Consider the following 115,343-nt stretch of genomic DNA (forward strand, 5'->3'; position numbering starts at 1 on the left):
ATGGTCTCGTCTTTGATCTCTTCGACCGGCGGCGGGATGGACTCCGCCTTGTTGACCACGGTGACACCGTTGCGGGTGATCGTGATCTGGGCGCCGTCGGTGATCTTGACGTCGGCCGCCATGTTCACCGCGTCCTCGGCACCCAGCGACGTCTGCATCTCCTTGAGCAGCTCGTCCACCGTGACCGCGGTGGTCTGGACCTGCTTGGGCGCGTTGGCGCCGTCGAAGACGGTGACGTTCTTGACGGTCTGGATGCTGACCGACATGCCCTCGGCCGGGATCGCCGAGTTCAGGTCGCCGGAGATCTTGCCGCTCATCGGCGCGCCGACCTGGCGGAGGCCGTCGCCGAGCGTCTTGACGCCGCGGACCCACTTCTCCTGGGCCTGGCCGTCGACGCTGTACTTCAGCAGCTTGCCGCGCTGGACGACGATCTTGCCGCCGTCGCCGACGGCCGCGCTGGGCGCCGGGCTCATCGTGTCGTGCTCGCCGGTGGTGATGCCCTCGTCCTCGAGCACCTCGCCGACGGTGCTGGAGTACGTGCGGACGTTGTGCTCGACACCGTCGATGTCGACCGTCACGGACTTGTTCATCGCGATCGCGGCGGCACCGCCACCTGTCAGCGAGAACAGCACCGCGGCGATCGCGCTGCGCAGGAAGGTCCGCTTCCACTTCTTGACCGCGGTGACCAGGCCGGATTCGGCGGTCTGGGTCTGGGGCTGCGGGGCCGCGAGGGTGCGGTCGCCGGACAGGTCGTCCGGGACGTCCAGGATCGGCGGCAGCATCGTGGTCTCGGCGTTGATGAGCCGGATCAGCTCGTCGACGTCGACGTCGACGGAAGCCATCAGCTCATCGGCCTGGGGACCGAGCGCCGCGTAGATGTCCTGCGGGACCACATCGAGCGAGTCCGAGTACTCGGGGAACTCGCCGTGCCACTGGTCCTCGGCGGGGTCCAGCGTGGCGGTGGCGGTTGACGGCCTGGCGACCGGGGTAAACCAGTCGGTGTCGACGTCGAAACCGGTTCTCTGCTGATGTTCGCTGTCAGTCAAGGGTCGTTCCTCCGGGAGGGCGCAGCCGACACAGGTGGCGCGCAGTTGCTTGAACTGGTCGAGCGACTACGTGCCTGGCTGGTCCTCCGAGTACGTCCGCGGCGCGGGTTCGCGCCTCGCGTTGTCAGTCCGACTCCCTTAGCCACCACCGACGCTGCTTCCGGGAATAGTCCCGGCCCCGACGTGCGTTGGCCTTGACTGCGGGCTGTACCCGGTTTGACGCCCACTGGGTACGGTCACGGGACCGTAACGGGTCCCGGGAGGTTGCGCAAACACCCCCAGACATCTTGTGACTTGTGCCACAGCCCGGAAGACGCAGCAACTAGGCCGATCAGGTGAGGCCGCCACGGCTCGAATCGTGGGATGTCACGGATGGCAACCGGAAAAACCGCTCCGCGGTGTCCCGGACGGCGGCAGCCAGGTCACCCACATCCTCACCACGGAGTTCGGCCAGGTCCCGAAGGGTGTAGACGGCGCAGTAGGGCTCATTCGGGCGGCCACGGAACGGGTGCGGCGTCAGGAACGGCGCGTCGGTCTCGACAAGCAGCTGATCACGGGGAACGATCCGCGCGGCCGCCCTGAGCGCCTTGGCGTTGCGGAAGGTCACCGCACCGGCGAACGACAGCACGAAGCCCGCGTCGACGCACTTTCGAGCGAACTCCTCGTCGCCGGAGAAGCAGTGGAAGACCACTCGTTCGGGCGCGCCTTCCTCATGCAGGATGCGCATGATGTCGTCGTGCGCGTCGCGGTCGTGGATCATCAGCGGCTTGCCGACCCGTTTGGCCAGGTCGATGTGCCACCGGAAGGCCTCGTGCTGCGCGGCGGGCGGCGAGTAGTCCCAGTAGTAGTCCAGCCCGGTCTCGCCGATCGCGACGACCCGAGGCCGCGTCGCCAACCCCTCGAGGACCGCCTTGTCCTCGTCGGTGAACGTGGCGGTCCGCGTCGGGTGCACAGCTGTGGCGGCGAACACACGGTCGTCCCACTCGGCCGCGTCGGCGGCCCACACCGCGGCGGCGAGGTCGTCGGCGACCGTGATGACACGACCGATCCCGACCGACTCGGCGCGGTCAACCACTGTGGACACGTCGGCGGCATCCTTGGCACCGCACGCGTCCAAGTGCGTGTGCGCGTCGACCGTCGACACCGGCAACGGCTCGGGCAGCGGCGGCCGCTCACCTTTTCGTGGGGTCACTGCGCATAGCCTAGTGACGTGTCAGCGACGCGATTGCTCGTGCTGGGCGTGGTCCGTATGCGCGGTGAGGCCCACGGCTACCAGGTGCGCCAGGACCTGCAACTGTGGGCGGCCGACAGGTGGGCGAACGTCAAACCCGGCTCGATCTACCACGCGCTGCGCAAGCTCGCGGCCGACGACCTGCTCCAGGAAGTGGCGACGCAGGACAGCGACATCGGCCCGGAGCGGGTCGTGTACCGGATCACCGAGCACGGCGAAGGCGAGTTCTTCTTCCTGCTGCACAAGGCGATCAGCGACACCGAGACCGGGCCCGCGATGTTCAACGCGGCGCTGCCGTTCATCACGACGCTCGATCGTGGCAACCTGATCTTCCTGCTGCGCAACCGCATCCAGCAGACCGCCGCGGCCGCCGGGCAGACCCGTCTGCTGCTCAACCAGAGCATCGCACCGATGGAGGGCGGCCAGGGCAAACCAGCCCACGTCCGCGAGATGTTCACGTACTGGCTGGTCACCGTGGAAGCGGAGCTGACCTGGCTGAAAGACTTCGTGACCAGGCTCGAAGCGGGCGAGTACGCGCTCGCCGACGACGGCGCGGACGCGTTCGGCAACCCACCCGCCCAGCCCTCCTAGCGACACCTCCCCACACACACCAGCTAGTCAAGTTTGACTAGCTGCTCGATCACTGCCACACTCCCGCTAGTCAAACTTGACTAGCTACAACAGAGGGAGGACTCCCGTGATCAAGGCACGCGGTCTCGCGCGCCAGTTCCGGACCCGCGGCCACACGGTCGACGCGGTCCAGGGCGTCGACATCGACGTCGAACCCGGTGAGCTGGTCGGCTTTCTCGGGCCCAACGGCGCGGGCAAGAGCACGACCCTGCGCATGCTCACCACGCTCCTCCGGCCCACCGCGGGCGAAGCCGTTGTCGCGGGCCGCGATCTGCTGGCCGACCCGGCCGGGGTACGCGAGCGGATCGGTTACGTCGCACAGGGCCACGGTGCCGGGACCGAGCAGAAAGTCTTCCAGGAAGCCGAATCCCAGGCCCGCTTCTACGGCCTGTCCCCCGCGGACGCCCGGCGCCGCACCGGCGAACTGTTCGCCCGGTTCGAACTCGACGAGGTCGCCGACCGCCTCGCGGGCAGGCTGTCCGGTGGGCAGCAACGCCGTCTCGACATCGTGATGGGCATCCTGCACGAACCGAAGCTGCTGTTCCTCGACGAGCCGTCCACCGGGCTCGACCCGCAGAGCCGCAGCAACCTGTGGGAGCACATCCGCGCGTTGGGCCGGTCCGGCACCACGATCTTCCTGACCACGCACTACCTCGACGAGGCCGACGCGCTCTGCGACCGGATCCTGGTGATCGACCACGGCAAGATCGTCGCCGAGGGGTCACCGGACGCGTTGAAGAGCCAGGTTTCCGGCGACCTCGTCCAGTTCGAGACCGACACGCCCGCTGTCGCCGCCGAGATCGCGGCGAAGATCGAAGGCGCGCAGGAACTCCGGACCGACGGCAACACCGTGCGTTTCCGCGTCCCCCGTGGCGACACACAACTCCCGGGACTGCTCCGCGCGCTGGACCACGCCGACGTCAGCCTGATGTCCGTACAGGTCCACCGACCCACGCTCGACGACGTTTTCCTGACCATGACAGGCCGTTCACTGCGGGAGGAGTCCTATGCGTGACACCTGGCTCGTACTCCAGCGCACCGCGCGACCGACCCTGCGCAACCCGGTCGTCATCGTCTTCGGCCTCATGCAGCCGTTGCTGTTCCTGCTGCTGTTCGGACCACTGCTCGGCGGATCCGGTTCGTGGCAGTGGTTCGTGCCCGGCCTGATCATCCAGATGGGACTCTTCGGGACCGCGTACGCCGGTTTCGGGCTGATCCCGGAGATCCGGTCCGGTGCGCTGGAGCGGATGCGCGTCACCCCGGTCAGCAGGGTGGCGCTGCTGACCGGGCGCGTGCTGCACGACGTGGTGATGCTGATCGTCCAGTGTGTACTGCTGCTGGCCGTCTCCACGGCGTTCGGGTTCCGCGCGTCGATCGGACACGTCCTGGCCGGGCTCGTGTTCGCGGTTCTCATCGGCGTCTCGGTCGGCTCGGTCTCGTACACGCTGGCGCTGAAACTCAAGCACGAGTACGCGTTCGCACCCGTGCTCAGTTCGACCGTGATGCCGTTGATGCTGCTGTCCGGTGTGCTGCTGCCGATGAACCAAGGTCCGCACTGGCTGTACGTGCTCTCGCGGATCAACCCGTTCAGCCACGTCGCCGACGGCGTCCGCGCGGTGATCGCCGGGAACTTCGGGTCCAGTTCGGTGCTGACAGGCGGCATCGCCGCCGTCGCGTTGGCCGCGATCGGCCTGGTGTGGGGCACGCGGTCGTTCGTCCGCGCCAACGCCTGATTCGGGCGCCTTCCCCATCGTCACCGTCACGGGGAAGGCGCCCAGGCGATCAGGGGCGGTGCCGTCCGGACCGGCGCATCTCCTTGTGGATCACCTTCCAACGGCGGCCGCGCTCCTGCCGCAGGCGCGCGTCCGTCCGGCTGGCGACCCACTCGGCCTCGCGGTTGAGCTTGAACCAGCTGTCGAGCCTGCGCTGGGGCAGCTCACCGGACTCGATCGCCTCCAGCACAGCGCAATCCGGCTCGCCGGTGTGCCCGCAGTCGTCGAACCGGCACTGCCCGGCCAACTCCTCGATGTCGGTGAAGACCGCTTCGAGGCCTTCGCCGCCGTCGCCCGACAGCGACACCCGCCGGATCCCCGGCGTGTCGATGATCAGGCCACCGCGTGGGAGCACGAGCAATTCGCGGTGCACGGTGGTGTGCCGCCCGCGGCCGTCGGACGCGCGGACCTGTTGCGTCTCCATCACATCCACCCCGGCCAACGCGTTGACCAAGGTGGACTTGCCGGCACCGGACGGGCCGACGAGCACAGCCGTACGACCGACTCCCAGGTAGGACGCCACGATGTCGACGCCGTCGCCGGTCACCGAGCACACCGGGTGGACGTCGACGCCAGGCGCCGCGCCCATGACAGCCGAGACGATCTCGCCGATGCGCTCGCCGACGAGATCGGACTTGGTGAGCAGCACGACAGGCGTCGCACCGCTTTCCCACGCCAGCGCGAGCAGACGCTCGATCCGGCCGAGGTTCGGGTCTCCCCTGCGCCCCTCGATGGACGACGGTTCGACGACGAAGATGACATCCACATTGGACGCCAAGGTCTGGCTGAGCGAATCCTCGGCCACACCGCCGCGCACGAGCGCGGTCCGGCGGGGCAGCACCGTGACGATGGTGCCGTCGTGCACCGCGACCCAGTCGCCGACACAGGGCAACGTGATCCGGGACGAGAACTCGATGTGTCGTTCCTGGCCATCGACGATGACCACCGCACCGCTGGAGTGGACGCGGGCGATCTTGCCGGGGACCGATCCGGCGGGCAGTTCGGCGGCGAAAGTGTCGTCCCAGCCGAGCGTGGTCAGGTCAAACGAGGTCAACGCGGGTAAACCCTTCGAGAGAGGTGACGGGAAGCAGACGTGCGGCATCGACAAAGACAGCCACGGCTACACACCTCCCTTTCTCTCGAAGTAGGACCACCCTAGACGGCGTCGTGCCGGGGCGCATCCGATTTAAGCCGGGTCCGCAACAGCTTGACGTTGTACGGGCCCCACTGCGACAGCGTGAAGTAGACGTCCTCCCCGTCGTTGGCCCATGGATGCAGGTAGCCGCCGTAGGGCGCGGGGTAGTCCTTGCCGTCGGCGACGACCTGACCGTCCGCCCATGGCCCGGTCAACTCCGGCGCCCAACGCAGCACGATGGCACCCCGCTCCTCGTCGAGGTGCAACGCGATCCACTGGCCGAACCGGTCGTTGTACTCCACCGACAGCTCACCGACGGGCCCGCTCATCACCGGAGTCGCCCTGACCGGGTCCCGGACCCACTCGCCGTCGGAGAAGTAGGTGTAGGAGGCGGGGCTGAGCACGTCGAACCGGCCGCACCGGCCCAGGTAGGCCGGTCCGAACCGGCCATTCGTCGTACCCATGAGGTAGACGTGGTCCCGCTCGGCGGCGAACGCACAGATCTGGAACGGGTGGTCACCCTTGGGCGAGTTGGGCCAGCGCGCACCCGGCGGCTTGGTCCACGTATCACCCCCGTCGACGGACACAGCGATACCCGCGTAGTTCGTGTCCCACGTACCAGCAGGGCCCCACTTCCGCACGGACATGTAGTGCAGGTAGTTGTAGCCGCCGACGGCGATACCGGAATTGGGGATGACGGTGTTCTCATCCGCCTGCCGATCCCGCTCGAGAATCTGCGCCGCCGTCCCATCCGCCCGGGGCACGACGGAGTCGAACCGCAACCCGGTCTCCAGATCCCGGTTGCTGGCGAACGCGAGCGCATTGCAGCGCCAGTCGGAGCCCTTCGGCGGGCCGGCGCCGTTGCCACCCCAGCCGACGCCGTAGGTGTCCCCGAACGCACACAGCAGCTTGCCCTGGCCGTTGTCCCAGAGAATGCCCAAGTCGGTGGCATGGATGCCGAACTTGCGCGTGACCTCCCCGGTAACAGGCCCGATCTCCTCGGTCGCCACCACTTGGACCATGCGGCCACGCTACGTGCTCCTCCGCCACTCCGCAGCGGCGCGAGACGCACGCCAGTGTCCGCCGAGTCAGGGCATCCGTAAGTGAAACGGACCCCTTGATGCGTGTGGTTGGAGTTGCCCCGTTTTGGCGGACACTGACGGTCATGCCGCGGTGTTCTCCGGGTGAAAAGAAGGGCCCTCGCCGGGAGCAGACCTCTGGGCAGGAGGTCTTCGCGTCGTGTTCTTCCCGGCGCATGTTTTTATGACCCGGGGTTGTGAGGCGCGGGCGCCTCCTGCCCGTCGACCTGCCCCAGGGAACCACGGTCTATCAAGAGGATCGGTACCGCTATCGCTGGGCTGTTTTGTGCAGGCCGACCTCTTGACAGCCCGTGGTTGGCTTCGCCCAGGCCGACGGGCAGGAGACACCCCCGAAGCCCCACTCTGCGCTAGCGCGCGGCCTATGTGGCTGGGTTTTGCGGCTAGCGCGCGGCCTGTGTGGCTGGGTCTGCGCTGACGCGCGGCCTGTGTGGCTGGGTTTTGCGGCTAGCGCGCGGCCTGTGTGGCTCGGTTTGCGCTAACACCCGGGCCTTTCGGGTTGGGCTGCGCTGGCGCGCGAGCTTGTTGGGGCCGGGTCTGCGCTGGCGCGCGAGCCGACCGGGGCTTGGCCGTGGGTATCGCCGTGGGTATACGTTGCCGGTCGGCAAGGCTGGCGCTGTCAGAGGCTGGCGTCGTAGAGGGCCTTCTTGCTGACTCCTGCGGCTTCGGCGATCTCCGCTACCACTGTCTTCAGGCGTTCGCCGTTGTCCACTCGTGCCCTTACTTTGGTCACCAGGGCTGGTAGGTCTGTCTCCGTTGGCGCCGCTGGGCCGACTACTACGGTGATCTCGCCGCGGACTCCGTCCGCCGCCCAGGCTGCCAGTTCGGCCAGTCCTCCTCGGCGGACTTCCTCGTAGGTCTTCGTCAGTTCTCGGCATACCGCTGCTGAGCGGTCTCCGCCGAGTACCTCCACGGCCTGCGCCAGCGTGTCGGCCAGCCTGTGCGGCGACTCGAAGAACACCGCCGTACGTCGTTCCTCGGCCAACTCCGCCAGCCAGCGACCGCGCTCGCCTGACTTGCGTGGTGCGAATCCCTCGAAGGTGAACCTGTCACAGGGCAGGCCGGACACCGCCAGTGCCGTCGTCACCGCTGACGGGCCTGGCAGGCAGGTCACCGGGATCTTTTCGGCGATACACGCCGTCACCAGGCGGTAGCCGGGGTCCGAGACGCTGGGCATCCCTGCGTCCGTGACGAGCAGCACAGTCGAGCCGTTGGTCATGGCTTCGATCAGTGCTGGGATTCGGCTCGTTTCGACCGCGTCGTAGAAGCTCACCACCTTGCCTGACGGCGACACGCCGAGCGCGGTGGCGAGTGCGCGCAGCCTTCTGGTGTCTTCCGCTGCGATCACTTCTGCCCCGGCCAGGGCGTCTGTCAGGCGGGGGGAGGCGTCGCGGGAGTCACCGAGCGGTGTCGCCGCGAGCACTAGTCGGCCGGAACCGGATACGGGGCTCACACCGCTCACCCTACGATCGGGCGCGTGACTGCCCTCGTGACCGGGTCCGACCGCCGGTCGGACGACCAGGCGGAGGAGGCTCCCCGGGCACAAGCGCCGGGTGCCGATCCGGCTGCCCACCTGCTCGGCCGCCCCATGCCTGCCGATCGGCTCCGCGGCTGGCTGGTCGCGGGTGTGCTCGCGGTCATCGGCGGCATCGTCCGGCTGCAGAACCTCGGCTTCCCCACCCACAACGGCACGCCGGTCTTCGACGAGAAGCACTACACGCCGCAGGCGTGGCAGATGCTGCGCAACGGCGGCTACGAGGACAACCCGGGTTACGAGCTCACTGTCCACCCGCCGCTGGCCAAGCAGTTGATCTCCATCGGTGAATGGCTGTTCGGCTACAACGGGTGGGGCTGGCGGTTCACCGCCGCGATCCTCGGCACGTTGATGGTTCTCATGATCGTGCGGATCGCCCGGCGGCTCACCCGGTCGACCCTGCTCGGCGCGGTCGCCGGGATCCTGCTCATCTGCGACGGCGTCCTGCACCTGATGAGCCGGTCGGGGATGTTGGACATCTTCATCGCGTTCTTCGTCCTCGCCGCGTTCGGGTGTGTGCTGCTGGACCGCGACCAGATGCGGCAACGGCTCGCGGTCACCATTCGTGAGGGCTGGGTCAACGACTCGATCTACGGCCCCCGGCTCGGCTTCCGCTGGTGGCGGTTCGCCGCCGGGGTCAGCCTCGGGCTCGCGTGCGCGTCCAAATGGGGTGGCCTTTACTGGGTCGCCGCGTTCGGCCTGATGACGGTCATCTGGGACGCGACCGCGCGCAGGTCGGCCGGGGTGGCGCACCCCTGGGTCGGCGCGATCCGCCGTGACCTGCTGCCCGGCCTGTGGGCGTTGCTGCTCGTGCCCGTCCTGGTCTACCTGGGCACGTGGTGGGCCTGGTTCGGCAGCGAGACCGGCGTCGACCGGCACCTGGTGACCACGTGGTGGGGCCCGTTCGGTCCGGCGTTGCGTTCGCTGTTCGACTACTCCGCCAACGTCCTGAACTTCCACGAGTCGCTGGTGACCAAGCCGAACGAGCCGCACCCGTGGGAGTCGAAGCCGTGGACGTGGCCGATGGGCCTGCGGCCGATGCTCTTCTACTGGGACAGCGCGACGACCGGCTGCGGTGAGAGCCAGTGCGTCAGCGCCACCATGCTGATCGGCACCCCGGCCATGTGGTGGCTGGCGTTCCCGATGCTCGCGTGGGGCCTGTGGCGCATGGTCGGCAGGCTCGACTGGCGCTACACCGCCGTGGTCGTCGCCTACCACGCGGGCCTGCTGCCGTGGTTTCTCAACCTCGACCGGCAGATGTACTTCTTCTACATGACGCCGGTCTCGGCGTTCCTGATCCTCGGCCTCGTCCTGCCGCTCGGCCAGATCCTCGGCACGGCCAAGGACGGCTACGAACGCCGGGGCACCGGCCTGCTCGTCGTGGCGATCTACGTCGGGCTGGTGGTCGCGAACTTCGTCTGGCTCTGGCCGATCCTCAACGGCGACTCGATCACCAACGCGCGGTGGCAGGCCGAACTCTGGCTGCCGTCCTGGCGCTGAACGAGGGGCTACGCGCCGAACCGACGCGTGGGGTTGTGCTTCTTCTGCGTCGGGCGGGTCCGTTCCAGGTCCGGCGGCGCCGGTTGCTGGGCCTGGTTGACCGGCGGCCGGGGCGGGTTCGTCGACCGGGTGCGTTCCGGATCCGTGAACGACGTGCGCTCGGGGTCGGTGACCTTCGTGCGCTCCGCACCTCCCGCAGGCGGTGCCGTCACCTTCGTGCGGTCCAGCGCCGCGATGTCCTCACGCTTGACGACCTTGGTGACCGGTCCGTCCTCGGCGTGGCCGCCCTTGGACAGCCAGCCGCCGGTCTGCCTGATCACGGTGTCGAGCGTGGGCCTGCCCGCCGGGTCCGGGCCCAGAGCGGCCGTCAGCAGCCGCAGGTGGACGCTGTTGTTCGGCAGGTGCGTGACGCGTTCGGCCTTGGCAGCCGCCATCAGCGCCGCCATCGGGTTGTCACGGGTTCCGCGCGGCGGTTCGCCCGTCAACGCGTAGGACACCGTCGCGGCCAACTGCCACGCGTCCGACGCGGGCGTGGCCGGTGATCCGGCGGCGGTCTCCGGCGCGAGGAAGTCCGGGGTGCCGACCATCATGCCGGTCTTGGTCAGCGTCGAATCACCCTTCGACCTGGCGATACCGAAGTCGATCAGGTGCGGCATGCCGGACGGGTCGATCATGATGTTCGACGGCTTGATGTCACGGTGCAGCACGCCCTTCGCGTGCGCGGCGGACAACGCGCCCGCCATGGTCACCCACAACCGGGCCGCGGCGAGGTCATCGAGCTTGCCGTTGTCGTGGACGGCGTCAGCGAGCGCGTTGCCCTCGATGTACTCCATCACGATGCCGAGGCCGTCCTCGTCCTCGACGATGTCGTAGACACGCACACAGTTCGGGTGTCGCACGGCCGCGAGCGCACGAGCCTCACGCAGCATGCGCTCCTCGGTCTCGGCGTCCGGGGCGTGCGCCATCTTCACCGCGACCGTCCGGTCGAGCTGGGTGTCCATCGCCAGCCACACCGTGCCGAACCCACCGTGGCCCAGTGCCTTGATCTTCTGGAACCGGCCGCCGCTGCGGGTCCACATGCTGTTGTTGCCGCCACCGGTCATCGCCCTTGTCGGTGGTTTCGGCGCGCCGCCGCCCATGGGGACGGCCCCGGCGAGCGGGAACGGCATCGGACCGGGCGTGTCGGCCAGCTTGCCCGGCTGCGGGCGGCCGCTCAGCAGTTCCTGGCCGGGCCCCTGGCCCGCCAGCAGACCTTCGGGACGGTACGGCGGCGGTACAGGCTCGGGAACGTACGGCGGGGGCTTCTGCTGCGACTGCTGCTGGACAGGCGGTTGCTGCTGAGTGGGCTGACGCGGCGGCACCTGCTGCAGCGGGTGCTGTTGCTGCTGGGGCGGAGGCTGGTTGTCCTTCTCCTGCACCGAGCGGTTGATCGTGCTCCAACTGGGCGCGCCGATCACCAGGATCGGGATCAGGCCGAGCACGGCCGCCGGGACCATGCCGATCCACAGCAGGAACGCCACGTTGCCCTGCAGACCCACGCTGAACAGCATGAACGCCACGAACGACAGCCAGATCATCCGGCCGGGCCACGTCGGGCCGCGCCGGAACGCCGCACGGGCCTGCAGGATCACGAAGAACGCGGAAAGCGCGGGCAGGACAACGAGTTTGGCGATGTTCAGCGGGACGTCCACACCGCTGCTGCCGGTCAGCAGCTCGTAGACGTTGGGACCCCCGCTGAGGTACTTCGCCTGAGTCTCGATGACCACTTGGTCTTCTTCGAAGAACGTCTTGGCGAAACTCAGCCCGTACTTGCTGGAATTCGCCGCGGCGTTGTTGAAGATCGTGGAGATCCCGTTGGCCATCAGCCACGGCACGGCCAACGCGAACACGACGCCGATGGCCCCGAACACGCTCAGCGTGATCGGATTGTAAGCGTTCCCCGTGCCCTTGCGGATCAACGCGATGCCGAACGAGGCGAGCACCGGGAAGATCATGATCAGGAACCCGGCAGCCATGGTCGCCCACACCCAGTCGCCCGGCCAGAAACCCGGACCAAAGACGGTATGCGCGAACGACAACAAGTCAGCTGCCATTCGTACGAACCCGTCCACGGCTTCCCTCCTCGTGCTTACCCACCCGACGTGAGCACTTACCCACCATATGTCCAGCGGCGCTGGGTCTGTGCGGCAACCGTGGCCCTCGTTGCATCAGACGTCGGCAATAGGCAGGAGGTTGCTCCCAATGGCAGAGTGACTCCATGGGTGACTACCGGGACGCACATCACCGCAGTCTGGCCGACCCTGACGCGTTTTGGCTGGACGCGGCCGGTGCGATCGACTGGACCACGCCACCGACCCGCGCGCTGGACGCGTCCCGGGCGCCGTTCTACCGCTGGTTTCCCGATGCGCGGTTGAACACGTGTCACAACGCGCTCGACCGGCACGCCGACAGTGCCGACGGCGGGGATCGCGTCGCCCTGATCTACGACTCCCCGGTCACGGGCAGCAAAGGTTCGTACACGTACCGCGAACTTCGCGACGAGGTCGCGGTGTTCGCAGGAGCGCTGGCGAGCCTGGGCGTGACCAGGGGCGACCGTGTGATCATCTATATGCCCATGGTCCCACGGGCCGTGGTGGCGATGCTGGCCTGTGCCCGGCTCGGCGCGGTGCACTCCGTGGTATTCGGCGGGTTCGCGCCGAAGGAGCTGGCCGGGCGGATCGACGACGCCAAGCCGAAGGTGATCGTCGCGGCGTCGTGCGGCATCGAGCCGACCAGGGTCGTGGCGTACAAGCCGATCATCGACGACGCGCTGACCGTCACCACGCACCAGCCGGATCACGTCGTGATCACGCAGCGCCCCGAGCAGACGGCCGACCTGGGCGCGCGGGATATCGATTGGGACACACTCGTCGAATCCGCGCAGCCGCACGACTGCGTGCCGGTCGACGCCACAGATCCGCTCTACATCCTGTACACCTCCGGCACGACCGGGCGTCCCAAGGGCGTTGTGCGCGACAACGGCGGGCACGCGGTGGCGCTGACCTGGTCGCTCAAGGCGATCTACGACATCGGCCCCGGTGACGTGTTCTGGACCGCGTCAGACGTCGGCTGGGTCGTCGGGCACTCGTACATCGTCTACGCCCCGCTGCTCGCCGGGGCCACGACCGTGCTTTTCGAGGGCAAGCCGGTCGGGCCGCCGGACGCGGGTGTGTTCTGGCGCGTGATCAGCGAATACGGCGTCAAAGCGCTGTTCACGGCACCGACGGCGTTCCGCGCGATCAAACGGGTCGACCCGGACGCCCGGTTGATGCGTGACCACGACCTGTCCCGGTTCCGCACGTTGTTCCTCGCCGGGGAACGGCTGGACCCGGAGACGTACCACTGGGCGACGGAGCAGCTCGGCGTTCCGGTGGTCGACCACTGGTGGCAGACCGAGACGGGCTGGCCGATCTGCGCGAACCTCCGCGGCCTCGAACCGATGCCGCTCAAACCGGGCTCCCCGACCGTGCCGGTCCCCGGGTACGACGTGCGCGTCCTCGACGAGTCCGGCACCCCGGTCCCGGCGGGCCACGAAGGCGCGATCGCGATCAAACTCCCGCTGCCGCCCGGAACCCTGCCCACGCTGTGGGGCGACGACGAACGGTACCTGCGGTCCTATCTGTCCACATTCGACGGCTACTACCTCACCGGTGACGGCGGTTTCATCGACGAGGACGGCTACGTGTACGTCATGGGCCGCACCGACGACGTGATCAACGTCGCCGGGCACAGGTTGTCGACGGGCGCGATGGAAGCGGTCCTCGCCGCGCACCCGGCGGTCGCCGAATGCGCGGTGATCGGCGTGCACGACTCGCTGAAAGGTCAACTGCCGCGCGGTTTCGTGGTGCTCAAGGCCGGTGTCGAAGTGCACGAGGACGTGCTGCGCGACGAGCTCGTCGCCGCGATCCGCCGTGACATCGGCCCGGTGGCGGCGTTCCGGGACGTCTCGGTCGTCGCGGGCCTGCCGAAGACCCGCTCGGGCAAGATCCTGCGCAAGACCATGCGCGGCATCGCCGACGGCCGCGACGAGCCCGTGCCGTCCACGATCGAGGACCCCGGGGTGCTGGACGCGCTGCGCCCGGTGTTGCGGCGTTCCTAACTTGGCAGCAGCTGGATCTGCTTGGGCTCGGGTTTCTGCGCCCACTTCGCCGTGCTGGTGGCCGGGAACTGCGGTTCGACGGTCAGGACGCCGCCGGTGAAGCTGTCCGGCACGGTGAACAACAGGCCCGACGAGGACTGCCTCGTCGACGCCTGCCTGCCGTTGGCCAGCACCAGGCTGACGCTGCGGGACAGGTCGAGCTTGAGGTCCGCGTCGTCGGTGCTGATCCTGGCGTCGGGCAGGCGCAGCCACAGCTGCTTCGCCGGTGCGACGCCGATGCCGGGCAGCGTGTTCGCGAGCTCACTGCGGGTGCCGAGTTCCAGCGTCACGGCCAAGGGCCCTGAGGTGCGTTGCCCCTGGTAGTTGCCGTTGCCGCGGTAGTTCCCGTCCTGCCAGCGGACCTGGGTCGCGCCGGGTTTGGCCGGGGCGTTGTCCGAGGTCGGCGCGGGTGTGCCGCCTCCGCCGTTGCGCACGCTGAACTGGTACGGCTTGTCGTCGGTCACCTCAAGCGTGGCGTCCGCGCCCACCGGGACGCTCACGATGAGGCCGGTGCCCCGCTCCAGCGGCTTGGGCAAGCGTTTGCGGGTGGCCCCGACCACCACGTCCACGTTCAGCGGGGCCTGTGGCGGTGTGGCGTACGTGTCGTCGCCCTGCAGCCGGTAGAGCACGAGGAACTCGTGCCCGGCGGCCGCACGGGAGGGCCCTGCCTCCAGGCCGCCGCTGGACTCGTCGAGGTCGGACCGCACCGCGAGCGCGCCGAACGCGTACGAGAAGTGCGGCCCTTTGAAGACTGTCGACAAGGACCGCGCACCTGCGGGAACACCTTGCGACCACGTGAAGACGTCGACGTAGTCCGCCGGCTTCTCCGGCAGGTCCACCGGCCCGCTCGGCGGCACCGGCTTGGCACCACATCCGGCAACGAGCACACCGACAACCACACTGGCGGCGAGAACGCAAGAACGCGACACGCGCAACAGGGTCGCATCCCGCCCCATCCAAGACAATCGGCCGTTGTGGCTGCCGGGTGGGTGGTCTATACCTAATTGGATCGCCGCCGTGGGAATCACCTTCGGGAGGGCATGTGCACGCACGTCGATTCCTCGCGGTCATGGCGGTGACAACCGCCCCAAACCCGTTGTTCCAAACGCCCGCGAACGCTGGTCAGGACGCATTCACGGGCAAGAGCCTGACGAGTGTGATCCCGGCACCCGCATTCGCCCAGCCGGATGCGCGGCAGGCATTCCGGCTGAACAGGGCAACCGTGATCCTCACCCAGCGCGGCTCACGCGAGGCCGCGGCGGTCGGCAAGCAGCTCGCCGACGTGCTCCGGCCGTCGACCGGGTACCCGCTGCCGGTCCTGCCCGCGTTCGTGCACGGCACGGGCATCTCCCTGCTGCTCGGCGGTGCCGATCCGCGCGTCGGCCAGGAGGGCTACCAGCTCAAGGTCGAGCGCCACCAGATCGTCGTGCGCGCCAACACCCCCGCCGGGCTGTTCGCGGGTACGCAGACGCTGCGCCAGCTACTGCCCGCCGGCGTGGAGAGCAAGACACGCCAAAGAGGACCGTGGGTCGTACCCGGCGGCCGGATCGTCGACTTCCCCCGGTTCGCCCACCGCGGCGCCATGCTGGACGTGTCCCGGCACTTCTTCGGCGTCGGCGAGGTCAAGAGCTACATCGACCAGCTCGCGCAGTACAAGATCAACCGGCTGCACCTGCACCTGTCCGACGACCAGGGCTGGCGGATCGAGATCCCCGGCTGGCCGCGGCTGACCAGCCACGGCGGCAGCACCGAGGTCGGTGGCGGCCCCGGCGGCCACTACACCAAGCGCCAATACCTGGAGCTGGTCGCGTACGCGAAGTCGAAGTTCATCACGGTCATCCCCGAGATCGACATGCCGGGGCACACCAACGCCGCGCTGGCCTCGTACGCCGAGCTGAACTGCGACGGTGTCGCGCCGCCGCTGTACACCGGCACCGAGGTCGGGTTCAGCTCCTTCTGCATCGACAAGGACATCACGTACAAGTTCATCGACGACGTGATCCGTGAGCTGGCCGAGCTGACGCCGGGCGAGTACATCCACATCGGCGGCGACGAGGCGCACGCCACCAAACCGGCCGACTACCTGAAGTTCATGCAGCGCGTCCTGCCCATCGTGGCCAAGCACGGCAAGAAGGTGGCCGGGTGGCACGAGTTCGTCAAGGCGCAGCCGGTCACCTCGGCGGTCCCGCAATACTGGGGCACCGACGACGTGGACGAGGACGTGGCCGCGGCGGCCGCGCGGGGCAACAAGGTCGTGCTCTCCCCGGCCCACAAGACCTACCTGGACATGAAGTACGACAAGAACACCCCGCTGGGCCTGAACTGGGCCGGGTACATCGAGGTGGACGTGGCGTACGGCTGGAACCCGGGTTCGTTCGTCAAGGACGTGCCCGAGTCGAGCGTGCTCGGTGTCGAGGCGCCGCTGTGGTCGGAAACCCTCGAGGACTCCGACGACATCGAGTTCATGGCGTTCCCCCGGCTGCCCGCGGTGGCCGAACTGGCCTGGTCGCCGTGGTCGACGCACGACTGGGGTTCGTTCCGCGCCCGGTTGGCGCAGCAGGGCGAGCGCTGGCGGGTGCAGGGTGTGAACTTCTACCGTTCACCCCAGATCCCCTGGCACAGCTAGGAAAAGCCCTCGTAAGTGGTCAGCCGGGTTCCCACCCGGCTGACCACTCACGAGTAGCTCACTGTGATGCGCTTGTCGCGCCAGTACTCGGTGAGCAGCGCGTTGCGGTCCTCTCGGCTGAACGCCGCCTCAGCCGGGTGTGAATGATCGCTGTTGACCCAGATCCGCGCGGCGTTGATCGCCCGGCCCGCGCGGTATCCCACGCCGGTGTCGCGCGTCCACACCGACACGCCCGCGGTGGTCTCGGCCTCGTTGACCAGCTTGATCGCGTCGTCGAAGTCGTTGAACCCGGCTACCGAGATCACCGGGGCGAGCACGTGGTTGTGGCCGTCGATCACGGTCGGCTCAAGGAAGAACCCGCCGTCCAAGTCGCCACCGAGCGACGCGCGAGCACCGCCCACCCGTACCCGCGCGCCTGAGCGGGCGGCCGTTTCGACGTCCGCGACGGCCATGGACAGCTCGTCGGCGCTGACGAGCGCGCCGACCGTGGTCGAGGTGTCGAGCGGGTGACCGGCGACGTGCCGCTGGACGCGCTCCACCGCCGCCTCGACGAACTGCTCGTAGCCGCCGTGCTGGACGAGCGCCAGCGACGTGCCGGTGACGAAGCCGTCGAACGCCCTGTCCCGCAGGGGCCCGTCCAGGTCCGCGAAGAACACCGAGGGCCCGAGCCCGAGCGGCGGTGTGGCCGGGAAGCCGTTCACCACGTTGATCACGCCGGGCGGTACCAGGTCGTTGACCACGCTCAGCAGGACGTGGATCGACGCGGGCGTCTGCACGGCCGGTTTGAGCACGACAGTGTTCCCGGCGGCCAGCGCCGGCGCGAGGCACCAGGCCGCGCCGAGCAACGGGTAGTCCCAGCCGAGCGACCGCTGCACGACGCCGATTGGCTCACGGAACCCGTGCACCACAGCGTCCCCGTCAATCCCGGAACGGACACCTTCCGCCGCTCTGATCGCCCCGGCGAAATACCGGAAATGATCTGCGGCCAACGGCACATCGGCACCGAGTGTCTGCCTGATCGGCTTTCCCGTGTCCCAACTCTCAGCGACCGCGAGAGCTTCCAGGTTGTCCTCGATCCGGTCGGCTATCTCGCTGAGGATGACCGCTCGCTCGGCGAGTGCCGTCTTCGACCAGCCCGCCGCCGCGCCGCGCCCGTCGGCGACGGCCCGCCGCAGGTCATCGGGGGTGGACTCGGCGGTCTCGGTGAACACCCGACCGGTCACGGGAGTCGGGTTCGCCGAGTACCGGCCGCTCGACGGCGGCACGTATTCGCCGCCGACGAAATGGTCGTACCGGTCGGCGTACCGCACCACACAACCCGGTTCTCCTGGTGCGGCATATCTACTCACGCTCACGCCTCCCCGGCATGCTTTCATGGGTACAAGTGGCGGACGGTAGAAGACACTGGGTTGCAGTGACGTTGCAGTGATATCGCACAGTGCGTTCCCAGGGGCGTTCCGAGGGCGTGGATCATGAAGGACGCGAGCGCGTACACATTCCTGGTCGGCCAGTTGCGCGCGGGACTTCCCGCCAGCCGCGCGGGCAGGCAGCGTGACATCGTTTCCGAGTCGTGGAAACGGTCTCTCGACGCCGACATCGACCCGGACCACGGCCTGCCGCCGGTGGTGTACGCCGAGACCGACGTCCCCGACCTGCGATCGGACCACCCGCTGGCCTCGGTGATGCCCTCGCTGCGGGCGATGCTGGTGAGCATCGCCGACGAGGCCGAGCACATCATGCTGATCACGGACGCCGCCGGGCACCTGCTGTGGCGTGAGGGCAACGCGGCCGTTCGCCACCAGGCCGACAAGGTGCTGCTCACCGAAGGCACCAGGTGGACCGAGGAAGCCATTGGCACCAACGCGATGGGCACGGCTCTGGTGCTCGACGGACCGGTGGTGATCCACGGCAGTGAACACCTCGTCCGGCTGTACCACCCGTGGACCTGCGCGGCGGCGCCGGTGCACGACCCGGAAACCCGTGAGGTGCTCGGCGTCATCGACATAACGGGTCCTTTGTGCACGATGCACCCGTCGACGCTCGCGCTCGTCTCCGCGGCGGCGCAACTGGCCGAAAGCCAGCTCCAGGCACGGGTGAACCTGCGCAACGAGCGGTTCCGGCTGCGCAACACACGGCACCTCAGCGGTCTGCGCGGCAGTCCCGGTGCGTTGGTCTCGCCGACCGGCCGGGTGGTCGCCACCGAGTCGTGCGACGACCTCCCGTCCAGAGTGGACGTCAGAGGCGGGCAGGAGACGCTGTGGCTGCCGGACGGCCGCGCGGCGGTCGTCGAGCCGCTGGCCGAGGGTTTCCTGCTGCGGATCGCGCCCGGCCCGGCGGGCAGGCGCCCGCCGCTGCTGTCGCTGCGGTTCCTCGGCGCGCAGGACACCAAGGCGCTGCTGGACGGCAGGGAGATCCCGCTGACCCTGCGGCACGCCGAGATCCTCACCTTGCTCGCCCTGCACCCCAAGGGAATGACCGCGGAGCAGCTGGCACTGGTGCTGTACGGCGAAGCAGGCAACCCGGTCACCGCACGCGCGGAGATCCACCGGCTGCGCACGCAACTCGGCGCGTCCGCGATCAGCACCAAGCCGTACCGGCTCGACGCCGAGGTGGACGCGGACTTCATCAACGTCCGCCAGCCGCTGCGGGAACGCCGTGTGCGTGACGCGGTGGCGTTGTGGCGCGGTCCGCTGCTGCCCCGGTCGAACGCCCCTGGTGTGCGCTCCGAACGGGAACAGACGCTAGCGCAGCTGCGCAGGCTCGTGCTGGAACGCCGTGATCTGGACGCCTTGTACTCGTTCGTCCGCGCCACGCCCGACCAGGAGGCGCTCGAGTCGCTGGTGGGTGGTCTGCCACCGGCCGACTCCCGGCAGGAGTGGGTGCGGTCGCAGCTCAGGGCGTGCACCACGGACGAATAAGCTGCCCGGTGTGCGGATCGGGTTGCTCGGACCGCTGCTGGTCAGCGGCGAGGTCTCGGGTTCCCGGCTGCGCGCGTTGCTCATCGTGCTCGCACTGGAACCCGGCCGGGTGGTGCCGGTGAGCCGCCTGGTCGACGGCGTCTGGGGCGACGAGCCGCCGGCACGCGCGATCAACGCGCTCCAGGTGCTCGTGTCCCGGCTGCGCCGGTCGGCCGATGTGCCGATCGAGTCGCATCCGGCGGGGTATCGGCTGGTCATCGACCCGGACGAGGTCGACGTGGCGCGCTTCGAACGTCTCGTTTCCGGGGCCCGCACGGCGCCGGACCCGGTCAGGGCGGCGCTGTTGCGGGAAGCTCTCGAGCTGTGGCGTGGCCCTGCCTTGCCGGAGGTCGCCGGGCAGCGGTTCTTCCAGCCGGACGTGACCAGGCTGACCGAACTGCGGCTGATCGCGATCGAGGACCGCGCCGAGGCCGACCTCCGGCTGGGCCTCGATCCGTCGACGGAGCTGTCCGCCCTGGTCACGCAACACCCCACACGCGAACGCCTCGTCGGTGCGCTGATGCGGGGCCTGTGCGCCACTGGCCGGACGAACGAGGCACTGGCCGTCTACGAGGCCACACGTCAGGCGCTGGCCGACGAACTGGGCACGGACCCGTCGGCCGAGCTGTCCGCCCTGCACACCTCGATCCTGCGCGGCACGACCGGCCAGCCGCGCACGAACCTGCGCGCCGGGCTGACCAGCTTCGTCGGCCGTGACGACGAGGTCGCCGAAGTCGTCAGGCTGGTCGGCGAGTACCGGCTGACCACGTTGACCGGCCTCGGTGGTGCCGGCAAGTCACGGTTGTCCCTCGAGGCCGCACGGCTACTGCTCGACCGGATGCCGCATGGCGTCTGGCTGGTCGAACTCGCGTCGATCGGCAAGGACGCCGACCTCGCGCATACCGTGCTGAGCACGCTCGGGCTGCGTGACCAGACGCTGTTCACCGGCCCCGCCGAACCCGTCGACCGGCTCGCCGCCGCGTTGGGCACCCGGGAAACCGTTCTGGTGCTCGACAACTGCGAGCACGTGATCGACGCGGCCGCGGCGCTGGCCGAACGGCTGCTCGGCGACTGCCCGCAGTTGAGGATTCTCGCCACGAGCCGTGAACCCCTGGGTATCACGGGTGAAGCGCTCTGGCCCGTCGAACCGCTCGGCCTGCCGGACGAGGACGGGACGCTCGCGGCGGCGTGGCGTTCACCGGCGGTGACCCTGCTGCTCGACCGGGCGAAGGCCGTCCGTCCCGGGTTCACCCTCGACGCGGACAACCTCGCGGACGTCGTCCGGATCTGCCGTGCGGTCGACGGAATCCCGTTGGCGATCGAGCTGTCCGCGGCCCGGCTGCGGTCGATGACGACCGGTCAGGTGGCCGACCGGCTCGGCGACCGGTTCCGGCTGCTGACCGGCGGCAGCCGAGTGGCACTCCCCCGGCACCAGACCCTGCGCGCGGTGGTCGACTGGAGCTGGGATCTGTTGTCCGAGCGGGAAAGGGTGGTCCTGCGGCGCCTCGCCGTGTTCACCGGCGGTGTGCCGCTGGACGCGGCGGAACAGGTATGCGGCGAGAACGACGTGCTCACAGCGTTGGCCGACAAGTCGTTGCTCGTCACAGGCGAGCGCTACCGGATGCTGGACACCATCAAGGCGTACGGCCTGGAACGCCTGGACGAAGCTGGTGAGACAGAACAGATCCAGCGGGCGCACGCCGAGTACTTCCTGGCGTTGACCACGACGGCCGACGCTCGGCTGCGTGGCCCGGACCAGTTGACGTGGCTCGTCCGGTTGGCGGCGGAGCAGGACAACATCGACGCCGCGTTGGGCTCAGCCGACGGCGAAACGGCATTGCGGCTGGTAGGCGCGACAGGCTGGTACTGGTGGCTGAGCGGCCGTCATGCCAAGGGCCTGGAGCTGACCAGGGCCGCGCTGAGCCGACCGGGCGACGCGGACGAGGAGACCAGGGCGGTCGCCTACGCCGTCGGCGCGCTTCTTTCGCTTGCCACGCAGGAGAACTGGGCCGAGATCACCGAGTACTTCCACGCCGCCCTGCGGTTCACCGGTCCGACGGACGCACCACTGCTCCGCCTGCTCAGGTCGCTCAACCAGGCGCTCGACGACGCCCCTGACGACATTCCGCACGCGGGTTGGGAGCGCGCGGCGGCGTACCTGGTGCGTGGTGCGGTCCTGTTGTCCCGGGGCGACCGTCAGGACGAGATCGAAGGTGACCTCGATCGTGCGGTGACCGGATTCCGCGAGGTCGGCGACCGGTGGGGCAGCATGGTCGCGTTGAGCAACCTGGCCGATCTTCGTGCCCGCAAGGGAGACGTGTCCGGTGCGCTGGGCTACTTCGACGAGGCGCTCGGGGCAGGCGCGGAACTGGGTGTGAGCGAAGACCTCGTGCAGAACCGGCTCAGGCAGGCCCAACTCCGGCTGGTCGACGGTGACCAACCCGGCTGCGCCGCCGCGATCGCCATGGCCGAGCAGGACGCGGCCCGACTCGGCCTGCCGTCGGCCATGGCGATGGTCGAGCACAGCGCCGCGGAGATCGCCCGGTGGACCGGGGACCTGACCACCGCGCGGGCCCGGCTGACCGCAGCGGAAACACTGGTCGACCACAACTGGAGCATCGCCTGCGCACTGGCGACCCAGTGGGGGTATCTCGACGCGCTGGCCGGTGATCTCGACTCGGCGCTCGACCGGCATTCCTACGCCCTCGCCATGACCATGGGGGCACCCAACTCGATCTGGGTCGCGCATGTCGTCGTCGGCGTCGCCGATTTGGCTTTGCACCAAGGGGATCCGGCTCAGGCGGCCCGGTTGCTCGCCGCGAGCGACGCCGTTCGCGGCTCCGCGGACCTGACACACCCGGACGTCACGCGGATCCGTGCGGAGGCACGCGCCGCGCTCGGCGAAACCGAGTTCGCCGAGGCGACGCGGGCCGGTTCGACGGCGAGCGCTGACACCTTGCCGGAGCTGACCAGCGCGACGTTAGCGATCCCGGTTGTACAGCTTCATCGCCCAGGCGTAGCCGATCAGCGTGAACACGACCGCCCATAGCACCGAGACGATCAGGCTCGCCCCGATCGGTGTGCCCAGCAGCAGGCCCCGGATGGTGTCGATCATCGCGGTGAACGGCTGGTACTCGATGAACCACCGGACACCGGCCGCGGTCGAGTCCACCGACACGAACGCACTGCTGATGAACGGCAGGAACAGCAACGGCAGCGTCTTGGCGTTGGCGCCCTCGACGTTCTTGGCGGACAACCCGAACGCCACACCGAGCCAGCTGATCATCAACGCGTACAGGACGATCACCCCGAGGAACGCGAACCAGCCCGCGATCCCGGCCGACGGGCTGAATCCCATCAGCAACGCGACACCGAGGATGACCACGATCGCGGCCAGTCCCCTGAGCACGTTGGCCACGGCGTGCGCGGTCAGCACGGCTCCGCGTGAGATCGGCATGGTGCGGAACCGGGCGATGATCCCTTCGGTCATGTCCATGGCGGCGCCGAGAGCGGCTTGCGACGCGCCGCCGCTGATGCACATGAACAACACGCCCGGCACGATGTAGTCGATGTAGTTCCCGGTGCCGCTGGGCAGGCCCATGCCCATCTGGCCGCCGAAGACATACCCGAACAGCAGCAGGAACGCCAACGGCATCAGCAGCGCGCTCACTGTCCCTGCCGGGTAGCGCAGATCGTGTTTGTACTGGCGCCGCAGCATTGTGCGGGCGTCCGTGATGGCGTGGCTCATCGTGCGGTCCCTCCTGTGAGTGCGAAGAAGACGTCGTCGAGGTCCGGGGTGTGCACGGTCAGCCCGGCCACCTCGATGTGTTCGAGCCGGTCGAGCACGGCCCGTAGCGCCTTCACGTCACCATCGCCGGGTATCTGCAACGTGAGCGCTTCGTCGTCCCGTCCGGCCGCTCCGAGCACGCGGGCCGCCTCGTCCAACGCGAGGATGTCGTGGAACCGCAACAGGATGTGCCCGCCGGGGATGCGCCGCTTGAGCTCGGCCGGTGTGCCGTCGGCCACGACCCGGCCGTGGTCGAGCACGGCGACCCGGTCGGCGAGTTCGTCGGCCTCGTCGAGGTACTGCGTGGTCAGGAAGATCGTGACGCCGTCGGCGACGAGGTCGCGGACCAGCTGCCACATCATGTGCCTGCTGCGCGGGTCGAGCCCGGTGGTCGGCTCGTCCAGGAAGATGACCTGTGGACGACCCGTGAGGGTCATCGCCAGGTCGAGCCGCCTGCGCATGCCGCCCGAATACGTCATCACGAACTTGTCCGCGGCGTCGGCGAGACCGAACTGGTCCAGCAGCCGGGCGGCGTGCCCGCGTGAGTCGCCGACCCGGTACAGGTCACCCATCATGATCAGGTTCTCCGCACCGGTCAGCAGGTTGTCGACCGCGGAGAACTGGCCGGTCACGCCGATCGCGGCGCGGACCGCCCCTGGCTCGTCCGCCAGGTCGTGCCCGGCGACGCGGACCGTGCCCGCGTCGGCGGTGGTCAGGGTGGACATGATCTTCACGGCGGTGGTCTTGCCCGCGCCGTTCGGGCCGAGCAGGGAGAACACCGTGCCCTCGGTGACATCCAGATCGATGCCGTCGAGCACGACCTGCTCGCCGTACGCCTTGCGCAGGCCGGATACCGCGATCGCGGACTTTCTCATGCCCGAAGGCTCGCGGGCACCGCTTTCATCTCGTTGAGCGCTCGCTGACACACCCTTACACGACCCGAACATTCGCCAGACGTGGTGCTCACCGCCGACGGTCAGAGTGGGTGCCATGACATGGACACACCGCATCGCCGCCGCGACCGGCGCGACCGTGCTGGGCCTGACCCTGCTGACCTCGACCGCGAGCGCGCAGACGTCCCAGGCGCCCACACAGCCGAGCTTCGACGTCACCAAGGTCTGCCAGCAGCGCGTCCCGAAGCTGGAGAACCGCGCCAACAAGGCGCTGACCAGGATCAACGGCGCCGCCGACGTACGCGGCTCAGTCGCCAACCTGCGGGCACGGGCCGAGCGCGCGACCGACCCGGCACAGAAGGACTGGCTCAACGGCAAGGCCGACCACCGCGCCCAACGCGTCGACGTGCTCAAGAAGGCACAGGAACGGCTGGCCGCGTACAAGCAGAAGCACTGCGGTGGGAAATGAGACGCTCACTGGCCGCTTTGGCGGCCATCACGTTCCTCCTTGCCGGCTGCCAACGCCAGCAGGATCCGCCCTCCGGTGACCTAGACTCCGTCGAGTCCACACTCAACAGTGTCGAGTCGGAGCTAGATGAGCCCTAGGGGACTCGTTCTCGTCGCCGAGGACGAGCGGTCGATCGCCGACCTGGTCGCCATGTACCTGCGCCGGGACGGGTTCGGCGTGCACGTGGAGACCGACGGGCCGGGCGCGCTCGCCGCGGTCCGCCGGCTGCGCCCGGTCGCCGTCGTGCTCGACATCGGCCTGCCCGGGATGGACGGCATCGAGGTCTGCCGGTCGCTGCGGGCCGCGGAGGACTGGACGCCGGTGCTGTTCGTGACGGCCCGTGACGACGAGGTGGACCGGATCCTCGGCCTGGAGATGGGCGCCGACGACTACGTCACGAAACCGTTCAGCCCCCGCGAACTGGTCGCCAGGGTGCGCGCGGTGCTGCGCCGCGGCGCGGCGCAGACGGAAGTGCTCAAGGCGGGCACGGTCGAGGTGAACGTCGACCAGCGCCGGGTGTGGGCGGGCGGCCGCGAGGTCGCGCTCACGTCCACCGAGTTCGACCTGCTCGAACACCTGATGCGCACACCCGGCCGGGTCTACGCCCGTGACCAGCTGCTCAGTGCCGTGTGGGGTTACCAGGCGGCGGCCGGGACACGCACGGTCGACGTGCACATCGCCCAGCTGCGGGCCAAACTCGGTGCCGAGAGTCCGATCAGGACAGTCAGAGGCGTCGGGTACTCGGCGGAGCCGGCGTGATCCGGTCACTGGCCGGGCGGATCATCGTCGTGTGCCTTGCCGTCGCCGGGATCTCCGCGCTGGTCGCCGGGTTCGTGTTGTTCCGGCTGGTGTCCAGGACGTCGCTGGACGTCACCCAGCGTGTCCTGGCCGACCAGGCCGACGTGCTCGCCGCGCAGCTGTTCGAGACCGACGGCGGCCTCGCCGGGCGCAGGCGGGTCGTGGATATCCTGGAACGACAAGGGGTTTCGGTCGTCACCATCGGGCCACGCGGCAACGTGGTCGGCGACGCGAACGCTGTCGCCGCCACCAAGCAGGCGGAGGCCGTCGGCGGCGGCCGGATCTCGAAACCGGTCGAGGTCGGCGGGCGGACGTACCTCGTCGAAGCGCGGGACGCCCCGCGCGGCGGTTTCGCCCTCGTGCTGCGGCCGTCCGGGGACCAGTCGACCATCCGGCGGCTGATCGGCAACATCCTGCTGGCGCTGGGGATCGGGCTGCTGGTCGCCGCGGTCGCCGGGGTCGTGCTCGGCCGGCTGCTGGCCCGTCCGTTGCGGCGGACCGCCCAGGTCGCGCACACGATGCGGGAAGGGCGCAGGGACCTCCGGGTCCCGGTGGAAGGCCCCCGTGAGGTCGCCGACGTCGCCGGTTCGGTCAACTCGTTGGCGGATGCCTTGCAGCGCAGCGAAACCCGGCAGCGGGACTTCCTGTTGTCGGTGTCGCACGAACTGCGGACGCCGTTGACGGCGGTCCGCGGGTTCGCCGAGTCGCTGGCCGACGGCGTGGTGAGCGGTCCGCAGGCCGCCGAGGTCGGCCGGACCATCGGCAAGGAGGCGCAACGCGTGGAGCGGCTGGTCGGTGACCTGCTCGACCTGGCGCGGCTGTCGGCCGACGACTTCCGGCTGGACATCACGTCCGTCGACCTGTCCGGTGTGCTGCGGGAAACCGCCGACGTGTGGTCTGTGCGGTGCGCGGCGGAGGGTGTGGAGTTCCGGCTGGAGAACGCCGACCACCCGGTGGGCGCGCACACCGACCCGAGGCGGCTGCGGCAGGCACTCGACGGTCTGATGGAGAACGCGCTGCGCGTGACGCCCGCCGGGCGGTCGATCGTGCTCGCCCACCTGCCGGGCCGGGTGCTGCAGGTGCGCGACGGCGGCCCAGGGCTGTCCGAAGAGGACTATCGGATCGCGTTCGACCGGGGCGCGCTGCACCGCCGTTACCGAGGTGTCCGCCCGGTCGGCACCGGGCTCGGGCTGGCGATCGTGCACGGGCTCGTGACGCGGATGGGCGGTAGGATCGAGGCAGGGCCCGCACCGGAAGGCGGCGCCTGTTTCACGATCATGCTGCCAGGGTAGGTCAATTGCATGCGGACCCATCGAGAAGTCGAACGCAAGTACGAAGCTGATCCCGATGCGCGACTGCCCACCTTCGACGGTGCTGTCGCAGGTCCGCAGCACGAGTCGCTCGACGCGACCTACTACGACACAACCGATCTGCGCCTGATCCGCGGCGGGCTGACGTTGCGCCGCCGGGCGGGCGGCGAGGACGAGGGCTGGCACCTGAAAGTCCCCGTCGACCAGGACACCCGCGACGAGATCCACCTTCCGCTGAACGGAAAGGACAAGCCGCCGAAGGAGTTCGCCGATCTGACGCTCGGCTACACGCGCGGCGCGGAACTGGTGCCGGTCGCCAGGATCGAGACCGCCCGGACCAAGTGGGAGATCACGGGCGCGGAACTCACCGACGACCAGGTCACCGCGACGAAGCCGGACGCGGAAACCATGGTGTGGCGGGAAATCGAGGTCGAAGGCGACCCCGACGTGCTCGACAGGGCGGAGAAACCGCTGCGCAAGGCGGGATTCCGGCGATCGGAGCTGCCGTCCAAGCTCGCCAGGGTGCTGGGCACGAAGCCGACGCGGACGCAGCCGGGCGACGACGCCGGAACGACCGTGCTGGCGTATGTCGTCGGCCAGCTGGAGAAGATCAAGTACTACGACATCCTGGTCCGGCAGGACGCCGACGACTCCGTGCACCAGATGCGTGTCGCGATCCGGCGGCTGCGCAGCGCGTTGCGCGTCTACCGCAAGATCGTGCCGAGCGGTGAGCTGGACACCGAGCTGCAGTGGCTCGGCAGGCAGCTCAGCCCCGCCCGTGACCTCGAGGTGCAGGCCGAACGGCTCGCCGAGACCGTCGCCCAGCTGCCGACCGAGCTCGTCGTCGGCCCGGTCCAGGCCCGCCTGACCAGGCACTTCTCCCCCGAGCAGGCCAAAGCCCGCAAGGACGTGCTGCGGACGCTGCGCGGCAAGCGCTACCTGCGGCTGCTCGACCAGTTGGACGCGCTGGTCACGGCGGAGCTGTCGACGAAGAAGGCCGGACGCAAGGCCGAGAAGGAACTGCCCAGGCACATCGCCAAGGCTGAGGCCAAGGTCGGCGCCCGGCTCGACGCCGGTGACGTCCACCGCGCCCGCAAAGCGGCCAAACGCCTGCGCTACGGCCTGGAAGCAGCCGTCCCCGCCCTGGGTGAACCGGCCGACAAGGCCCGCAAACGCGCGAAGGCCTTCACCAAGCAGGCCGGTGACTACCAGGACAGCGTGGTCGCCCAGCCCTTGCTGCGCACGCTCGGTATGCAGGCCCACGCCGACGGCGAGAACGGGTTCACGTTCGGCCTGCTGCACGCCCGCGAGGAGGCGAACGCCGAGCGGATCCGCCGTGAGCTGAGGTGGGGCTAGGCCCACCTCGGGACTGGGCCTGCGAGCAATGCGACGCCCGTCCGTGGTCAGTCACACTGTGAGTGATCACGGGAGGGCAGGATGCGGCAGAGCTGGGCGGTCTGGCGGAGCGTGCGGGCGCTCGGCGTCGCCGTGGCCTGCGTGCCGGTGTTCGCGCTGGTGACCGTCGGCCTGCTGTTCGTGATCACGGCGCCTGCGGTGATCAGGTGGTCCCGCTGGCTGCCGAACCTGGCCAGGCGGGCGGCGGGGATACCCAGCGCCGACGTGTACTGGCCGCCCATGCCGCCGTTGGAACCGGACGCGGACGGCCTGTACACGGTGGGTGACCGGGCGGTCGACAAGCCGTCGTGGTTCAACGAGTTCGACCGGCTGCTCGACTGGTACACCGACGACCCGGGCAGCCGCCGGGACATGCTCTGGATGATGGTGAACCCGTTCGTCGGCGGCCCGCTCGCGGCGGTCTCGCCCGGCCTGCTCGGCGTGGGTGGCTGGCTGGCCTTCACCTCGTGGTGGCCCTTCGCGGCCGTCCCGGTCCTCGCGGGCGCCCTGGCCGCTCCCGGGCTGGTCGCCACGCACGACCGGTGGACGGCCACGATGCTGCGGGCCAAACACGACGGCGTGATGTTCCGATTCTGGGCGCGGATGCGCGAACGAATGCGGCTGTTGTGGTTCGTCACAGCGCATTTTCTCGCGGCGCTGGGCACCACAGTCCTGTCGGCGATGGTGCTGGTGGTCGGCGTGGTGCCGATCCACCTCTGGGGGCTGTGGGTGTTCCTGTGGGTTCCGCTGGTGATGGGGATCCGCGAGGTGACGGCGTTCCGCCGCAGGTCGATCAGCGCGTGGTCGGGCCTGGAGATCCCGGCGCCGTACCTGCCGCCGCCGACGCTGCCCCAACCCCGCCCCGACGGCACGTACAGGCACGGGACCCAACTGCACAAGACGCCCCAGAGCTACATGCGCATCGCCCGGTACCGCTGGGTCATGACCGACGCGGCCACGTGGCGTGACTTCGCTTCCAGTGCGGTCGACGCCCTGGTCGGACTATTCGCCGTGCCCGTCGCCCTGGTCGCCCCCACCTGGGCACTGCGAACGCAGGCGAGGATCTCCCACGCCCTGCTCGGCCCGACGGTGAACGCCGCACTGGCACAACGGGTGCACCAGTTGACCGCGACCCGCGCGGACGCCACCGACGCCCAGGCCGCGGAACTCCGCCGGATAGAACGCGACCTGCACGACGGGGCCCAAGCCCGCCTGGTCGCGATGGGCCTGCACCTGAGCGCGGTGGAAAGCCTCATCGACCGGGACCCGGCGAAAGCGAAATCGTTGGTGGCCAAGACAAAGGACGCGTCGGCGAAAGCACTGACCGAACTGCGCGACCTGGTCAGGGGCATCCACCCGCCCGTACTGGCGGAACGCGGCCTCGGCGACGCACTGCGCGCACTGGCACTGGACAACCCGTTGAACGTCCAGGTGGAGGGCGCGGTGGACGGGCGCCTGCCGTCGCCGGTCGAGTCGGCCGTCTACTTCGCGGTGAACGAACTGCTGACGAACGTGGCGAAACACGCGGAAGCCGACCGCGTCGTCCTCCACATCAGACACACGGAAGCGGCGTTGGAGATCGCCGTGATCGACGACGGCAAGGGCGACGCCGACCCCAGTACCGGCACCGGACTGCTTGGCCTGCAACGAAGGCTGGCGACCTTCGACGGCACCTTCACCCTCACCAGCCCACCGGGCGGACCGACAGTGGCCACCCTGACCGTGCCGCTGACCATGCCGGTGTCCGGGCCCACCAGCCACTGACCACGCCCGCACGATCGAGCAGCCAGGAACAGCCTTCCCCCCACCAGGAATTCCCCCAAGGGGATCCCTTGTTTCTCACGTTACCGCAAGGGTCTGACAGTTCTGCCTGACATGCGCCTCCACCTGGGCCAGCGCGACCACGCCGGGCGACCATCGCGGCGCCCTCAGGCCGTGAAGTCGGCCTTGTGGTCCCGCGCCCACTCGGCGAAGGTCCGACCCGGACGGCCGAGCACCTCGTCGACGCCGGTCGCCAAGTCCGCGGGCTTGCCCATGGTGTCCTGGTAGAACGACAGCATCGTGTCGATGACCTGGTCGGTCGCGTACGCCCCGAACTGCGCCTTCAGCGCGGCGCGTGCCTCGTCCCCCTGCTGGTCGACGACCTCGATCTCCCTGCCGGTCGCCGCGCTGATCAGCTCGATCTGCCGTCGTTGGGTGAGCGACTCCGGCCCGGTCAGTTCGTAGGCTTTGCCCACGTGCCCGTCCTCAAGCAGGGCCTTGACGGCCACCGCCGCGATGTCCCCCTCGTGGATCGAGTTCGTGTTCGACTCCGCGTACGGGACGTGCACCCGGCCGGATTCCTTGATGGACTGCGCCCACATCAACGTGTTCGTCGCGAACCCGCCCGGCCGCAGGAACGTCCACTCGACACTGGACTTCTCCAGCACCTGCTCGACCAGCAGGTGCATGACGCGCATCGGCGAATCGCCGTAGTACTCGTGCGCGGCGGCCTGCGACGAGAGCAACACGATCCGTTTGACACCCTTGGCTTCCGCCAGGTCGACGAATCCCTGCGCGCCCGCCGGGCTGGGGAACAGGAACACCTGCTCCACACCGTCCAGCGCCTGCGAGAACGACTCGGGGTTCTCCAGGTCAGCGGCTCGCACGTCGACCGGGAGACCGGCGGTCTCCGGGTTGCGGGAGGTGGCGCGGACGTCCGCTCCGGTTGCGAGCAGCTGTGTCACGACGGTGCGACCGACGTTTCCGGTCGCACCGGTTACCAGAATGGTCATACGGCCAGTTTCAACCACCTGTCAAACGGTGTCAACCAAATAGTTGACTGATACCATCCGGCCATGCGCGAACCAGGCAAGCCACGGCGCTCACCTGCACCGGAGGAGCGTCAGGCGGACGCCGACCGGACCAGACGGGTGCTGCTCGCGGCGGCGTACGAGGAGTTCGCCGAGAAGGGTTACGCGGGCGCCCGCGTGCACGAGATCGCCGCGCGCGCCAACGTGAACAAGCAGTTGATCAACTACTACTTCGGCGGCAAGGAAGGCCTCTACCGCACGCTGCAGAGCCAGTGGCTCAAGCACGAGGCGACGTTCCACGACCCGGGGCGCTCCGCGGCCGACGTCGCCGAGTCGTACCTGCACGACGGGCTGGACGACCCGCGCGGCACCCGGCTGATGGTCTGGCGCGGCCTGAGCTACGCCGAAGGTCAGGAAACCCCGGACGAGGAACCGGTGCAGGACCTCAGCGGCATCGTCGCGCGCCAGCAGACCGGCGAACTGGACTCCGGCCTGGACCCGGCCTGTCTGCTGATCGGCATGATGGCGATGACCACCGCACCACACGTGATGCCGGACATGGTCAAGAAGGCCTTCGGAGTCGAGGCGTCGGATCCCGAGTTCCGCGAGCGCTACACCGCCTTCGTCCGTGACATGGTCAGCCGGCTGGGACCACGCCCGTAATGGACCTGTTGCGCCACCTGGGTTTCTTCGTCACGGTCGCGGAGGAAGGGCATTTCGGCAAGGCAGCCGAACGGCTCGGCATGACCCAGCCGCCGGTGTCCCAAGGCGTGCAACGGTTGGAGCGCCGGCTCGGCGTGCGACTGTTCAGCCGCGGCTCGCGGGGCGTCGGGCTGACACCGGCGGGAACCGAGCTCCTGCCGCAGGCGTACGCCCTGCTCGGCGCCGCCGAACGGTTCGTCGCCGAGGCAGGCAGGCTCCGCGACCGCGCCATCCGGGTGGGCGTGATCCCGCAGCTGAGCTCGTGGCACGTCGCCGCCATCGCGGCCAGCGCGAGGGTCACCGTCACCACAGCGTCCTCTGTGGAGCTCGTGGACGCCGTGATGTCCGGCGAACTCGACTGCGCCGCCGTGCACCACCCCGCGTTGGTGACCTCGCTGGAGTGCGGGCCGGTCGTCAAGATCCCCAGTTGGGCCCTTGTCCCGCACGGGCACAAGGCTTCCGGGATCAAGGACCTGCACTGCCTGCCCTTCGCGACCGCGCCCCGCAGCCACGGCACGGCCGCCTTCGACCTGTTCGCCGACCGGCTGCGGGCCGCCGGGCTCGACCCCGCTTTCGTCCCGGCCGTGGACGACCGGGAGATCGTCGCCGCGGTCGCCGCCCGACGCGCGTTCGGCATGACCTGCGACCCGCACCTGCGTGCGCCCGGCGTGGACCGGGTCGCGGTCGACGAGGAGTTCTCGCTGCGTGTCCGGCTCGTCTGGCGGTCGCTCGGCGACGATGTCCGAGAGGCGCTGATGGGGGCGCTCACGTGATCGAGCAACGAATCCGCGACGTGTTCGTCGACGCGGGCACGGCGGGCTGGCTGCACGCGATGCCGTTGCACAGGACCCCACCGGGCCGAGAAGTGGATGTCGACGCGGACGAACCCGTCGTGATGGCGTCGGTGTACAAGCTGGTGCTGCTTGTCGCGCTGTGCCGCCGGTTCGAGGACGGCCTGCTCGATCCACAGTCGACAGTCCGGGTCAACCCGGCGTCGTGCACGCCCGGCCCGACCGGGATATCGACGTTCCTCGACCCGATCACCATGTCGTGGCGTGACCTGGCCGCGTCGATGATGACCGTGTCGGACAACGCGGCCGCCGACGTCATCCTCGGCGAGGTCGGGCTGGACGCGGTCCAGCGGCTGCTCGTCGAGGAGGACCTGACCGGTACCAGGATCATCGGCGGCACCGCGGACGTCGCGGCGACGCTGATGCGCGAGACAGGGACGTCGACCACCGCGCAGGCGTTCGCGCTGATCAGCGACAACGACGAGGTTCGCACAGTGAGCGCGTACAACCCGGTGTACACAAGCGCGACAACGCCACGAGACATGACACGACTGTTGTCGCTGATCTGGTCCGACGCGGTGGTGTCCGCCGAGCAGTGCGCGTTCATCCGGCGGTTGATGGGTATGCAGGTGTGGTCGCACCGGATCCGGGCCGGGTTCCCGTTCGGCGATGTCCGGGTGTCCGGCAAGACCGGCACCATCGGCGCGGTCCGCAACGAGATCGCGGTCGTCGAGTACGCGGGTGAACTGCCCATCGCCGTCGCCGTCTTCACGTTCGCCGCCCGTGCGGACCTCGCGCTGCCCGCGGTGGACGCGGCGATCGCCGAGGCGGCCCGGCTCGCCGTGACCGACCTCCGTTCAGGCCGTCTGTGATAGTGATTTACTATCGACTACACCACCAATTCGTATTGGCGCTATCGCCGTGACAGTGATTCGGTAGGGACCATGCAGATCAACCGCCGGACCCTGCTCACCGCGCTCGCCACCGTCCCGCTGGCCGGATGCGGGAGCAACTCAGCCCAGACCCAGCCGGGGGCGACGCCGACATCCGGCGTTCCCGCCTACACGACCGACTTCGCGGCGCTGGAGAAGCGGTTCGACGCCAGGCTCGGCCTGTTCGCGGTGGACGTGACCACCCGCAGGACGGTGGGGCACCGCGAGGAGGAGCGCTTCGCGATCTGCTCGGTCTTCAAGGGATACGCGGCCGGGGCGCTGCTCAAGGCCAACCCGCTGAGCTCGGGCTTCTTCAAGAAGACGATCAAGTTCGCGGCGTCGGACCTGGTCGACGGTTCGCCGGTGACCAGCACCCGCGTGCAGTCGGGGATGACTGTGGCGGAGCTGTGCCACGCCGCGATCACCCGCAGCGACAACACCGCGGGCAACCAGATGCTCAAACTCCTTGGCGGGCCGACGAAGCTGACCGAGTTCGCCCGGTCGATCGGCGACCCGATGACCCGCCTGGACCGCTGGGAGACCGCGCTGAACGTGGTTCCACGCGGCACGGAGCAGGACACCACGACCCCGTCGGCGATCGCCAAGGCCTACCAGATGCTGGTGGTGGGCGACACGCTCGGCGCGCCAGAACGCCAGCAACTCAAGGACTGGCTCGTGGCCAACACCACCGGCGGCGAACGAATCCGCGCGGGACTGCCACCCACCTGGGTCACCGGCGACAAGACCGGCACAGGCAGCTTCGCGGCGGCCAACGACGTCGCGGTCACCTGGCCGTCGCCGGACAAGCCGATCGTGATCGCGGTCCTCACCGACAAGGCAGCCGAGGACGCCAAATACGACAGCGCCCTGCTGGCCGAGGCGACCAAAGTCGCGATCAAGACACTCCAGTAGCCGCCCAGCGCGCTTGCCACCTCAAGCCGACTTGAGGTGAACTGATCCCATGTGGTCGATCGGGGAAACAGCGAGGAAGTTGGGCGTGGCGGTGTCGGCGCTGCGTTACTGGGACGAACGCGGCGTCGTAGCCCCAGCGGCCCGAAAGTCCGGAAACCGCTATTACGGCGAGGAGGAACTACACCGCCTCGCCGTAGCGAAAATGCTGCAAGACACAGGCTTGCTCAGCCTGGAAGAGATCACGACAATCGTCCGCGGCCCAGCGGACCGCGACAGCTGGCGCGCAGCGATCAACGCCCGCCTGACAGCAATCCACGCCCAGCAGGAACGCCTGGCCACAGCGGAAGCATTTCTGAACCACTTCCTCCGCTGCCCCAACGATGACCCAGCCGCCGGCTGCCCCCACCTCCGCAGGGACACCGCAGCGATGTTCACCAACGCCACCGTGGACAACGGATGACAGAGGCCCTCAGCTGGTACGGCTAGGCATCGTCGGGGTTGTGCGGTTCCGTGGCACCGCGGCGGTCCGGCGCGGGAGTCCGTGTCGACAGCTCATCGAAGTCCGCCGTTCCAGCGATCACGGCGCGGGACAGGTCGGTCATGCGCTGCTGGTGGGCACGGGCGTGGGCGCGTAGCAGGCTGAACGCCTCATCCGGTGAGATCCCGCCGCGTTCGGCGAGAACGCCCTTGGCCTGTTCGATGACGACTCTGGTGTCCAGTGCACTTTGCCACTGCCCGGAGACGCGTTCAGCAGGGTCAGCACACCAATGACCTGGTCACGCAGCCGCATCGGCACCGCGTGGACGGCACGGAAGCCACATTCGTGGGCCGCGGCGGCGAACCGCGGCCACTGTTGCCCCTGGGCCGGGATGTCGGGACAGCTGACTGCCGTGGATATGGGCATGCACGTAGGCACCGACCTCACGGGGCGCGATCACGTCGTGCGCGCACTCGACGACCAAGGTCGGCAGGTTCACCCCGGTCAGGTCGGCGCGGTTGTCGGGCAGGAACGTGGTGCGCGCGAACACCGCGGCGATCGCCGGATCGGCGCGGCAGAAGCTGTCGGTCAGTTCCCGGCCGGTCGGGACAACGATTGGCGGCCAGCACAGCACCCGATCATCGCGCTGACCGAGTGCCCCACGAACACCACCTCGTGCAGGTCCAGGCCCGTACAGAGGTCCAGCACATCCTCGGCGTGGCCGTGCAGGCTGGCGTAACGCCCGGGATCCCAGGCCGACGGGTCGGAACGGCCCGCGCCCACATGGTCGAACAGCACGACCCGGTGGTCACGGGCGAGCACCGGGGCCACCAGCCGCCAGAAGTTCTGGTCGTAGCCGAAGCCGTGCGCCAGCACGACCACAGGTCCGGCCGGGTCGCCGATGATCGACCACGTTGTCCTTGACTCGCACGTCCACGGGCCCATCCTCACACCCGCCCGCGATCACGACACTCAATCCGACCGCCGACCGCGACCGCCCACGCGAGCCGTCAGCGTGGTTCTTCGCAGGTTGGGCCGACATCATGCCGTGTGCCCCGTGGAGGTCACCCGAGCCCGCACCGCGATGTCCAAAAAGGACAGCATATCGTCTTGGCCCGCGTCATCCGGGCTTTCGAGAAGCGTGGCCGGCCCACCGCCGGACGCATCAGCCGTAAGACGAAGTGAACGTGCGGTGTGACAGGTGAGACCGGCGTCGCCTCTATCGGGATCGATTCGCCCCGACCGTCTCGCGCGACTCAGTTGAGCCTGAACCCGTTTCCTCGCCTTCGTTTCCCGCGAACGCCGGTTCCGGCGGCGGAGGGGTGCGACGAAGGCTGGACACGGCGGCTACCGCGCCGACCACGACGCCCACCACGAATATCGCGAGGGTCGTGAGCCGGTGGCGTCGCGGTCGACGCCCGAGCAAAGCATCGCCCGCCAGGTGCATCCGTCCAGCCGCCGTACGCGTCCGTTCGGACGTCCACCTACGCGCGCTTTGCATCATTTCTTGCTCCCTATTTCGCCATAAGTCCTAATAGGTCAGCGCTGGGACGGCCTGGCCGGGTGTCGCCCTGGTTGAGCCCGCCCGCTCCGGGGGTCACCGGCTACACACAGGCTCAACCAACAGACAGGGGCGCGGCCGCGCCGAATGGCTCGAAACGCCCCGCATGAGCGCCTCGACACTCCACAGCCAAGGCTGCTCGATCGATACGACAGCAATTCGGGGCGGTGTAACCACACTTCGAGCCAACGCGAGCAGCGACTCCTGTCAGGGCCGGGGATCCGGCTGCTCGACTGTCGAGAGCACCGGATCCAACACCGGCGCCGAGATGTCTCGACCGTGCTGACTGTACTCCATATTCCCGGACCTCGCGTCGACACTCAACGAGGTCGGCGGCAGCCTCATCCGCCAACTCGACGAAACCAAGACGCGCACCGAACCGCGGAGCAACCGCGGATCGAGAGTCCATAAAGGATTGAAGGAGCACCGCGCCGGGCTCGACCCGCTGAAGCGGATGCGAGGCCAGCACCGAACTGCTTCCCGTCGACGGCTCCTCGATCTCGATCTCCCTCGGACCGCGGTTGCGGGGCACCCAGTCCGCCAGCGACGCCCTCCAGCCGGACGCCGTCGTGGCTCCGTTCGACGAAGTGGTTGACGAAAAGACCTGGCCACCGCGCCGCCCGCGACCTCGTCCGCGTATCATGGTGATACCGAGAGCATTTCGTGCGCAGGCAGTCGGGCTGGCGCCGTCCTCGGTGTATCCCCCATCTGGCCGCAAGACGGCCGGGACGGAGCACTGGCTCATGTCAGGCTCGACGAAACTCGAATTCACAGACCAGAGTGATCCACTCTGCGCCACGTGCCCACATCCCTGGCAGGCCCACGACCGGATCGCTGTCCGTTACTGCATTGCCACCACCCACGCATCCGAAACGCGCAGTCGCGGTTGCGTCTGTACCAACAAGGGGAGCCGATGAGCACTACCGCGAAGTACGTGTCCCGCTATGACGAACGCGTCAACCTGATCAAGGACACACTGCGCAAGCACTCGAAGCTCGACGAGAAGTCCTCGTTCGACCTCGCCGAGCGCATCCTGGACGTCCTCAACCACATCCCCGAACAAGTCCGCTGAGCGACCACACTCGCGGTGTCCTCGACAGACCGTGGTGCGACCCGGACACCTGTGTCCGGTCCGCCCACTTCCCCGTGCCCACCGTGGCCGGTCCCCCAACGCCGCAGGAGGTCTTCCATCACCGTTTCCGCCGTATCGCCGCCTGCTGTCGGTGCACCTCGTTCGCTCACCGACGTGTACGGGCCAGGAGTCGCCGTGTGCGCGCGACCCGAACTGGCCGCCACTGAACCGGTGCACAGGCATCGGCATACCCGCGACGTGGTGTCCGCGCGGCCGATCGCTGTCGCGGCCGATACGCCGGTGATCTGCAGCGCCGGTGGCACGGAACCGGATCTGCTGGCGCGTTTCCGGGACAGCGGTCTGCCGGTCGGCACCGACCTGCGTGACTTCCGCAACGAGGCGGATTTCGCCTACCGCGTGAAGGAAGCGGTCGCCGACGGCCTGGTGGTGTCGATGGAGTACCCACAGCCGACCACGCTGTGCCCGGACAAGAGTTCGCTCAAGAGCGCGCACCTCGTTGGTTACCTGAACAACAAGGCCAGCATCACCACGCTGGTAGACCCACGTTTCCAAGCCGAGCGCAGCATCGTCACGCGTGCGCAACTCCCGACAGCGGCACCGGAGGACCGATCCTGGGTGCTCAAGGCTGTCAGCGACGACGCGCATGGCGGCAGCCTCGACGTGTACCTGCACAAGGCGGACGAACACATCACCCTGCCCGCGTTCACCGACGTGCTCGACGAGTTCGTGGTCGAGGAGTACCTGCGGATCCTGACGAACTGGGGCCTGCAGTTCGGGGTGGGAACGGACGGGCGAGCCCGGCTGCTGGCCGTGACGGAACAACGCGTCGACACGACCGGGATCTACACCGGCGGCAGATTCGGTGCTGTCACCGAACCGCCTGCCGAACTGCTCGCCGAATGCCTGGCGACCGCTCAACGCGCTGCCGATCTCGGCTACCGCGGTCTGTGCGGTCTCGACTGCGCTTCGACCCAGGACGGCAGGCAGGTCGTGTTCGATCTGAACTTCCGGATCACCAGTGGCACGATTCCGTTGCTGGCACTGCGTTCCGCGCGGCCCGACATCCTCGACCAGCCCGCCGAGTCGGTGAAACTGACCGCTGCCGGGCCGCTGTCCGACCTGCTCGGCGAGGTCGGCCCGGCCGTCACCGCCGGTGGTCTGCTCGTCGTGGCCGGTCATGACACCGCGCGCACGGACAATCCAGTTCGACAGAGCGTCCTGCAACTGGTGGTGTTCGGAGACGATCCCGACGAGGTGACCGCTCGGCGGCGCGCACTGGAGAAGAAGACCAGCTGCCGCTGACTCGTGCCACAGCAGGGATCACCCGGAAAGCGCGACGCCGGTCGGACCGGATCCACCGGCCGACCGGCGCGCAGGGGTCAGACCACTCGAACGTTGACGGCCTGCGGCCCCTTGGGCCCCTGGTTGATGTCGAACTCCACCAGCTGGTCCTCCTGCAGGCCGCCGGTGACCTCGGACTGGTGCACGAAGACGTCCGGGCCGTCGCCGTTGGAGATGAAGCCGAAGCCCTTCTCCGAGTTGAACCACTTCACATTTCCCTGTGCCATCTTCGCTCCTGGAGGCTGGTACCACTGACTTGTTCTCGGTGAACGGTCATCTCTCCGGTTGGCCCGGACCGCACTTGTCGTGTCCCGGCTCACCTTCCGGCTTCACTGGACTTGCTGCGAGGTACGGGAACGGTCCCATCCGGAGCGGAGCCGTCGGTACTGCCCGCGAGCAGGATTTGTTCCGCTCCCCCGCGGAAACCGGGGCTTGCCGCGCTCGTCAGCGCCGCCTGTGCGGTGTTCTCACTGGCTTCGGGCGGGACAACCAGCAAGGTCTTGCGCTGCCAGCCGCGGCCCGACACGAACACCGTGCGCGGGTCGAGTGCACGGATGCCTTCGAGGCGAACCATTTCACCGTCGATGACCATGTCCCTGGGAGCGTCACCCCAGGTCTCCGTGTTGTACGCCACCCTGCTCACCGGCCCCACCCGATCAGTCACACCGGCGATCATCGCCGGGAACTCCGCCAACGGATCCATCGACCGAGGCCACCAACCGCCGTCGACCTCCCCTGTGGGGGACGACGATGGCTTCAGCGTCAGCCGCAACGGCACGCGTCGAACAGATAAAGACGCGAGCGGACGCCACTCCCATTGCGGATTCACATCGAGCTCCTGCGGGAATGGCGGGTGTTCGGCTTCGGGCGCGGCCCTGTCGAGGTCCGCGAGGCGCCGCCGGAACACCTGAAGAACCAGCCCGAAGTACTTGTCCGTCTCACCGACCCATTGCATGCCGTTGCGGCGTACCGACGTCGCGACGTGGGTGTTACCTGGGCGCACCACGGCGAAGATCTCGTCGATGTCCCGGCTCAACGCCCATTCGGCCAGACAGAAAGTGGCTTCGCTGGCATAGCCGTTGCCCCACATGTCCGGCCGCAAGTGCCAGCCGATCTCCATGTCCTCGTTGCCCGGCGGCAGCGGCAGCAGCAGGGCGCCGCCGATCACCCGCCGCTCGGCGGTGAGTTCGATCGCCCACCGGCCCGCGGGCGAGGGCATCCTGGCGTCCTCCGCCATCCATTGCTGCAGCAGAAGAAGCATGGCCGCGGCATCCGGAACCTGGTTCATCACCGGGCTGAGCCACCGAGCAACCGAGGGATTCCCGTAGATCTCCAGTGCGGCAGGCGCATCGTCCCCGCACCACGGCCGCAGTGTCAGGCGGGCGGAGGACAGAACGGTTGACGTGTCTAACAAATGGACTCCGATTCCCGGCCACGAAATCACTCACGGTTTCCCAGGACGAACCCGTGAACCGAACCTGTGGCACATTTTCCGGCTGAGTCCCGACTCGGTCGCACCGGGCTGTGCTCACCGGTCGAAGGTCGGGGATTGCTCCGCGTTCCGCGCGATCGCGGCGGCTCGGGTGAATCCGGTTCGCTCGCAGGTCCGTCGGATCCGCGCTCTGCTCCGCCGTTGTCGATCACGCGGCGGGTCAACTCGACCGACACATCACGCGATCAGGACCTACGCGCCATCGGCGTACCCGAGCGGGCACCTTCGTCGCCCACCTTCGCAGGTCGGCGAACCGAGACAGCTCAATGGCCACATTGGCCCTTGGGTTTGGCGATACGCGTGCGGTCCTGGCCTCGTGCCGGGCTCCCGTCCCCGACCGGGAACCGGTCGGTGTGAGCTTCGCCGAAAACGATGCGAGCTTGACCACTCACACACGAAGAGCTTCCGACACACCCCATAGTACACCCCACCGGCCAGGATCGGCGGCTCGCGGCCCTGCCACCACAGCACGCACTGATGAACGTTTGTCCACTGCGGAATCGGGTCCCGGCGAGGGTGCTGGCCCGCCGGACCGCTCGGAAGCCACCATTCGGGCCACTGGGGGCGCGTGTCCGGCCCGCTGCCCCTACTGTTGGCCCGACGAAGTTTGCTGATGCTGCTCCAGTCCCCGGTGGCGTCCCGGCAAGACGATCAGGGAGCAACACATGTCGACCACCGACGAGCCGACCGCCATCACTCTGGCCGACCTGCCAGTCCTCGCCTCGTTTCCCAGTTGGCGCGGATTCGCGTTGCACAGCCTTTTGATCGTCGCTGTGTACCGATGTGTCGTGTGCGGCAGGCCGCGTGACTCGACCATGGTCGCCACCCGTGGAAGCGGCGGGGAGTTGATCTGTCCCAAGTGCTTCTCGCACCTCGTGCGCACCGACAGCCGAGGCGTTCCGGCCCACCGCGGTTAGCCACTCCGGCCACCGCTACGGGAGGGCGAAGGCTTTCTCACCACGGCCGACCCGACTGCCCTGCCCGGCTGGGAGAGTTTCTTCGACCGGATCGAACTCCAGGCGATGACCGGGATCGTGCACACCGAAGTGGCCCGCACCGGAGGGCGCGCGGCACGCGCACGTCTCGATTCCGGCACTGACCGCGGTGTCACGATCTCCGCCGAGACAGTGAAACTGCGGAGATGCCCGCGCGGGGATGCTCGCCCTGGCGTTGACACTGCTCGGCTGTGCGCTGCTGGTGACCGGCTACCTGACCGCCGTGCTGGGTGGGCAGGTGAACCCGGTGACCGACCCGGTGAGCGATTACGCGTTCCACAGCGCGGGTGGCCCGATGTTCGTCGCGGCTGTGTTGCTCATGGTCCTCGCCGGGCTCGTCCTGCGAGCCGGGATGAAAGGTGCTCGTGCCGTGGCTGCCCAAGGGCCTACTCGAGCGTGTCGCACTGGGCGCGGAGTTGGCGCTGCTGATCGTGCTCGCCCTCGCTGTGCGCAAAGCGGCGCGATGACTCAGTCGCACAGGGGCGCGTGGTGCCGGGTTGCCAGGCGTTGGTACACCCCGAGCAGGTGGTCAACCGAAACGTCGACGGGGTGGCGCCGGGAGACCTCCGCGTGGACGGCGCGGGCGGCGGTCAGTTCGTCGGGGTGTTCGATCCAGTAGTCGATCCGGGCTACCAGCTCCCCCGGCGCCCCGGCGGTGAACCGGAACCGCTCCGATCGAGCCAACCGCGCGGTCCCGTCCGTCGCCGAGGACCACGAGTTGGATGCCCGGTTCGTGCCGCGACCGCCGTACTGCTTCGATCAGCACGTCGTGTCGCTTCTCCGGGGCCAGCCGACCGACCGACAGGATCACGAACCGGTCGTTCACGGGCCGCGCCCGCGGCTGGTACTCGGCGGGAATCCCGTTCGATACCACGGTGGACGGCGTACGCAGGCCATGCCTGCGCAACTCGGTCTCACCGAACCCACTCGGGCAGATCACGTGGTCACAGCGGTTGTAGACAACGCGAAGGAGCAACCGGCTGAGCAGATCCGCTGTCGTCTGACCTCGAACGCCGATGTTGCGCAGCACGTGCTCGGCTCGAACGTGGAACGTGGCCACTGTCGGCACACCGGCCAGCCTCGCCATGGTGATCCCACGCATCGCCAGCAGAAACGGCGTGTGCACGTGCACAACGTCGGCATCGGCGAGTGCTCTGGCCAGCAATGGGCGGTCAGGCCGCGCCAACGGGGTGCGCATCTTGGTGATGATCGACTGGGCGAGGGGCACCCGCAGCTCGGGCAGGACGACCTTGCCCGGCTCCGGCGACCCGGTGGAGACGACGGTCACCGTGTGCCCACGCTCGCGTAGCCGCTCGGTGAAGCGTCTGGTGGAAATCACCGCTCCGGTCGGTGCGTCGTCCCACGCGTCCAGCAGCATCGCGATGTGCATGGTCGCAGTGTCGCAGGAGGCGCTCCACCCCGCGCACCAAACGCGGTGAGCTGCGATCTGGCGTGTCTTGGTCGCACGAGGCATTTCGTGCGTTCGCAGCCGGGCTTGCGCCGCGCACCACCCGCTCCTGCCCCCGGCGGGCTGCCTGAACCAAGCGTTCGGCTGGAGACGGGAACACCGCGATGAGCTACGACCTCAACAGCGCACCCCGGACGACACTGCGTCCGTCCCGCGAACTACGGCTGCAGGTCAAATCGCGCGCCGCTGCTCGTGGCCACGTCGACGGAGCCTGGTGGCCGAGGTCCACCGACTCGGCTGCGGAATTCCCCGCGCTGATCATGGCATTGAGTTCATGGGGCGGACCGGCTCGCCACATGGCCTACCACCTCGAAGACTGGGGTCCGGCGGAGAACACGCTGATCGTGGAGAACTGGGCGGTGCACCTGGTCGGCTCCCACGCCACGGTCGAGGACATTCTCGCCAGCGGAGCATGACCTTTCCCAAGTTTGAGCGCGGGCGATCACGTGTATCTCCAAGATGTCACCCGAGTCCCCGGTGTCGATCGTCGCCTGTCAACCACAGCGGAGCACCACGGCCCCGTTGGTTCGTGCGCACCGACCGCCCACGAACCACGATTCAGGAGATACAGGGCATGAGCACCCTCACCCAGGTGGACAAGACCCACACCCACCGGGTTGTCGGTTCGGTCGGTGTGCAGGGAGTTCGACGCCACGATCACCGAACAGCATCCCGGCGAACGAATCGCCTGGCGATCCGACGGCGGACCGCAGCATGCCGGAGTCATCACGTTCCTCAGGATCAGCGACACGACAACGAGGGTGCCGCTCGAATGGACATCGACCCCGACGGTCTCGTCGAGAAGATCGCCGACAAGCTCGGCATCCTCGACAGACGGGTCAACGGCGAGATGGGCCGGTTCAAGGCGTTCATCGAGTCCCGTGACTGCACTGAGACCGGCGCTTGGCGCGGCGACGTCGACGCACTGACACGACCGGCTGAACCGGGGCACGCCGCGCCAAGGGCACACCAGTCTTGGAAGGACACCCATCACCACCTCGATCGCGTTTGACCCCGCTCGCACGCAGGGTCTGTTCAGCCATCCCTACACCTGCGAGTCGCACGAGCAGTGCGATCCGGTCGCCGAGGACCACCGCACCTCGCGTGCGAACCTGTTCCGCGACCCCTTCGACCGGGCCACCGACCATCGTGGCGCGCGCACGGCCGCGCACCACGAAACGGATGTCCCCCAACAGGAATCCCACTAGCCAGGAGCGCAATCCTGACCACCTTGGACAAGTCGCTGGGGGACGCCGCCGATCCGCCCCGCGGCAGTGACTTCGCCATGCTCTCCCGGCAGATCAACCAAGCTGGCCCATGATCGCCCGAAGACGACTGGGCGGGCGCGTGACGTGGACCAGACAGGGAGTCAGCCACGACTGCGCATCACGTTCTCGGAGAAAGTGTTGACACATCCACGCCCACGACACGACCGTCCACTTTCGGACTGTTAGCGATTCACAACGAGCGAAGCCGCCCTCAGCTGTAGGAGAACACGCCACAGGCGACGAGGATCTGACGAGACAGTCCGTTCTGCGTGCACGCCGCAGCCAAAGCACTGTGTCCCATGTGCTCGGCGGCATCCGGTGGAACGATCAGCAGGCACAGCATCGTGCCTGTGACGCCGGTCAATCTGAGGCAGTAGGAGTCCAGACCGGTGAATCCCTCGAGCCGGGCGGTGTAGCCGTCGACAGTCATGTGCCTGCCCAGCAGACCCCAGACATCGGGGTTGTAGCCGATCCTCCTGACCAACCCCAACTGCGGGGTGAGCGCACGGACCAGGTTCGGCAACTCGGCCGCCAACTGCGGTGAACGGGGCCACCAACCACCGTCGAACCGGCTCGGCAGGGCGCCGTCGGCCTTGGTGACCAGTCTCAGCGACCTCGGTTGACTGGGCATGTCCGGCTCCGGTCCGCAGCTCGCGAGGACACGGCCGCTGGTGAAGTGCTCCGAGGCGACATCTGCCTGCTGCGGACGTCCGAAAAATCCTCGGTGACAAGATTCTACGCCCCAGTCGGTCTGTTGCCGCCGTACAGCTCCGGGCACGCGGGAACAAACCTGGGGCAGTATTGTTGGTTCACGCGATCCGGCCTCCCCAGCCTGCAACCCGACACCACTGTCTGCCGGAAAGTCCCGACAGTGGTCATCGAGGACACTGGGCCAGGGGCCTCATCAGTCTTGGAAGGACAGCCATCACACTCTCGTCCGCGTCCGATCCCGTGCACGCGCAGGGTCTGTTCAGCCATCCGTACACCTACGAGTCGTACGAGCAGGGTGTTCCGGTCGGCTCAGACCACCGTGCCGCCCGCGCGAATCTGTTCCATGATCCATTCGACCGGGACACAGTTCACCACGGCGTAGCGACCGTTGCCGCCACACGCGGCCGTGCAAGCCGGAGCTCTCGTATCCGGGGGTCCGGCGGCCACGAGACCGATTCCTTCGAGGCCGGTTGAGCCCTGGTTGAGCCCGCACCACCGCGATGCGATCGGAGCGAGCTCAACCAACAGACAGGTACCGCGGCTGCGCTGATCCGCTCGACGTGCCCACCGGAGCGCATCGGCTTCACACCGATGCAGCTCGGGCCATGGCAGCCGGGTGGGTTGCTTGATTCACGCACGAGCCCGCGACATGCGGCGGTTCCTGTCCAGGGCCGGGGATCCGGCCATCGAAATACCGAGAGATCGCCGGATCCGACACCGGCGCCGAAATGTCCCGGCCGAGCCCACTCTACTCCACATCAGCACGGGAAAACCGGCCGCTTCGGTCCGCCGCTCCGAGCGGACTCCCACGTGTCCGCCCATGCTCGCCGTGAGGCCTGGCTCGGTCAGCGCGCCGCAGCGCATGACTCGTCGCGGCTGGATCTCTGTGCGGGACGAGCAGAGCACTTCCCCCGGCGAGTATGGCTGCACCGCGTGTGGAACTGTGTCGCGCCGCGATAGATTCGACCAGCGTAGGGCAATAAAGTGCCGCCGTGACACCGCGCTGAAGAGTCAGGTGATGTAGCACGCCAGTCCGCGAGCCAGGACCGTGCGGTTCGACGGGGCGGACGTCGGCAACGACGGTGCTCCAGCGCGAGAGTGGTCGATGGCGTCGACGACGAACCGCGCCACCGTTCCAGGTTTGGACAGTGGGTCGCCGTGCAGCCGTGCGATCGTGATCGGCGCCTCGCCCGGATCGGTCTCCACCGACACGGCCCAGCCGGTCCGTTCACTCCACACGAGCATCAGGTCACGCCCTGGCCTGGCGGGCCAGCGTCGGGCGAGGGCCAGGTAGGCGGTGGCGGTGTCACTGATCTCGAAGGTGGTGCCCTCATCCGGAACCCCCACCGCGTCGGCCACCGCGCGCAGGTACCCGGCCAGTCCCAAAGACATCTCCCAGTTGCGGTCCTCGGCTGGCCAGAGGTGCGTCATGGTGTCTTCCGCCTATCACCGCGGACCGAATCGTCCACGTCATCTTGTGGCGTGGACAACCGTCAACAGGTGTCTTGGCACTCATGGACGTATTCGTAGCAGTATCTGCTTCCCGCCATCAGGTAGCTGCACGACGGTCAGCCGGTCAGCAAGGCTCAGAACTTGTCGATCGCGACGGCGTCATAGGTGGTCGTTGGCGTGGGCGGCGTGCTGAATCGACCATTGACCAGGTAGAAACGGTTGCCCCAGGCAGCGACCGTGGCGGGCACGTCGAAGCGCGGGTCGGACAGTTGCCTCACCACACGCGCGGCGGACGCGTCCCGGGTCAGCCTGAGCTTGGTGAACAGGTTGACCCGGTTCTGCACCACATACAGGTCGCGGCCCTCGCGCAGCAGGCCGTCGTTCTGGGTCATCACCGCACCGCCGAGGTCGATCTCCTTGGTGGCGCCGTGGCGGTCGACGCGAAACAGCTTGCCGGTGGCGGTCTGGCCCACGATGAACCCACGCCCGTCCGGCGTGGTGACGATGCCGTTGGCGTTGGCCAGGTCCGGGATGTCCTCCATCTCACCGGTCAGCGGCACGCGGGTGACCTGCTCGGGCCGGGGCAGTTCACCGCCGCGCCCGAGCGGCAGCCGGTACAGGGTCGGTTCGTCGGAATCGGTGATCCAGACAGCGCCGCTGGTGATCACCAGGTCGTTGACGAACGATTCACCCTCGAACAGCTTGTAGCTGGCGATGGTGCGGCCGTTGCGGGCGTCGAGGACCCTCAGGTCCCCGCCCGTGCCACCAGCGACGAACAACCGGCGCCGCACCGAGTCGACCTTGATGCCCAGCGACGGCGTGCCCGGCCCGGTAGCCAGCGTGCGGCCCTGCCCCGTGGCCAGGTCGACCTGGTGGATCGAACCGTCGGCGCGGGACCCGAAGTAGGCCGTCGGCCAAGCCCCGATCGCGATTCCCTCCGGCATGAACCCGTCCGGCAGCGGGAACCGCGCCGGGAACGCGGTCGCCTCCGCCGTCCCCTGTGCGACTGCCGACACCCCGAGCGCCGCGGCCGCCGCCAGCACAACACGTCTACGCATGACCTCTCCCCAGTTCGACTGTGATCGGAAGTCTCCCCGGAGTGGTCACACGATCACCAATACCGCCTCGCTCTGACGACATATCCTGCTGGCATGTCGATGGATCTGCGGCTCATGCGCTACGTCGTGGCGGTCGCCGACGAGGGCGGCTTCCAGCGCGCCGCGGACTACCTGCACGTCGCGCAACCCGCGTTGAGCCGGCAGATCGGCGCCCTGGAACGCACTCTCGGCGTCTCGCTGTTCACCCGCCGTCCCACCGCGCTGACCGCCGCGGGCCGGGTGTTCGTCGAGTCGGCCCGGCGCATCCTGCTCGAGGCCGACCAGCTGGCCGACCTCACGCGATCAGCCGCCCGAGGCGAGTGCGGCACGGTCCGGCTAGGGCATGTGGTCAGCGCGTCCTTCGAGGCAGTGCCCCGGCTCGTGGACGCCGCGCGACGGCAGCACCCGTCGCTGCGAGTCGAGACAACCGAGGCGTGGTCGGCCGATCTGGTCGAAGGCATCGGCACACAACGGTTCGACGCCATCCTGTCGCGCAGCGTTCCGCACCGGCCGGAGTTCGATCGCGTGACGATGTGGCGGGACGAACTGGTCGTGGTGGTCAGCGACCGCCACCCGCTGTCCACTGTGGAACAGCTGATGCCCGCCGACCTGACAGGCAGCCGCCTGCTGCTCTCGCCACGCCACTTGCCGGAGTGGCGCGCCACCGTCCTGGCAGTCCTCGCGCCCGGCACCGTCGTGCAGAACACACGCACGCCAGGCTGGCGCCGCTTCGATGAGCTGACCGCCGAGACGTTCGCCGTCGTGACACGGACCGTCGGCGACAACCGCCCACCGGGCACCACCGCGGTGCGGTTCGCGAAACCACCATCCGTCAGCCTGGACCTGGTGTGGCACCGTGAATCCACGTCACCGGCCCGGCACCTGCTCGTCGACCTCGCCCGGGCGGAGCGGCACCGTCCACACCGGTCACACGACCACACCTAGTCCAATCAGCCCCGAGCCAGCTCGACGAGGCGCTGCCGCAGAACGTCAGCCTCCGTGGAACGCCGCTGGGCTTGGCACAGTCCAAGCGCCTGCCGCCACGCGGTCGCAGCGTCGTCGACGAGACCCAGTGCCGCACAGGCCCTGCCCAGCTGGATGAGCGTGGTCGCGACGTTGTAGGCGTCGCCCACCCCGCTGAACACGTCGACAGACCGCCGGTAACTGGCGACAGCGTCGGCCAGCCTGCCACTTCGTTCGTGGACGTACCCGAGGCTGTCGAGGATCTCCCCACTGGCCGCTGCGAGGCGGGATGCCTGAGTGTGGTGCCGGATTACTGACTTGTGCCGCCGGGGGCCGATCCGCTGGTGGCGACTTCCACGCGGCGGGCGATCGTGAACAGTTCTGCGGTGACAGCATGCGGCGGCAGGCGTTCGATGACTCGGTGGTGCAGATGCTGGCGGTGTCGGGGGCAGTAGTTATGCTCGACGCGCCGAGCGGGAACTACCGAAGGTCGCCGATCACCTCGACACCGCGCGAGCCGACCTGCTGAGGTTCACCGCGTTCCCGAAACAGATCTGGCGCCAGCTCTGGTCGAACAACCCTCAGGAACGACTCAACAAGGAAATCCGTCGCCGCACCGACGTGGTCGGCATCTTCCCCGACCACGCAGCGATCATCCGCCTCGTCGGCGCCGTGCTGGCCGAACAACACGACGAATGGATCGAGGCCGCCGCTACCTCGGCCTGGACGTGCTCGCCCCCCGCACCACCAGCGCAACCGACAACGACACCACCGAACAGGAGAAAACCACACCCGCAGCACTCACCGCCTGACCAACATCCCGGATCACCGGTGACCGCCAGTTACACCACGCCCCAGGACTTGACCCCACTATAGCGCCGTCAACGGGGAACTGGCGGCCTCCGCATGGCCGGAAGAACAAGCAGGCTCACGATTGCGTAACCATGAGAACTGATGGCGATAAAGAGGCGAGCCTACGTTCGCCCTTGCTAGGCGAACTCGAGCGGTCCGTGTGCTGGCGAAGCTCGCATCGCTCCTTCGCACCCAAGCCGCACTGCGGACGTTCGTGTTGCGCAGCTACGGACACGCACTCAACTTCACACCGAACGCACCGCGACGCTCCCTCGCAACACCGGAGCAGTGGGAGATTCGCAGTGTTGTTCGAAATCCGCCACAAAGCTCGCCGGAGCACCATTCGTCCCATAACCGATGTGACGGACAGTGAACTTTCCGAAGACGTCACTGCATCCGCGGCCGTGGGCGACGACGTCGATTCCCGGCGTGTTGCCTTCGCGGAACGCGGCGCGTCGGGCTCCCTCATATGTGCCGGTGGTGATCACCTGGCCGCGGGGAGCCGCGAGTGTGATGTTGACGAACGTGAGCTGCCCGTCTCTTTGGTACAACGCCATCACTTCCACGCTACCGGCGCTCGACCTCACCGTGAAATCGCCGTTCTCCGACGTCACGTGCTGAGTGTCGCCGCCACCGACGTAGTCGCCGACCGCGCTCACGTAGGTGAACTCAGCGTTGGTCGGCCCCGCGGCGCCCGACACTCCGTAGGACTGAAGTGACGTCCATGCCACGACACCGGCCAGAACGGCCGCGACCCGAAACTTCGAGGTTCTCATTCGATCTCCAATAGCGACGACTCGGAATGGCTTGTTGATCATGCCCGTCGAACCGCTGTTTACCCTGGGTCCTGACGGGGCAAACGCCCGTCTTCGAGCGTCCCGGGAAGTTCGGGAAGAGAAACTGTCATCGCCTCGGAGGCCTCAGGCACGTCGAAATGCCGAAGGGATCCGGCGTACCAACTCCAACGAGCCCCTGACCGCTTCCAGTCTCAGGCCTTGATCCGGTCGGTGAGCAGGTCGGCGACAGTGCGTGGTTCTGGCGGCGAGGAGTTCGGGCAGCAGCGGCTCGGCTGGCGACGGGCCGGAAGTGCAGCACGAAATAAGGCCCGACCAACAGCACCAGGGCGACGACCAGGTGTGCGACGAATGCTGCCAGACTGCTGCCAGGCGCCAAGCATCCAGTCGAGGCTGTGCGCATAGCATCATCGCCAGCCTGCTGCGAGACCAGGAAGTCACAATGCCGCTGCGCACGATCGTCTGCTCACGAGGGTGGGGTGGGCGTGCTGTCGGCGAGAGCGAGGACAGTCCGCGCCTGCTCGACCATCGCGACGTCGAGGAAGGTGCCGTCCGCGAGGGCGATCGCCCCGACGCCTGACGTGATCGCGCTGTCCAGCCGCGCCATGACTTCCCGGGCGCGCTCGATCTCGGGGGCGGTCGGCAGGAACGCGGCGCGGATCGTGGCCAGCTGGGCGGGGTGGATCGCGGCGCGGCCGTGGAAGCCCAGCGCGCGGCCTGCCCGGCAGGACGCCGCCAGACCTTCGTGGTCCCGCACGTTCGGGTACGCGGACATGGCGGGCGGCGGCAGGCGCGCGGCGCGTGCCGCGACGATGATCCGGCTCCGCGCCCAGGTCAGCCCGGCGTCGTCGGCCACCCGCAGGTCCGAACGCAGGTCGGCCTCACCGAGGCCCAGCGACCCGATCTGAGGCGATGCCGTCGCGATCTCCAGCGCCCGCTCGACCCCCAGCGCCGACTCGATCAGAGGGTGCAACGCGCGACCCGGCAGCGCGGTCGCGAGCGCGCGGATCTCTTCGGGCGACTCGACTTTGGGGATTCGGGCGCCCACCGTGGTGGGCAGTGTCGCCAGCGCGGCGATGTCGTCCCCGTGCCAGGGAGTACTCGAATGGTTGACGCGCACCTGCACCTGGCGTGCGTCCGATACGTCCGCCAGCAGTCGTACGGCGTTGGATCGAGCCTCGTCTTTGTGGGTCGGTGCGACAGCGTCTTCGAGGTCGACGAGCACTACATCGGCCGCCGTGCCGAACGCCTTGGTGACCCGGTCAGGCCGGTCGGCTGGCACGTACAGCAGAGTCAACGGAGGCACCGTCATATCGCCCCCTGTGCGCGGAGTTCCGCGACGCGCTCCGGCGGGAACCCGAGCTCGCCGAGGACCGCTTCGGTGTCGGCGCCGTGCGGCCGACCGGTGAACCGGATGACGCCGTCGTTGTCGGACAGCCGGAAGAACGGGCTCTGCATGCGCGTCGGCCCGAGTTCGGGGTCCTCGATCTCGTGGATCGTGCCGAGCGCCTGGAACTGCGGGTCCGCGACGATGTCCGAGGCGTCGTAGATCGGCGCCACCGCCGCCTGCGCTTCCTCGAACGCCGTGACGACCTCCGCACTGGTGCGTTGCGCGATCCACGAGCCGACAGCCTCGTCGAGTTCGTCGGCGTGCTGTGCCCGGTCAGCGGCGCTCGCGAACCACGGCTCGTCGACGAGGTCCGGTCGGCCGACCAGCCTGACCACACGTTCGGCGATCGACTGGGCCGAAGTGGACACCGCGACCCACTGCCCGTCTTGCGTGCGATAGGTGTTGCGTGGCGCGTTGTTCGTCGATCGGTTGCCCGTGCGGGGCTGCACGGTGTGCAGCTGGTCCCAGCGGGTGATCTGCGGGCCGAGCATCGCCAGGATGGGTTCGACGATCGCGGTGTCGACGACCTGACCACGCCCGGTCCGCTCGCGTGCGGTCAGGGCCACCATGATCGCGTAGGCGGTGGCCAGCGACGCGATGCTGTCGGCGAGCACGAACGGCGGGAGGGTCGGCGGGCCGTCCGGCTCCCCCGTCATCGCCGCGAACCCGCTCATCGCCTCGGCGAGGGTGCCGAACCCCGGCCTCGACCGGTACGGCCCGATCTGCCCGAACCCCGTCACCCGGGCGAGCACGAGCCGCGGGTTGCCCGCCGACAGTTCGTCATAGCCCAGCCCCCACCGCTCCAGAGTGCCGGGCCGGAAGTTCTCGATGACGACGTCCGCCTCCGCGGCGAGCGCGAGGAACACCTCTCGTCCACCGGGATGGCCGAGGTTGGCGGTGATGGTCCGCTTGTTCCTGCCGAGCGTCTTCCACCACAGGTTCACGCCGTCTTTCGCGACGCCGTGGGTGCGTGATGGGTCGGGCTTGCTGGGGTGCTCGACTTTGACCACATCGGCGCCCATGTCGCCGAGGTGCATCGCGGCCAGCGGACCGGCGAAGAGCGTTGACGCGTCGACGACACGGAGGCCAGCGAGCGCACCGGCGGCGGGATCGCGCGACACGGTCACGTCGCCACCTCCCACGCGCACCGGAACCCGACGGTCGCGCTGCGCGCCAAACCGAGGCCCGGCAGGAGCAGTTTGACCGCGTAGTCAGGGTCGTGCCGCCCGCCCTCGATGTACCAGTCCGAGCCCTCGGCACAGTAGTCGCTGCCGCCCTTCAGGATCACGAACCGCGTCCTGGAGTCGGAGTGCTCACTTTCCGTCCAGTTCCACACGGCTGGTTCGCCGCGCCGCAGCCGTCCGGTCTCCCCGGCGAGTTGCCACTCGTCCTCGGTGGGCAACCGTCCGCCCCGCCATGCACAGTAGGCCCGAGCGTCATCGAGGTCCACAAAGGTCACCGGTTCGTGCGCCACCCGGCCCGTCCAGTGCGCGAGGAAGCGACCCGGCTGCGTGGGTCGATAGCCTGTGGCGTCAAGGAAAGCGGCGAAATCCGCGTTCGTGACCTCGCTGATCCCGACAGCCACGGCAGCGGTGAGTTCGCCGTCGCGTTGCAGGGTCCTCGCATCATGCAACCTGGGTGGCAGGGGCTTCCACTCGTCCACATAGGGCGCGCCATGGTACATCCCGGTTTCCCTTGCCCGGTACCGAACCGTGAGCACGTACGGACCGGAGGGGACGATGACCGCGTCCGGTTCAGGCTCACCCGTTGTCGCCCGCTTCGGTCGGCGGATCGCGAGCCGGTGCGGGAAGCGGGCATCCGGGTCGTGCGGCATGTCCCGAAGCGTGTCGAGAAGGCCAGGCAGCCATTCGGGTTCGGAGGTCGCGAAGTGCAGGAACGCGGCGATTCCGCGCGCGGGCACGCCCGAGAGCAGGTCGACGAGGGTTCCCGAATCGTGCGGCGGTGTCACCGGGCCGTGGTAGTCCTCGTCTCCGCGATTCACTACTGTCCACAGTGTCATGCCGTCGAGTTCCCAGCGGGACGCGTAAATCCCGGCCGCCTCCGCCTCGGCGGTGAGCTCGGCCAGCGGCGTCCACACGCCGTCACGCAGCAGGTCGCCGACGGCACGCTGGACGGTGACCATGCGTCGCACGGTCGCGCTGTCGCGGGGCGACCAGCCGACCCACACCCCGAACACGACTTCCCAGACCATGACGCCGACGCCGTTGAGCCAGGCCGAGTGCAGTTCCTCAGTGTGATCGCGGTGCCAGCGACGGACGTGGTGCTGCATGTGCCGCCGCTCGTACCAGTGGGCGCGCAACACGCCGGGCACCGGTGAATCGGCGAAGAACTGAGCCCACGAACACGAGTGGTCCTCGATGCGTTCGACCGGCAGTTTGGACTCGCCTTCCAGCACGATTCCCGGCCGGGCGGCGTCCAGCCGCTCGACGAACTCCGGTTCGGCTTTCTTGAGCGTGTCGAGGAAGACCCCGTCCGCGCCGAGATCGGCGACGAGCGACGCGAGCTCTGTCAGGTCGTCGTCGCCGCGTCGGGTGCCGACATCCCACGGGTTGTAGTCGACGAACACGCGCAGCCCCGCGTCGTGCAGTGCTTCGACAAGGCCGGTCAGGCCCGGGACGTCGCGGTAGAAGTCCCACTGGTTGCGGTCGTCGAGGCCGATCACGGGGTACGCGTGCCACAGCACGACGGCGTCCAGCCCGCCGAAGCGCTCGTGTGCGTCGGCGAGGAAGCGTTCAGGCGTGAACTTGTCCTGCTCGAACGAGTAGAGCAGTTCGTCCCACAGCCACACTTGTGCGACCGTGTGGCAGCGCGACGCCCAAGCCGCACCTGGCCGGTCGTACGCGGCTCCCGTGTACTCGTGGCGGGACCGGGCGTCTTCGCGCCACTCATGCAGACGCTCACGCCATGCGGGCCGGTCGGCCGGGTCCCGCGGCCCGGCGAAGATCTTCGCCTCGTCTAGCGCGACAAGGTCATCGGTAGTCAGCGGCACCTCGGTGGGCCGGTCGATCGGACGTGGAACAAGCGGGTCGAACGTATAGGTCATGGTGCCTTTCCTCCGGCGAATGACGCGACCTCCGCCGCCGTCGGGACGGCGCCCTGAGCACCCGGTCGCGTGACCGCCAGGGCTCCGGCCGCACAGGCCAGCCGCGCCGCGTCGGGAAGGCTGAGCCCCCGGGCGAGACCCGCGGCGAGCACACCGCAGAACGTGTCGCCCGCACCGGTGGTGTCCACAACGTCCGCACGAATTCCGGGGATGTGCAGGGGTTCGCTGCCGCGTTCGGCGACAACGCAACCGTCTCCACCGAGGGTGACGACGACGGCGGGAACACGCTCCAGCAGCTTCGACGCGGCCGGGCCCGAGGTGCGCACGAGGTCGGAGGCTTCGTGCTCGTTGACAATGAGCAGATCGATCGCGCCCCACATCTCGTCGGGGAGATCACGCGCCGGTGCCGCGTTGAGCGCCATGACCGCGCCGGGTCGCCGTGCCCGCGCAGCCGCGAGCACCACATCAAGGGGGATCTCCAACTGGGCCAGCACGACGTCGGCGGCGGCGATCCGTTTGACGTGCGGGGTGCCGAGCTTCAGCCGGGCGTTGGCTCCGGGTGCGACGACGATGGTGTTCTCACCGTCCGAGGACACTGTGATGAGCGCGGTGCCCGTCGCGCCGTCGATCCGGTCGACGAGGTCGGTACGAACGCCCGCACCCTGAAGCGAAGCCAGGAGCAGGTCAGCGGGCTCGTCGGTGCCGAGCGCGCCGACGAAGGTCGTGTCCACTCCCCCGGCGACGGCGGCTGCCACGGCCTGGTTCGCGCCCTTGCCACCGGGGTTTCGCCGCAGATCCCCGCCGAGGACCGTCTCCCCGGCCCGTGGTGGCCGCTCGACATCGACCACGAGATCGACGTTCGCTGAGCCGACCACCACGACCGCGCTCATACCCCGCCCCCCAGCGCGGCAGTACGCGCCGCGAGATCGGCTATTCGCTGCTCACCGCCAGGCAGGGACGTCGCTATCCGCCCATCGAGCGGGACAGTCCACTGTGTGCCAATTCCGTCGACACCGCGCAGCGCACCCACGACGGAGCCGACCGTCGCGGCTGCGGAGTCCGTATCCCATCCTGCGGTCACCGCGATGGACACGCTCGGCCCGAACTCCCCATCGCCCTTCGCGAGGGCGTACGCGATCACAGCGGCGTTGTTGAGAACGTGCACCCAATGCAGGTCCCCGTACTCGGCGTGCAGGCGATCGAGGCCAGCGCGCACGCCGCCCACCGCGGCTTCGCGTCCAAACCGGACGGCCTTGGCCAGCCTGCTGCGCGGAGGAATTACCGTCTCCGCCGCGTCCAGGATCTCGTCGACGGTGTCACACACCATCGCGGCGGAGGTGAGCGCGGCCGCCCACATCGCGCCGTACACACCGTTACGAGTGTGACTGAGCCGGGCGTCGGTCCACGCGAGACGAGCCGCAGCGCGCACGTCACCCGGTGAGACCCAGCCGAACACGTCGGCCCGGATCAACGCCCCTATCCATTCGCGAAACGGGTTGTGGTGCGTCGCGGTCTCCGAAACGGGCCGGGCGTCGAGAATGTTGCGGTACGCGGCCCGTTCGGCGGTGAAGGTCCGCCCGGCGGGCAGATTGTCCAGCCAGAGCTGGGCGACGTCCTCGGTGGTGAAATCCCGGCCGTGCCGTTCGAGCAGCGTGAGCGCGAGGATCGGGTAGTTGAGGTCGTCGTCCTCCGGCATCCCGTCGATGTTCTCCTCCAGCGAGGTCGCGGCGGACCGCCGGTTCCACGGCCAGCGCGCCGCGACCTCGTCCGGCAGCCCGGCCGCGGTGAACCAGCGGTCCAGCGGCCAGCGTCCCGTCGCACGAAGGATCTCTTCGATGCCCGCACGCGGGATCTTCTCCACCGGTTTGCCGAGCAGGCACCCCGCCGCGCGGCCGGTCCACGCCCCGTGAACACGACCGAAGACCTGCTTGCAGGGTCGAGCATCAGCACCGAAGACCTGCTTGCAGGGTCGAGCATCAGCACCACGGCCGGTGGTCGGCAGGCTGGGCGCGGGCGGCAGCAACGCAAGGATGGCTGACCACTCGTCCGGTTCGTCCGGCGCCGCCGGGGTGGGCGACGCGGCGAGTTCGTCCAGCAACTCCCGGGCGAGCGCGCGCAGGGCAGGCGGTGCGGGGTTCGGTCCAGCCCCACTCACGGCGGGCACGGGATCGCCGCCCGCCGCCACCCAACGTGCCCGGATCTCACCGATGCCCTTTCCGTCCACGGAGGACTGGACGAACTCGTGCGCGAGCAGGTCCTCGGGTTGCGCCCAGGTGAGCCTCACGCCGGGACCTCGGCCAGCGCGTCGAGAGCACTCAGCCGGGAGAGCGCCTTGTCCCGGTCGGCCTGGAGGATGTCGGCCGCCGCCGACGCCATGAGGCGCCCGGTCGCTCGGATGTCCATGCGGCTGGCCTCGCTGATGGCGTCGAGCCACTCGGCGGGTACGACGGCGGACCCGCCCAGGCCCGCGCAGATCGCGCCCGCCATGACGGCGATCGAGTCGGCATCCCGACCGTAGTTGACCGCCGCCAGGACCGCCCCCCGAAAGTCGCCCCGGTGACCGAGCAGCAGTCCGAGCGCGGCGGGCAGCTCCTCGATGGACTTTGTCCGCGACGGCCGCCGGGCATCGAGCGACATCTCCCGGTAGTGCGGCCCCACCGAGTCGAACGGCGCGACCGTCTCCCGGACGAGGCGCGCGAGCGCCCGCTCGTCGTCGTCGGTACGCGGCGCCGTGGACCATCCCTCAAGAGCGTCGACGACCGCCCGGATCGCCGCGGCGGTTCCGTCATGTGCGACGTCGAGGGCCGCCGCGACCACGTCGTCGAGACCGGCACCGGGGGCGACCGCCGCGGCGACCATCGCGGCGAAGACCCCCGCCGCCTCACGCCCGTAGCTCGACTGGTGAGCTCCGGTGAGATCGATCGCCTCGGCGTAGGCACCGCGCGGGTCCCCGGCGTTGGCGATCCCCACCGGAGCGACGTACATCGCCGCCCCGCAGTTGACGACGTTGCCGACACCGGCCTCGCGCGGGTCGACGTGTCCATAGTGGAGGCGCGCGACGATCCACTTCTCCGCGAGGAAGACCCGCTGCAACAGCAACGCGGTCGACTCCAGTTCGGGGACCCACCGCGGCTCACCGATCATGAGCGGCACCACGTCCTCGGCCATCGCGTACGCGTCGAGGTGCGCGCGGCGTTTCGCGTACACCTCGACCAGCGCACACGTCATGAGGGTGTCGTCGGTGACATGCCCGTCACCCTTGTGGTACGGCGCGATGGGGCGTGCGTCCCGCCAGTTCGGGTACCACGGCCCGACGATGCCGGTCACCCGGCCGCCGTGCCGCTCCTCGATCTGCTCGGGCGTCCAGCCCTCGGTCGCGCCGCCGAGCGCGTCCCCAACGGCCGCTCCTGTGATCACAGCCACCGCTCGGTCTTCCAGCCAGGTCACCGGCTCCGCTCCCCTTGTCAGATGCTTGGTCACAACGGCAACTACTTCGAGATGTTCCGCCAGCCGTCCTGCAGTGCGCGGGCGAGACCGTCGGCGTCGAGCTCCTTCGCGAGGAACTTCTGGTACGCCGGGGTCGCCACGGTGTCCTTCCACTGCGCGTACTTGCCAGCGAACAGGTACGGCGCGGAGGTGAGGAACTTGCCGGAGGCGAGGATGACGTTCCAGCCGTTCTTCGTGCCCAGCTTGGCCGTCAGGGCGTCCCGCGCGGACGTGGTCGGCGGGATCAGGGCGTCGGCCTCGTTGAGCGCGGCGAGGTTCTGCGTGTTGGTGACGAAGTCGATGAACTCGGCCGCCTGCTTGACGTGCTCGGAGTCCTTGTTCACCGACAGGGTCTGCGGGTTCGCGGCCTGGGCGGGCCCTGCCGACCCGGCAAGCGGGGGCAGCACGACCCAGTCGAAGCCCGCGGGGGCGTCCTTGGCGATGTTGACCGCCTGGAAGGAACCCTGGACGGTCATCGCCACCTGACCGGCGTAGAACGGCGCGAGCGCCTTGGTGCCCGCCTGGGTCAGGGTGACCGGGAGGATCGACTTGTCCTGAGTGGACATCGTGTCGACGAGCTTGGGCAGCGCCATCTCACCTGGTCCGACGGCGATCTTCGCGTCCTTGCCCGCACCCTGGAAGTACGTCCCGCCGAAGCCGGGAGCCAGCGCCACGAACGCCGCCGTCGGGCTCTTGAGTCCCCATCCGAGGCCGTGGACACCGTCCTTGGTGGTCGCCTTGGCGATCTCCCGCAACTGGTCCCAGGTCATCGTCTCCCCGGTGGGAATCGTGACACCGGCCTTCTGCAGCAGCGAACGGTTCGCGAAGACCACATAGGACTGGATCTCGGTCGGGAGGCCGACCACCTTGCCGTCGACGGTCACCGAGTCGAGGATCCCCTTGGGGATGTCGGCACGCTTCTGCTCCGACACGTAGGGGGTCAGGTCGGCCAGGTAGCCGTCCGTCGCGAACGGCACGACCCCGGCCGCCTCGTAGTGGATGATGTCGGGCGCCGTGTTGGCGTTGAACTGGGTGATGAGCTTGTCGTATACCCCGTCCCAGCCCGCCTGCACGACCTTGACCCGCACGTCGGGGTGGGTCTTGTTCCACTCGTCGACGATCTTCTTCGTCGCCTCGATGGCGGCGGGCTGGTCGGACAGGGACTGGAAGGTCAGGCTTACCGGGCCGCCCGAATCACCGCTGCCACTGCCACAGGCGGTCGCCAGCAGGCTGGTGATCGAAAGGAGCGCGGCGGCCACCACGCGTCGAGACTTCATTGGTCGACCTCTCGTGTCGGACGGGTTCATCCCTTCACCGCGCCGGCCATGAGCCCACCGGTGAGCCTGCGCCGAAGGAGGGTGAAGAAGGCGATGCTGGGAATGGCGGCGAGCACGGCACCCGCGGCGAGCGGACCGAGCGCCACCTTGCCCTCCCCGCCGATGAACATTTTCAGGGTGATGGGCAACGTGTAGTTGTCCGGCGACTGCAACAGCACGAGCGCGAAGAAGAACTCGTTCCACGACGACACGAAGCTGAACATCGCCGTCGCGACGATGCCGGGCGTCAGCAACGGGAACACGATCGTGCGCAGCACGGTGAACCTGCTCGCGCCGTCGATGGCCCCGGCCTCTTCGAGCTCGACGGGGATAGCGGAGACATATCCCTGCAGCATCCACAGCGCGAACGGCAGCATGTACGTGACGTGCACCAGCGTGAGCCCGACCAGGCTGTCGGCCAGCCCGATCGTCCGCAGAATAAGGAACAGCGGCAAAATGACGAGCACCACCGGGAAAACCTGGCTCACCAGGATCCAGCCGACCCCGGCCGCCCGCACCCTGCCCCGCAGCCGGGCGAGCACATAGGACGCGGGCAGTGCGATCACGATCACCAAAGCGGTGGACACGAGTGCCACGACAAGGCTGTTCCACGCGGAATGGAGAATCCCCTGCCGCGAAAGGGCCTCGGTGTAGTTCTCCCAGTGCCACTCGTTCGGCACCAGGCTCACGTCGAGGGAGTTCAGTTCCCTTGAGGACTTCACCGACGCCGAGATCAGCCACAGCAACGGGAAGCCGAGGAACACCAGGTACAGCGCCAGCGCCAGGTACTGTGCGGGACGCGCGAGGAAACGCATGGCTCAGCCCTTCCTCTCGACGCGGTCGTGGCGGAACTGCGACCGCAGGTACAGGGCGAGGAGGAACACGACGATGACCACCAGCACGACTCCCATCGCCGCCGCGTAGCCGATGTTGCGGTTCTTGAACGCCTCGAGGTAGATGAACAGCACCGGGACCATGGTCCGGCCGCCCGGCCCGCCCTCGGTGAGGACATAGACCAGCGAGAACGAGTTGAAGTTCCAGATGAAGTTCAGCGACGTGATCGACGTGACGATCGGCCGGAGGCTGGGCCAGGTCACGGCGGTGAACCGGCGCCACGGCCCCGCGCCGTCCATCGACGCCGCCTCGTGCAGTTCGGCCGGGATCTGCTGCAGGCCGGCCAGCAGTGTGACGGTCGTCTGCGGCATCCCGACCCACACCCCGACGACGATCACCGCGGGCAGCGCGGCGGAGAAGTCGCCGAGCCAGTTGGTGTCGCCGGGCAGGCCGAGGCTGCCGAGCACGGCGTTGAGCGGGCCGCCGTTGGCGGAGTAGATCATCTGCCACATGATCGCCACGACCACGGGTGGCATCGCCCACGGGATGAGGGCGAGCACCCGTGTCAGGCCCTGCAGGCGCAGACCGGAGTTGAGCAGGAGCGCGAGGCCCATCGACGCGGCGAGCTGCAGCACCGTGACGCCGACCGTCCAGATCAGACCGATCCGCAGCGAGTCCCAGAACAGGGCGTTGTCGATCAGGTTCCCGAAGTTGTCCAGCCCGACGAAGTCGTAGTCCGGATTGCGCACCAGCCGGGCGTCGGTGAACGCGAGCGCCAGGGCGATGACCAGCGGTGCGACGCTGAGCACGAGGATGGGGATCAGCGACGGCATCACCAGGGCGATCGCCTCGCGTCGCCGGGCGCGTACCGCCGTTCCCCGGCGACGACGCGGGGCAGGCCGGGACGCCTGGGGCTTCTCGACCAGTGTCGGCGTCATCGCTCACTCCGGTCCGATGCGGTGAACTCACTGGATTCACGCACGATCAGGGCGGGGCCGACGGCTACCTGCTGTGCCTGCTGCTCCGGATCCTCGGCCAGCCGGAGCATGAGCTGGGCGGCGGCGCGTCCACGCTCGGTCGACCCGAGGGACACGCTCGTCAGGCTCGGGCAGAACACCCGCCCGATCTCGGTGTCGTCCATCCCGGTCACGGCGAGGTCGTCCGGCACGGCCAGCCCGAGTTCCCGCGCGGCATGGATCGCTCCGATGGCGAGCAGGTCGTTGGCGGCCACAACCGCGTCGAGCCCCTCACGCGCGAGCAGCCTGCGCGCCGCCACCAGGCCGGCCGCCACCGTGAAGTCCTCGGCGACCACCGCTTCGGAACCCTCGGGACACGCCCCGGCCAGTACCGCCGCGTCGAACCCACGCTGGCGGGCCTCGCCGGGGGTGGTGTCGAGCGGACCGTTGAGGAAGCCGATGCGGCGTCGACCGGTCTCGTGCAGATGGCGAACCGCCGCGCCGATACCGCCCGCGGAGTCGGTGGAGACCGAGCTGATGCCGTGATCGTCCAGGGCACGGCCGATCACGACGACCGGCACGGGTGCCTGCTGGATCTCGCGGATCAGCCTGTCGTCGGTTCGCAGCGGGCTGATGACCATGCCGTCGACAAAGCCGCTGTTCAGGCTGCGCACCAGGTCGGCGGTCGAGGCGGTGGTGTCGCCGGTCGTCATGACGACGACCCGGTAGCCGTGCGGGGCGAGCACCCCGTGGATCGCCCGCATCATCTCGACGTAGACCGGGTTGCCGATGTCGGCCACCGCGAACGCGACCTGGAAGGTCTTCTTCATCCGTAACGACCGCCCGACCGCGTCGGGCCGGTAACCGAGTTCGGCTGCGGCGGCGCGGACCCGCTCGACCATCGCCTTGCTCGCCCCGGCCCCGTGCAGTGCCCGGGAGGTCGACGCCAGTGACACCCCGGCGCGCTCGGCCACCTGCGAAAGCGTCGCCCGTGTCGACGTCATCGTCACACTCCGCATCGTCCTGACCCGACCCTGGTACCACCGTTGGAATCGTTTCCAGTTCTCCGCCGTGCAGCGACTGGAAACGATTCCAACTGATGGTGGCGTGGATCGTGTCACCTGACGATCAGAGTGTCAACACCCCAGGTGCGACGACTCCTCTCGCGCAAGTGCTCCGCCCTTCTTCCCCGCCGAAGCAGAGCCAGCAACAGAACGCGCTGCAGAACATCGGCCGTCAGGGATGCCGACCCCTTGCCCGCTCCCCTGTTGCGTGGTCAGAGACCAGCCCACCGATCTGCAGGTGCGGATCGGCAGCCTGTCGTCAACCGAGGGCGGCGCCCTGAGCACGGTCGAACAGATCATCGTTCACCCGGGATACCCGACAGCACCGAACAAGCACGACATCGCGGTGCTCCGGCTCACCACACCCGTCGACGGGCAGCCGGTGAAACTGGCCACCGAACGCCCCGGCGTCAACTCCGGCCCGGCTCATCGGCTGGGGCTGCACCAGCCCGGCGGCATGGTGCAGCGCTCCCCCAGTGCTGCAGAAATCGACACCACCGTGCAAAGGCGGAGGACTGCGACACCGGCGGCGGCCGGGTGGATCCGGCCCTCGAGGTCTGCACTGGGAACCCGCAGAACAAGTCCGGCGTACACAAAGGTGACTCTGGTGGCCCCGCACACCGATCTCGCCTTGCACCGCGACGGGGTCCGGGACGTCACCGGCTGCCGGTCTGATCCGCAAATCCGGGGTGGGCAGGCCACGCGGCCTGTCCACCCCGTCGCGGGCTCGTACGAGGCGTCACGAGTCGGCCAGCTTCTGCCGGATACGTGCGACGTCGGCGATCCGATACTGGGCCTGGTACAAGCTGAGCGCCCGCTGCCAGGAAGCGCGCGCTTCGGCTTGCTGGTCAAGGGCGACGTGAACATCACCGAGTTTGTCCCTGGTGTCGGCTTCCTGGTAGGCGTTGCCGACCTGCGTGAACAGCTCAAGTGCGCGATGGTAGTAGTCCAGAGCATCGGCGTGCAGGTCGGTGCGACTGGCGATGAAACCCAGACTGTCCAGTGTGGATGCTTCGCCGTCGCTGTCGGGATTACCGCGATAAAGGGCCAGGGACTTCTCACAATTGGTACGCGCGTCCGCGTAGTAGCCCAGCCGGGCTTGGAACCAGCCCAGCACGTTGAGCGCTTCGGCGTACCACACTGGGAAGTCAAGTCCCTCGAAGAGTTCGACGGCTTGGGTGGCGTGGGTCAGTGCCTGCTGATCGTCACCCCGCCGTTCCCAAGTGCAGGCGAGAGCACGGTGTGTGCCGGCCAGGATGTAGATGTCCTTGGTTTGCTCGGCAAGGGTGAGAGCCTGTCGTAGATGGTCGAAGGCGTCGGCATGGCGTCGTGCTCGGGTGAAGGCATAGCCGAGTTGCCAACAGGCCAGTGCGCGGGTGTTGGGATCGCCCAACTGCCCGGCCGCCGCGAGTCCAGTCTGCCAAGTGCCGATGTGGTCGTTGAAGTGTCCGCGCCGTCTCTGGAAGTTGGTTATCGTCCAGGCCAGCTGCCACACCGACGGAAGCCAGCCCTGCTGGACAGCGAGCTGTTGGGTGGCCTGGATGCATATGTGTTCGGTGTCGAACCAGTCCAGCGCCTCGGCGGCGTTCCGGAGCGGGCGGGGAACGGCACCGGGGGCAGGGTGGTCGAGTGCGATCGGCCGACCGTGCGGGTTCAACAGGCTTTCGCCTGCGTGGGCGGTGTGCAGGTAGAAGTCGATGAATCGACGCAACGCCTCTTGACGAGCATCCGTTGTCAGATCATGCGTGGCACGCTCGGCTGCGTACAGGCGGACGAGGTCATGCATGCGGTAGCGATCCGGCATGTGCTGTTGCACCAAGTGCGCGGCTTCCAGTTCCCGCAGCACGATCCGTGCTCGAGCGGCCGGTAGCGCGGTGAGCGAAGCGACGGCATGCAGGCCGACATCCGGACCCTGAACCAGGCCAAGCAGAGCGAACACCCGGGCCGTGTCGATGTCCAGGACACGATAGGACCACGAGATCACAGCGCGCAGGTCCGCGGTCAACTCACCGGCGTCCAATCCGTCCAACCGGGTCGCGGCGTCCTGGAGTTCCTCGGCCAGGGCCGCGAGGGCGAAGTCGGGTCGCGCCGCTATCCGGGCAGCGACGATGCTGATGGCAAGCGGCAGACCGGCGCACCGGTCCAACAGCGTGTTCACGGACGAGGGTTCGGCGGCAAGACGGTCCGGGCCGAGATGCCGGACGAGGAGTTCTCTTGCCTCGGTGTCGCTGAGCACGTCCAGGTCAAGGATCTGGGCCCCGTGCGTGGCGACCAGGCCCGCGAGGTGACGGCGGCTCGTGATCAGGACCGTGCAGGTGCGGCTGCCCGGCAGCAGTGGCGTGACCTGGGCTACGTCGCGGGCGTTGTCCAGCACGACCAGCAACTGCTTCCCGGCCGCCAAGCTGCGGTACAACGCGGTCTGGGCGTCCAGGTCGATCGGAATGGCGGCTGGCGAAACACCAAGGGCGGTAAGGAAGCCGCGAACCGCCACCGCCGGTGGCATCGGCTCCCCCGATGAGTCGAAGCCGCGCAGGTTCACGTACAACTGCCCACCGGGGAACAGGTCGACGTTCTGGTGCGCCCAATGCAGTGCCAGCCAAGTCTTGCCGATCCCACCGGTTCCACCGATCGCCGTGATCACGACCGCGATGCCAGAGTCGGCTGGTTCGTCCACCGCATCGGTGAGGGCAGTGAGCTCATCGCGGCGGCCGGTGAACAACCGTGGTGCCGCCGGGAGTTGGCGTGGCGGTCCGGCGACGCCCGCGTCCTGGGTGGTCGCGCGTGTCCCGGAGGGTCGGGAGAGTGCCGGATCGCCGACCAGGATTTGCTGGTACAGACGGTGGAGTGCCGGGCAGGGGTCGACGCCGAGGGTGTCGGTCAACGTCTCGCGGAGATCGTGGAACGTCTGCAAGGCGTCGGCCTGGCGGCCGGACCGGTACAGCGCGAGCATCAGCAACTCGCGCAGCCGTTCCCGGACGGGAAACTGGAGGACCAGTCCAGCCAAGTCGGCCACGGTCTCGGTCTCGTAGCCGCGATCGAGATTGATCATCGCACGCAGTTCCACGGCATCAAGGTGACGTTCTTGCAGTCGCCGCCGCTCGGCCTCGATCAGCGGGCCCTCCAGTCCACCGAACGGTTCTCCACGCCACATGGCCAACGCCGTGTCGACGTCCTCCGCCGCGGAAACCAGCTCACCGTCCCGATAGTGACCGCGACCAGCGGCCAGATGCTGCTCGAACGCCGACGTGTCCAGTTGGGCTGGATCGCCGCGCAGCAGATAACCGGCATCAGTCGATGCCAGCACGACGCCTGAGGACTCGGCCGCCTGCTCGGGTAACAATGCGCGACGAAGCCGGCTGATGTTGGTGTGCACCGTGTTGCGGGCATGCTGTGGATGCCGCTCGCCCCACACCCTGTCGACGATCTTGTCGGCCGGCACCGGACGGTTGAGTTCCAGCAACAACACTGCCAGTACGGCCTGTTGCTTCGGCCAGCCAAGATCGATCTCTTGCCCGTCGCGCCACGCCTTCAGCGGACCGAGCACCGAATACCGTATCTCTCCCTGCGCCACGGATACCCCCGGGTTCGCGCCTCCCACACCCAACATAGAACGTAGGACAAGCGCGGGCATCAGTTTTCGGAGCAGGAAGAGGTATTTGTGCCGACTTGATCGGGGCGGCGTCTTGGGATGGCGTCACGTGCGCTTCGGGGGGACACCTCTGGAGTCCCCCCGAAGCGCACAACTATTCGGCCTCACGGAGCCGCCCCTCCCCGTGACGCCGAACGCCCCCTCGGTGCCAGGAAAGGTGGATCATTGCGCTTCTGCGGGGAGTGCTTGTCGGGTCGGCTGATCGGTGGCGGCTGCCGTTGGCTTCGGTGTGGGTACCAGAATGCACCGACGGCGTGTCACGCCCCTTTCACGAACCCTTCAGAAGCCTGGTGCCGACCGGCCCACCGCATCGACGTGGTGGGATGGGGCACCCAGGAGTCAGCTGTCCGGGGACGTGGCCTCGGGGTCAGCCACGGACGACTTGGCCGGATAAGGCAGGGTCAGCACGAGGTATCCCTGGTTGTCGGCGGGGGCGACAGGAAGCTGCCCAGTCCATAGCTTGTCAATGAACTCGTTCGTCCGGTGATAGCAGAACACTGACGAACGCAGACCGAGTATGTGCGGCGTGTCCAGCAAAAGCGGTAGCTCGGCCAAGAAATAGTGCACGGCGAAAGAAACACGCTCAGCAAACGGGCGCCGCCCCTGGAGATTGCGGGTCCGCACGTAATCGGCGGCGATGCCGGAAGCCGCGACTCGAAAATCCTCCATGGCATTGTACGACTCATACACATTTCCGAGAATTTCCACGTACTCACGATTGTCACACAGGTCCGCCCATTGCAGGATATAATTGCCGTTGTCGGTCGCACCGGCCTCGGCGAGCGCGCGGTTGGCCCTGTTGATCAGCCTGCGCTGCTGCTGATACCCCAACTTCGCCGCCTCTGTCGGGGTATGGCCGATGGCCTGCAGGTTCCAGGTGAACGGCTCGGCCAGGATCATGAAGTGGAATCTTTCGAACTCCGTCGCGGCTATCTGGGCCAGCTGGCCAATCCTGCCCGTCGAGAAGTACCCACTTCCTGGACTCAGTCCGATCAACGCATGCTCCCGCCGCTCGTACACAGCGCGACAGTTGGCGCTCAGCGGAGTGGCGGTAAACGCGGCCGTGCCCAGCTCGTTGTTGCCGGTCACTGTAGGTCTCACCGTCCCAAAGATGATCGCACGTGATCATTTACTGAAATCATGCGGGCAACAGTTACCTTTGCGCACTATATCGACGGCTGTGTAGTTCGTCCGTATCTTCACCCATACGTTGGATGTTCGGGCATTGCTGGCGGAGTTTGGTGACCGCGGGTCACAGCCTTGACCGCAGCAACGCGCCAAGCCGTTCGCCCGCCAGCGAAAGTCGCTCCTCGTTGTAGAAGCTGAAGGACACCCGTAGATGGCTGGTGAACTCGTCCCGGCGGGAGAAGAGCGGGCCGGGGCGAAAGCCGACGCCATAGGCAGCCGCTTGGGTCGACAATGTCATGATGTCGATGCGCGATGGCAGTTCCAGCCAGATGTAGTAACCACCTTGCGGCGTCGTGAAACGGACTTCGGCCGGTAGGACACCCCGCAGCACGTCGACAAGGTGCAATCGTCGCGCTCGGTAGATCTCCCAGAGGTCGCCAAGGAACCGGTCTTGAAACCCCAGATCGATCAGGCTTTCGAGGATCGCCGCCATCAAGGGGGACGCACCGCCGCCGCTGTGGAGTACACCGGCGTCGCGCAGCCTGGCAACATGGTGCGGCGCTGCCTCGATCCACCCAAGGCGGATGCCTGGGCCGAGGATCTTCGAGAACGAACCGAGCGACAGCACACGCTCACCGTTCACAGTTCGCAGAGGCGGCGGCGTCGCGTCCCGTTCTCCGGTCAGTTGATAAACCTCGTCAGCGACGACAAGGAAATCATGCTCGACCGCGAGTTCCATGAGTCGACGGCGCCGCTGCACGGACAGTGTCACGCCCGTCGGGTTGTGAAACACCGGAATGGTGTACACCAGCCTGGGAGCCTCGACGGCAAGCATTCGTTCGAGGTCGTCCACGTCGAGTCCGTGCTCGTCCACTCGCACACTGACCAGCCGCACCGGTCGGTCGCGGAAGATGTCCAGTGCGAACATGTAGGTCGGGTCTTCGACGAAGACCGCGTCACCTGGCCGGCACAGTCGAGACAGGACGAGGTCAAGAGCGTGCGAGGCGCCCGCGGTGATCATCAGGTGGTCGGCGTGAACCGGCACCCGGCAGCACCGCGTCAGGAACTCCGCGAGCATGGCCCGGAACGAGGCGCTGCCCTCTTCCGGGCCGTACCGCAAAGGTGCCGTGTCGGCGTTGGACAACCGATGTGCTGCCGCCTGCCTCAACTGGCCCAACGGGAGCGCGGCCGGATCAGGCTCGCCAATGCCCAGATCGATGACGTCATGGTCCAGCACCGTGTTCTCCTCCGCCAGCTCGATCGATCGTCCTTCGGCAGCCGTGCCACCGATCAAGCCAGCAAGCAGACAGATTCGGGTCCATCAAACCCTGCCCTGGACATCAAGTCGAGATCAGATATCGATTCAGTCCGGCGCCACCCGTCCGGTGAGGTGACACAGACCTGCCCATGCGCGCATACTCGGTCCTGCTCGACGCCCTGACGACACCGAGGAATGGGGCCAATGAGTGATCTCTCGGCCTTTCAACATCCACGTTTCGCCCGGATGTACGAACGGATCAGTGCCGAATCCGAGCGGCGCGGCACCGCGAAGCACAGGGATCGGGCGCTTGCCGGGTTGTCCGGCCGGGTGGTCGAGATCGGCGCGGGCAACGGCATGAACTTCAGCCACTATCCGGACACCGTACGCGAAGTCGTGGCCGTAGAGCCGGAGGACCGGTTGCGTGCCCTCGCCGAGCAAGCGGCCGAACGTGCGCCGGTGTCTGTCAGGGTGGTTGCAGGACACGCGGACGCGGTACCTGCCGAAGACGCGAGCTTCGACGCCGCTGTGGTTTCGCTCGTACTCTGCTCGGTGCCCGATGTCGCACGGGCGCTCGCGGAGGTTCGTCGCGTACTCCGATCAGAGGGCGATCTCCGCTTTTTCGAGCACGTCCGCTCCGGCAAACCATGGCTCAGTCTCATGCAACGGGCCCTTTCCCCGCTCTGGTCACGAATCGGCGGTGGCTGCCGCCTCGACCGAGACATCGCCACGGCCATCCAGACGGCGGGCTTCCAGATCGAACTGCTTGATCGGTTCTCCTATTCGCCGCTGCGGTTCTTCCCCAGACAGCAACACATCCTCGGACGAGCCCGAACACCCTCCAGGGACTGATGCACATCGGACAGCCCACGGGCCTGTGGCTGTACGCAGAGCCACGGTTGTTCGCCAGCACGACCGGCAAACCTGCGAGAGCGGCCACTGCGTCGAGCAGCGTTGAGCTAGGCGGTCTTCCTCAGGGGTGTCGCTGGGCGCGTCTGCGGCCGGTCGTGGGGCCCACTGAGTGAAGCTCGCTGGCTGCTCGGCGCTGGTCCGGGCTTGGGCTGCTGCGTCGGCTGTCGAGGTTTTCGGCGGGTAGAGGTATTCGACCTCTGGATGTTCCCTCGGGCTATCCAGGTAGCACCCCTGGATACGGCGTAGGCGACCGCCGACGCGCGCCGGTCCCCTGCCGGGAACGGTGTCATGTCCCGTACCGCACCGGGAATAGCGTCTTCGGCGTCCGGCCGCTGGGTGGCCAGCAGCAGTTTTCCTTTGCTGGCGCGTATCTGACGGGAGATCTGTTGCAGGATCGGGTCGAGTTCGTTCTTGCCCAGCGTGGCGCGGATCCCCTGCACCTCGTCCAACACGACCAGGTAGCGCGGGAAGTCAGGTTTCCCGGTGTTGCCGCGCTCGTACTCGGCGTCCTCGTCGTACCGCTGACGCATCATCGCCGAGACACGGGGCAACCACTCGGACCATTCCTCCGGATGGCGCGCCACGCGTCCCCGCCATGTCGGCCACGGGACGGCATGGGATACGTTCTGCGCCTATCCCTGTTGATCTCAAGGAGTTCCGATGCGACACAAGAGCATTGTTTCGGCGGCGATCCCGCGGCGGCTCGAATCGGCCTGCCTGGCTGTCGTGGTGCCTGCGATGGCGTTCGGATTGGTCGCGTGCAGCTCGAGCGTGGCGGGAACGGGCACGGCCGCACCCAGCGGTGGCGCCAGTCAAACCGCGACTACGCCAAGTGTCACAAGTAACTCCAGCAGCGCCAACGCTTCGGCGGACAGCCCGGCTGCCGCGGTCGAGTCCTGGGTCACTCAGATTCTGCAGAAGCGTTACACGGAGGCATGTCTGGCGAGTGCTCCCGTGATGGCTGCGGGTCAGGATGCCGAGACTGTGTGCAACGGCCCCCAAGCGAAGAAGACCCTGGAGTCGCTCCACGAAGCGTGGGCGAAGCCCGGCGTGAAGCTGCCGCCGCAGGCGCAGGTCAAGGTGTCCGACGTGGTACCCCATGGTGATACCGCCACGGTGGCGGACACTGCTGTCAGCGTTGACGGCCGGACGTTGCACGAGCTCGCGCTCATCGGCGCGACCGGCAACGTCGGATCGTTCAGTGTCACCTTGGAAGTGAAGAAGAACAACGGTGCCTGGCACATCGGCGACCTGCAGATCAAGTTCTGACCTGCGTCGAGTTCTGTACCGCTCGAGCGGTCATCGCTGTAGGCCAAGCAGCCTATCGGTGGGTAGCGAGTAGGAGCCGGTCCTGGCACAGCGGCTGCAGTTCGCTGGGTGGGGAACCTTGCCGACGATCTTGGGCTCGAAGCTGCTGGTGCGGTCACGTGGCACGGTGGTCTCGACCGGCCCGACATCGGTCAACACGGTCTTGGACCGGGTGCCGTTACGGGAGTTGCCGGTGTTGCGACCGGCCGGGTCGTGCTTGTCATAGCCGAGGTGGTCGGTCATCTCCCGTCCAACGCGGACTCCAGCAGCCGCTTGGTCAGCTGTTGCAACACACGTCAGTCCCAACCGGGAACCGCGCCGTTGTGCCGGTAACTGCTCGGCGGCAGGCCGAACTCGCGGCGGAACGCGCGGCTGAAGTGAAACTGGTCGACGTAGCCGACGGTGCCGGCGACCGCGGCGACGGACATTCCCGTGCCGGTCAGCAGCCGAGCCGCGCGGTGCAGGCGGCGGGAGCGCACCTCCTGCATGGGGCTGCGGCCGGTGGCCCGCGCGTAGAGGTGACTGAAGCGCGACGGTGACAGCCCGGCGATGGCGGCAAGCGAGTTCAAGGTGTGCGGGGCCTCCGGTGTCTCGGCGATGAACTGCTGCACGCGGGCGATGCGCGGGTCAGGGCCCGGCGGTGCGGCGGGAGCACCGGTGAGGGCGGCCAGGCGCACGATTTCCTCGAGCGCGCACATGGCGAGGGCCTGCTGCTCGGGACGGGCGGCGAAGGCCGGGAGGTGGACCGGCGACGACGGGATGTGATCACCGGTGAGCCGGGCGTAACGGCGGAGCCGGTCGAAGGCGGCGTCGATGGCCTCCGCAGCGCCACTCGCCGCCGGTGTCAGATGGCGACTCGTTCCAAGCCAGTTTCCCTGTGGTGCTCGGAAATGTGCCCACAGCAGCGACCATTCCCCGGCGTCGGGGGCGACTCCGTAGGTGTGCCGCACGCCGGGTTCGATCAGCACGAGCTGCCCCGCGCTGGTTGTCAGGGCCGTGTTCCCGTGGTGCACGGCGCCGCGTCCCCGCGTTGTCCACATGAGCAGCCAGCTCGGCGAGCCGGTCGGCCGAATCGCCTCGACGCGCTTGGTGAAGGTGCTTTCGCCGACGACGAGCAACCCGGCCGGAGGCGAGGGCGTCGCAGCAGGATCTGTCATCTCCCCGGCAGGTTCAGCCATGTCCGCGATGCCTCCGCCCTTTCTACAGTTGGACCCGTCGAGACCCCCACGGTGGAGGCAGAACATGAAGCAGTTGATCGATTCCAGTGACATCGCCGACGACGTCGCGGCGCTGCGGGAGCGCATGTCCGAGGACGGCTACCTCTACTTCCCCCGCCTGCTGCCCAGCGACTACGTCACCGGTGTTCGCGCCGACATCGCGGCCGTGCTCCACGACAGCAGGTGGCTGGCCCCCGGCACCGAGCCGCACGAGCTGCGGGCGTCCGACCGGGCGGTCGAGGAGGGCAAGTCCACCTTCTTCGGCATGTACTCCGCCGTGCAGGCGACGCAGTCCTTCCACGAGCTCAGCGAACGCCAGGAGCTGCGCGGCCTGGCTCAGCGGCTGCTCGGCGAGGAGGTCTTCTGCCACCCGATGCACATCGCCCGCGTCACGGCGCCGACGCCGCGGGCCACACCCACGCCCGCTCACCAGGACTACCGCCTCATCCAGGGCGCGGTCGACACCCTGACCATGTGGATCCCCCTCGCCGACTGTCCCTCCGACGCCGGCGGGCTCGAGGTCCTCGCCGGGTCGCACAAGCTCGGCGTGCTCGGTGTGTCCCGGGCGGAGGGCCCCGGTGGGGTCACCGCGCAGGTGGCGGGCAGCGGCGTGGACGACTGGCGCAGCACCCACTTCGGCCAGGGGGACGTGCTCATGTTCACCAGCCTTACCGTGCACGGGGCCCGCCCCAACCTCAGCGACCGGCTGCGGTTGTCGGCGGACATCCGGTGGCAAGCGAGGTCGGAACCGGCCGCCTTCATCGACGGCTACGAGCCGTTCCGGCCGCACTTCCACCCGGACGTGCCCGACTGGCCCACCCTGACCCGGGGCTGGACTTCGACGACCAGCATCGAGATCCCGGAGGGACTGACCTATGTCCGCAAGTTCGACTCGATGAGCGAACACGTGCCAACCCCTCCGTCCCGGTTCAGGTGAGCGAGCGCGGTCAGTTTCCAGGCGCGGGCCGGACCCGGTCGAGCTTCGGCGGCCGGACCGGCGACCTCGCCTCCATATACTTCCAGAGCGCGTCCGCACCGGAGTAGATGCTCCGATCCTGGTTCCTGGCCTCGAACAGCGCCGTGAACCCGGGTGTGGCGTTGCGGGCGAAGAAGTTGTTGGCCAGAGTCGCGATCCGGTACTCGCGGTCGGCCTTCACCGGCTTGCCGTCGATCCGGATCTTCTTGATGTCGACGTGCTGCCCGAGCGGGGCGTCGGGGTCGTAGGTGTAGGAAACGTTGCCGGAGACGGCCATGTGCCGATACGTCACGACACCGTCGGTCCCCCGCTGCCATTGGCTCTCGATCAGCTCGTCGAGTTTCTTGCCGGTCACCGTCCCGCGCACGACGGCCGGGCCGATGCCGTTCTCGTAGACCGTGCCGAAGACCAGCTCGGAGAACAGCACTCGTCCCGGTGCGTCTGCGGGATTGGCTGGGTTGGGGGCGAAAGGTATGTCGCGCAACAAGATTCCCGGCATCGCGACCGCGAGGTCGGCCTGTCCGTCCTTGTTGGCGGCCCAGAGGAACGCATCGGCGGTGACGTTGCCGAGCGTGGACTCCTCGTCGGTGCCGGAGGTGCGGGTGAGATCGCCGGTGACCGTGGCGACCTGCTGGTTGCCCCGCGCGGGGAGCCGGTCCTTCCAGTACTTCGCCATCCGCTGCACCTCGGGGTCCGGTGCGACATCGCGGGTGTTGGCGTGGCTGACCGACTTCGTCCGGTCTCGGCGGACATCGCCGGTCGCCGGGTCCAGTTCCAGGGTGATCTCGTTGATCAGCCTGCCGTGGTTCGCCGCGTCCACCACCGGGCGGGGATTACCGGCCGGGTCGGGCAGCATGCAGTTCACCAGCGCGTGCCAGTGCCCACCGACGATGGCGTCCACCGCCGGGCTGATCTGCTTGTTCATGTCGGCGAGCGGGCCGAACGGTGCGGTGCAGTCGTTGTAGCCCGCACCGTTCGCTTGCGAGAACCCTTCGTGCACCACGGCGACGATGGCCTGGACGCCCTGCCCGCGCAGCTCCTCGGCGTAGCGGTTGATCGTCTCCACCTCGGGCAGGAACTTCAGTTCGCTCGGCCAGTAGGAGAGCTGTTCCTGCGGCGTGTGGGTGGTCGTGGCGTGGATGAATCCCACCGGGAGCGTGCCGCCGCGACCGTCGTCGACCTGCCGCACGTGGTACGGCTTGACCAGCGGCCGACCGGTGGCCTCGTTGACCACGTTCGCGGAGTAGTAGTCGAAGTTCGCGCCCTGGAAGCGTTTCCCGGTCGAGTCGGTGAAGCAGAGGTCGTGGTCGGGGCGCCCCTGGCAGGTGCCCTCCATCATGTGCTTGAGGTAGGCCGGTTTCCGGTCGATCTCGTGGTTGCCCACAGTGGAGAACTCGACGCCGATCATGTTCATGTACTCGATCGTCGGCTCGTTCCAGAACCACGCGGTCTCCGACGGCCAGCCGGAGAAGTCGTCGCCCGCGGAGAACAGCACGGAGTTCTTCGGTGCGCGCAGCCGGTTGAGGTGCGAGGCGAGATATGCCCCGCCACCCACGGTTTTCGCGGGCTCACCGGTACGCGAGCCGGGCACGGTCGTGGTGTACTCGCCGAAGTAGCCGTGCAGGTCGGTGATCGACAGCAACTGCACGGGCACCCCGGGCGCGGGCTCGGCCGTGGCAGCCGGTGGTGCCAGTGAGACGGCCAGCAACGCGGCGGTGGCGATCGCCGCCCCGCGCCACCTCCTGGGTAATGCGGACATGGCCAACCTCCTTACTTCTCGGGGTTGAGCAGGGCGTTGCCCTGTTTGACGGCCGCGCTGGCGGCGTCGGCGACCTTGACCGATCCGAGGTACATGTCGTTGAAGATCTGGTTGATCTTGGGTTCCGCCGCGGCGAAGCCGGACACGATCGGGAAGTTCACCGTCTTGCCGCGCGCCTCGTCCAGGAACGGCTGGGTGTCGATGCCCTTGGCCTTCCAGTGCTCGACGTAGCGCGGGGCGAGGTCGTTGATGGCCGGGAAGACGTAGCCGCCCTCGGCCATGATCGCCTGCGCCTGCGGGGTGGCCAGGAACGACACGAGCTGCTTGGCCTGGTCGGGGCGCTTGGTGCGGGAGTAGACCGCCTCGCCGAGACCGTTGATGATCACGACGCGGCCTGCCTTGCCCGCGGGCAGCGATGCGGTGCCGATCGGGAAGGTCGAGCTGGGGGCGACGAAGGGCAGCAGCGCGTTGTTGGCCGGGAAGACCGCGACCTCGCCGCGCTGGAACATCTCGGTCGCACGGCCCGCGGGCGGGTTGGTCTGCTCGGCGGGTGGGGACACGTGCCACTTCTTGATCAGGTCGACGCCCCACTGCAACGCCTCGACCGAAGCGGGCTCGTTGAAGTTGAACGTGCCGTAGGGCTTGGTGATCGTCGTGCCGCCGTTGCTCGGGATCCAGTTCAGCCACTGGGTGCCCGAGTGGTTCCACGAGGCGAAGCCCCACCGCTTGACCTTGGCCGGGTCGAATCCCGGTTCATCGGGATGCTTGCCGTTCACGTCGACGGTCAGCTTCCGCATCAGCGGCAGGAACGTCCCGGATCCGTCGGGCGCCCAGGTCAGCGGTTCGGTGGGCATCTCGACCCCGGCCTCGGCGAAGACCTGCTTGTTGTAGAGCATCCCCGGCACGCCCCAGTCCTTGGGGACGGCGTACATCTTTTCCTTGTAGGTGAAGGAATCCACGACGTTGGAGTGGTACTTGTCCTTGGTCAGGCCGGACTGCTCCACGGCGGCGGAGACGTCCATCAACGCGCCCTTGGTCGCCAGTTCGGGGAAGTTCGCTGGCGTCATCCAGAACACGTCGGGCGCGGTGCCGGAGACCATCTCGGTGACGAGCTTGGTCCAGTACTGGTCGTAGGGCTGAAGCTCGATCTTGACGTCGATGTCGGGGTGCTTGGCCTTGAACGCCTCGAAGACCTTCTCGTACCCCTTCTGCTGCTGCTCGTCCCAGATTCGGTACGTCAGTGTCGTCTTGCCGTTGCTGTCGCCGCTGCCGCCGCAGGCGGCGACCAGTCCGACCAGCGCGCCGACTGTCAGGGCGCTGAGCATCTTCCGTCGGAAAGTCGAGAGCTGCATGGGGACACTCCTTCGTGTCACTTGAGTCCGGTCAGGGCGACCGACCGGACGATGTAGCGCTGGAAGAAGACGAAGACGAGCAGCATCGGCAGCAGCGTGAGCAGGCTGCCTGCCATCATCCGGGTGTAGTCGATGCCGATCTCCGAGCGCAGGGCGGCGATCGCGACGGTGATCACGCGGGTGTCCGCGCTGCTGGTGATGATCAGCGGCCACAGGAAGTTGTTCCAGGAGGAGATCACCGTGACGATCGCCAGTGTGGCCAGGATCGGCCTGCTCAGCGGCAGGATGATCCGCCACAGGATGGTCAGGTGCCCCGCACCGTCCACCCGTGCGGCCTCCTCGATCTCGCGCGGGATGCTGCGGAAGAACTGGCGCATCAGGAAGATCCCGTACGGCGTGCCGAAGACGTACGGCGCGACGAGCCCGTACCAGCTGTTGACCAGGTCCAGTTCACGCATGATCAGGAACAGCGGGATCAGGGTCACCACGTTGGGCACCATCAGGGTGGCCAGGTACAGCCAGAACAGCGCGTTGCGGCCCCGGAAGTCCAAGCGCGCGAACGCGTACGCCGCCAACGTGGTGAAGATCAGCTGTCCCACGGTGAGGACGGTGACGAAGATGAAGGTGTTGAGGATGGACTGCGCGAAGTCCGAGCCCAGCAGCGCGCCGAGGTTCTCCAGCGTCGGCGCGGCCGGCGGCGCCCACGGCGCCGCCTCGAAGAGCTCACCGCGCGGTTTCAACGCGGTCGAGACGATCAGCCAGTACGGGAAGACCGACATGGCCGCCCCGATGATCAGCGTCGCGTAGAGGGCGGCGCGGCGGGAGGGCCGCCGTCGCCGGGTGGTCGTGGTCACGGTCGGCTCCTCTCAGGTCAGGTCGTAGGTCGTGGTGCGGTTGAAGTACCGGACCTGCGCCATGGTGACCGCGAGGATGATCAGGAACAGCACCATCGCGATGGCGGAGGCGTAACCGAACTCGAACTGCCGGAACGCGGTCTGGTAGATCGTGTAGTTGATGACCTCGGTGCTGTTGCCGGGCCCGCCGTTGGTCATCACGAAAACGGTGTCGAAGACCTGGAACGAGCCGATCACGTTGGTGACGAGGACAAAGAACAGCGTCGGGCGCAACAGCGGCAGTGTGATCGCGAAGAACTGCCGGACCGGCGACGCCCCGTCCAGCGAGGCTGCCTCGTAGAAGTCCTTCGGGATGGACTGCAACCCGGCGAGGAAGAACAGCATGTTGTAGCCCGCGAACTGCCACACCTGCGTGGCCGCCACCGCGGGCAGTGCGAGGCTGGGCGAGGACAACCAGCTCGGCCCGTCGATCCCGAAGACGTCCAAGAATGAGTTGACCGCACCGTTGGCCGGGTCGAAGATCCAGCCCCACACCAGGCCCATCACCACCGGCGTCGCCATCCATGGCAGGACGAACATCGCGCGGAAGATCTTCACGCCGCGCACTCGCTGGTTGAGCAGCAGCGCGAGCAACAGGGCCAGCACCGTCTGCACCGGGATGGTCAGGACCACGTAGGCGACGGTCACCAGCAGCGAGTGGCCGATCCCGCCGTCGGCGAAGAGCCGCTCGTAGTTGGCCAGCCCGACGAACTCCGGCGCGGCCAGCAGCTTCCAGTCGAACAGGCTCAGCCCGGCGACGATCAGTACCGGCAGCAACAGGAACGTGACGACGCCGAACAGGCTCGGGGCCACAAAGGCGTATGCCGTCAGGGTTTCCCACGCCCGCCGCCGACGTCCCCGTGGCGGCACCGGCCGGGTCGAGACCGGTGGCGGCGAGGTCGGCACCGTGAGGACCTGAGCCATGGCGGACTCCCTTCCGGAGAGATCAGGCAGGACCGGTTGATGGCGTGAGCAGCTCGCGGGTGCGCGTTACTCCCCATTCGTCGAGGTCGGCGAGGCGATCGCTCGAACACCTCCACCCACCGCTGGAGGCCACGTGATCCGCCCAGCCGGCGCGGTCTTCCACGCGCGGAGACACCAGCAGGCAGTCGGGATCGTTGACCCACAACCGGCCGTGCATGAACTCCCGCGCGGCCCCGGCCAGCCGCGCGCCGAGCTGCGAGGGCTGACTGACGTCCCCGGACTTCGGTTCGACGGTGACCGCGGTGTCCGGGCTGACCCGCATGGCGTCGACGAGTCCCACACTGGGCAGCATCGGTGCGCCGCAACCGAGAACGGTCGAGTCCGGCCCGACCGCCTCGCGGATGATCCGCATTCCCGCCACGTAGGCGTCGTGCCCCGACACGTCGGCGTGCCGCTGGCCGGGGTGCGCTCCGGCGTAGATGTAGTCGATCTTGAAGAACGAAAACCCGGTCGCCACGAGGGATCTGAACAGACCGCCGAGATGCTCCGCCGCCCCAGGATGCGTCACGTCGAGCACCGCGATGTCCCGGTCCCACTCGCGCATCGCGGGCGTGCCCCGCACCAGCCAGTCCGGATGCTCGGTCGCCACCCGGCTGTCGGCGGCGACGAAGAACGGAGTCAGCCAGATGCCCGCGCGCCGCCCCGTGTCGGCGGCGCGCTTCGCCACTCCTTCCAGGGATCCGAAGCCCGGCCGGATGTCGAGCCAGTCCCCGATCGCGCTCTGGTAGCCGTCGTCGAGCTGGATGATCTCCAGCGGTAGCTCCAGTCGTTCGGCGTGCACCAGGGTGTCGGCGATGTCCTGCTCGGTGACCTTGTTCCAGTGCCCGTACCAGCTGCTCCATCCCGGACCGAGCGGGCGGACCGCCGTCACGCCACCGTCGGCCGCCACCTCCTCGGCCCAGGCGACGAGCGCGCGCGGGAGGTCGGCGTGCTCGGTCTCCCGGACAGCGCCCTGGCTGGAGACGACGAGCCGGTCCCCGAGCGCCTGCACGCGGATGGAGGGGACTTCGGCGCAGTGGTCCACTGCGGACCAGGACCGCACCGGGCCGCCGTCGCCCGGGTCGATCACGATGAGTCCCTCGCCCTGGAAGCCGGACTCCGGCATCGGCCGGTCGAAGCGGAAGCAGCTCGCCGCGATCTGCGCCGAGGACGGCCGGGGCGAGGTCGCGTCACCCCGGTAGGTGCCGGTGGGACTCCAGGACTGCCAGCCCTGCTCGAAGACGCGCGCCCGAGCCGGCACGCAGGCAACCTCGGCGATCGGAAGGTACACGGTGTCCCTTCGTGGTGATTCTCGTTCGTTTTTGTGCATACTAACCCCTCAATGAGCAATATGATGCGCACTCTAGCCAGAGAATGAACATAAAAAAACATGTCCACGCATACCGGGAGGCAGCGATCATGAGCCACGACGACGCGCGCGAGCGGGCGGCGCACCTCGTTCCCCAACCGCACTCGATGCTGCTCGGCGCGGGGGTGCTTCAGCTTCCGGCCGAACTCACGGTGCGCCTGGACGTGCCCGCGGAGGAACGGGCGGCGGTCCTGCGGGCGATCGCGCTGCTGCCCATGACCAGCAAGGTCGTCACCGAACCCGCAGGTCTGCAGGTGCTGCTCCGCGCGGGCGCGACCCCTCCCGAGGGGTACGTGCTCGACGTGACCGAGGCCGGAGTGACCATCACCGCGGCGGACCGTTCCGGTGTCGTGTACGCCGTGCAGACCCTGCGCCAACTGCTCCCCGACGCCGCTTACCGGCAGGCCGCGCCGTCGAACATCCTGTGGGTCGCACCGGTCGTCCGCGTCGAGGACAGCCCACGATTCCGCTGGCGCGGAATGCTCCTGGACGTCGCCCGGCACTTCCTGCCCAAGCGGGAGGTGATGCGCCACATCGACCTGATGAGCGCGCACAAGCTGAACACCCTGCACCTGCACCTCAGCGACGACCAGGGCTGGCGGGTGGAGAGCCTTCGCTTCCCACGCCTGCACGAGGTCGGCAGCTGGCGGGCGACGAGCCAGGTCAGCCACTACTCCGACGAGGTCGTCCACGACGGCACACCGCACGGCGGCTACTACACCCGCGAAGACCTTGCCGAGATCATCGCCTACGCGGCGGACCGCGCGATCACGGTCATCCCGGAGATCGGCGTGCCCGGCCACACCGGCGCCTTGCTGGCCGCCTACCCGGAGTTCGGGTCCCCGTCCGTGCCAGATCGCGCGGTGCACACGACCTGGGGTGTGCACGACGCCCTCCTGGCTCCGTCGGAGCGGTCCCTGAAGTTCCTGCGCCTGCTGTTCGACGAGGTGCTCCCGCTGTTCCCATCCCCTTACGTGCACGTGGGTGGCGACGAGTCCGTCCTGCGGGCGTGGGACAACGACCCGGTGGTGCGTGCGTTCGCCGACAAGCGCGGGCTTTCCGGGAGCGCCGAGATCTTCGGCGCCCTGATGGCCGAAGTGCGGCAGATGCTGGCTGAGCACGGCAAAACACCGGTCACGTGGGACGACAGCTTTGCCGCGCAGGCAACCGCCGCCAACGCGGAATCGACCACCACGCTGGTCATGGCGTGGCGTGGCGCGGAGGTCGCCCGCCGGGCGGCGGCAGCCGGTCACGACATCGTGCTCTCGCCGGTCATGCCGACCTACTTCGACTACTTCCAAGAAGCCCACCCCGACGAGCCGCTCGCGATCGGCGGCCCGGTCACCCTCGACGACGTCGCCTCGTGGGAGCCGATCCCGCAGGACTGGTCCGAGGCAGAACGCGCTCGTGTGCAGGGGATCCAGTGCCAGATGTGGACCGAATTCGTCGAGGACCCACGACTGGTCGACTACCTCCTGTATCCGCGGACGTGTGCCTTCGCGGAAATCGCTTGGGGCTCCCGCGCGCAGGATCTCCACCGGCGGCTGCCCCGCCACCTCGACCGACTGGCGGCGGCCGGAGTCGAGTTCCGCCCGCTGAACGGCCCGGCGCCGTGGCAGCGCGGCGGCACCGGCCGGCGAGCCCATCGCGCCGGGGTCCCGATGGCCGAACGCCTCGCGAACTACGCCAACGCGGCCGCGACCGGAACCGTGGCGGATATCCCTGATTTGTAAGGAATTCCGCGCGCCGTGACGGTGCACAGACGCCGTCACGGCGCCGGAGTCCGGATCGACCGGGCGAGGTCCAGCGCGTCGACGTGGTGCGGGTCCTCAGCCAGCAGCGCGGCCAACCGGTCACCTGCGCGTGCGTGCTGCCCGTCGAGAATGTCGAGCTGCGCCCGCAAAAAACTTACTCGGCGCAGCTGCGCAGCGGCCAGGTCCTCGGTGAACAACAACATCGACGGCAGCGAAGTCGCGAAGTAGTCCACGGTCGCCGGGCTCGTCTCCAATGTGTCGCAGAAGGCGCGCAACGCCTCGGTGAGCCGGTCGGCTTCCTCGGTGCGACCAAGCCTGCGCAGCGCGAGCACCGAAGAGTAGGTCGCCTCGGAGTAGGGCTGGGCACTCATCCCCAGGAAGTCGCCCTGCTGCGCGGCGGCCAGCTCCCACGCCGCCCGGTCGCCCAGCACGTCACCCCGCATCAGGTGCAGCTGCGCGGTGTTCGCGAGCGGATGCCTCGCCTCGCTGAGGGATTCCGGCGGCGCAAACGCATCATCCACTGTGGATTGCAAGCGGCACAGCCGGTCCCATACGCGCAGCACGTCGCCCTCACCGCCCTCCCACGGTTGGAAGGTGCGGCCAAGCAGCAGTTCGCGGGCCTCGTCGAGCCGGTCGGCGGTGATCAGCAGGTGCGCGAGCTCAATGGTGGCGTCGTCCCGCGTCTCGACCAGGGCGCGGTTGCGCAGGAGCCAGTCCAGCCGTTGCCCGGGCGGCACGCCGCGCCTCGCACTGAGCTGGTCCCGCTCGAAGATCAACCTGGCGTCGTCCCCCGCGACGGCGAGCGCAACGTCGTAGGCCGTGCATGCCTGGTCGGCGTCACCGAGGTGGTTGAAAGCCGCGAGACCCAGATTCCGCCACACCACGGGATCATCTGGGTCGATTGCCGCTGCGGCATTCCAGGCCGTGCACGCGTCATCGGGTCGTCCGTTGGCGTAGAGCCAGTGCCCGAGCAGCGCGCGAGCCCGCGCGTCCGTGTCGTCGGAGTTTGCCGCACGCTCCAACGTCAACGCGTCGTCCAACCGCGAGGGAAAACACCACGTCGCGTCGAGATTTTGCGCCTTCCCAACGGCTTCACGCGCCTCGTGGTCCCTGCCCAGCCTGTGCAGCACCTCGGCTCGGTAGTACTCCAGCAACGGCCCGACCGCTGTCTGTCCGATCGCGCGAGACCCCTCCCGCTCGCGGGCGACGTCGAGCACCCGCAGCGCTGCTTCGTGCTCACCAACGCCGATGTACTCCAGCGCGATGTCAAGGCAGGTCTGCGCGTCCGTAGTGAGAGGCAGACCAAGCAGGTCGCGCGTCCACCAGTCCAGGGGATCAAGCGCACGGGTGGCTTCGGCAAGTTCTGCCGCTTGACTGTCTTCTCCGGTACGGCGCAACACGATCACCCGCAGAGCACGGGCTTGCAGGTGCTCCGGCTCGGTGCGCAGCACATCCTGAAGCCTGGCCAGCGCCTCCCTGTTTCGCCCGTGTGCGGCGTCGATGCGCGCCATGCGATAGCCCGCCGGTGCCCGCCACGCACGCGCCCAGGAGCCGGAACCGTAGACGTCGTAAGCCTCTTCGGCCCGACCGAGTCGCTCCAGCACGAGACCGAGGCAGTACAACGCGGTCGTGTCGACCGGATTGGGGTTCAACGTCGTCAGCCGGGAAATGGCTACCCGCAACAACTTCTCCGCCTCAGCGAAGTCACCACGCTGATACGCGCGCCCAGCGAGCCCGACATTGGCCGCGACATGCGCGGGATCGCGGCGCAATGCCTCACGCCAGTACAGTTCCGGCGAGCGCGTCGCGTGCCGGTACTGATCGAGATGTGCGCCGATCACGGCCAGCTCGTCCACGGTCGGCACGTCCTCGGGCGCGGCGGGCTCGCGTGCCGGGGTGACTGGATCGTCCGCGCTGGAGACCAGGGAGTCCCACTCCACCAACAGTTCGTCACCGTGGAGGACGCGCAGCACGAGTCGATCAGCGGGCTGCGTCAGCGGGATGCTCTCCTGGAAGGGCTTGCCCGGCGCGATGTCGGCGCGCACCTCAGCGACCTCGGCCCCAGCGCCGTCAACGAGCAACAAGCGGCATCCGACGCGGTCAGCCGTCACCGCGACTCCGACCCGCGCGCTCGTTGCCCGGAGGTCCACCCGTGCCGCGGCGTCCACGGTTGCCGCCTGCACCGGACCGATCTCCTGAATCGGATACCAGAACTGGGAGAACACCTTCGTCTCCCCGGGCGCGATGAAGGAGAAGTCCGGCTGGTTGTCGGTGAAAACACCGGCCATCAATTCGACATAGGCCGAACCGTCGTCGGTCAGATTGCGGCCCCACGCGTCACCGAACTCCGAAGCGCCCCAAGTCCACTGCTTTTTCCCGACAGCGATCTGCCGATCGGCGACGTGCACGAACCCGGCCCGCGCGACATGGTCATAGCCGCCGAAGAACGTTTCCTTGCTGCCCACACACATGTACGAGGTCGGCACCGGGATGTTGCGGTACCAGTCAAGGCGGTCGCCGCGGACCCGCACGCCACCGGCGACCGTGCCGACCTCGTCGTGCCGGGCCGGGTAGTCGACCCCGTAGTAGGGCCGATCCGCGGCGGGGAAGCCGGTCGTCGCGCGCTTGGCGTGATCGGCAACCACGCGCACGTCACGGGGGAAGAACGACTGGTAGTTCTCATCCGCTCGCGCGGCGATGTTGGTCCACCACAGAAACGACCGGGTCCGTTCGCAGCGGTTGTACAGCCGCACCCGCAACTCCAGGGCGGCGCTGTCGGGCCGCATCCGAACGCCGTGCATCCCTTTCATCCGGTCGAAGGGGTCGTGGTCGGAGCACCACACGGTCACGGCGCCGTCGGGCTCGTGCTCGATCTCGACGTCGGTCGGCAGGAACGTGGCGGGGCGATGGTGCTGCGGCCAGTTGAACTCGACTCCGCCGGAGATCCACGGGCCGGTCAGGCCGACGAGAGCGGGCTTGATCACCGGGTTGCGGTAGAAGAAGTCGTAGTCTCGGGTGCGGTCGAAAGCTACGTGAACGCGGCCACCGAGCTCGGGCAGCACCATCAGCCGCAGCCAGCGGTTCTCCAGGTGCACCGCGTCCCACTCCGCCGGGGCCTTCACCGGGCTGATCCGGTCATGGAACGGCAGTGGATACACCCGCCCGGAGGAGCCCTGGTAGACCCGCCGGTCCAGGTAGGCGGGATACCGGTCGGGCGCCTCGGGAAGGTAGCTGTCGATCATCACCCCCGCCCGCCACGCCGCGACCCCGGCCTCGGCGTGTTCGGCGGGGCGGGACGGCAGGATCAGCGTCGATTCACCCTGTGACATGCGGTAACGTTATGACCGAGCACCCGTTCGGCGGGATGGCGTAATCGACCGAGTCACCTGGACGATTCGACGGTCGGCTGTATGGTGTGCGGATGCTGCTGCCCGATGGATTCCCAGGTCAGCGGTTGCGCGTGCTGCCGCGGCCGCTGGTGGCTTCGGCCCTGCGCAGAGCCCCGACGTCGGGCCTGCTCGTCACCGACGCCGGGTACTTCCCCAGCGCGGCCAACCACGGCATGCACCGCCCGCGCAGCGCACCGGAAGCCATCGTGATCGTCTGCACCGACGGGGTCGGGCACTGCGAGGTCGACGACAGGGTGAGCGTGATCAGACCGGGTAACGCCCTCGTCCTGCCCCCGTCCCGCCCGCACTTCTACTGGGCGGACTCGCGCGACCCCTGGACGATCTGGTGGCTGCACGCCGCGGGCTCCCAGGTCTCGGAGCTGCTCTCGGTCGTCACGCCGGACGGCGGAGAAGCCGTCATCGAGGTGCGTGATGCCTACCGGGCCGTCTCGGCGATCGACGACGCCATCGGCTTCCTCGAACGGGACGAGACCTTCCCGCACCTCATCTCGGCCTCCGGCGCCGGCTGGACCCTGCTGGCACAGCTGGCCGCGGACGCGCTGACCGAAGCCCACCAGCCCACCGAGCCGGTTCGCCAGGCGCAGGAATATCTGCGGCACAACTTCGCGAAGCCGGTGATCGTCAAGGAGCTGGCGCGCACGGCGGGCCTGTCCCCCTCGCACTTCGCGGCCCTGTTCCGGATGGCTGCGGGCTGCGGCGTGGTCGAGTACGCCAAGCGCCTGCGGATGGCGCGAGCGCGCGAACTGCTGGCCACCACGTCTCGCGACATCTCCGAGATCGCCAGAACCATCGGCTACAACGACGCGTTCTACTTTTCGCGCACTTTCCGCAGAGAACACGGTTGCAGCCCCAGCGAGTACCGACGCGGGAAAAACAACTAGGCCCCGGCAGCACTCCCCACGAGACAGTGCAGGAGAAGGACATATCTGTCGTGGCACCAGGATTGCCACGGGTCGAGAAAGCCGGTGCTGCCGTATTCACGCCGTACACCAAGCACGGTCACTGCCACGATGCCTGCTCCGATCAGGAAACCGAGGAATGACCACGTTGCGCTTGCCGAGAATGCCATCCGTGCTGGTCGACATCCGTCTTGTCGATGAGCTGCTCGGCGGCGTCACGGCCGCCGTGCAGCTCGAAACTCAGCAACCCGCCGGAACCGCGCATCTGGCGCCGCGCGAGCTCGTGCTGCGGGTGACCGGCCAGGCCCGGGTAGTTCACCGACTTTACAGCGGGATGGCTGTCGAGGAACTCTCGACACCCAGGCCGAAGCCCGAAGTCAGCATCGGCGCCTCGTCCTTATCGGCAGCATCTACTCAGGAGGGTTCATGCCAGCAGCCGAACACCATCACAAGACGTCGAAGGAAATGTGGACCGCCGCCCACTCCGGGCGCGCCGCACTGGCCGACGACCTCACCGACCTCACCGACGAGCAGTGTGCTACGCAGCCGGTTCGATTTCGACAAGCACAACGCCGACCGCCTCGCTGAGCAACTAGGGGCGACCCCCGCCGACACGCTCGCCCGGTTCCGTCGCGTGATCACCAGCACCACAGCTCCTTTCGGGCCACGAGCAGCCTGGCTGGGCGAGGTGATCGTGCACAGCGAGGACATCCGCCGCCCGCTCGGCATCCAGCACCCTATGCCCTCGACGCCGTGACGACCGTGGTCGCGACCGACGGCCCGTTCACCACGGGTGTCAAGCACGATCCTCTCGTCACGGGGTCCACTCTGGCGCTCACGATGGCGATGGCCGGTCGCCGGGCCTACCTCGACGACCTGACCGGCGACGGCGTCGAGCTTCTCCACCAGAGGTGACAGGGGCCACCGGAATCGATGAGCGGTCAGTTGTCCGGAACCGGGGCGGCCGATCGTCATACGGTAGCGACCTGATCAGCGGGCCGCCGACACGAGGAGAACTCGCGATGAAGTACATGATGTTCGTCTGCTCCGACACCGAGCCGGACACGGACCGCGCACCGGCGCCTGACATCGAGAAGTGGGTGGCGGACAACGACGCGGCAGGCCGGCGTCTGCGGGGCGCGGCCCTCGCACCGGACTCGACGGCCACCACGGTGCGGGTCCGCAACGGCAAGGTCCTGATCACCGACGGCCCGTTCACCGAGACCAAAGAGATCATCGTCGGGTTCGACCTGCTCGACTGCGTGGATCTGGACGAGGCGATCGAAGTGGCCCGTACCCACCCGATGGCGCGGGCCGGGCGGATCGAGATCCGGCCGTTCGCCGACTTCGAGCAGTGACCGATCCGACCGAGGCCGCGGCAGCCGCCGCAGCGGCGTATCCGAGGATCGTCGCCACGTTGATCCGGGTGACCGGCGACTGGAGTCTGGCCGAGGACTGCGCGCAGGACGCGTTGGCCACGGCGCTGGCTCGGTGGCCGGAGCAGGGTGTGCCGGTCAATCCGGGTGGTTGGCTGCTGACCGTGGCTCGCAACCGCGCCCTCGACGTGCTGCGCCGCTCGGCGGTCGAGCGTCGCAAACTGCGGGAACTGGCGATCCTGGCGCTGACCGCGGCCACCGACTCGCCGCAGACCGAGGAGGTCGCGGACGACCGGCTCCGGCTCGTGTTCACCTGCTGCCACCCGGCGCTGGCCATGGAGGCCAGGGTGGCATTGACCCTGCACACGATCTGCGCGGTACCGACCGCGGACATCGCGCGGGCCTTCCTGGTCAGTGAGTCGACCATGACTCGCAGGCTGACCAGGGCGAAAACCAAGATCGCCACGGCCGGCGTCCCGTACCGGGTGCCGACGGGCCCGGCCCTGACCGAACGGCTGCCCGGCGTGTTGGCCGTGCTCTATCTGCTGTTCACCCAGGGCTACAACGCCGACGGAGAGCCCTCGTTCGCCGAGGAGTCGATCCGGCTGGCCCGACTGCTCACCATGCTCATGCCCGAGCAGCCCGAACCAGCTGCCCTGCTCGCGTTGCTGCTGCTCCAGCACTCGCGGCGGCACACGCGCAGGGACGTCGAGGGCGAACTGGTGCCGCTGGACCGGCAGGACCGGTCCCGGTGGGATCGCGCCGCGATCGATGAGGCCCTGCTGATCATCTCCGGCCTCGACCACGACGGCCCTTACCTGTGGCAGGCCCGTATCGCCGCCTGTCACGCCACCGCGGCGTCCACAACGGGCACCGACTGGTCCCGGATCGCCTACTGCTACGACGAGTTGTTCGCACTCATGCCCAGTCCGGTCATCGCGCTCAACCGCGCCGTCGCATACGGATACGCCGACCAGCCCGCAACCGGCCTCGCGCTGCTCGCGCACGTGCGCGCCACCGGCGCCTTGAAGGACTACCCGTTGGCCATCGCCGCCGAAGCGGACCTGTCCGCCCGCGCAGGTGACCGCTCCCGAGCGGCAACCCTGTTCCGCGAGGCGGCCGCCCGCACGCACAGTGCCGCCGAACGGCGCGCACTCCTCGACCGCGCCAACGAAATCCAAGAGGAATCCGATGTCCCACAATGAACTCCGGGATCTGCTCGACACGTTGCGCGGCCAGCGCCGACACGTCCTCGGCATCTTGGCCGGACTGTCCGATGCGGATCTGCGTCGTCCGATGCTGCCCTCCAGGTGGAGCTGCCTCGGGCTTGTCAACCACCTTGCCCTGGACGTCGAGCTGTTCTGGTTCCGCGCGGTGGTCGCCGGTGATCCAGCCGCGATCGCCGAGCTGGCGCCGTTGGCCGATGCCTGGCAGATCGATCCGGATGTGCCCGCGCGCCGGATAGTGGCCGGTTACTCCGAACAGGGTGAGCTCGCGAATGCGGCCCTCGTCGGGATCTCGCTGGACGCCGCGCCGGCCTGGTGGCCAGTTGGCCAGTTCGGTGACTGGCGCCTGCACACCAACCGCGAGGTGCTGCTGCACGCGATCACCGAAACCGCCTGCCACGCGGGACACCTCGACGCCGCGCGCGAACTCCTCGACGGCAGCCAGTGGTTCGTGCTGGCCGAGCGCCCGTCCGGTCTGGCCGTGTCAGGCGGGCGTGGCGGAAACGGCTGAGCCGGAGCCCGACAGCGGGTCAACGTCATGGTCGCGTTCGCGCCGATGGGCGAACTCGGCCACCGCTATCCGCGTCACAACATGCGCATCCGAGACGCGGAGTCGCCCGACCACGTCGCCTGCGCGTCACCCATCTCGGTTGGTCGGACGGCGGACAGGGTCGAGATCGTTCAGCCATCGAGCAGAATCGGATCGGCCGCCACCGCCGTGTCGACCATCGTCATGAACCGGACAACGACAAAGCTGGAAATCAGCGGCCGCGCACATCCACGGGTACGGACGAGGCGACGCGCTGTCATGCCATGAGCGAACGCGTCGGTGCGCTATCACTCTGTCTTCCTGCCAATGCCCGCGAGCTTGTCGGCTCGATCACCTGCGGTGACCGTGATCTCCGACCGTGGCACGACGCCCCAGGAAGGGCCACCCGCACATCCCACGCTCTGGGTGCGGGCAGGGACCGACACTTGCGCCTCCGGTTGCAACACCAGGGAGGCAAAGCGACTGAGATGCTCATCCAGCCGCTGCTGGAACTCCTGCGTCGCCACCACGGGGTCCGGCGGCGGCGGTGGTGCCGGTTGGGCCGTCGTGCACGCGGCGGTCAGCATTGTGACCGCCATGGGCAGAACCTCCAACCTGGGAATTCCTCGCCGCACCATCGACCACCATCTCCTCAACGCCTCCTGTTGCGCAGCGCGGGTGCCGCCCGGCTCGCGCCGCGACACCGAGGAACGACCGCCGCGCACGTGTCGCCCCGCACCCCCACATCCGGATGCGGGGCAGGCAAACGGAAGTAGATCTCTTCGCCGTAGAAGTCGGTGAGCCTGTTCCCGGCGGTGTCGATCCCATGAAGGCCGATGCTGACAGACAGGGCTACGTCGGTCTTGTTCGTCAGAGACGACACCACCTCGTAGGGAGTGCCGGTTCCGGCCCGGCTGGTACCGGCCAAGCCTGCCGGGTCGCCTCGCCGCACTTCGAGCACCGCGAATCCAACCATCCCCCTGGTCGACTGGCCACCCTTCGTTGACAGGGCCTGTACTCGCACATCCACCGCCTCGCCGAGTCGGTGCTCAGGCTCGGAATCACAGCCTGTCAGGACGCTCACGAGGACCACCATCGTCGCCACCAGCCTCATGACCTCCCCGTAGGGCGCTGTTCCAGGTGCCGGGAAGTGAAATCGAGCCGTGGTCGGAGTAGAGCACGCCGGGCATCTCGCAGACGTGCCAGATCGCCTGTCGTAACGCCAGCGCGGTGTTCAGCGTCGACGGTGCGCCTGTCGAGCAGCTATGGAGGCATGCGGTGGGGCCCAGTTCTGTGCCTGGCCCTCATCGCATGGAGATTCGCCTTCGTGCTTAGTCCTCGTTGGTGCTGTTCCCGGTTGTCGACCGTCGATACCGGCTCCATGCCACGGCAGTGTCGACGAGGAAACCACCCATCAGGCAGCCGCCGATGATCAACAGCCAGGGCGCCTGATCGATGAACACGATGCCCAGAGCGATCACGGCCAGGATCGCGAGGCCGGCGAGGTAGTAGTACCGCTTGCCCCGCGGTTCACGGGTCTCGGATGTTCGCATCACAATAGTTTGCTCAACTTGCCACCTAGTTTGCCGAGGCCCTTGAGGAGTCCTCCACCGGCCATGGCGGTGTGAGCGTCGTCGCGGACCTCTTGGGGACTGCCACCACCGAGCTTCGATCCCAATCCAGCTCCGGTTCCGGCGGTCATCCCGCCGACCACCAGGGCAGCACCCGCGCAGCCATCGTGCCGATGGTGCCGCCGATGAACGCGCCCCACGTCGAGGACGTACTGGCCCCGGTGGGGTCACTGTGGTTGATCGGATCGCCTGATGCGTAGTTGTAGGGGTTTCGTTCTTGTCCAGTGGGGTCGGGTTGAGTGAAACGACCCATGCCGGGTTGTACGTCCGGGATCCGAGGAGCAGATCACCGCGTTGGGTGCGGTACTGGCCGAGGTAGCGGAGGTTGTTGGCGTTGGCCGCCGGTCCGTTGGCGGTGGATTGACCGTAGGGGGTGTAGGTGTAGGTCGCGGCGGGAGCACCCTGGGTGTCGACCAGGCCGAGGACCGAGCCTTGGTAGTCGGTGATGGCGTTGTACCGGTTACCTTCGCCGGTTCGGATGGTCACCAGCGTGCCGCGGGGGTCCCAGCTGTAGGTGGTGGCCCACCGTTCTCTTTGACCCACATGGGGCCCAACGCTGTTTGTCCGAACACGTGGGTGCTGGTGGTTGCGCCGTTCTTTTCGGTGATGGAGCGGGGCTGGGTCTGGTCGATGCCGTCGTAGGAGGGCTCGGTAGACCTCGGTCGCGCCGCTCTTGATGCTCACCAACTGGTTGGTCGAGCTGTAGATGTGGTTCTCGGTCGGATTGGTGCGGCTGGTCAGGTTTCCGGCAGCGTCAAAGGCGTGACGTTTCCGCGCCATCCGCCCCGCCCGGTGGAGGATCGAGTGGAGTGGACGCCGTGAGACGCTCAAGCCGGAATGAGAGCATGGCGCGGTGGCCGGATTGCACATGGACATTCGAGCGGCGATCGGCCGTGTTCTACGGAGTTCGGAGTTCGGGCACTACGCCGATCACGAGCACGAGATCCGGCGGCGCGTGGGGGAGGACGCCGAGGCGATCAACGAGGATGTCCTGCAGGCGCGGTACGAGTACGGCGTCGGCGATCGCGCAGTCGTCAGCTGGGACGAGCTGATCGGCCTGGTGCTGAGGTTGCTGCTGCTCGTGCCGGTGGTCGCCGGTGCGCTGGCGGCAGCGATATACCTCTGGAACAGTCCGGAAGCGGAGCTGCAGCGGATCGACGGGCTTGCCGCGTACAAGAACTGGGTCGCCGGCTTGTGCGCCGGGCTCTTTCTCCACCAGGGCGCGGCTGTGGTGCGGGTCGTGAAACGGCAGGTCGTCCGGTGGAGAGCGGATATCTTCTCCAGCAAGGAGGCGGCCGATGCCTACCAGGCCGCACTGGCTGCCAAGGCGCGGGAGCTGGTCTCCCACGCCATCAACGACGTGCTCGGTTCGCGTGGCGTGGTGGCGTTCCCGACCTACGCCCCGCGCCTTGTCGAGCTGGACACGTCGACGATCACGCCGTCGGCGACGGTCAACCAGGTCAAGGAGTTCATCGAGAGCCACGAGTCCTCGGCGATCGGGCTGGCAGGAAACCGCGGGTCGGGCAAGTCGACCGTGCTGCGCGCGCTGACGCGAAGCCCGGAACTCAGCCCGTTCGTCACCGTGGTCGCGTCACCGGTGAAGTACGACGCGGGGGAGTTTCTGCGGCGGCTGCTCCACGAAGTGGCTGTCACGATCAACCGCCGCGCCAACTCCGATGACGACGCACCAGTACGCCGACGGGGCAACCGACTGGCTCTCGCCCTGTTCTGGCTGGCCGGACTGACCGGTGCGGCGATGATCCTGATCAAGGTCCTTCCGGTGATGCCCGTGCTCAAGCGCATCGACCTGGTGCTCGTCCTGGGATGCGTTCTGCTCGGTGCCGCGATCATCAACGCGGTGGTGGCGGTCGCGCGCCGGATGGCCTCATCGGGGGACACCAGCCTCCCACCAGACGTTCGCCGTGCCCGCGAACTGCTGCACGCGCTGCAATGGGAAGTCGAACGAGGAACCAACCTCAAGACGACTGTGAAGGTGCAGAACGTCCTCGAGGGATCGGCGGAGCGCACGAGCAAGGACAAGAGCCGTGCCATGTCACACGCAGACCTGGTGCTGGCCTTGCAGGAGCTCCTGCACCTGTTCGTGAAGTATAACTACCCGTGGAAACACCTGGTCGTGTGCATCGACGAACTGGACAAACTCGACCAGCCGGAGCACTTGGTCAGTGTCGTCAATGAGCTCAAGGACGTCTTCCACATCCGCGGTGTCCACTTCGTGGTGACCGTGTCGACCGACGCCCTGCGGTCGTTCGAGAGCCGCGGTCTCGCCGACCGCGACGCCTTCGACTCGGCGTTCGACACGGTGATCTCCACGCGCTGGCTGACCATGGACGAGTCGGTGGACGTCATCATCTCCCGGGCAGGAGGGTTCGCCGCCGAGATCGCCAAGTTCTGCCACGCCTGGTCAGGCGGGCTCGTGCGTGACCTGCTCCGAGCTGCGCGCAAGGCCGTCGAGCTCCAGAAGTCCTCCGGCCAGGCGCTCACGGTCAGCGAGATCGTCAACGGCCTGATCTTTGACGACCTCCACTCGGTCACCCTGACCTCGTTGCGGAGCCTGGAGTCCGCCAATCCCGACGTGGCGTCGCTCTGGGAGTTGCAGTGCATGCTCGAACGGGGACGCGACGGAGAAGAGCTGTGCCCCTCGGCTGTGGCCGCGCTGAACTTCACGAACGAGGCATTCGAGGTGTTGCAGGCAAAGGTGCGGCTCGGCCTGCACCTGATCAACCTCGCAGGCACCTCCGGTGACGCTGACGCCGCCCTCATCCAGATCGGTAACGCCATGGGGAAGATCGCAGGCCCGAAGCCGATGCGGGACAACGCGGTGACCAACGCAGTAGCACTCACCCCGGGCACCAGGCTGACGACGACCAGCAGCGAAAGGCACCTGCGTGGGCCTGACTCGTTTTGACGGACAGCTCCGGCCCATTCCGGCGAACCGACTTCTGGCGCCGTCAGAATCGGAGGCTCTGGACTGCGGCGAAGCGGTTCTTGACGTTGTCGGTCAACCGTTTCAAGCCCAGCAGTTCCAACACGGCACGCTGCAGCGCCTCGACGCCGGTGTTCCCGTCCCGTTCAACGACGTAGTCGAGCAGGGCCGCCAATTCCTTCGGAGGCACCTCGTCGAAGGACCGCGGTCCCAGGTGGCGCGTCCGCACCTCTGGTTGTTCGGGCAACCGGTAGGTGCGCGATTTGACCCCGCTCTCGCCGAGCGGGTTGTCTTCAACGAGCTTCCCTTCCCGGACCGCCTGTGCGATCGCCTTGTTCAACTCGCTCGCGATCGGCTTCGTCACCCTGATCGCACCCGACGCACGGACGTAGGCGGTGTGCAGCCGGCTACCGACCACAGGTCCCTCAGCCTCAACGAGGTGCATCAAGCCCTCGATCAGTTCCCGCCGTGACGCTTCAGCAACCTGGACCACAGTTCCGTCGAACTGCCGGTACTCCGCAAGCACGGCGTCCACAGCGGGTGCCATCCGCTCCTCGACTACCAGAGCCGATGACTCGTCTTCGTGCGCCACAACAAACGGCACGGCGGCGTCCGCTCCAGAAACCGGTGCCTCGGACGCCGGTACGACGGGCTCAACCACGACCTGTGTGGGCACGGTCTGCTCTGGCGTTATCCGCTCGGCAGCCGCTTGCATAGTTGTCGTGGGCTTGACGACTACCGCCGACGGACGCGGCACCTCAAGTGCCTGGTCCTCGACGTCCGGCATCCAGCCGGAGGGATGGATGTCCAACTCGTGCAACGTCGCCCACAGCCTGGCCAGAACTGCCGGCCGGTCGGCGTAGAACTCCGATTCGCGGATCCGGAAGAACCGCCAGCCGCACCGTTCCAGATCACGCTGCCGGGCGAGATCACGCTCATAGGCCTCCGGGCCATGCCACGCGTCGCCGTCGCACTCGACCGCCAGCCTGGTCTTGCCGCCCACCACCACCAGGTCGATCCGGTAGCCCTCGGCCGGGAACTCCGGGATCACGCTGTACCCGCGGTCCACGAGTCTGTTGAACACCCGCTGCTCGAACAACGACTCGAACGGCTCCACCCGCCGATCCTCGGGCACGACCGTGTGCCTGGCGTCGTCCTGATCCCCCGCGTGCCCGGACACCGCGTAGCAGTAGTCCAGCAACTGGAACCGCATGTCCTCGGGGTTGCCGAGGTCGGACAGGCGCAGTGAGTGGAACACCCACATCTGGTCCTTGGCACGGGACGCGGCGACGTTGAACCGTTGGACGTACAGGTCCTGGGTCAGCGCGCCGATCCGCTTCTCAGGCTCCGCGGCCTTGACCATGGACAGGAACATCACGTTGCGCTCGGAGCCCTGGAAGTCGGCCGAGTCACCGCATCGCAGGTCGCGTGCTTTCCATTCCTCCGGCGGGATGCGCTCCAGCAAGCGCTTCTCGATCGCCTTGGCCTGGGCCCGGCCGAGCAGCGACACGACACCGAACGTCAGGCCGTCGTAGCGGGGATCGGTAATGCACTTCTCGATCTGGTCGACGATGGCGTCCGCTTCCACAGGATTGACCTTGTCAGTCACGCCGCGCTCGTAGCCGTTGTCGAGGAATACCGGCTTGATCGGCTGCAGGCGGTCCGCTCCGTATTGGCGTACGGGCACCAACCGGATGCCGTCGGGCTCGTAGGCGATCCGGTTGGAGAAGCCGATGATCTCGGGCACGCAGCGCCGGTGCTCAATCAGCGTGGTCATGCCCTCGTAGCGCATCTTCGCCTCGTCGAACAGGCTGCGCTTGGGATCTTGCCACGACGCGCGGTATGGGTCGTCCCACAGGTACTGGTCGGCGAGGTCGCGCAGCTGCTGCTGGTCGATACCCACGGCTGTGGGCGAGACCTGCTTGTCGTCGCCGATGACCACGATTTTGGGCGCGAGGTACTGCAGGAACGTCGCTTCCAGACCCGCCTGCGAGGCCTCGTCGACCACCACGACGTCGAACATGTCCGGCTGGACGCGCAATTGCTCGGCGATCCGATAGACGGGCATGATCCACACCGGCACCGCCGGGCGACAGCGGTCCATGGCCGCCTTGATGTCGGCCCTGCGCTTGTCGGCGAAGACACCGGTCCCTTTACCGAGCAGCTTGACCAACTGGGCGTACTGGAGCAGGTCGGCACGGGCCTTGCCGGAAAGTCGCTCGGGTGCCACGGCGTGTCCCCACGCCCGTTCGGCCGCAAGCTGCTCGACCCGACGCCGCAGCTCTTCCTCGGTGCGCAGCACCTCAACCTGCAGGGCATTTACATCTTCGGCACCGCGCCCCAGTACCCATGCTCGCGCCACGGCCCACGCCCACGTCGCGTCCCAGCAGGCCAGCCTGTCCACCCAGCTGGAGTCGTGCGGGTCGGCGGATACGGCCTTGTGCACGCCGGGGAGCAAGCGACTCAGGGCTGCCGCGATCTCGTCGCGTCGACGCGCCAACCGTGCGACCTCGGTCAGACGCACCAGCCGCTGGTGGGCGGCTGCGTACGATTCGTGGTGCCGCTCTTCTACGGCTTGCAACAGCTGCTTCACGCAGGGCGCAGCATCCGCCCATTGCGCCACATTGGCGATGGTCCGTGTGACCTCCAGCAGTGGCGCGGTGGCAGCGGCGCGTGCGTCGGAAGCCGCAGCAGCGTCGACGAGCCGGGCGTAGGTCTGCACGGCGTCGAAGTCAGTCCAGTTCGGACGCGGGAGATCGAGTCCTGCCAGGCTGCGTTCCTCTGCTTCGAGCGCTTCCCCCAGCGTCAGCACACGGTGCAGCTGCGCGAGCTCGGTCACGTGCCACTGCAGTCGTTCGCTCAGCGTGTCCTCTGCGGGAATGCGCACTGAATCTGGCCACGCCTTGTCCAGCGCGCCCAGCGTCCTAGTGGCCTCCGCCCAGGTCAGGAACATGTCGAGCTGGTCGGCCCTGGTGGGCGGAACGCCGTTGACCCGCACCGCCTGAAACAACGGCTGGGCCTGCTTCACCGCCTTGGGAGTGAAGGCACCCATCTTGGGCGAGCCGTCCGAGTTGATCTTGAGGCTGCCGCCGTCGCCGACGTGCGCACGAAGCGCACCGGCCAAGGCAACGAGCGTGCCCAGCTCGGCGTTGCCGACCTTCACCTCGGTGAGCGGACCGAGCCGGTCGATGAGAGGGCCTACGCGCCCGATGAGCTGGCCGACCTGCTCGCCACGCGACCGCCAGATGTTCGCACGGCCGGCGAGCACATCGGACAGTGCGTCGTTCATCCACTCCTCGCGCCGCCGCGACAAGTCCTCGGCCTCCCGCGCGAACCCGTTGAGCCGCTGCCGCAGCACCGTTCGAGTGGCCTGATCCAGGCGACGGACGGCATCGAAAGCCGTGTGCCGTGCGAGGCTGCTGTGCCCCTCCTCGGCGGAGATAGCCTGCCGCTCCACGGTCACCAGAGCGACGAACGCGTCGGGTTCAGGTACATCGGCGAGGGACAACAGCCTCAGCCGCGACTCCGGCTCGTCCGCGTTCAGCGCGTCGTCCACGACGCTCCGGTGCCAGTCGACAATGTCGCCCGCAGGGACCGGAGACGGGACGACATCGGTCACAGCAGTCAGGTCGGCCACCCAACCGAAGCGCTCCCGTTCAGCTTCCACACGCTGCGCGATAGCCGCGAGCGTGCCACGATAGGCGCCGACCTCGTTCTCGGCCACCTCTTCGCCGCGTGCGTCGACCAGCCGGCGGTACAGCCCAGCGCGACGTCGGCGAAGATCTTCGATCGCCGCGATATGTTCCTCGACAGCCCGCCGCGCGACCTCAGCGTCGTACTCGCCCGCTACATGACTGATCCGCTCCACAGCGACCTTGAGCTCCGCCAGATCCGAACGGGACGAGCCGACCACCGACACGGCCAATGGTGTGATTGACTCGGGCAGTTTCGCCCGCACCTCTTTCAACGCGCGATCGGTGTGCGCGGTGACCAGCACCCGCTTGCCCTGCGCGAGAAGGTGGGACAGCAGCGCCGCAACGGTGTGAGTCTTGCCGGTTCCGGGTGGACCCTGGACAAGCGTCTGGGCCTTCGCGTCGACCTGCGCGAGAACTCGCAACTGCCGATCGTTGACCGGCAACGGCAAAAAGGGATCGGAGTCGATCTCCACGAGTGCGCCCGGCTCAGGCGAGCGCTCAGCCGCCGGGCGATGGTCCGGATCGACCAGCGGGAGCAGTCCATCCGGGACCATGCCGGACTCGGCGATCTGCACCGCGACCGAATCGAGGATGTCGACGATCCCCTGACGGGAACGCCTACGCAGAATGACCGCGGGCGCGAACGCCGCCACAGCGTGCGCTGCAGGCTTCTGTGGATCATCCTCGTCGACGTAGGCAGCGTCACCGTCGAGGGCATGCACCAGTCGCCGCACCACACCGCCCACAACGTCGCGGTGCACAACAGCGACATCCAGCTGACGGGCCTCGTTCCTGATCAGCACGACGTGCTGCGGATTGGCCACCCGACCGGGGTCCAACATGTCCAATTCGACGTTCAAGCCGCCCGCGACCTCCGTCTGATGGAGAGTCAGCTGTCCGGTGTCATCGTCGAAGTGGATCACGGCAGGCACGGTAATGAGATGCCGCCGGACGACATAGTGACCGGCCGGCGCCCAGGACAGACATCCGGCGCCGACGACCAGCTCAAGTTCCTCAGCGTGTCCCGCCGCAGCGACGTAGGCGGAGAACAGGTCGTTGTAGACAGTTCGAACCGGTCGATCCGTCCGTTCAGCCTCGGCCCAAAGCGACCACCGAGCCACCCACTCCGCGTGAGCATCACGCGTCTCGGGTACGTCGTCGAGCACCGTGCGCTGCTCGCCTTCACCGATCGCTTCCCGCAGGCGCGGCGGGGCGGCCGGGTCGTCCCATTCCCCATCCAGCCACAGCCGAAGCTCCGCGTCAGGCTCAGGTGGATCTTGGAAGGCCACCCGTTCGACAGTGAGCAAGGCGCTGCCGGGCTCTGGCGTGTCTTCGTGGTGCGTGGGTCGAATGGCAGGGTGCTCAGGCAGCTGACCAAACCACAGCACCGACTCGTGACTGTCGGTCGTGCGAGGCGGGTTGGACTTGAGCTGTTGACTTCGCGCGAGGAACTCGAAAAGCCGAACCGCCCGATCAACCGCATTGCTTTGCGGATTCGAAGCAGCGCCGTCGTTCGCCACAGCCGTCCCTTCCTCACCACTGAACCGACAAAAATGCTCATCGCTCCGAACAGGCAAAGCGATACAGCCGACACCACACCGTTATGAACCCAATTCGCTGCTTGCGACAACACCCTCGGCACTAGCAGAACCTTCTCAGCGCCTCGACGTCGTTCGACACAACACTGCTCGAAAACAAGTAACCTGTTGCTAACAGCGGCTGCCACTGTCCGACCATCACGGCTTCCACAATCCACCTAACACACGGAGCATCAGTGGCGACGCTTGCCCGACACGCCAAGCCAAACCTGCCCATGTCGCCATCGAACTGCTGTACCGGGCACCCCGTACTGGCAGCGCTCCACGGGATCGCACGCCCAGTCGCTGGACACCGGGCCGGGCGGCGTGCGGCCGGTGGACTTCGACAGAAGACACCAGTACCTGCGGAGCGGGGCCGGGCGTTGATCGATCGGGAACGGTACCTGCCCAAGGAGTGGATTTCCGATCGGGAGCGCTGCCGCCGCGCCGGTATCCCGGTGAGGTGACGCTGGCGACCAAACCCTTTCTGGCGCAGCGGATGATTGAGCGCGCTAGGCACGGCGGGGTGCCGTTCGGGTGGGTCACCGGCGACGAGGCCTACGGCGTGGACACGAAGTTGCGGATGTGGCTGGAATCCGAGGACATCGCCCATGTCCTGGCGGTGCTCTGGCGCCGCATGATCCTCTGGCAAATCACCAACTACCACCACGCCCTCGACAGGGAAGCCGACATCCGACGAGCACGCACAACCCTCCGAACCGAGTTCGGCCCGGCCTACAACAACCGCGACGTATCCGCAGCAGCCGGCCGTTTCGCACACGCGGAGCTGGTCCCAACCAGGTCACCGCCAGCTACCCCGGGCCCGCTGTCGTCCTTGCGCACGCGAGGTTGGCCCCCGTGGGATGCTGCCCTCTGCGCGACCTGAAGTCGTCACCAGGTTATGAATTCCCTATTCAGCAGCAACCGGAGCCACCGCGTCAGGCGCGAACACGCCGCCATAGCCGTAGTGAACCCGTGAAGCGTTGCCGTTCCCTACCTCGCTCGTTCGGCATTCCCCCAGAAACCCGCCGTGGCGACACTATCCACACACGGCGGGTCCAGGCGGCAACGCTAGAACACAGACGCTCGCCCGACGTCTAGCACGTCCGACCGACGTATCCGCAACACATCAACCAACGCCTGGCCACCACACTTCGACGCATACCGCATCTCATTACCCGTCACCGGGATCAACGTCACCAACTGGAATCCACCATCCCCTCGCCCACCGTGGTCACCTCCGGCCGCAACCGATAGTTGATCTCCGCCTCAAAGCACGGGTGCAACGACGCGACCACCCCACCCATCTCCACACCACCCCGTGCCTCACCCGGCAACTCCACCACATCCTCCAACTCCAACCCCTTCCCCCGACGCACGACAACCTCGCACACGGCCGAGACGATCAACTCCGCATACACCCTCATACACGAATGCAACGAACACACCAGCTCCTCACCGAACGGCGCTTCATCGTTCAGATGCCGAAGGCCACTGCTCACCGCAGTCGTTACGCCATTGGTCTCGAAAACATGAAGGCTGTACCGATTCTCGTCCAGCAAGGGCGACAACGGCCTGCTGCCGACGTGACGACCCGCGTATCGCTGGACATGTTCGACCACGGTTGGCTTGCACTGTAGACACATGGAAACCACTGTCCCAGTCCGAAAAAATCATCACGACCCGCAAAGCCACGACTCCAGAATCTACGAATCGCACTCGCACGACTCCGCCCATACACCACGACAGAAAGGGCGCCGAACACCGTAGAATCAGCGTCGGCGAGGGAAAAAGGAGCTGACCTGTGGTCAAGAACTGGACACACGGCCACGCCGGACAAGACACATGCAACACCTGCGGCTGGCTGCCGGGGCCGCTGGAGGTGGTGGTCGAGTGGGACGTCAGCCTGAAGTGTTCGTTCGCCCGCTGGAGCCCGAGGAGGCCCAGCGCCTGGTCAAGATCACCCGGTCCACCCGCGACCGCGTCCGATTGCGGCGAGCCGGGATCGTGCTGGCTCGATGCAGCTCATCGCCGCCGGGGACAACCCAGACCGGCTCTGGCTGAACTGGATCGAGTGCGAGTTCACGGCACTGCGGTACGTCATTCTCGACGGCAGCGACTACCCCTCCCACACCGCCCAAGAGACCGCGATCGCCCGCTACATCCGGTGAACCAACAAGCACACCGCACCGAAACGACACTTCGCGGTCAACTCCAAGATCCGCAAACCCGACTACCTACCCAACGTTGCTTGAAGCGGCACTAGTAGGGTGTCGCTGCTTAGTTCAGGTGCCTGTGGCTGGGAGGGTCTGTCAAACGAGCGGTGTAACTCGGGTTGAACGGTGGCTACTTGCGTCCGGCGGCCAGGCGGCCGTCGAAGGCGATCTCGAACGCGTTGAGGGCGGGTTTCCAGCGCATCATCCACCGTTTGCGGCCGGTGCCGGTCGGATCCAGGCTCATGATGGCCATGTAGACACACTTCAACGCGGCTTGTTCGTTGGGGAAGTGCCCGCGGGCTTTGACCGCGCGGCGGATGCGGGCGTTCACGCTTTCGATGGCGTTGGTCGAGCAGATCACCCGCCGGATCTCCGGATCGAAACTCAGGAACGGCACGAACTCAGCCCAGGTGTTGTCCCACAACCGAACGATCGCCGGATACCGGCCGCCCCAGGACTCGACGAACTCACTGAACCGTTCCTTCGCAGCAGCCTCAGTCGGGGCGGTATAGACCGGTTTCAGCGCCTTGGCGATGGCGTCCCGGTGCTGCCGGCCGGCATACCGGAAGCTGTTGCGCAGCAAGTGCACGATGCACGTCTGGGTGACCGCCCGAGGCCACACGGTGGTGATCGCGTCAGGCAGCCCGGTCAGCCCGTCACAGACCACCATCAACACATCCGCGACACCCCGGTTCTTCAACTCGGTCAGCACATGCAGCCAATACTTCGCGCCCTCACCGCCATCCCCGGCCCACAATCCCAAGATGTCCCGGCGGCCTTCACAGGTGACCGCCAGCGCGACGTAGATGGGCCGGTTGGCGACCTGTCCGTCGCGGATCTTGACGTAGATGGCGTCGATGAAGATCACGGGATAGACCGGGTCGAGCGGCCGGTTCTGCCATTCGACCATGCCCTCGATCACCTTGTCGGTGATGGTGGAGATGGTCTGGCGAGAGACCTCGGCGCCATACACCTCGGCCAGATGCGCCGAGATCTCCCCGGTCGTGAGGCCTTTGGCGGCCAGCGAGATGACCATCTCGTCGACCCCGGTCAGGCGTTTCTGCCGCTTGCCGACGATCTTGGGTTCGAAGCTGCTGTTGCGGTCGCGTGGGACGGTGATCTCGACCGGGCCGACATCGGTCAGCACGGTTTTCGACCGGGTGCCGTTGCGGGAGTTGCCGGTGTTGCGTCCGGCCGGGTCGTGCTTGTCATAGCCGAGGTGATCGGTCATCTCACCGTCCAGCGCGGACTCCAGCAGCCGCTTGGTCAGCTGCTGCAACACACCGCCCTCGCCGGTCAACTGCAGGCCACCAGCCTTCGCCCGGCTGACCAGATGGTTGATCAACTGCTCGTCCAGGCCGTCCAGACCAGCAGCCGCGGGGTTCGGGTTCTCAGCGTCCTCGGTGTTCGGCACGCCAGAGATCATGTCGTTCATCAGGTGCATCTCCAAGATCAGGAGTTACACCACTCGTTTTACAGTCCCGGCTGGGAGGCTGTTGTCATGGCCTCCCAGTTGAAGCGGCCGGTCAGGTGTCGGCGCGGGATCGTGAAGAGTTGCTCCGGCTGACCACCACGGGCGTGCGTCCCGCATCGTCGATCAGGCGGGCGCGGGTGCTGCTCGCGTTGGACACCTCGGTGGGCGAGCCCGATCCGAAGGACGTGATCGCGGCGCGGCTCGGGGTGTCAGGTGAGATACTGCGACTGGTCGCCAAGCGGTTCGCCGAGACCGGTGGTGACGTCCGTGCCACGATCTCTCGCAAGAAGCGCGAGCTTCCGCCGGTGCCGTCCCCGGTGACCGGTGAGGTCGAGGCCCGGCTGATCGCCTGGCGTGTTCACAGCCACCAGCCGGGCATGCCCGATGGTCGTTGCGGCTGCTGGAAAAACATGTCGAGCTCACCGAGGACATCCCGAACCTGGACCACCTGATCACGGTGTTCAGCTCCGCGGTCGGCAACGCCCGTGCCGCAGCGCCCGCGGACGTCACCGGGAAGGCACTCGCCGAGGTGGTCTCGTGTCCCGCGACCACGATCAGCCGGGCCATCTCGACGAAGTCGTCGTGGCTGAGCTGCCCGGTGGCCGCGTACTGGGTCGCGACTCGCGACAGCAGGTCGTCGCCCGGGTTCTCGGCCAGCTCGGTGACCAGGCGGCCGAGGTACTCGGCCAGGCCGACGAAAGCTGTGCCCGCCTCGAAACCCCTGGACGGCTGGGGCGTCATCGGGTACCCGTGCCGGTACCCGATGCGCGTGCGCGACCGCCGGGGACGTCGTTCTTTCCCGCCTCGTCCTATGGTGGGTGGGTCAGCGTGTGAAAACGGCGTCGAGCATCGCTGCTTCGACTCGGTCGGCGGCGTGGCGCTGGCCCGCCGCGTTGGGGTGCACGAGCGCGAGCTCGTCGGAGCCGCGCCTGGTCAGGCCCTCCACCCACTTGTTCTCGTCGTCGCAGACACTGTGGTCCTTCGAGGACTCGTAGAGGTCGACGAACGTGGCGGCCTGTTGTGTGCCGGTCGACTTCTTGATGCGCTCGTTGAGGGCTTCGAGCACGTTCTGGCGCAGCCAGTCCAGGTCGCTGCGGGTGATCTTGCCGAAGTGCTCGGTGTTGTCGTACTCGCACTTGGTGGTGTCGGCGGGGATGACTGCGGGGTAGCCGATCGTCAGGATCTTGGCCTTCGAGGCACGTTCGTGCAGCGCGGCCAGCATCCTGGTGTACTGCTGTTCCACTGTGTCCAGGCGGGCCTGGATGTCTCCGGCGAACTTGTCCTTGCAGGGTGTGCCCTGGCCGTTGCCGGTCAGCGCGCACTGGCCGAGGATCTCGCCGAACCCGAGGGTGTTGCCGCCCACCCCGACGGTGATCACGTCGGTGTCATCGCGCACCACGTCGTCCTGCGGGGCCACGGCGGGGAACGGGTAGTCCGGGTCTTCGATGCCGAAGACCGGCAGGTGATAGCCGAACGGCTCCTGGGCTTTGACGGTGACGTCTTCGATGGTGGCGCCGCCGCAGCTGACGTTGACCGCGTCGAACAGCGAACCGAGATCACGTTCGATGATCACCGGGTAGGACTGGTCGGTGCGTTGACAACCGTCACGGGGCACCTCGTAGGTGTTGCCCGCGGCCCCGACCACCCCGGCGGTGTAGGAGTCGCCCAGGGCCACCCACTGAAAATCCGCCCTGGCGGCCGGGTCCGCCCCAGCCGGGGCCCCTACCGCGAGACCACTGGCGGCCAGCGCCACCGAGCACCCCAGCACAGCCACACGAGTACTGAAACCTGTCACAATTCCTCCAAAATGGACCGGCATCACGTCGTTCTGACCGTAGACAGGTGATCACACAACGAACAAGGGCGAACACAGACAGTCACCCGGACGTGGGCATTGCGCGTCTGGATCGGACCGCCCGGCCAGGTCGACTACCCGGCAACCGAGCCTGGCCGCGCCCGAAGTCGTCGCCGCGCGGCGGCGACCCGATGCTGCAGGTTCACGCGCATCGCACATCTTGGTACGCGGTCGCCACCGTTGCTGCCGACCACCACGCGTCGCCATCGCTGTCGACGTGCTCCACCACACCGGACTGCACCCAATTCGCTCCCTGCGGGGCTTTCGATCACCGCAACCGCTCGAGGCGGACTGCACGACTTCCCAAGGTTACCTAGGGAAGTGTCTCTCGGCCGGGCCACCCCTGAGGAAAGCGGCGTGCTCGACCCGCACCCCGCGGTGCTCGGCGGGACTCGCCGCCGACGAACACCTTCAGTCCTTTGTGTACACCCGCAACGGGCGCACGCCCTCATGCTCAGTCCGCTGTTCGCCCTCTCCGCCGTACGCTGTACCGGGTCGTCAACAACCGACGAACGAGAAGCCGCCACTGGAAGCCTGCAACACCGTGACATTGGGCACGAATGTGGAGCACTGCCATCCGGCGTTGCTCTGCGCGTGCACGATGATCCCGACGGGTAGCAGGTCCTGGGTGGCGTAGAGGGGCCGTACGACCATGTACACCGGGTCGCCTGCCGTGACACGGCGAGCGATCGTGCTTTCCACCAGTCCCGACATCCATGCGTTGTTCGTCGGCTCCTGGTAGCAGGGAACGAAGTTGCGCAGGTCCGTGTCCGAACCGTTCAGTTGGTGGCCGATCAGGTGACAGCGGGCCATCCCCTCGTCGGTGCGGAGTCCCGGCAGCGGGAAGCCGAGGCTGGGACGACCAGGACCGGCGACGGTGACGACGCACGCCTCCGCACCGGTTGCGCGATAGCGGAACCCGTCCGGCACCCGGATCTCCTCCAGTGCGCCGTAGTCCTGCCAGTTCGCGGTGCAGCGTTTCGGGGCGGGTTTGGGGGCGTGGTCGGGAACGGCTCTCGGACTGTCTTCGCCGGGCCATGGCCGAGGCATGGTGATTCCCTGCGGCAGGCCGGATCCGTTGTGCCCGGGGATGGTACTCGTCCCGGCCTGCCGGCCATTGTCGGTAACCTGCCTCATGTCCGTGGCGAGCTTCAGGGCCTGAGGTGCGGGCGTCGGCACGGACGGCCGCGTCGGCGTTGGGCTGTTCGTCGGAGCCGGTATCGTGTCGACCGCGTCGATGACGATTCTTTTGCCGTCGACGACGGCCGTTGCCGTGCCGCCGCGCCGGATGGCCTCGTCGAACGGCTGCTGGCCCGGTTCGGTCGCGGTGGGCCGGATCGCAAGGGCGGTGTAGGTCCCGGTCGATTTGCGGACCAGACCGTCGTAGGTTTGGTAGGGGGTCAGTCGCGTGACCTGGTCGACGGACAGCCCGGACACCGCCTCGGGTGTCAGGACCGCGTTGACCTGCCGCTTGTCGACGAGGCGGGAGTTGTCCACGGCGTAGGAGTCGAGCGCGTCGCTGTCCTGTTTGCGGGAGACGGGGTCGCCGCCGTCGTCCGCCGGGTTGCCGATGTAGCCCGTCCGACTGGCGGGGCTGTCCTGGTCACCGCCCGGAGTCCGCCGCGGGACTTCCTGCGTCTGGGACGCCATGGCGGACTGGAGTTCCTCCATCGCCTGCTCGAGTAGTTCCTGGATGACGTCAGCGAGTTGCTCACCCTCGGTCTTGAGCGCGTCGATCCGGGAGCGCAGTTGCCGCTTCTCGGTCTCGAGCGCCCTTCCCTCGTTGTCCACTGCGGATCGCTCGGCGGCGAGCTGCGACTTCTCGCCTTCCAGTTGCGCGTTCTCCGCCTTGAGCGCGTCCTGCTCGGACCTGAGCTGGTTCGTTTCCGCGTCGTACGCCCTGGCCTCGGCCGCCTGGCGAGGCAGCTCGAACACGTGTGGCTTGGCGTTGTGCGCGTCGATCTTCGCGTTCAACGCGGTGGCTTTCGCAGTGAAGGCAGCGGCCTTCGTGTTCCAGGCACTGGTCTTCTGATCGCACGCGGCGCTCTTCTGGTTGTGCGCGTCGATTTTTCCGTTCTGCTGCTGGACCTCGGCGACCAGAGCCTCTTTCCGCTGCTGGAGTGCTACGACGCGGTTCTGCAGCGACGTCACCTGCGCTTCGAGGCCGGGAATGGTTTTCAGGAACCCGCCCAGGACACGCGGCCCGAGGTCACCGACGTCGGGCGTGGGAAGCGTCGCCACTGGAGGCGGCTGGGCCGCTGTCGCGTTGTGGGTGGGGCCCAGCACAATGGCCGCAGCGAGGAGGACGACCAGCTTCGACGCGGTCCTGGGGATCATCGTCACCCGCTGACCTTGCCGGCGAACATGTCGGCTAAGACCGCCGCGCCCTGCCTGCCGTCACCCGCTACGCAAACCGCCACCTGCAGCACTGCCTTTCCCTTCAACCGCGCCTGCCGGTAGCAGGCCCACCCGTTGCCGCCGTCCTGGGTCGCCGTCCAGCCGAGGGCGTCCGTTGTCGCCGAATCGACCGCGTACGTCCATTTCGAGGCACGCTGGCTGCCGTTGGCACGCACGGCGGACCTGCACCCCTTCAGCCCCTCGGTCAGCCCATCGAACACTTGACGCGCCCGGTCATTGTCCGGATACATGCCAAGCACCTGGGTCACGGTGTGCTCAGACACCGCCTTGGAGTCCTGATAGGTCACAGATCCGAACGTCGTCCATCCGCGTGCGTACACCGCCTGCGTCGCAGGGCCGACAGCGACCACGCAGTTGGCCGGGTCGGCTGCCAGAACGGGCGGAGGCTCGCTCGAGCTCTGCGCGGGCACCAGGGTCTCGCCGACCACGCCGCTGACCTGGTCGGCAGTGAGTACGGCCGCCTGCACTGTTCCTGGCGCCGCGTACGTGTCAGACGGCCACAACCACCAGCCGAGCCCGACACCGATCACCACACCGACCGCGATGACGACGATGATCACCCGTCGGCGCCTCCTCGGCCGGCGAGGGGCCGACGGCGCTGAAACGGGCCACCCCGACGTTCCTCCCGCGCTGGGGACCCGTATCTGGCTCATCGCCCCTCCACCTCGTGCCTCGCTCTCGTGCCAGCGTCACCGCAATGATGGGTTCTAGCATGTCACGGGGCCAGGACACGAACCGGCCAAACATGTCCGGTACAGCGCATCAGCTGTCAGACGCCGACGAGTCGAGCGCGGGCGCTGGACCAATTAGACGTACCTGTTACGGCCCGCGAGGCCGCCGAAGACGATCTGCACGGCGAGCACGACGATCAGCATGATGAACGGGACCGTCCACGCGCCGGTCAGGTCGTGCAGGATGCCGAACAGGAACGGGCCGGTCGCGCCGATCAGGTAGCCGAAGCCCTGCGCCATACCGGAGAGCTTCGCGGTCTGCGCGCCGGTGCGGGCCCGCAGCGCGATGGTGGTCAGCGCGAGCGAGAACACGCTCATGCCGAAGCCGACCAGCACGGTCCACAACAGCGGCGCGGCCGACGGTGCGAGCAGCAGGCCGGACAGGCCGGCGAGCCCGAACACGCCCAGCCCGACGATCCACCACGTCTGACTGCCCTGGCGCGCCGCGATCGGCGGGACGATCAGGCTGATCGGTACCGCGATGATCGACATCAGGCCCAGCAGCAGGCCCGCGTTCGCCTGGGACACACCGGCGTCCATCAGAACCTCCGGCAACCAGCCCATCACGACGTAGGCGAGGAAGGCCTGCAGACCGAAGAAGAGCGTGATGATCCACGCGAGCGGGCTGCGCAGCAACGAACGCGCGGCCTCGACACTGCTCTCGCCGCCCTTCACGGCAGGCGCCTTGCGGCGCGCGGCGAAGATCCACACCACGAGCGCGAGCACCGCCAGCGCCGCCCAGCTCGCCAGCGCGGGGCGCCATCCGCCGAACGCGGTGTCGAGCGGTGGCGTCACCGAGGACCCGATGGCACCGCCCGCCTGCAGCGCCGCCGTGTAGACGCCGGTCATCAGCCCGACCTTCGCCGGGAACGAGTTCTTGACGACCACCGGGACCAGTACGTTGGCGAACGCGATCCCGGCCGAGGCCACCAGCGTGCCGCCGAGCACCACCAGCGGGCCGTCGAGGACACGCAGGACCAGCCCGACGCCGAGCACGCCGAGCGCGATGCCGACCGCAGGTCCCGTTCCGACGCGGCGCGCGACCATCGGCGCGGCGAGCCCGGCTATCGCGAAGCACAGCGCGGGCAGCGTGGTGAGCGCGCCGGCCCAGGTCGAGGAGGCACCGAGAGAGTGCCGCGCTTCGCCGAGCAGCGGGCCGACGCTGGTGATCGCGGGCCGCAGGTTGAGCGCGGTCAGCACCACGGCCACCGCGAGCAGCCCGGTTCCGGCGAGCACCGAGGAGCGGTCCATCGACGGTGGTGTCTCGATCGCACCGTCGAGTTCCAGCTCCAGGCCACTGTCGGAGGCAAGCTTCGGCGACGTCATGGACCTACTATGACAAACGTGGGATGATTGGACGAACCGACTGTGACAGTGTTCTCACGTGCTGGTCCGCCGAGAGAGGGTGCAGCCCATGCCACTGGCCACCGCACGACGTTCCGGCCTCGTCGACGAGGTGATCGGGCAGCTCCGCACGGCCATCGCGGCAGGTGAATGGCCGGTCGGCGAGCGCATCCCCACCGAGCCGGAACTGGCCGCCTCGCTCGGCGTCGGGCGGAACACGGTCCGCGAGGCGGTGCGCGCGCTTTCCCACAGCGGGCTGCTCGAGGTGCGCCAGGGTGACGGCACCTACGTCAGGGCGACCAGCGAGGTCTCCGGCGCGATCCGCAGGCTGTGCGGCTCGGAACTGCACGAGGTGCTGCAGGTACGGCGTGCGCTCGAAGTGGAAGGCGCCCGGCTGGCCGCCCTGAACCGCACCGAGGACGATCTCACCACGCTGTCCGACCTGCTCACCAGGCGGGACCGCGCGCACGCCGAACGCCGCACCGAGGACTTCGCCCACACCGACACGGAGTTCCACCTCGCAGTCGTCCAAAGTGGACACAACGCGCTGCTCACCGAGCTCTACCGCGGGCTCACCGAGGTGGTCATGGCCAGCGTGGCGACCACCGCGGAACCGAGCGGCGACATCGCCGAAATCGGCCACAGCGGGCTACTCGAAGCGATCGAAGCCAAGGACGCGGAGCTGGCTGCCGCCGAAGCAGGCGGCTTCCTGGAGGAACTGCTGGCCGCCCGAACGCGGCACACCACCAGACCGCCCACTGCAGACATCAAGACGAGGCTCGGGAAAAGGCACTGAGGAACCTGCGCCGCCGCGATCGCGGCGAGCAGCTCGTCGTCGATGGTGGCGTTGTGACCTCACCTGCCGGTGTGGCGTTGAACCAACGGCGTTGCTCACCATGGCGATGCGACGTCACTGATCGAACAAAGCGCCGTGATCGTCGGATGTCCGATGGCCAGGAGCGACGCGTCGGTGCCGGGCTCCAGCTCACCGTCGACCTCGACCGAGGCGAGCTCGATGGTGGTGTCGTCGACCTGAGTGACTTTGGACTGCACGCGGCCGTAGGTCGCCAACCGTGCCCACCGAGGCGACCGGTCGTCCAGGTGTTCCACGTTCGGGACATTGACGTTGAGCACACTGCCCTGTGCCAGCTCGGCGACGCGCGGCAAGAACCGGTGTACCACCGCGGCCGCGGTGTCCCAGTGCGGTTCGCTGTCCGGGTTGAGGCCGACGTCCACGGAGACCGCCACGGCACGTGCACCGTTGATACCAGCGGTCATCGCGGCACCGACAGTGCCGGAATGCAGAATCGCCCGTCCCACATTGGCGCCCCGGTTGATCCCGGACAGCACGATCTCCGGCCGGGGACCGAACGCGCCCTCGCTGGCCACCAGCGTGATGAACGCGGGGTGTGCCGCCACGGCGAACGCCTCCACACCAGGCAGGCCGGGCAGTTCCCGGCGCTGGACCACCACGCGCCGGTCGGCGGCCGCGGCGAGCAGGCCCGCGCTGGTGCCGCTGGACTCCTCGGCAGGAGCGGCAATCGCCGTGGGCCAGCCCAACTCCAGGCTGCACCGGGCCAGCACAGCCAAGCCGGGAGAGTCGATGCCGTCGTCGTTGGTGATCAGCACTCGGGGCGCTGACACTGTCATGTCGTCCCGCTCCGATCCAGGCGGTCGACCGAGACCTGGGCCGCGAGGGCGCGGATGGCTTCGTTGCTGCCGGTGCCCAGGCCGTGCCGGGTCACGTTGATCGCTCCGGCCGCGGCGCCGAGCCGTAACGCGTCCACAGTGTCCATTCCTTGGGCCAGGCCCGCCGCGATGGCCGCGGTCATCGAGTCACCACCGCCGCGGCTGTCGACCGGCTCGAGCGACGGCGCGTCCACAGTGAACGCTTCATCGTCCAGCAACACCAACGGCCGTTGCGCGGCCCGCGATATGACCACCAGCCGGGGACCGCACTCCGCGATGGCCCGTGCCGCGTCGAGCAGATCGGGAATCGAATCACTCGTCGCGCGCTCGTCCTCGATGAGCTCCTCGTGGCTGACCTTCACCACCGCGGGGCCACCGCTCAACGCCGCGGTCAACCGAGCACCGGACAGGTCCACCACGACCTGGCAGTTGTTGGTGCTCAGGTCCTTGGCCAACCGCTCGTACACTGACGTAGGCACCACTTGCTCGTTCTGTTCTCCGCTGGCACCGCTCAGCACCGCGGTCCCAGCTTGCAACGCCGCCACCACGGTCATCTCGTACAGATCATCCAACTCATGCCGGCTCAACGCGTCGGGCGGCATCTCGGCGATCTCACTGCGGCTACCGTCTCGCCGATCGTGCACATATGCCCCGTTGCGAGCCGCGACCGGGCGTTCGAGCACCTCGATCCCCTGCCCGCTGACCAGATGACGCACGACGTCGCCCACCTCACCCCCGAACGTGCAGCACAACACCACTGGTGTGCCCAGCGCGGCAATCATCCGGCTCTGCCAAATGCCCTGCCCGCCCGGATGCAGATGCAGATCGGGGCCGTCCTCGGCCTGTTCGATGGTTACGGTCAGCTGCGGTGACGGCGCGAACACCGCTACCTTTCTGTCTGGATTGCCCACCTTCGTCCTGTACCCCACCCGAGCTCATCTCACACGACACGTTCTCCCGCCGCTGCGACAGCAGGCACGACAACGACGAGGACGCTCCAGGTGGTCGCCCCCTGGAGGATCATCGCTGCTCACAGTGGAACCTGACTCGACCGTCACCGAACCGCCGTGAAGCGCCTTCACTTCTCGCGTGGGTCATCGGTCTTCTCGTCGTGCTGTGTTTTGGCGGCCCCGATCTCGGAAGGCGCCGCCGCTTCGCTGCTCTGCCCCCTGCCTGAGTGCGCTTCGGCGTGGACGCGGTCCACCATGTGCGGATAGTGCAGTTCGAAGGCCGGGCGTTCCGAGCGGATCCGGGGCAGTTCGAGGAAGTTGTGCCGAGGCGGTGGCGATGTGGTGGCCCATTCCAGCGAGTTGCCGAACCCCCACGGGTCGTCGGCGTCGGCTCGTTGGCCGTAACGGTAGCTCTTGACCACGTTCCAGATGAACGGCAGGACCGACGCCCCGAGGATGTACGAGCCGATGGTGGAGATCAGGTGCAGGGTGGTGAACTCGTCGGTGGGGAGGTAGTCGGCGTACCGGCGCGGCATGCCCTCGTTGCCGAGCCAGTGCTGGACGAGGAACGTGCCGTGGAAACCGAGGAATGTGGTCCAGAAGTGCAGCTTGCCGAGTCGTTCGTCCAGGTGCCGCCCGGTGATCTTGGGGTACCAGAAGTAGATCCCGGCGAAGGTGGCGAACACGATGGTGCCGAACAGCACGTAGTGGAAGTGCGCGACGACGAAGTAGGTGTCGTGCACGTGGAAGTCGATCGGTGGTGACGCCAGCAGGATGCCGGTCAGCCCGCCGAGCAGGAACGTGACCAGGAAACCGATGCTGAACAACATCGGGGCCTCGAACGTGAGCGAGCCCTTCCACATGGTCAGGATCCAGTTGAAGAACTTCACCCCGGTCGGTACCGCGATCAGGAACGTCATGAACGCGAAGAACGGCAACAGGACCGCGCCCGTGGCGAACATGTGGTGCGCCCACACCACGACCGACAGCGCGGTGATCGACACGGTCGCCCAGACCAGCGCCTTGTAGCCGAACAGGGGTTTGCGGCTGAACACGGGGATGATCTCGGAGATGATCCCGAAGTACGGCAACGCGACGATGTAGACCTCGGGATGGCCGAAGAACCAGAACAGGTGCTGGAAGATGATCGCGCCGCCGTTGGCCGGGTCGAACACGTGCGCCCCGAGGTGCCGGTCGGCCAGCAGCCCGAACAGCGCCGCGGTGAACACGGGGAACGCGATCAGGACCAGGATGCTGGTGAAGAAGATGTTCCAGGTGAAGATCGGCATCCGCCACATCGTCATCCCCGGCGCCCGCAGGCACACCACGGTGGTGATCATGTTGACCGCGCCGAGGATCGTGGACAGCCCGCCGAGGATCAGCCCCACGTTCCACAGGTCGCTGCCGACGCCGGGCGAGTGGGTGTCCAGGGAGAGCGGTGTGTAGGCGGTCCAGCCGAAGTCGGCGGCTCCACCGGGGGTGAGGAAACCCGACAGGGTGATCAGGCCGCCGAGCAGGTACAGCCAGTACGACATCGCGTTCAACCTCGGGAACGCCACGTCCGGTGAACCGATCTGCAGTGGCAGCACGAAGTTCGCGAAGCCGAACACGTTCGGCGTCGCGTACAGCAACATCATGACCGTGCCGTGCATCGTGAACAGCTGGTTGTACTGCTCGGGCGAGAGGAACTGCATGCCCGGCCAGCCCAACTCGGTCCGCATCAGCAACGCCATCAGGCCACCGGCCATGAAGAACGCGAACGACGTGACCAGGTACATCACACCGATCTGCTTGTGATCGGTCGTCCTGAACAACTGGAGGAACGACTTGCCCTTCACCGGCCGGAGTGTCACCGGTCGAACCTCGACCGGCTTCGGCGCGACCGTCATGGTGCCTCCAACCAGCTCGTGACAGTGTCTCGGCGCGTTTTACCCGTGGACGTGTCAGGCAAACGTCCCGACGCTGATCGACATCGGCGACGGTCAGTTACCCGGGGTTTTCAATGACTCGTCACACCTGATGAGGTGAACGCCGCGTGGGTACCCTGCCCGCCTGGCATGACCCACCAGTGCGCGAGCTGGGAGACTAGGCGGAGGTGGACAAGTGGTCGATGACGGAAAAGGCTTCGAAATGCTGGCGGGTCTGCTGGAGGCCAGCCATCTCGCGAGAATGGAGCAGCTTCCCGCACTGGTCGGCCAGTATGGCGCTCTCGGCGGGTTGCACGACATCAGGATCTTGATCCCGGACATGCGACAGGAGTTGTTGATCGAACTCACCTCGACAGGGCGAGGTGAGGTGTTCTCCGTGGACGCCGGGGTCGCCGGCCGGGCGTTCCGGCACGTCGAGCTCATCGGATCCGACCGGGGCCCGGCAGGTCATCACTTCTGGATTCCCCTGCTGGACGGCACCGAACGGGTGGGTGTTCTCGGCGCCGCCGCGGCGGGAAACGACCCGGCCACCGCGGATCGGCTTCGGGCGCTGGCATCACTTTCAGCCCTGCTCGTGGTCAGCAAACGATCGCACAGCGACTCGTACGCCCGTCTCGTGCGAACCAAACCCATGTCGGTAGCCGCCGAGGTCCTGTGGCCCTTGATGCCGCCGCTGTCGTTCGCCACCGAAGGCCTCGTCGTCACCGGAATCCTGGAACCTGCCTACGAGATCGGTGGCGACGCCATGGATTACGCGGTGGCTGGCGACACCGTGCACCTGTCGATCTTCGACGCCATGGGACACGACCAGGCCGCCGGGCTGACGGCCGCACTGGCCACGGGCACATGTCGCAACTCCCGCCGGAAGAACGCCAGCCTGGCTGCGACGAGTGTCGCGATCGACACCGCCATCGGCGCGCAGTTCGGCCGAACTCGGTTCGCCACTGGCATTCTGGCCGATTTCGACACCACAACCGGGTTGCTCAGCTGGGTCAACCGCGGCCACCCGCCGCCACTGCTGATCCGGCAGGGCCGCTGGCTGAGCGAACTGCGCTGCTCCACCACACCGCCGATGGGCTTCGAGCTACCCATTCCACCGGTACAGTGCCAGCAGCAACTGCAACCCGGTGATCGGCTGCTGCTGTACACCGACGGTATCATCGAGGCTCGCGACCCTGCCGGTCACCAGTTCAGTTTGCGGCGCTTCACCGACTTCATCGCCCGTCATGAAGCGGACGGACTCTCCGCCCCGGAAACACTGCGGCGGCTCATGCGCACAATCCTCGCCTACCAGAATGGTCGCCTGCAGGACGACGCGAGCGTGTTGCTGGTCGAGTGGCGCAACGGCAACCAACGCCACATGACCATCTCCCACCACCAGCAATGAACCATCCCCTCCACTCGTCGACCTGCTTCAGATCAGTCGAGCCCACCCAGAGGCGGTCACCCGGGTGCGACCGCCGCCAGCACGGGAGGGGTGTCGAGGTGGCCGGTTCGGCTGAGGTGCTCGAACATGCGGTGGAACAGGGTCTCATCGGGAGGGGGTGAAGGTGGGACGCCGAGTTGGGCCAGCACGCCAGCGGTCCGATCGCAGGAGACCTGGGGGAAGAGGTGGTCGGGGTCGGTGCCGAGCAGGTACCGAACGGCTTTCCACATCGCCAGTACTGCGAAACAGTTGGTGCTTTCCGGGTGTTCGCGCAGGACCTGTTCCCATTCGGTTGTGGGGATCTCGCTGATCATGTACCCGGCGGTGCGCATGTGGCGGAACACTTGGTGCAGCAGCAGGGGCCGCGAGTCGGCGAGGTGGAAAGTGCTGCCGACCAAGGCTGGATCCGCCGCGCCCAGCGCGGTGATCGACCGGACCACGTGGTCGACCGTGGCCGCGGGCACCCAGCCGGGGCAGCGCGGGGCCAGCCCGATCTCGGCGCAGGTGCGGATGATCCGGACCAGGATGTCGCTGTCCAGGCAGGCTCCGGTGGCGGTTTCGCCCAGTATGAGGCCCGGCCGGTGGATCACGGCGGGCAGGCCGCGGCGCATCGCGGCGCGCACCGTGTTCTCGGCGACCATCTTGCTGGTGGTGTAACCGACGCCGCCCGCGGTGACCTCGGTGGGTACCGCCGACTCGTCGACGCGCGGCTGGCCTGCCTGGCGCGACGCGCCAAGAGTGCCCAATGTGGACACGAAGTGCAGTACTGTGCCGTCACCCCGTTCGGCTAGCCGCAACATGGTCTCGGTGCCGCCCACGTTGATCGCGGACAGCCGGTCGGTCTCGGAGACCATGCTGAGCCGGGCCGCGCAGTGGTAGATCGTACGCACCGAATCGGCCAGTTCGTCGAAGTCCGCGGGTGGCATGCCGAGTCCGGGCACACCGAGGTCGCCGAAGACGGGCACCACTCTGGTCCGGTGCTCGGCGGGCACGCCGAGGGCGGACAGTCGAGCCTGCATCCGCTTGGCTGCTCCCTCGGTGCTGCGTCCGCGTACCAGGCAGAACACCGTCGCGCTCGTGGCCGCCAGCAGGGAGGCGGTCAACCGGGCACCGAGAAAACCTGTGACACCAGTGGTCAGAATCGATCTGGTCTGCCCCATTAGCATGACCCCATCTTGCGCCATATGGCCGCAGTTGGTTACAACCTTTAGTGTAATAAATCGTCCTGATGTCACCAGAGCGAAGGCGGCTGACCCCCATGCGGAGCGAACTGCTCGACCGGAAAAT

General features: G+C 67.8%; 98 protein-coding genes and 7 pseudogenes (2 of these 105 cut by a window edge). 46 read left to right on the top strand and 59 right to left on the bottom strand.

Annotated features, from left to right (window positions below):
- Positions 1 to 1,046: the 5' portion of a resuscitation-promoting factor gene (locus ALI144C_RS30505; protein ID WP_083753526.1), read on the bottom strand. The gene continues 439 nt to the left of window position 1, outside the view; 1,046 of the gene's 1,485 nt are visible here — the first part of the coding sequence; it begins with the start codon at positions 1,044 to 1,046; its stop codon lies beyond the left edge, outside the window.
- Positions 1,047 to 1,377: 331 nt separating this feature from the next.
- Positions 1,378 to 2,238, bottom strand: a complete 861-nt coding sequence (locus tag ALI144C_RS30510; RefSeq protein ID WP_076990645.1) for a TatD family hydrolase — start codon at positions 2,236 to 2,238, stop codon at positions 1,378 to 1,380.
- Between the two features lie 18 nt (positions 2,239 to 2,256).
- Here ALI144C_RS30510 and ALI144C_RS30515 point away from each other — a divergent pair, with 18 nt between their 5' ends.
- The 3 genes from ALI144C_RS30515 (at position 2,257) to ALI144C_RS30525 (ending at position 4,640) form a co-directional block, all read left to right on the top strand.
- A complete protein-coding gene (locus ALI144C_RS30515) occupies positions 2,257 to 2,868 on the top strand; it encodes a PadR family transcriptional regulator (protein WP_076990646.1) in 612 nt (203 codons plus the stop codon).
- A 106-nt stretch (positions 2,869 to 2,974) separates the two neighbouring features.
- The gene (locus ALI144C_RS30520; protein ID WP_076990647.1) at positions 2,975 to 3,922 is read left to right on the top strand and encodes an ATP-binding cassette domain-containing protein; all 948 of its coding nucleotides are present in this window, start codon (positions 2,975 to 2,977) and stop codon (positions 3,920 to 3,922) included.
- A complete protein-coding gene (locus ALI144C_RS30525; protein WP_076990648.1) occupies positions 3,915 to 4,640 on the top strand; it encodes an ABC transporter permease in 726 nt (241 codons plus the stop codon). Before ALI144C_RS30520 ends, ALI144C_RS30525 begins: the two co-directional genes overlap by 8 nt.
- A gap of 49 nt (positions 4,641 to 4,689) precedes the next feature.
- Here ALI144C_RS30525 and rsgA read toward each other — a convergent pair whose 3' ends face one another.
- From rsgA to rsmI, 3 genes are all read right to left on the bottom strand, one after another.
- Entirely contained in the window at positions 4,690 to 5,733 is a 1,044-nt protein-coding gene (gene rsgA / locus ALI144C_RS30530; protein WP_076990649.1) for a ribosome small subunit-dependent GTPase A, read from the bottom strand.
- A 101-nt stretch (positions 5,734 to 5,834) separates the two neighbouring features.
- Positions 5,835 to 6,836, bottom strand: a complete 1,002-nt coding sequence (locus ALI144C_RS30535) for a DUF4185 domain-containing protein (protein WP_076990650.1) — start codon at positions 6,834 to 6,836, stop codon at positions 5,835 to 5,837.
- Positions 6,837 to 7,530: 694 nt separating this feature from the next.
- Positions 7,531 to 8,364: a 16S rRNA (cytidine(1402)-2'-O)-methyltransferase gene (gene rsmI, locus ALI144C_RS30540; RefSeq protein ID WP_076990980.1), complete on the bottom strand. Its 834-nt coding sequence runs from the start codon at positions 8,362 to 8,364 to the stop codon at positions 7,531 to 7,533.
- A gap of 24 nt (positions 8,365 to 8,388) precedes the next feature.
- On the opposite strand from rsmI, the gene ALI144C_RS30545 reads away from it, so the two are divergent.
- Positions 8,389 to 9,945: a dolichyl-phosphate-mannose--protein mannosyltransferase gene (locus ALI144C_RS30545; protein ID WP_076990651.1), complete on the top strand. Its 1,557-nt coding sequence runs from the start codon at positions 8,389 to 8,391 to the stop codon at positions 9,943 to 9,945.
- Between the two features lie 8 nt (positions 9,946 to 9,953).
- Here the strand turns inward: ALI144C_RS30545 and ALI144C_RS30550 are convergent, their stop codons facing one another.
- The gene (locus ALI144C_RS30550) at positions 9,954 to 12,038 is read right to left on the bottom strand and encodes a serine/threonine-protein kinase (protein ID WP_076990652.1); all 2,085 of its coding nucleotides are present in this window, start codon (positions 12,036 to 12,038) and stop codon (positions 9,954 to 9,956) included.
- 164 nt (positions 12,039 to 12,202) lie between these two features.
- Here ALI144C_RS30550 and ALI144C_RS30555 point away from each other — a divergent pair, with 164 nt between their 5' ends.
- A complete protein-coding gene (locus ALI144C_RS30555; protein ID WP_076990653.1) occupies positions 12,203 to 14,083 on the top strand; it encodes a propionyl-CoA synthetase in 1,881 nt (626 codons plus the stop codon).
- Here ALI144C_RS30555 and ALI144C_RS30560 read toward each other — a convergent pair.
- Positions 14,080 to 15,051, bottom strand: a complete 972-nt coding sequence (locus ALI144C_RS30560; RefSeq protein WP_143230966.1) for a hypothetical protein — start codon at positions 15,049 to 15,051, stop codon at positions 14,080 to 14,082. The two genes, ALI144C_RS30555 and ALI144C_RS30560, sit on opposite strands and share 4 nt — an antisense overlap.
- Positions 15,052 to 15,191: 140 nt before the next feature.
- On the opposite strand from ALI144C_RS30560, the gene ALI144C_RS30565 reads away from it, so the two are divergent.
- Entirely contained in the window at positions 15,192 to 16,748 is a 1,557-nt protein-coding gene (locus tag ALI144C_RS30565; RefSeq protein WP_076990655.1) for a beta-N-acetylhexosaminidase, read from the top strand.
- A gap of 47 nt (positions 16,749 to 16,795) precedes the next feature.
- Here the strand turns inward: ALI144C_RS30565 and ALI144C_RS30570 are convergent, their stop codons facing one another.
- Entirely contained in the window at positions 16,796 to 18,097 is a 1,302-nt protein-coding gene (locus tag ALI144C_RS30570; RefSeq protein WP_076990656.1) for an aldehyde dehydrogenase family protein, read from the bottom strand.
- A 123-nt stretch (positions 18,098 to 18,220) separates the two neighbouring features.
- Here ALI144C_RS30570 and ALI144C_RS30575 point away from each other — a divergent pair, with 123 nt between their 5' ends.
- Both ALI144C_RS30575 and ALI144C_RS30580 read left to right on the top strand, forming a co-directional pair.
- On the top strand, positions 18,221 to 19,666 hold the full coding sequence (locus ALI144C_RS30575) for a GAF domain-containing protein (RefSeq protein ID WP_076990657.1): 1,446 nt from the start codon (positions 18,221 to 18,223) through the stop codon (positions 19,664 to 19,666).
- A 10-nt stretch (positions 19,667 to 19,676) separates the two neighbouring features.
- Positions 19,677 to 22,754 carry a BTAD domain-containing putative transcriptional regulator gene (locus tag ALI144C_RS30580; RefSeq protein ID WP_076990658.1) on the top strand — a complete coding sequence of 1,026 codons (3,078 nt, stop codon included), beginning with the start codon at positions 19,677 to 19,679 and terminating at the stop codon, positions 22,752 to 22,754.
- Here the strand turns inward: ALI144C_RS30580 and ALI144C_RS30585 are convergent.
- Both ALI144C_RS30585 and ALI144C_RS30590 read right to left on the bottom strand, forming a co-directional pair.
- A complete protein-coding gene (locus ALI144C_RS30585; protein ID WP_076990659.1) occupies positions 22,686 to 23,453 on the bottom strand; it encodes an ABC transporter permease in 768 nt (255 codons plus the stop codon). The genes ALI144C_RS30580 and ALI144C_RS30585 overlap by 69 nt on opposite strands.
- Entirely contained in the window at positions 23,450 to 24,367 is a 918-nt protein-coding gene (locus ALI144C_RS30590; RefSeq protein WP_076990660.1) for an ATP-binding cassette domain-containing protein, read from the bottom strand. Before ALI144C_RS30590 ends, ALI144C_RS30585 begins: the two co-directional genes overlap by 4 nt.
- 115 nt (positions 24,368 to 24,482) lie before the next feature.
- Here ALI144C_RS30590 and ALI144C_RS30595 point away from each other — a divergent pair, with 115 nt between their 5' ends.
- The 5 genes from ALI144C_RS30595 (at position 24,483) to ALI144C_RS30615 (ending at position 30,160) form a co-directional block, all read left to right on the top strand.
- The gene (locus ALI144C_RS30595; RefSeq protein WP_076990661.1) at positions 24,483 to 24,854 is read left to right on the top strand and encodes a hypothetical protein; all 372 of its coding nucleotides are present in this window, start codon (positions 24,483 to 24,485) and stop codon (positions 24,852 to 24,854) included.
- Between the two features lie 126 nt (positions 24,855 to 24,980).
- On the top strand, positions 24,981 to 25,652 hold the full coding sequence (locus ALI144C_RS30600; protein ID WP_076990662.1) for a response regulator transcription factor: 672 nt from the start codon (positions 24,981 to 24,983) through the stop codon (positions 25,650 to 25,652).
- The gene (locus ALI144C_RS30605) at positions 25,649 to 26,983 is read left to right on the top strand and encodes a HAMP domain-containing sensor histidine kinase (protein WP_143230967.1); all 1,335 of its coding nucleotides are present in this window, start codon (positions 25,649 to 25,651) and stop codon (positions 26,981 to 26,983) included. The genes ALI144C_RS30600 and ALI144C_RS30605 overlap by 4 nt, the downstream gene beginning before the upstream one ends.
- A 9-nt stretch (positions 26,984 to 26,992) precedes the next feature.
- Entirely contained in the window at positions 26,993 to 28,357 is a 1,365-nt protein-coding gene (locus tag ALI144C_RS30610) for a CYTH and CHAD domain-containing protein (RefSeq protein WP_076990663.1), read from the top strand.
- Between the two features lie 81 nt (positions 28,358 to 28,438).
- On the top strand, positions 28,439 to 30,160 hold the full coding sequence (locus ALI144C_RS30615) for a sensor histidine kinase (RefSeq protein WP_076990664.1): 1,722 nt from the start codon (positions 28,439 to 28,441) through the stop codon (positions 30,158 to 30,160).
- Between the two features lie 164 nt (positions 30,161 to 30,324).
- On the opposite strand, the gene ALI144C_RS30620 is transcribed toward ALI144C_RS30615, so the two are convergent.
- Positions 30,325 to 31,170 (bottom strand): NAD(P)H-binding protein, encoded by an 846-nt coding sequence (locus ALI144C_RS30620; protein ID WP_076990665.1) that lies wholly within the window; start codon positions 31,168 to 31,170, stop codon positions 30,325 to 30,327.
- A gap of 63 nt (positions 31,171 to 31,233) precedes the next feature.
- On the opposite strand from ALI144C_RS30620, the gene ALI144C_RS30625 reads away from it, so the two are divergent.
- From ALI144C_RS30625 to ALI144C_RS30645, 5 genes are all read left to right on the top strand, one after another.
- A complete protein-coding gene (locus tag ALI144C_RS30625; RefSeq protein ID WP_076990666.1) occupies positions 31,234 to 31,851 on the top strand; it encodes a TetR/AcrR family transcriptional regulator in 618 nt (205 codons plus the stop codon).
- On the top strand, positions 31,851 to 32,663 hold the full coding sequence (locus tag ALI144C_RS30630) for a LysR family transcriptional regulator (RefSeq protein ID WP_076990667.1): 813 nt from the start codon (positions 31,851 to 31,853) through the stop codon (positions 32,661 to 32,663). Before ALI144C_RS30625 ends, ALI144C_RS30630 begins: the two co-directional genes overlap by 1 nt.
- Positions 32,660 to 33,553 carry a serine hydrolase gene (locus ALI144C_RS30635; RefSeq protein ID WP_076990668.1) on the top strand — a complete coding sequence of 298 codons (894 nt, stop codon included), beginning with the start codon at positions 32,660 to 32,662 and terminating at the stop codon, positions 33,551 to 33,553. Before ALI144C_RS30630 ends, ALI144C_RS30635 begins: the two co-directional genes overlap by 4 nt.
- Before the next feature lie 72 nt (positions 33,554 to 33,625).
- Positions 33,626 to 34,525, top strand: coding sequence for a class A beta-lactamase (bla, locus tag ALI144C_RS30640; protein WP_076990669.1), 900 nt, complete (start codon positions 33,626 to 33,628; stop codon positions 34,523 to 34,525).
- Between the two features lie 49 nt (positions 34,526 to 34,574).
- The gene (locus tag ALI144C_RS30645) at positions 34,575 to 34,985 is read left to right on the top strand and encodes a MerR family transcriptional regulator (protein WP_076990670.1); all 411 of its coding nucleotides are present in this window, start codon (positions 34,575 to 34,577) and stop codon (positions 34,983 to 34,985) included.
- A gap of 22 nt (positions 34,986 to 35,007) precedes the next feature.
- Here ALI144C_RS30645 and ALI144C_RS57815 read toward each other — a convergent pair.
- The 3 genes and pseudogenes from ALI144C_RS57815 to ALI144C_RS57825 all read right to left on the bottom strand — a co-directional run.
- A pseudogene (locus ALI144C_RS57815) lies at positions 35,008 to 35,247 on the bottom strand (ANTAR domain-containing protein); the annotation flags it as partial.
- A 44-nt stretch (positions 35,248 to 35,291) separates the two neighbouring features.
- Positions 35,292 to 35,429, bottom strand: a pseudogene (locus tag ALI144C_RS59175) (transcriptional regulator); the annotation flags it as partial.
- A gap of 162 nt (positions 35,430 to 35,591) precedes the next feature.
- Complete coding sequence (locus ALI144C_RS57825; RefSeq protein ID WP_076990672.1) at positions 35,592 to 35,948, bottom strand: alpha/beta fold hydrolase; 357 nt, start codon at positions 35,946 to 35,948, stop codon at positions 35,592 to 35,594.
- A gap of 1,359 nt (positions 35,949 to 37,307) precedes the next feature.
- Here ALI144C_RS57825 and ALI144C_RS56865 point away from each other — a divergent pair.
- From ALI144C_RS56865 to ALI144C_RS30665, 3 genes are all read left to right on the top strand, one after another.
- Complete coding sequence (locus tag ALI144C_RS56865; protein WP_202819108.1) at positions 37,308 to 37,481, top strand: RGCVC family protein; 174 nt, start codon at positions 37,308 to 37,310, stop codon at positions 37,479 to 37,481.
- Positions 37,478 to 37,636 carry a DUF6307 family protein gene (locus ALI144C_RS55805; protein WP_168211382.1) on the top strand — a complete coding sequence of 53 codons (159 nt, stop codon included), beginning with the start codon at positions 37,478 to 37,480 and terminating at the stop codon, positions 37,634 to 37,636. Before ALI144C_RS56865 ends, ALI144C_RS55805 begins: the two co-directional genes overlap by 4 nt.
- Positions 37,637 to 37,831: 195 nt before the next feature.
- Complete coding sequence (locus ALI144C_RS30665; protein ID WP_076990673.1) at positions 37,832 to 38,959, top strand: hypothetical protein; 1,128 nt, start codon at positions 37,832 to 37,834, stop codon at positions 38,957 to 38,959.
- A gap of 77 nt (positions 38,960 to 39,036) precedes the next feature.
- Here ALI144C_RS30665 and ALI144C_RS30670 read toward each other — a convergent pair whose 3' ends face one another.
- Both ALI144C_RS30670 and ALI144C_RS58715 read right to left on the bottom strand, forming a co-directional pair.
- The gene (locus tag ALI144C_RS30670; RefSeq protein WP_076990674.1) at positions 39,037 to 39,225 is read right to left on the bottom strand and encodes a cold-shock protein; all 189 of its coding nucleotides are present in this window, start codon (positions 39,223 to 39,225) and stop codon (positions 39,037 to 39,039) included.
- A gap of 89 nt (positions 39,226 to 39,314) precedes the next feature.
- Complete coding sequence (locus tag ALI144C_RS58715; RefSeq protein WP_330359623.1) at positions 39,315 to 40,442, bottom strand: DUF5994 family protein; 1,128 nt, start codon at positions 40,440 to 40,442, stop codon at positions 39,315 to 39,317.
- Between the two features lie 713 nt (positions 40,443 to 41,155).
- Between ALI144C_RS58715 and ALI144C_RS30680 the strand changes: the two genes are divergently transcribed.
- The gene (locus tag ALI144C_RS30680; protein WP_076990676.1) at positions 41,156 to 41,407 is read left to right on the top strand and encodes a hypothetical protein; all 252 of its coding nucleotides are present in this window, start codon (positions 41,156 to 41,158) and stop codon (positions 41,405 to 41,407) included.
- Positions 41,408 to 42,014: 607 nt separating this feature from the next.
- Here ALI144C_RS30680 and ALI144C_RS30685 read toward each other — a convergent pair.
- Positions 42,015 to 42,875 (bottom strand): glycosyltransferase, encoded by an 861-nt coding sequence (locus ALI144C_RS30685; protein WP_076990677.1) that lies wholly within the window; start codon positions 42,873 to 42,875, stop codon positions 42,015 to 42,017.
- Between the two features lie 182 nt (positions 42,876 to 43,057).
- Here ALI144C_RS30685 and ALI144C_RS30690 point away from each other — a divergent pair, with 182 nt between their 5' ends.
- Both ALI144C_RS30690 and ALI144C_RS57840 read left to right on the top strand, forming a co-directional pair.
- Positions 43,058 to 43,369: a DUF5994 family protein gene (locus ALI144C_RS30690; protein WP_076990678.1), complete on the top strand. Its 312-nt coding sequence runs from the start codon at positions 43,058 to 43,060 to the stop codon at positions 43,367 to 43,369.
- 170 nt (positions 43,370 to 43,539) lie between these two features.
- Positions 43,540 to 43,875: pseudogene (locus ALI144C_RS57840) on the top strand (SRPBCC family protein); the annotation flags it as partial.
- Positions 43,876 to 44,432: 557 nt separating this feature from the next.
- Here ALI144C_RS57840 and ALI144C_RS30700 read toward each other — a convergent pair.
- The 3 genes from ALI144C_RS30700 to ALI144C_RS30710 form a co-directional block, all read right to left on the bottom strand.
- Positions 44,433 to 44,852, bottom strand: coding sequence for a DUF5994 family protein (locus ALI144C_RS30700; RefSeq protein WP_076990680.1), 420 nt, complete (start codon positions 44,850 to 44,852; stop codon positions 44,433 to 44,435).
- A gap of 1,091 nt (positions 44,853 to 45,943) precedes the next feature.
- Positions 45,944 to 46,363: a DUF6292 family protein gene (locus tag ALI144C_RS30705; protein ID WP_076990681.1), complete on the bottom strand. Its 420-nt coding sequence runs from the start codon at positions 46,361 to 46,363 to the stop codon at positions 45,944 to 45,946.
- Between the two features lie 155 nt (positions 46,364 to 46,518).
- Positions 46,519 to 47,442, bottom strand: coding sequence for an SMP-30/gluconolactonase/LRE family protein (locus ALI144C_RS30710; protein ID WP_076990682.1), 924 nt, complete (start codon positions 47,440 to 47,442; stop codon positions 46,519 to 46,521).
- A 93-nt stretch (positions 47,443 to 47,535) separates the two neighbouring features.
- Here ALI144C_RS30710 and ALI144C_RS30715 point away from each other — a divergent pair, with 93 nt between their 5' ends.
- Positions 47,536 to 48,426 (top strand): LysR family transcriptional regulator, encoded by an 891-nt coding sequence (locus ALI144C_RS30715; RefSeq protein ID WP_076990683.1) that lies wholly within the window; start codon positions 47,536 to 47,538, stop codon positions 48,424 to 48,426.
- 5 nt (positions 48,427 to 48,431) lie between these two features.
- Here the strand turns inward: ALI144C_RS30715 and ALI144C_RS58720 are convergent, their stop codons facing one another.
- On the bottom strand, positions 48,432 to 48,896 hold the full coding sequence (locus ALI144C_RS58720) for a tetratricopeptide repeat protein (RefSeq protein WP_083753530.1): 465 nt from the start codon (positions 48,894 to 48,896) through the stop codon (positions 48,432 to 48,434).
- 25 nt (positions 48,897 to 48,921) lie between these two features.
- On the opposite strand from ALI144C_RS58720, the pseudogene ALI144C_RS30725 reads away from it, so the two are divergent.
- Positions 48,922 to 49,256, top strand: a pseudogene (locus ALI144C_RS30725) (transposase); the annotation flags it as partial.
- 285 nt (positions 49,257 to 49,541) lie between these two features.
- Here ALI144C_RS30725 and ALI144C_RS30730 read toward each other — a convergent pair.
- From ALI144C_RS30730 to ALI144C_RS30780, 11 genes are all read right to left on the bottom strand, one after another.
- A complete protein-coding gene (locus ALI144C_RS30730) occupies positions 49,542 to 49,955 on the bottom strand; it encodes a hypothetical protein (protein ID WP_143230969.1) in 414 nt (137 codons plus the stop codon).
- A 601-nt stretch (positions 49,956 to 50,556) separates the two neighbouring features.
- Positions 50,557 to 51,402 carry an HpcH/HpaI aldolase/citrate lyase family protein gene (locus tag ALI144C_RS30735; protein ID WP_076990686.1) on the bottom strand — a complete coding sequence of 282 codons (846 nt, stop codon included), beginning with the start codon at positions 51,400 to 51,402 and terminating at the stop codon, positions 50,557 to 50,559.
- Complete coding sequence (locus tag ALI144C_RS30740) at positions 51,399 to 52,607, bottom strand: CaiB/BaiF CoA transferase family protein (RefSeq protein WP_076990687.1); 1,209 nt, start codon at positions 52,605 to 52,607, stop codon at positions 51,399 to 51,401. The genes ALI144C_RS30735 and ALI144C_RS30740 overlap by 4 nt, the downstream gene beginning before the upstream one ends.
- Positions 52,604 to 54,544, bottom strand: coding sequence for an SUMF1/EgtB/PvdO family nonheme iron enzyme (locus ALI144C_RS30745; protein WP_076990688.1), 1,941 nt, complete (start codon positions 54,542 to 54,544; stop codon positions 52,604 to 52,606). Before ALI144C_RS30745 ends, ALI144C_RS30740 begins: the two co-directional genes overlap by 4 nt.
- Positions 54,541 to 55,434 (bottom strand): ribokinase, encoded by an 894-nt coding sequence (locus ALI144C_RS30750; RefSeq protein ID WP_076990689.1) that lies wholly within the window; start codon positions 55,432 to 55,434, stop codon positions 54,541 to 54,543. The genes ALI144C_RS30745 and ALI144C_RS30750 overlap by 4 nt, the downstream gene beginning before the upstream one ends.
- Entirely contained in the window at positions 55,431 to 56,828 is a 1,398-nt protein-coding gene (locus ALI144C_RS30755) for an ADP-ribosylglycohydrolase family protein (RefSeq protein ID WP_076990690.1), read from the bottom strand. Before ALI144C_RS30755 ends, ALI144C_RS30750 begins: the two co-directional genes overlap by 4 nt.
- On the bottom strand, positions 56,825 to 58,024 hold the full coding sequence (locus tag ALI144C_RS30760; RefSeq protein WP_237774391.1) for an ADP-ribosylglycohydrolase family protein: 1,200 nt from the start codon (positions 58,022 to 58,024) through the stop codon (positions 56,825 to 56,827). Before ALI144C_RS30760 ends, ALI144C_RS30755 begins: the two co-directional genes overlap by 4 nt.
- Positions 58,025 to 58,032: 8 nt before the next feature.
- The gene (locus ALI144C_RS30765) at positions 58,033 to 59,307 is read right to left on the bottom strand and encodes an ABC transporter substrate-binding protein (RefSeq protein WP_076990691.1); all 1,275 of its coding nucleotides are present in this window, start codon (positions 59,305 to 59,307) and stop codon (positions 58,033 to 58,035) included.
- Positions 59,308 to 59,333: 26 nt separating this feature from the next.
- Positions 59,334 to 60,161, bottom strand: a complete 828-nt coding sequence (locus ALI144C_RS30770) for a carbohydrate ABC transporter permease (protein ID WP_076990692.1) — start codon at positions 60,159 to 60,161, stop codon at positions 59,334 to 59,336.
- A 3-nt stretch (positions 60,162 to 60,164) separates the two neighbouring features.
- Positions 60,165 to 61,118, bottom strand: coding sequence for a carbohydrate ABC transporter permease (locus tag ALI144C_RS30775; RefSeq protein ID WP_076990693.1), 954 nt, complete (start codon positions 61,116 to 61,118; stop codon positions 60,165 to 60,167).
- Complete coding sequence (locus tag ALI144C_RS30780; RefSeq protein ID WP_076990983.1) at positions 61,115 to 62,140, bottom strand: LacI family DNA-binding transcriptional regulator; 1,026 nt, start codon at positions 62,138 to 62,140, stop codon at positions 61,115 to 61,117. Before ALI144C_RS30780 ends, ALI144C_RS30775 begins: the two co-directional genes overlap by 4 nt.
- 238 nt (positions 62,141 to 62,378) lie before the next feature.
- On the opposite strand from ALI144C_RS30780, the pseudogene ALI144C_RS59180 reads away from it, so the two are divergent.
- Positions 62,379 to 62,594, top strand: a pseudogene (locus tag ALI144C_RS59180) (trypsin-like serine protease); the annotation flags it as partial.
- Between the two features lie 345 nt (positions 62,595 to 62,939).
- On the opposite strand, the gene ALI144C_RS30790 reads toward ALI144C_RS59180, so the two are convergent.
- From ALI144C_RS30790 to ALI144C_RS30800, 3 genes are all read right to left on the bottom strand, one after another.
- Positions 62,940 to 65,744, bottom strand: coding sequence for an AfsR/SARP family transcriptional regulator (locus ALI144C_RS30790; RefSeq protein WP_237774392.1), 2,805 nt, complete (start codon positions 65,742 to 65,744; stop codon positions 62,940 to 62,942).
- Between the two features lie 444 nt (positions 65,745 to 66,188).
- A complete protein-coding gene (locus tag ALI144C_RS30795; RefSeq protein WP_076990695.1) occupies positions 66,189 to 66,938 on the bottom strand; it encodes a tRNA-dependent cyclodipeptide synthase in 750 nt (249 codons plus the stop codon).
- Between the two features lie 163 nt (positions 66,939 to 67,101).
- Positions 67,102 to 68,271, bottom strand: a complete 1,170-nt coding sequence (locus ALI144C_RS30800) for an aminotransferase-like domain-containing protein (RefSeq protein ID WP_168211383.1) — start codon at positions 68,269 to 68,271, stop codon at positions 67,102 to 67,104.
- A gap of 210 nt (positions 68,272 to 68,481) precedes the next feature.
- On the opposite strand from ALI144C_RS30800, the gene ALI144C_RS30805 reads away from it, so the two are divergent.
- On the top strand, positions 68,482 to 69,087 hold the full coding sequence (locus ALI144C_RS30805) for a class I SAM-dependent methyltransferase (protein WP_202819090.1): 606 nt from the start codon (positions 68,482 to 68,484) through the stop codon (positions 69,085 to 69,087).
- Positions 69,088 to 69,194: 107 nt separating this feature from the next.
- On the opposite strand, the gene ALI144C_RS30810 is transcribed toward ALI144C_RS30805, so the two are convergent.
- Complete coding sequence (locus ALI144C_RS30810) at positions 69,195 to 69,731, bottom strand: hypothetical protein (RefSeq protein WP_143230970.1); 537 nt, start codon at positions 69,729 to 69,731, stop codon at positions 69,195 to 69,197.
- A 76-nt stretch (positions 69,732 to 69,807) separates the two neighbouring features.
- On the opposite strand from ALI144C_RS30810, the gene ALI144C_RS57850 reads away from it, so the two are divergent.
- Positions 69,808 to 70,416, top strand: a complete 609-nt coding sequence (locus ALI144C_RS57850; RefSeq protein WP_237774393.1) for a hypothetical protein — start codon at positions 69,808 to 69,810, stop codon at positions 70,414 to 70,416.
- 117 nt (positions 70,417 to 70,533) lie between these two features.
- Here the strand turns inward: ALI144C_RS57850 and ALI144C_RS30820 are convergent.
- Together ALI144C_RS30820 and ALI144C_RS58725 are read right to left on the bottom strand one after the other, a co-directional pair.
- Positions 70,534 to 70,748: pseudogene (locus ALI144C_RS30820) on the bottom strand (transposase); the annotation flags it as partial.
- A gap of 3 nt (positions 70,749 to 70,751) precedes the next feature.
- Entirely contained in the window at positions 70,752 to 71,612 is an 861-nt protein-coding gene (locus ALI144C_RS58725) for a helix-turn-helix domain-containing protein (RefSeq protein ID WP_168211384.1), read from the bottom strand.
- Between the two features lie 85 nt (positions 71,613 to 71,697).
- Here ALI144C_RS58725 and ALI144C_RS30830 point away from each other — a divergent pair, with 85 nt between their 5' ends.
- Positions 71,698 to 72,609: a phytanoyl-CoA dioxygenase family protein gene (locus ALI144C_RS30830; RefSeq protein WP_076990699.1), complete on the top strand. Its 912-nt coding sequence runs from the start codon at positions 71,698 to 71,700 to the stop codon at positions 72,607 to 72,609.
- Positions 72,610 to 72,619: 10 nt separating this feature from the next.
- Here ALI144C_RS30830 and ALI144C_RS30835 read toward each other — a convergent pair whose 3' ends face one another.
- Genes ALI144C_RS30835 through ALI144C_RS30855 form a run of 5 tightly spaced genes read right to left on the bottom strand, consistent with a single transcriptional unit; the run spans position 72,620 to position 78,876 of the window.
- Positions 72,620 to 74,407 carry a bifunctional metallophosphatase/5'-nucleotidase gene (locus tag ALI144C_RS30835; RefSeq protein WP_076990700.1) on the bottom strand — a complete coding sequence of 596 codons (1,788 nt, stop codon included), beginning with the start codon at positions 74,405 to 74,407 and terminating at the stop codon, positions 72,620 to 72,622.
- Positions 74,408 to 74,418: 11 nt separating this feature from the next.
- On the bottom strand, positions 74,419 to 75,759 hold the full coding sequence (locus ALI144C_RS30840) for an ABC transporter substrate-binding protein (protein WP_076990701.1): 1,341 nt from the start codon (positions 75,757 to 75,759) through the stop codon (positions 74,419 to 74,421).
- Positions 75,760 to 75,776: 17 nt separating this feature from the next.
- Positions 75,777 to 76,613, bottom strand: coding sequence for a carbohydrate ABC transporter permease (locus ALI144C_RS30845; protein WP_083753533.1), 837 nt, complete (start codon positions 76,611 to 76,613; stop codon positions 75,777 to 75,779).
- A 12-nt stretch (positions 76,614 to 76,625) separates the two neighbouring features.
- Positions 76,626 to 77,576, bottom strand: a complete 951-nt coding sequence (locus ALI144C_RS30850; RefSeq protein WP_076990702.1) for a carbohydrate ABC transporter permease — start codon at positions 77,574 to 77,576, stop codon at positions 76,626 to 76,628.
- A 22-nt stretch (positions 77,577 to 77,598) separates the two neighbouring features.
- A complete protein-coding gene (locus tag ALI144C_RS30855; protein WP_202819091.1) occupies positions 77,599 to 78,876 on the bottom strand; it encodes a glycoside hydrolase family 36 protein in 1,278 nt (425 codons plus the stop codon).
- Positions 78,877 to 79,034: 158 nt separating this feature from the next.
- Here ALI144C_RS30855 and ALI144C_RS30860 point away from each other — a divergent pair, with 158 nt between their 5' ends.
- Positions 79,035 to 80,717 (top strand): beta-N-acetylhexosaminidase, encoded by a 1,683-nt coding sequence (locus ALI144C_RS30860; RefSeq protein WP_076990704.1) that lies wholly within the window; start codon positions 79,035 to 79,037, stop codon positions 80,715 to 80,717.
- A gap of 35 nt (positions 80,718 to 80,752) precedes the next feature.
- On the opposite strand, the gene ALI144C_RS30865 is transcribed toward ALI144C_RS30860, so the two are convergent.
- Positions 80,753 to 84,067 (bottom strand): DUF5107 domain-containing protein, encoded by a 3,315-nt coding sequence (locus ALI144C_RS30865; protein ID WP_076990705.1) that lies wholly within the window; start codon positions 84,065 to 84,067, stop codon positions 80,753 to 80,755.
- Between the two features lie 92 nt (positions 84,068 to 84,159).
- Here ALI144C_RS30865 and ALI144C_RS30870 point away from each other — a divergent pair, with 92 nt between their 5' ends.
- Positions 84,160 to 85,029, top strand: coding sequence for an AraC family transcriptional regulator (locus ALI144C_RS30870; RefSeq protein ID WP_076990706.1), 870 nt, complete (start codon positions 84,160 to 84,162; stop codon positions 85,027 to 85,029).
- A gap of 142 nt (positions 85,030 to 85,171) precedes the next feature.
- Here ALI144C_RS30870 and ALI144C_RS30875 read toward each other — a convergent pair whose 3' ends face one another.
- On the bottom strand, positions 85,172 to 85,366 hold the full coding sequence (locus tag ALI144C_RS30875) for a PLP-dependent transferase (RefSeq protein WP_076990707.1): 195 nt from the start codon (positions 85,364 to 85,366) through the stop codon (positions 85,172 to 85,174).
- Between the two features lie 216 nt (positions 85,367 to 85,582).
- Here ALI144C_RS30875 and ALI144C_RS58730 point away from each other — a divergent pair, with 216 nt between their 5' ends.
- From ALI144C_RS58730 to ALI144C_RS30895, 5 genes are all read left to right on the top strand, one after another.
- Positions 85,583 to 85,804 carry a hypothetical protein gene (locus ALI144C_RS58730; RefSeq protein WP_330359624.1) on the top strand — a complete coding sequence of 74 codons (222 nt, stop codon included), beginning with the start codon at positions 85,583 to 85,585 and terminating at the stop codon, positions 85,802 to 85,804.
- Complete coding sequence (locus ALI144C_RS58735; protein ID WP_330359625.1) at positions 85,801 to 85,962, top strand: hypothetical protein; 162 nt, start codon at positions 85,801 to 85,803, stop codon at positions 85,960 to 85,962. Before ALI144C_RS58730 ends, ALI144C_RS58735 begins: the two co-directional genes overlap by 4 nt.
- A 107-nt stretch (positions 85,963 to 86,069) precedes the next feature.
- Positions 86,070 to 86,405: a YciI family protein gene (locus ALI144C_RS30885; protein WP_076990708.1), complete on the top strand. Its 336-nt coding sequence runs from the start codon at positions 86,070 to 86,072 to the stop codon at positions 86,403 to 86,405.
- Positions 86,402 to 87,628, top strand: coding sequence for an RNA polymerase sigma factor (locus tag ALI144C_RS30890; RefSeq protein ID WP_076990709.1), 1,227 nt, complete (start codon positions 86,402 to 86,404; stop codon positions 87,626 to 87,628). The genes ALI144C_RS30885 and ALI144C_RS30890 overlap by 4 nt, the downstream gene beginning before the upstream one ends.
- Positions 87,615 to 88,160: a mycothiol transferase gene (locus ALI144C_RS30895; RefSeq protein WP_076990710.1), complete on the top strand. Its 546-nt coding sequence runs from the start codon at positions 87,615 to 87,617 to the stop codon at positions 88,158 to 88,160. The genes ALI144C_RS30890 and ALI144C_RS30895 overlap by 14 nt, the downstream gene beginning before the upstream one ends.
- 670 nt (positions 88,161 to 88,830) lie before the next feature.
- Here ALI144C_RS30895 and ALI144C_RS30910 read toward each other — a convergent pair.
- From ALI144C_RS30910 to ALI144C_RS59185, 3 genes are all read right to left on the bottom strand, one after another.
- Positions 88,831 to 89,262: a hypothetical protein gene (locus tag ALI144C_RS30910; protein WP_143230972.1), complete on the bottom strand. Its 432-nt coding sequence runs from the start codon at positions 89,260 to 89,262 to the stop codon at positions 88,831 to 88,833.
- 247 nt (positions 89,263 to 89,509) lie between these two features.
- The gene (locus ALI144C_RS30915; RefSeq protein WP_076990714.1) at positions 89,510 to 89,731 is read right to left on the bottom strand and encodes a hypothetical protein; all 222 of its coding nucleotides are present in this window, start codon (positions 89,729 to 89,731) and stop codon (positions 89,510 to 89,512) included.
- 145 nt (positions 89,732 to 89,876) lie between these two features.
- Positions 89,877 to 90,062: an RHS repeat-associated core domain-containing protein gene (locus ALI144C_RS59185; RefSeq protein ID WP_076990715.1), complete on the bottom strand. Its 186-nt coding sequence runs from the start codon at positions 90,060 to 90,062 to the stop codon at positions 89,877 to 89,879.
- Positions 90,063 to 90,677: 615 nt separating this feature from the next.
- Here ALI144C_RS59185 and ALI144C_RS30925 point away from each other — a divergent pair.
- A complete protein-coding gene (locus ALI144C_RS30925; RefSeq protein WP_076990716.1) occupies positions 90,678 to 92,735 on the top strand; it encodes a P-loop NTPase fold protein in 2,058 nt (685 codons plus the stop codon).
- 43 nt (positions 92,736 to 92,778) lie between these two features.
- Here the strand turns inward: ALI144C_RS30925 and ALI144C_RS30930 are convergent, their stop codons facing one another.
- Complete coding sequence (locus ALI144C_RS30930) at positions 92,779 to 97,023, bottom strand: AAA domain-containing protein (RefSeq protein ID WP_237774394.1); 4,245 nt, start codon at positions 97,021 to 97,023, stop codon at positions 92,779 to 92,781.
- Here ALI144C_RS30930 and ALI144C_RS56870 point away from each other — a divergent pair.
- Together ALI144C_RS56870 and ALI144C_RS57865 are read left to right on the top strand one after the other, a co-directional pair.
- Positions 96,961 to 98,055: a hypothetical protein gene (locus ALI144C_RS56870; RefSeq protein WP_202819093.1), complete on the top strand. Its 1,095-nt coding sequence runs from the start codon at positions 96,961 to 96,963 to the stop codon at positions 98,053 to 98,055. The two genes, ALI144C_RS30930 and ALI144C_RS56870, sit on opposite strands and share 63 nt — an antisense overlap.
- A gap of 335 nt (positions 98,056 to 98,390) precedes the next feature.
- A pseudogene (locus ALI144C_RS57865) lies at positions 98,391 to 98,671 on the top strand (transposase); the annotation flags it as partial.
- 550 nt (positions 98,672 to 99,221) lie between these two features.
- Here the strand turns inward: ALI144C_RS57865 and ALI144C_RS30945 are convergent.
- Positions 99,222 to 99,452 carry a hypothetical protein gene (locus ALI144C_RS30945; protein ID WP_076990719.1) on the bottom strand — a complete coding sequence of 77 codons (231 nt, stop codon included), beginning with the start codon at positions 99,450 to 99,452 and terminating at the stop codon, positions 99,222 to 99,224.
- A 591-nt stretch (positions 99,453 to 100,043) separates the two neighbouring features.
- Here ALI144C_RS30945 and ALI144C_RS57870 point away from each other — a divergent pair.
- Positions 100,044 to 100,196, top strand: a complete 153-nt coding sequence (locus ALI144C_RS57870; protein WP_237774395.1) for a hypothetical protein — start codon at positions 100,044 to 100,046, stop codon at positions 100,194 to 100,196.
- 175 nt (positions 100,197 to 100,371) lie between these two features.
- Here the strand turns inward: ALI144C_RS57870 and ALI144C_RS30965 are convergent, their stop codons facing one another.
- Positions 100,372 to 101,676, bottom strand: coding sequence for an IS256 family transposase (locus tag ALI144C_RS30965; protein ID WP_083753588.1), 1,305 nt, complete (start codon positions 101,674 to 101,676; stop codon positions 100,372 to 100,374).
- A 119-nt stretch (positions 101,677 to 101,795) separates the two neighbouring features.
- On the opposite strand from ALI144C_RS30965, the gene ALI144C_RS30970 reads away from it, so the two are divergent.
- Together ALI144C_RS30970 and ALI144C_RS55810 are read left to right on the top strand one after the other, a co-directional pair.
- Positions 101,796 to 102,167 (top strand): hypothetical protein, encoded by a 372-nt coding sequence (locus tag ALI144C_RS30970; protein WP_237774396.1) that lies wholly within the window; start codon positions 101,796 to 101,798, stop codon positions 102,165 to 102,167.
- A gap of 85 nt (positions 102,168 to 102,252) precedes the next feature.
- The gene (locus tag ALI144C_RS55810; RefSeq protein WP_168211378.1) at positions 102,253 to 102,549 is read left to right on the top strand and encodes a hypothetical protein; all 297 of its coding nucleotides are present in this window, start codon (positions 102,253 to 102,255) and stop codon (positions 102,547 to 102,549) included.
- On the opposite strand, the gene ALI144C_RS30975 is transcribed toward ALI144C_RS55810, so the two are convergent.
- From ALI144C_RS30975 to ALI144C_RS30990, 4 genes are all read right to left on the bottom strand, one after another.
- A complete protein-coding gene (locus ALI144C_RS30975; protein WP_202819094.1) occupies positions 102,539 to 103,489 on the bottom strand; it encodes an SGNH/GDSL hydrolase family protein in 951 nt (316 codons plus the stop codon). The genes ALI144C_RS55810 and ALI144C_RS30975 overlap by 11 nt on opposite strands.
- Before the next feature lie 579 nt (positions 103,490 to 104,068).
- Positions 104,069 to 105,907, bottom strand: coding sequence for a DNA/RNA non-specific endonuclease (locus ALI144C_RS30980; RefSeq protein WP_237774422.1), 1,839 nt, complete (start codon positions 105,905 to 105,907; stop codon positions 104,069 to 104,071).
- A gap of 2 nt (positions 105,908 to 105,909) precedes the next feature.
- A complete protein-coding gene (locus ALI144C_RS30985; protein ID WP_076990722.1) occupies positions 105,910 to 106,548 on the bottom strand; it encodes a sensor domain-containing protein in 639 nt (212 codons plus the stop codon).
- Positions 106,549 to 106,794: 246 nt separating this feature from the next.
- Positions 106,795 to 108,045, bottom strand: a complete 1,251-nt coding sequence (locus ALI144C_RS30990; protein ID WP_076990723.1) for a CynX/NimT family MFS transporter — start codon at positions 108,043 to 108,045, stop codon at positions 106,795 to 106,797.
- Positions 108,046 to 108,133: 88 nt separating this feature from the next.
- Here ALI144C_RS30990 and ALI144C_RS30995 point away from each other — a divergent pair, with 88 nt between their 5' ends.
- Positions 108,134 to 108,859 carry a FadR/GntR family transcriptional regulator gene (locus ALI144C_RS30995; protein ID WP_076990989.1) on the top strand — a complete coding sequence of 242 codons (726 nt, stop codon included), beginning with the start codon at positions 108,134 to 108,136 and terminating at the stop codon, positions 108,857 to 108,859.
- Between the two features lie 95 nt (positions 108,860 to 108,954).
- Here ALI144C_RS30995 and surE read toward each other — a convergent pair whose 3' ends face one another.
- The 3 genes from surE to ctaD all read right to left on the bottom strand — a co-directional run bounded on the left by surE (position 108,955) and on the right by ctaD (position 112,591).
- Positions 108,955 to 109,713: a 5'/3'-nucleotidase SurE gene (surE, locus tag ALI144C_RS31000; protein ID WP_076990724.1), complete on the bottom strand. Its 759-nt coding sequence runs from the start codon at positions 109,711 to 109,713 to the stop codon at positions 108,955 to 108,957.
- On the bottom strand, positions 109,710 to 110,636 hold the full coding sequence (locus ALI144C_RS31005) for a 1-phosphofructokinase family hexose kinase (protein ID WP_237774397.1): 927 nt from the start codon (positions 110,634 to 110,636) through the stop codon (positions 109,710 to 109,712). Before ALI144C_RS31005 ends, surE begins: the two co-directional genes overlap by 4 nt.
- 194 nt (positions 110,637 to 110,830) lie before the next feature.
- Positions 110,831 to 112,591 (bottom strand): aa3-type cytochrome oxidase subunit I, encoded by a 1,761-nt coding sequence (gene ctaD / locus ALI144C_RS31010; RefSeq protein WP_076990725.1) that lies wholly within the window; start codon positions 112,589 to 112,591, stop codon positions 110,831 to 110,833.
- Positions 112,592 to 112,805: 214 nt separating this feature from the next.
- On the opposite strand from ctaD, the gene ALI144C_RS31015 reads away from it, so the two are divergent.
- Positions 112,806 to 114,017, top strand: coding sequence for a PP2C family protein-serine/threonine phosphatase (locus ALI144C_RS31015; RefSeq protein WP_202819095.1), 1,212 nt, complete (start codon positions 112,806 to 112,808; stop codon positions 114,015 to 114,017).
- Positions 114,018 to 114,073: 56 nt separating this feature from the next.
- Here the strand turns inward: ALI144C_RS31015 and ALI144C_RS31020 are convergent, their stop codons facing one another.
- On the bottom strand, positions 114,074 to 115,216 hold the full coding sequence (locus tag ALI144C_RS31020) for a thioester reductase domain-containing protein (protein WP_076990726.1): 1,143 nt from the start codon (positions 115,214 to 115,216) through the stop codon (positions 114,074 to 114,076).
- Positions 115,217 to 115,314: 98 nt separating this feature from the next.
- On the opposite strand from ALI144C_RS31020, the gene ALI144C_RS31025 reads away from it, so the two are divergent.
- Positions 115,315 to 115,343, top strand: partial view of an EF-hand domain-containing protein gene (locus ALI144C_RS31025; protein WP_076990727.1) — the start only. The gene runs 532 nt beyond the window's last position; only the first 29 of its 561 coding nucleotides appear in the window; its start codon is at positions 115,315 to 115,317; its stop codon lies off the right edge, out of view.

This window comes from Actinosynnema sp. ALI-1.44 (genome assembly GCF_001984155.1).
Taxonomy (GTDB): Bacteria; Actinomycetota; Actinomycetes; order Mycobacteriales; family Pseudonocardiaceae; genus Kibdelosporangium.

Bases quoted from the DNA above. Each gene is read 5' to 3' on its own strand.
- ALI144C_RS30620 (WP_076990665.1), bottom strand. From the start codon at position 31,170: ATGACCATTCTGGTAACCGGTGCGACCGGAAACGTCGGTCGCACCGTC.
- ctaD (WP_076990725.1), bottom strand. From the start codon at position 112,591: ATGACGGTCGCGCCGAAGCCGGTCGAGGTTCGACCGGTGACACTCCGG.
- ALI144C_RS30745 (WP_076990688.1), bottom strand. From the start codon at position 54,544: ATGACCTATACGTTCGACCCGCTTGTTCCACGTCCGATCGACCGGCCC.
- ALI144C_RS30710 (WP_076990682.1), bottom strand. From the start codon at position 47,442: ATGCGTAGACGTGTTGTGCTGGCGGCGGCCGCGGCGCTCGGGGTGTCG.
- ALI144C_RS30680 (WP_076990676.1), top strand. From the start codon at position 41,156: ATGTCGACCACCGACGAGCCGACCGCCATCACTCTGGCCGACCTGCCA.
- ALI144C_RS30835 (WP_076990700.1), bottom strand. From the start codon at position 74,407: ATGTCCGCATTACCCAGGAGGTGGCGCGGGGCGGCGATCGCCACCGCC.
- ALI144C_RS30555 (WP_076990653.1), top strand. From the start codon at position 12,203: ATGGGTGACTACCGGGACGCACATCACCGCAGTCTGGCCGACCCTGAC.
- ALI144C_RS30630 (WP_076990667.1), top strand. From the start codon at position 31,851: ATGGACCTGTTGCGCCACCTGGGTTTCTTCGTCACGGTCGCGGAGGAA.
- ALI144C_RS30645 (WP_076990670.1), top strand. From the start codon at position 34,575: ATGTGGTCGATCGGGGAAACAGCGAGGAAGTTGGGCGTGGCGGTGTCG.
- ALI144C_RS30980 (WP_237774422.1), bottom strand. From the start codon at position 105,907: ATGATCCCCAGGACCGCGTCGAAGCTGGTCGTCCTCCTCGCTGCGGCC.
- ALI144C_RS30705 (WP_076990681.1), bottom strand. From the start codon at position 46,363: ATGACGCACCTCTGGCCAGCCGAGGACCGCAACTGGGAGATGTCTTTG.
- surE (WP_076990724.1), bottom strand. From the start codon at position 109,713: ATGACAGTGTCAGCGCCCCGAGTGCTGATCACCAACGACGACGGCATC.
- ALI144C_RS30625 (WP_076990666.1), top strand. From the start codon at position 31,234: ATGCGCGAACCAGGCAAGCCACGGCGCTCACCTGCACCGGAGGAGCGT.
- ALI144C_RS55805 (WP_168211382.1), top strand. From the start codon at position 37,478: ATGAGCACTACCGCGAAGTACGTGTCCCGCTATGACGAACGCGTCAAC.
- ALI144C_RS30765 (WP_076990691.1), bottom strand. From the start codon at position 59,307: ATGAAGTCTCGACGCGTGGTGGCCGCCGCGCTCCTTTCGATCACCAGC.
- bla (WP_076990669.1), top strand. From the start codon at position 33,626: ATGCAGATCAACCGCCGGACCCTGCTCACCGCGCTCGCCACCGTCCCG.
- ALI144C_RS30715 (WP_076990683.1), top strand. From the start codon at position 47,536: ATGTCGATGGATCTGCGGCTCATGCGCTACGTCGTGGCGGTCGCCGAC.
- ALI144C_RS30565 (WP_076990655.1), top strand. From the start codon at position 15,192: ATGGCGGTGACAACCGCCCCAAACCCGTTGTTCCAAACGCCCGCGAAC.
- ALI144C_RS30750 (WP_076990689.1), bottom strand. From the start codon at position 55,434: ATGAGCGCGGTCGTGGTGGTCGGCTCAGCGAACGTCGATCTCGTGGTC.
- ALI144C_RS30805 (WP_202819090.1), top strand. From the start codon at position 68,482: ATGTACGAACGGATCAGTGCCGAATCCGAGCGGCGCGGCACCGCGAAG.
- ALI144C_RS30865 (WP_076990705.1), bottom strand. From the start codon at position 84,067: ATGTCACAGGGTGAATCGACGCTGATCCTGCCGTCCCGCCCCGCCGAA.
- ALI144C_RS56865 (WP_202819108.1), top strand. From the start codon at position 37,308: ATGTCAGGCTCGACGAAACTCGAATTCACAGACCAGAGTGATCCACTC.
- ALI144C_RS30535 (WP_076990650.1), bottom strand. From the start codon at position 6,836: ATGGTCCAAGTGGTGGCGACCGAGGAGATCGGGCCTGTTACCGGGGAG.
- ALI144C_RS30690 (WP_076990678.1), top strand. From the start codon at position 43,058: ATGAGCTACGACCTCAACAGCGCACCCCGGACGACACTGCGTCCGTCC.
- ALI144C_RS30850 (WP_076990702.1), bottom strand. From the start codon at position 77,576: ATGGCTCAGGTCCTCACGGTGCCGACCTCGCCGCCACCGGTCTCGACC.
- ALI144C_RS30615 (WP_076990664.1), top strand. From the start codon at position 28,439: ATGCGGCAGAGCTGGGCGGTCTGGCGGAGCGTGCGGGCGCTCGGCGTC.
- ALI144C_RS58725 (WP_168211384.1), bottom strand. From the start codon at position 71,612: ATGACAGATCCTGCTGCGACGCCCTCGCCTCCGGCCGGGTTGCTCGTC.
- ALI144C_RS30600 (WP_076990662.1), top strand. From the start codon at position 24,981: ATGAGCCCTAGGGGACTCGTTCTCGTCGCCGAGGACGAGCGGTCGATC.
- ALI144C_RS30965 (WP_083753588.1), bottom strand. From the start codon at position 101,676: ATGAACGACATGATCTCTGGCGTGCCGAACACCGAGGACGCTGAGAAC.
- ALI144C_RS31020 (WP_076990726.1), bottom strand. From the start codon at position 115,216: ATGGGGCAGACCAGATCGATTCTGACCACTGGTGTCACAGGTTTTCTC.
- ALI144C_RS30945 (WP_076990719.1), bottom strand. From the start codon at position 99,452: ATGAGGGTGTATGCGGAGTTGATCGTCTCGGCCGTGTGCGAGGTTGTC.
- ALI144C_RS30525 (WP_076990648.1), top strand. From the start codon at position 3,915: ATGCGTGACACCTGGCTCGTACTCCAGCGCACCGCGCGACCGACCCTG.
- ALI144C_RS57825 (WP_076990672.1), bottom strand. From the start codon at position 35,948: ATGGGCCCGTGGACGTGCGAGTCAAGGACAACGTGGTCGATCATCGGC.
- ALI144C_RS30990 (WP_076990723.1), bottom strand. From the start codon at position 108,045: ATGACGTCGCCGAAGCTTGCCTCCGACAGTGGCCTGGAGCTGGAACTC.
- ALI144C_RS30925 (WP_076990716.1), top strand. From the start codon at position 90,678: ATGGACATTCGAGCGGCGATCGGCCGTGTTCTACGGAGTTCGGAGTTC.
- ALI144C_RS30575 (WP_076990657.1), top strand. From the start codon at position 18,221: ATGAAGGACGCGAGCGCGTACACATTCCTGGTCGGCCAGTTGCGCGCG.
- ALI144C_RS30670 (WP_076990674.1), bottom strand. From the start codon at position 39,225: ATGGCACAGGGAAATGTGAAGTGGTTCAACTCGGAGAAGGGCTTCGGC.
- ALI144C_RS30770 (WP_076990692.1), bottom strand. From the start codon at position 60,161: ATGCGTTTCCTCGCGCGTCCCGCACAGTACCTGGCGCTGGCGCTGTAC.
- ALI144C_RS30735 (WP_076990686.1), bottom strand. From the start codon at position 51,402: ATGACGGTGCCTCCGTTGACTCTGCTGTACGTGCCAGCCGACCGGCCT.
- ALI144C_RS30585 (WP_076990659.1), bottom strand. From the start codon at position 23,453: ATGAGCCACGCCATCACGGACGCCCGCACAATGCTGCGGCGCCAGTAC.
- ALI144C_RS30775 (WP_076990693.1), bottom strand. From the start codon at position 61,118: ATGACGCCGACACTGGTCGAGAAGCCCCAGGCGTCCCGGCCTGCCCCG.
- ALI144C_RS30915 (WP_076990714.1), bottom strand. From the start codon at position 89,731: ATGCGAACATCCGAGACCCGTGAACCGCGGGGCAAGCGGTACTACTAC.
- ALI144C_RS30780 (WP_076990983.1), bottom strand. From the start codon at position 62,140: ATGACGTCGACACGGGCGACGCTTTCGCAGGTGGCCGAGCGCGCCGGG.
- ALI144C_RS56870 (WP_202819093.1), top strand. From the start codon at position 96,961: ATGGTCCGGATCGACCAGCGGGAGCAGTCCATCCGGGACCATGCCGGA.
- ALI144C_RS57850 (WP_237774393.1), top strand. From the start codon at position 69,808: ATGCGACACAAGAGCATTGTTTCGGCGGCGATCCCGCGGCGGCTCGAA.
- ALI144C_RS30995 (WP_076990989.1), top strand. From the start codon at position 108,134: ATGCCACTGGCCACCGCACGACGTTCCGGCCTCGTCGACGAGGTGATC.
- ALI144C_RS30685 (WP_076990677.1), bottom strand. From the start codon at position 42,875: ATGCACATCGCGATGCTGCTGGACGCGTGGGACGACGCACCGACCGGA.
- ALI144C_RS30610 (WP_076990663.1), top strand. From the start codon at position 26,993: ATGCGGACCCATCGAGAAGTCGAACGCAAGTACGAAGCTGATCCCGAT.
- ALI144C_RS30840 (WP_076990701.1), bottom strand. From the start codon at position 75,759: ATGCAGCTCTCGACTTTCCGACGGAAGATGCTCAGCGCCCTGACAGTC.
- ALI144C_RS30700 (WP_076990680.1), bottom strand. From the start codon at position 44,852: ATGCCCAGTCAACCGAGGTCGCTGAGACTGGTCACCAAGGCCGACGGC.
- ALI144C_RS30860 (WP_076990704.1), top strand. From the start codon at position 79,035: ATGAGCCACGACGACGCGCGCGAGCGGGCGGCGCACCTCGTTCCCCAA.
- ALI144C_RS30830 (WP_076990699.1), top strand. From the start codon at position 71,698: ATGAAGCAGTTGATCGATTCCAGTGACATCGCCGACGACGTCGCGGCG.
- ALI144C_RS57870 (WP_237774395.1), top strand. From the start codon at position 100,044: ATGCAGCTCATCGCCGCCGGGGACAACCCAGACCGGCTCTGGCTGAAC.
- ALI144C_RS30895 (WP_076990710.1), top strand. From the start codon at position 87,615: ATGTCCCACAATGAACTCCGGGATCTGCTCGACACGTTGCGCGGCCAG.
- ALI144C_RS30885 (WP_076990708.1), top strand. From the start codon at position 86,070: ATGAAGTACATGATGTTCGTCTGCTCCGACACCGAGCCGGACACGGAC.
- ALI144C_RS30590 (WP_076990660.1), bottom strand. From the start codon at position 24,367: ATGAGAAAGTCCGCGATCGCGGTATCCGGCCTGCGCAAGGCGTACGGC.
- ALI144C_RS30595 (WP_076990661.1), top strand. From the start codon at position 24,483: ATGACATGGACACACCGCATCGCCGCCGCGACCGGCGCGACCGTGCTG.
- ALI144C_RS59185 (WP_076990715.1), bottom strand. From the start codon at position 90,062: ATGGGTCGTTTCACTCAACCCGACCCCACTGGACAAGAACGAAACCCC.
- ALI144C_RS30550 (WP_076990652.1), bottom strand. From the start codon at position 12,038: ATGGCAGCTGACTTGTTGTCGTTCGCGCATACCGTCTTTGGTCCGGGT.
- ALI144C_RS30870 (WP_076990706.1), top strand. From the start codon at position 84,160: ATGCTGCTGCCCGATGGATTCCCAGGTCAGCGGTTGCGCGTGCTGCCG.